Consider the following 88,752-nt stretch of genomic DNA (forward strand, 5'->3'; position numbering starts at 1 on the left):
TCGCCAGGACGCGGTGCTCGTGGGCATCGCCGGCACGGTGACGACGCTCTTCACCGTGCGGCACGCCATCGATCCGTATGACGCCGCGCGCGTCCAGGGTGGCACCCTCACGCTCGCGGAGTTGGAGGCACTGGCGGACCAGATGTGCCGGATGCCGCTCGCCGAGCGCCAGAAGCTGCCGGGCCTGCAGCCCAAGCGCGCGGACGTGATTCCCGCCGGAGCCCTCATCCTGCTCGAGAGCCTGCGGGCGCTCGGGCTCGAGCGCTGCCGGGTGAGCGACCGGGGCCTGCGTTGGGGCCTGCTCGCGTACCGTTTCGGAGCCCCCCAGTCATGAGTACGACCACCGCCGTGGCCCCCTCCACCGAGCCCGCCGTGTCCGCCACGCGTACCAGCTACTACGCGCTGCTCATCCTCTCCCTCATCAACCTGGTCAACTACCTCGACCGGTACATCGTCACGGTCGCCCTGCCCTACATCAAGCAGGACTTCCAGCTCACCAACACCCAGGCGGGCTACCTGGGCAGCTTCTTCATGCTGGTGTTCATGCTGGCCTCCCCGGTGAGTGGCTTCCTCGGGGATCGGCTGCCGCGGCGCTACCTGGTGGCCGCGGGCGTGCTGCTCTGGAGCCTGGCGACGGGGGCCTCGGGACTGGCCACCACCTTCTTCGCGCTGATGGTGGCGCGGGCCTGCGTGGGCATCGGCGAGGCCGGGTATGGCGCGGTGGCCCCGTCCATCATCTCCGACCTCTTCCCGCGCCAGCAGCGCACGCGGGTGCTGTCCTTCTTCTACATCGCCATCCCCGTGGGAGCGGCGGCCGGCTACGGGCTGGGCGGGTGGCTGAGCGAGGCCTACTCGTGGCACATGGCCTTCTTCGTGGGCGGCGCGCCGGGCCTGGTGCTGGGCGCCATGGCTTTCTTCATGCCCGAGCCCCAGCGCGGCGCCATGGACGGGCCCGAGGCCCAGACGAAGCTACCCTTCCAGGTGGGCCTCAAGGGATTGGCGAACAACAAGTCCTTCTGGTGGACCACGGCGGGCTACACGCTGATGACGTTCTCCATCGGCGGGCTCGGGTACTGGCTGCCCACCTTCCTCGTCAACGAGCGCGGGATGACTCCGGGGAGCGCGGGCTTCAGCTCCGGCGCCGTCACCGCCACCGCGGGCCTGGTGGGAACACTGGCCGGCGGTTGGCTGGGTGACAAGATGGACCGGCGGATGGAGGGTGGTGGCCTGCGCATGTCGGGCGTGGGATTGCTGGTCGCGGCTCCCCTCATGTTCCTCGCGATGAAGGTGGACTCGCACGTGCCGATGTTCGCCATCATCTTCCTGGCGCAGTTCTTCATCTTCCTCAACAGCGGCCCCATCAACGCGGCCATCGTCAATGGCGTGCCGCCGGCGTTCCGCGCCTTCGCCATGGGGCTGAACGTGCTGTTCATCCACATGCTGGGCGATGCCATCTCGCCCACCGCCATCGGCAAGGTGGCGGACCTGAGCAGCTTGAGCTTCGCCATCGAGCTCAATGCCCTGCCGGTGCTGCTGGGCGGACTCTCGCTGTTGATGGCGGGCAAGCTGTTCAAGCACGTCTCGGCCTGAGGTCCGGAGTACTGGAGGCGCTATGGGCAGTCCGCTATTCACCCCGCTGACGCTGCGCGGGCTCACCCTCAAGAATCGCATCGTCGTCTCGCCCATGTGCCAGTACTCGAGCGAGGACGGCTTCGCGAACGACTGGCACTTCGTCCACCTCGGCACCCGGGCCGTCGGGGGCGCGGGGTTGATCATCTTCGAGGCCACCGCCGTCGAGGCCATCGGGCGCATCTCGCCGCAGGACCTGGGCATCTGGAAGGACGAGCACATCGCGCCGCTGGCGCGCATCACGCGCTTCATCCACGAGCAGGGCTCGGTGGCGGGCATCCAACTCGCGCACGCGGGGCGCAAGGCGTCCACGGCGCAACCCTGGAAGGGCGGTGCCCCCATTCCTCCCAGCGAGAAGGACGGCTGGAAGCCCGTGGGGCCGAGCCCCGTGCCCTTCGACGCGGAGCACACGGTGCCGGAGGCGCTCGATGAGGCGGGCATCCAACGGGTGGTGCGGGCCTTCGTCGAGGCCACCGAGCGCGCGAAGGCCGCGGGGTTCCGCCATGTGGAGCTCCACGCCGCGCACGGCTACCTGCTCCACGAGTTCCTCTCGCCGCTGTCCAACCAGCGCACGGACCGGTATGGCGGCTCGTTCGAGAACCGCGTGCGGCTCACCCGCGAGGTGGTGCAGGCGGTGCGCAAGCGCTGGCCCGAGGAGCTGCCCCTCTTCGTGCGCATCTCAGCCACGGACTGGGCCGAGGGCGGATGGAACCTCGACGAGTCGGTGGCGCTCGCGAAGCTGCTGAAGCAGGACGGCGTGGACCTCATCGACTGCTCCTCGGGAGCGCTGGTGCCGGGGGTGAAGATCTCCGCGGGACCCGGCTACCAGACGCCCTTCGCCGAGCGCATCCGCAAGGAGGCCGGCATCGCCACCGGCGCCGTGGGCTTCATCCGCTCCGCCTTCCAGGCCGACCACATCCTGCGCACGGAGCAGGCGGACGTGGTCATCCTCGCCCGGGAGCTGCTGCGCAACCCCTACTGGCCCCTGCACGCGGCGCGCGAGCTCCACGCCACCGTGCCCTGGCCTCCCCAGTACGAGCGCGCCCAGGATTGAACCGCGCTCCGTTCCTCACGGAGCCGCGGCCCCGCCGAGGGCTCCGCGAGGGATTCCGAAGTGCTCCAGCAGGGCCCGCTCGATGTCCTCCGCCGTTGCGAGCAGCCGCTCCTCGCGCTGGCCCCGCTCGGTGACGATGAGCCGGTTGCCACTCAGCGTCACCCGCCCCGTGGGCGTCTTGAGCGAGCAGAGCGTGTTCTTGAGGAAGAACGAGTCGGGCGAGGTCTGGTGGTACCGGCACATCTCCGAGAACTCCTCCAACCGCCTCGGCACGCGCGAGAACACATAGAGGAGCTTCCTCGTGCCGCCCGGCACATCCTGGAAGAGCGACCAGTCCTCCCCGAGCCGCTCCAGGTGGAAGCGCAGTCCTCCCGAGTCCCACGGCCCTGGAACGAGCGGGGGCGGCTCGACGAAGCCTTCACCGAAGCCCACGTCCACGAGCCAGGAGGAACCGTCCAGGGAGACCTCCAGCACGAGGTGATCGAACTCGGGGCCGGAGGGGTGGATGCCGTCCGGTGATACCCGCCCGGACAGGTACGTCACCTGGAAACCCAGGGCGCGCAGAAGCGCGGCGAACAGGCCATTCAGCTCGTAGCAGAACCCACCGCGGTTGCGCCGGACGACCTTGTCGAAGAAGGCCGCCTCGTCGAGCACGATGGGGCGCCGGCTGTGGACATCGAGGTTCTCGAAGGGCACGGACTCGAGGTGCCGGTGGTGCAGCGCGCGCAGGGTCTCCAGCGTGGGTGCCCGAGGCCCCTCGTATCCCAGCCTCCGCAGGTACTGGCCGATGTCCATGACTCCCCCGTCCGCGGCGCGAAAGCACGCCTCGCGCAGTATAGGTCAGACGGAGGAGGGGGTCAGGCCCGCCAGGGACTGGCGAGCCTCGGACGGGCCATCAGAGATAGAGCACGCAGGAGTAGGTCCTGCTGCTGACGTTCGACCAGTTCCCGTTGCTGTCCTGCACCTTGAACTCGAAAGTGACCGACTGGAGGGGCCAGTACTTGTTCTCGGCGGTCCGCGCCTCGCAGCCGAAGTTCTGGGTGAGCGAGCCCTGGAACCAGCCGTACCCCTCGCCCTGCACGGAGTCCTGCCAGTAGGCGGTGTGAGACCCGGTGCCCAGACCGACGCTCCCCGTGCACCGGACCACGTAGTTCGAGGTCCGCGTGCAGGAGAGGGAGGTCGTGGGAGGGCAGTACTGGCTGAAGGACGCGGTGACCGAGTGGGGGCTGTCGTAGCAGGTGGTGCGATTGCCACCGCTGTCCACGATCATGGGGAACGCCTTCACCTCCAGGTTGTGCCCTCCGCACCCCATCCCCCCGGCGCTGAAGTTCCAGCCCCCCGAGGTTCCGAGATACTCGGAGGCGCTCCGCAGGGAGCCATCCACCCAGAACTCCGTCCGCACCCCATTGGCGCCGGTGGTCACCGCCCAGTTTCCAGCGCCGGCCGCGATCCCCTCGTACGAGCTGACCCCCGCGATGTTCAGTCCGGAGACGCCCAGGCCGACGCACAGCGGCGACTGCTGCGTACCCAATTGCTCCCCAGCCGGAACCAGCGCGTCCTCGGGAGCTCCACCGCAAGCGGCCAGCAGCAGCCCGGACATCAGCGAACAGGTGATGGAACGAATCGTCTTCTGCGGCTTCAAGGCATTCCTCCGAGCATCAACCGGCCCAATCCGAGGAATCTGTACGATATCCGCAAAACAAGATCAACATGCCAGGGCCTGAATCCCTCATATCAGGCCGCCAGGCGCTTCCACCCAGACGCCGGAACCGCCACCCGCGAGCGCGCCGCCAGGTCCTCGAACAGCACGCGCGCCTGCTCACTCCAGGTGGGCCACGAGAAGTCCACCACCGGCTGGCGGCCCTCGCGGATGAGCCGCTCCACCTTCGCGCCCAGGTCCCCTTCGCGGTGGATGTCGAAGAACGTCGCGTGTGCCGCCACCAGCTCTCGGAAGACGGGGATGTCGTTCGCGAGCACCGGCGTCCCCAGCGAGAGCGCCTCGATGAGCGGCAGGCCGAAGCCCTCGGCCTCCGAGGCCTGGAGCAGCCCCGCGGCGTCCCGGTACAGCAGCGCGAGGTCTCCATCCTCCACACCCTCCAGCCAGAGCAGCGAGCCGTGCAGGTACGGGTTGGCGCTCAGCGCCTCGTGGATCTCCCCGTTCTTCCACCCACCGCCGCCCACGATGACGAGCTGGACCTGGACCCCACGGCGCCAGAGCGACTCGAACTCCGCGAGCACCTTCAGGTGGTGCTTCTTCGGCTCGATGGAGCCGACCATCAGGAAGTACGGAGGCCCCTCGCGAACGGCCCTGACCGCCGGTGACGTCACCTCCGCGGGGACCTGCTCGCTCCTCGCGAAGTCTCGGCCATGGTGCAACACCGTGCCGCCTGGGAGCTGCCGGTGGAAACGGCTCGCGTTGACCGCGGCCACCGAGCCCCGGGTGAACTCCGAGACGTAATAGATGTGATCGCTGTGGCTCAGCACCTCGAATACCCAGCGCTCGAACTGCTCCCGCCAGGGGGACTCGTAGAACTCCGGGTGGGTGATGGGCAGGATGTCATGCACCAGCGGGCACAGGACGAGCCCCCTGCTCCGCAGCCGCATGTAGAGGCCCGGCCGGGTGTCATGCCAGTACGCGGGCATGAAGAGGACCTCCCCCGGCTGGAACTCCACACGCTTCCCGAGGAAGCCGTTGACGCGCTGCTTGAGGGAGAAGTAGCCGGCGCGAAAACCCTTGTGGAGCACGTTCTTCCAGAGGTCGAAGAACTCGAACGACAGCAGCAGGCTGGCGAGCCGCAAGAAGGGCACCACGCACGACACGGCCCCGAGCCGCAGCACGTGCAGCACGAAGTAGAGCCACGACCGGAGGAGCTGATGCAGGCTCCGGAGTCCCGGCTGACGGCGGAAGCGCCGGAGGTTGCTCCCGACGAGGAAGGGACGGGCATCGATGAGCTCTCCGTTCTGGATGTACACGGGGACGACCTCGAGCCCATATGCGTCGCCGAGCGCGTAGCCCTCCTCGAGGTACGCATAGGCGACGCGTGGAATGCCGGTCACCCGGGTCCGGTAATCCACCAGCGTGAAGTCGACGAAGATCCGGCGTCTGCTTTCCTGCCTCATGGAGCCCCCCCCTTCATGTGGACAGGTGAAGCCTCTAACAGCGCTGAATCGGACCGGGCAGCCCGTGGCCCACCGACCTATCCACCCGCGTACATCTCGACGAGCCCTGGGGCTGGGGGTCCCTGGTGCGAGCCCATGCCCATGCCTACTCCTCCAGGGCCATGTGTCCGAAACGGGCCAGAGGTTGGTGGGCGGGAGTGGCGCTGCTCTCGGTGCTGGGGGCCTGTACCCGGGTACAAGAGACTCCGCCGAACGCACGGGTTCCGGAGCACGTGCGGGATGAGACCGCGCCATTTCCTCCCCGGGTGCTCCCGCACGACTGGCACGCCTTCGACACCCGCTTCCTCCACTACGTCTCCATCCAGGTGTCGCCCGAGCACCTCGAGGCCCTGGAGTACGATCACGAACAGCGCATCCCCTGTGACATCACCCTCAACGGGGTGTCGATACACAACGCGGGCATCCGCCAGAAGGGCAACTGGGGCTCGGGGTCCACCCTGTCGGGCAAGCCCGGTTGGAGCCTGAAATTCGATGAGTTCATCAAGGGCCAGCGCTACCAGGGGCTGGACAAGCTGCTGCTGAACAACGCCATCCAGGACCGCGGCCTGCTCAACGAGCACCTCGCGTACGAGCTCCACCGCCAGGCGGGGCTCGCCGCTCCACGCACCGCGCATGCGCTGGTGGTGCTCAACGGGAAGGTCTACGGCTTCTACGTGGTACGCGAGGCCTACGACTCACGCGCCCTGCGGGGGATGTTCGGCAACGGCGATGGCAACCTCTACGAGGGCCCCTGCTGCGTGGACTTCGCCGCTCCGCTGGGAAGCCCCGCCCTGTTGGACCTCAAGGACGAGCAGAAGGAAGGACGCACGCGCGACGACCTGCGGGCGCTGGCCGCCATCGTCGAGACGGCTCCGGACGACACGCTGGAGCAGCAACTGGAGGCCGTGCTCGACGTGGATGCGTGGCTCACCAGCTACGCGCTGGAAGTGGCTCTGGCGCACTGGGATGGATACACGCTCAACCTCAACAACTATTACGTCTACCACCGGCCGCGGGATGGGCGTTTCGTCTTCCTGCCACACGGGATGGACCAGTTGATGGATCGGCCGGACCTCGACCCGTTCCAGGTGCCCCGTTCTCGTCTGGCGCAGCGGGTACGGGAGCACCCGTCCCTGAACGCGCGATTCCTCGCTCGGCTGAACACGGTGGTCCGCGAGGTCTGGAGCGATGCGGCGATGCAGGCCCGCGCCGAGGCGGTGCGCACCGTCATCGAGTCCGCGCCGCGTGACGACGCACGGGTCCGTGTGGAGCTGAAGGACTTCCAGGCGCGCTTTCCGCTCCAGCTCGAGCTGTTTCGCGGCCGCCGCATCCTCCTCGAAGGGCACTTGCCGTCCGAGCCGTGACGCGGCCCCTCAGCTCGAGTTTCGCACTTTTGGGCCGCGCGCCCGGAGTCCAGCTTGCCTGAGGCCGGCACAGGAGAGCGGAGGCGGAGCGCGCGTCGGCAGGACATTAGAGGTCTGCTGGAGAAAATGACGGCGGAGGTGGGTCGCCGAACCGGTGCGCGAGCACTGCCTCGGTCCGACAGGAGGCTGGCCATGATGCTGCCCGACATGTTCCTGCAACTGGTGCTGCGGGTAGCAGGAGGGGGCAGCGACCCTAAGCACCATTCGGCGCCCTATCGGCTATTCGCCGCGGCCCGCTGGTGGGTCTCACAAGCGTGGCGAGCGCCTGCCCTCGCCGCAACAGATGCTCGAGCAACAACAGGCACGCCGCCTGACGCCGCACCTTCATGGCCGTCAGGGACAAGGTGCGCATGGTGGATGCGGTGGCTCACTGGTACTCCGCGCCCCACCGCCCACTCAAATGAGTAAGGAGGGCTCAATCCTTCAAACTATCGAGAAACCGTGTGAAGTTGTCCGCCACGAAGAGGATGGCATCCTCACCTTCTCCCTCGGGAAAAATAAACACAATCCTGGGGTTGCGAGGAGTTTGCCTGTAGTCGAAGCAGAAATAATTGCTCCCTATGTTACGGGCGAAAGGATACAGCCCTGGGGGGATATGCTCTCTGAGGAAGTCATATGCCCACTGCACGGACTCCTCTGGCATGGTTGAGTTGGTGCTGACTGTCAGCAGGATTCCAACGCCTGTGGTGCCATCAAGTACCGTGATTCCATTGGGGTGTGGTGTGCACCCTTGATACATTGCGGCAACCTTCTTGTAGTCTTCTGGGAGCGACACTCCCCAGAGAGCTTCGATTTCTTGGAATTCCTCAAAAGTTGCCCGACACAAGTTCGGCCAGACATAAGGCTTCCATGTGACTGAACTCATTTTTTGTAGCCTCCTCCCCAGATAGACATGCCACCAGTGTGGTCAAATGAAAACGCACCGTGTTCGGACCGCCCAACCAATTGCATCTTACCGACATCTTGATGGTGATGCCAGGTATAGCCCTTGGGAGGGTTGCTCGAATTCTGAAGTGCCGAAAGGTCCGACTCGGTAAGCCCGAGTCGTTTCGCTAGAGATGGGTCTTCTCTCGCGGCCTTTACAAGCGATTGATTCGACGCTTTGAAATGCGCTGCGTGATCTCTCGATCCAATATGAGAGTCATCGAGAGTCGTATCGAACTCACTCTTGAAGACAGGGAACCCGTCTTTATCGAAATGAACAGTATGCCCACCCTTGGTGACGTCTTGGTTGCGGTGTTTGTATCCTTTGTTCTGAATAGGATCGGGCGGATGCTTTGAACCTGGGAATGGTTCTATTTTGCCATCGGGTAGCAGCTTGGGTTTTCGATGCGCGGAACGACGTACCAGGGGGTTCCGCTTGTCCGTCACACCTTTGATGGTTTCATCGATCCTGCGGCGAAGCGCCTTCGAGAGATTTCCCACCAGCGTGGCGAGCCCATCCAGCTTGCTGAACAGGGTGGTGAGCACCTCTCCGGCCTTGCCCGCTGCTCCAATGGCTTTGCGCAGCTTGGACAACATTCCAGTGATGCGGGCGGCGAGCGCTGAGGCCCCAGCCGCGGCGCAAAGTGCACCGATGATGATCAAAATGATGGTGATCAGTACCTCGGGCAGCAGATACCCCTCGACCATGCCGATGCCTTCAGCCCAGAAGTTCGGCGTCATCATCATGATGACAGTCATGATCGTGTTGGCGGCGCGCTTGAACACATCCGTCTCACGCGCGACCTCGATCATGTTCTGCACCCAATCAGCACTATCCTTGACCAGTGCTTTGATTAACTCCCCTGCCTCGCCAGGCAAGTTCGCCAGTGCCGCGAGTGCCGATTCAATGGCCGCAACCGACCCCTTGGAGAAGGCCTTGAATAGGGTCATCAACTGGTCACGCCGGTCCCACAACTCAGTCGCGCCATTCCACAGTTGTAGCCCCAGCTTGCCCAGCTCGACCGAAATCAAAATAATCGGTGAGGCTTTCTCATACCAAGGCAAGTCTTCGTACCAGGAGGCAACATTGCGCGCGCCGCTCTTGATGCCGTCCCATGCTTGACCCGCCACATCGCTGAGGCTGGCCCAAAAATCCACCTCACCTTCCCACCACGCGCCAAGGCCACGGAGCTCGCCACGGCGTTTCGCCTCTGGAACCGACCACCAGCCATGTTTCGACCACTCTGCAATCCATGGCTGGAGGATTGCTCGCATGGACGTCTCGAAGGTCGAGAGCTGGCTGTAGATCTGCTTCTCGAGATCGTTCGCTTGCCCTGGGTCGCCAGTCGGCACGAGCGCGATGAGTGCAGGGCCTGACGGGACACCACTCTGACGGTAGCCCCCCAACTCCGTGCGCACGTCAGCATGGGGCTGCCCATCCTCCTTGCCAAATGCGGACAGCCCCTTGGTTAGAGGTCCATCGGCCACAATGCTCCCCGAGACTTCAATGCGCACCTGACAATCCGTAACCGGGGTAGCCCACGGATCATCATAGACTGCTTGCACTCCGATCCAGCCCAGGCATTCCTTGACTGGACTGTCAACCGAGCCTGTCTCAGCTTCAGCGCTTGCCTGAGAGCGGTTGAGCGCGCCTGTGCCCGTCATCGCCATGATTCACCCTTTGGCAGCGTATTCGTGGAGGGTGCGCCTGATGTGAGGTGGTCGGCAGCTCGGTAGATAGCCCAGAAGCGCTCCGTCTCGGGAGGGCAGTGCACACCAGGATCCGGAAATGCAAACAAGCGTACGGCAGTCGGTAGTTTGGTCTCGAAATTCGGACCGAACAACAGCTCCAGCACAATCAGTCGATGCAAATACTCCTTGCGTTGGAAGTTCTGTGCACGAAACCGGTCGAACGCGGCTTGTACCCGACTACGGAGTTCAGCATGGGGGGACTGGCCAAGTTCAACTGGAAAGTCGGCACGAATTCGGGCCGTGACCCGGTCGAGATAGGTGTGAACTGTGCTCTGGGCCAGTACATGGAGCTGTGTCTTGGTAAGAGAAAACACATATCACCTACTGGAAGAAGTTGAATCAAAATCGCCCATCCGTCGCCCACCCGTTCTCACTCTTTTCCTGCGTCTGCGACCTGCTGAGGCTCCTCTTGAAGGGACCTGAGTCTAGCCTATTGGGTTGGAAGCATGTACGACGGGGTGATGATTCCCAGACAACAGGGAAAATGAAAGGTGAGCATAGGGCGGATGGGACAGTGTTGAGGGGAGAGGGCTGGTGCAGAACCGAAGGACGGCGTATCGGCAAGAAAGGGCACCTCAAGGAGCGCACGAATCGGCCAAGTCCCCCTGCGGGTCCACTCCAGCCAGCACGCAGGTGGCCACCGAGTGTACACGCACGCGCCGCGCTCGGCTCCTGCGCATCTCCTGCGACTATGTCCAAGAACTTCGTGGACACGCCCCCAACCCCTCACTGCCCGCGCTTGCGGACGGAGATCTCCACGATGAAGTCCGGGCCCCGCTCCGCGTCCGGCTCGGTCCGCGCCAGCACCGCGGGCCGGTCGTCTCCCGTCCACAGGCCCAGCAAGTCGTAGGTCATCCACTGCGCCAGCGAGCGCGCCACCCGCTGCGCTCCCTCGCGTGACACCGTCGAGAGCGAGCCCTGCGCGTCCATCAGCCCTCGCACCAGCCGCGCCGGCACCATCCAGCACTCGGCGCGCAGCGAGGGCGGCACCAGGAACAGGCAGAACGAGGCCTCCGTCTGCCCCAGCAGCCCGTCCACCTGCTCGCGCCCGAGCCGCAGGTTCTGTGCCCACTCGCCCCGGTGCTCCAGCTTCCTCGCCAGCACCAGCACCGCGCGCTTCGTCGTCAGGAAGGAGTCCACCTCCACCTTCAGCACGAACGCCAGCTCCACTCCCGCGGGCCTCGCGTTCTCCGGCGCCGGCTCGCCCTCCACCGGCTCCCTCGCCCTCCGGTACTGGAGGTCCAGCTCCAACGGCACCGGCTGCCCCTGCGAGAGGAGAATCGACAGGTCCGAGCGGATGCTCTCGAACTCGTGCCGCAGATCCTCGAGCAGCCGCGTCACCAGCCGCGCCTCGTCCTCCCGGAAGTGCTCCGGGTAGCGCGCCGAGAAGTCCCGCTCCACGCGGCTGAACGCGCCCAGCAGCAATTCCTCCAGGTCCCGGTCCTTCAGCCACGTCCGGCCCCCGCCGAGCGTCATCGCCCCGGCGGCCCTCAAGTGGCGCAGCGCCCCCGTCAGCGTCGCGGGCGTCGCCGGCTCGGGCGCGGACTCCGCCCCGTGGGTCAGCCACGCGTTGATGGCCCGCACACGGAAGCGCACGCGCGTGGACGGGTGCTCGCCCAGCCGGCGCAACTGCCGCCGGTCCGTGCCCGTCTTCACCAGCGACAGCGTCACCAGCTCGGCCTCCGAGGCCGCCGCGTCCGGCGCGCACCACAGGAAGAACTCGATGGCCGCCTTGCGCAACACCGGCTTCTTCGCGAACCGCCGCGTCACCTCCTGCCTCCACGCCGCCAGCTCGTCCGCTCCGGGCCGCCGCTCCGACTCCACCCGCGGCCACAGGTCCGCGCACTCCTCCGCCAGCCAGTACAGCGCCTCCGCCACCGGCAGCTCGCGCACCCGCTCCCGCGCCTGGTTCCTCCGCTCGAAGGCATCCTCCGAGCCCTGCCGCAGCCCCACCCGGAAGATGCGCTCCTCCAGCCACAGCAACACCAGCGCCAGCCCCGGCTCCGCCTTCGGCTTCAGGTGCTCCCAGCACTTGTCCGCCACCACCCGGTGCCGCTCGAGCTCCTTGTCCTCGTGGATGCTGGCCACCAGCGCCTGCAGGGCGCCTCGCAGGCCCTCCACCGGCGCCTCGAAGTACACCAGCAGCTCACTCAGGCTCTCGATGACCGCCAACGCGCCTCCCTCTTCGAGGTTCCTGGTCAGCAGCAGGCTCGCCCGCGTGCACCAGCGCGCCTCGCCCTTCCCGCTCGCGTAGCTCCCCAGGAAGCCGCGCAGCTCACTCCGGCCCTCGGGCGACGCCACCATCTGGAAGAGCTTCTCCTCCAGCACGTCCCGGCACTCGCGCCACGGAATCCGCGCCGCCCGCTCCCGGATGAAGGCCACCAGCTTGTCCCGGCCCTCGCGCAGGTGCGGCAGCAGCGCCCGGAGCTGATCCAACCGCCCGATGACCCGCTTCTCCGAGCCCAAGAGGAACTTCAGGTCCAGCTCCACCGTGTCGTGGAAGCGCAGCACCCGGCCGTCGAACGTGCAGCGCACGCCGCTCACCAGCTCCGTCAACGCCTCGGGGTGGCGCTTGAGGTAGCGCGTCAGCACCTTGGAGACCTCGGCGCCCACCTGCTCCATGAGCGGCCCCACGGCCTCCGCCTGGCCCTGAGCATTCAACGCCAGGACGAGCTGCTCCCGCCGGGAGATGAGCCGGTGGAGCAGCTCCCTCGGGGGCGCCGTGTAGGGCCACAGCAGCTCGCCGCCGTGGGCCAGCAGGAACAGCAGCTCGCCCGGAGAGCGCTCGCCGGAGTCCAGCCGGGACCAGGCCGCCGTCTGCGCCATCTCGCGCTCGTCCAGGGTGGCGCTCCGCACCCACTCGGCGAGCTGCTCCGACCACCGCGGACGCGACGACAGCACGGCGTCGGGGCTGGCCCCCGTCACCTGCTCATAGAGCGCCTGGATGGATTCAGGCCACCTGTCGTCACCCGGTTGCATGGTCGAGCACGGAAGCTCACTGCTCTGCTACCACAGCTGATGGCGCTCCGCCCTGGTCCAGTCGCGGCTGGTACTCCCCGGCCAGTTTCTCCACCTCGGCCGCCAGGCGCTCCCCTTCGGTGAGCAGCCTCGCCTTGAGCCGCCCCCGGCTGCCCAGCGTGAAGAACACGGCCACGTCATGCAGCAACACCTGCCAGCGATCGGAGAAGTACAGTGTGAAGAGCGCCAGCGGCGGCACGCCCAGCAGCGCCGTCAGCCCCAGCGGCGCCCCGCTCCACAGCCACGCCCCCACCGTCAGCGCCCCCCACCACGCCAGCGCCACCACCAGCGCCACGAGGAACTTCACCGTCGCCTGGACGTCCAGCTCGGCCTTGCGGCTGGCCCACCTCGGCAGCAGGTACGGCACGTAGAAGAGCCCCAGCCCCAGGGCGAACAGCGGCATGCCGAACACCAGCATCAGCAGGTTCTTCGCCACGAAGCGCGCCACCGGGCCCGTCCGGTACTCCAGCGCCAGGTCCGTGGGGTCCGCCCGCACCAGCTCCAGCCGGCGCAGGAAGGACACCATCTCGCCCCGCACCCGCTCGAAGCGCTCGGGCTGCTCGGAGCGGAAGAGTTGCAGGCCCCGCGCCCAGTTGCGCAGCCGATCGGGATCCCTCGCCTCCTTCTTCCGGAAGGCGAAGAGCTGCTCGGCCAACTGGATGAGCGGTAGATCCTCCCACTTGTCCAGGTTGAGCGTCACGGCGCGGAGCCCCTCGGCGACGCGCTCCGTGAGCCGGCGCACCGAGTCGTTCTCGCCCGCCGCGTCCGCCGGGAGGAAGTCCATCACCTCGATGGGGGTGCCCATCTCGATGAGCACCTCGCTGTGGAACAGGTTCTTGTCCGCGTAGGTGAGGCCCACCGGGACGATGCGCACCGGAGCGCCCTGCTTCGCCGCCCCGAGCGCGATGCGCGCCGCCCCCGTCTTCAGCTCCGCCAGCGAGGGCTCCGAGTGGCTCTTGCCCTCGGGGAAGAGGGTGATGGCCCGGCCGGCCACGAGTGCCCCGCGCGCCGCGTCCAGCGTCCCCTCGTTCTTGCCCATCTGCGAGGGGTCATCCTGCTTGCGGTACACCGGCAGCGCCCCGAGCCCCTTGAGCAGCCAGCCGATGACGGGAAGGCGGAAGAGCGGCTCCTTGGCCAGGAACGTCACGTGCCGGCGCGTGAGGATGAAGACGAGCGCCGGATCGATGAGCCCATTGGGGTGGTTGCCCACGAACATGACCGGGCCCTCGGGCTCGGCCGAGGGCGCATTCACCTTCACCCGGTAGAAGAGCCGAAGCGCCAGGGCCACCACCGCACGCACGATGCTGTAGAACACGCGCGCAGTGTACACCGGGTGCTCGTCTCCCGGGCACGGCCCCTGCCCACCCAGCCCGGAGCCTCCGCACACTGCGTGCGTGGACGCCAATACCCCCGTGAGCGGCTCTCCCTATTTGAGGTAGCGGAAGCTTCCATCGAAGCCTTCGGGTTGGCTCCAATCGAACAAGCAGGCATCACTTGCCGGACCCCAGGGGTTGGCGTCCAAAAGCCAGACCCGCGCAGGCGCTCCATCACCCGCGCCGGTGTCACACCACACGTCGAAGACCGCGCTGCCAACATGACTGGCTCGCGCCACCCCAACGAAGAAGTCCTGAAGGGTCCGCCCGAGTTCCTCCGCCCTGGGCGCGAGCGAGTATTCGGGCGTGTCACCCCGGTGGGCGAGCTGGGAGATCCCCACCAACCGGCGATTGCGCATGAAGCAGCGAAACTCCTGCCACGGGGGGATTCGCACCCAGTGCCGCACGAAGAGATGGACGGGATGGCCCAACTCCAGGAAGCGCGACAGGTGCGCCCGCGTACGAGGAGAGGTCTGGAGGAACTTCAACGCCATCATCGGAGTCCGGGCACACCCGCCCTGCTCACGGAAAAGCGCCGAGTCCTTCGGGCTTCCCGAGCCGAGACGCACGAACACGCCCTGCTCGACACCCTCCAACGCCTTCTGGAGTCTCGCGGCGAGCGAATGCAGGCCCTCCGGGTCCGAGGCGACGAGCCGCTCCCGCCAGAGAGGTGGAGTCACCGAGAGCGCTCTCGCCTCAGCGGGCGTCAGGGGAAGATGAACGTGGGAAACGGCCAGCGCCCTCAGTTCCTCGGCCCAGCACTCCAGGAACGTGGGCCGGATCCGCTCGAAATACGCGCGTGACCAGGACACAGGGCTCATCGTCGTCCGCGAGGACTCAGTCGATGGTCTTGAATCGGATCTTCGAAATGAACTCGGAGAAGGTCGGCGCGATGTACCCGAGGTTATGGAAGGGCTCCTTCTCCAGTTGGCCGGCGTCGAACCAATCGCGGGCCCAGAACCAGACGGAACCCGGCTGTTTTCCGCTCACGTCGAGCAGGAACAGGCTGCCTCCCGGGTCGGAGCCCATGGGAATGAACCCGCGTGCGATGCGTGGCTCCTCCTGGACGAATTCCCGATAGGCGCCCGACAACGTCAGGCTTTCACTCCGTTCCTCTTCGTAGATGCCCGCCCAGTCCTCGGCGTTGAACAGGTAGTCCACAATCACTTCATCCAGAGCGCCCTGGGGCGGACGGCCCTGCCAATCCACCGCGACCACTGGGTACTCGTCCGGGTTGGATGCTGTCGGGGGGACGGGCCTTCCACCATTCACGTCCACCAGGAAGTGGTGATGATCGCCGGGCAGGCGGCTCCCGCAGAGCTGCTCGAACTGCTGGATTCGCGATGGCTGGCCGGGCCGCGTGGCCACGGACTCGAACTTCATCTTCTCCCAGGGCTTCATTCAGAACTCCGGAGACTTGGCGATGCTCGCACCGCCAGAGTGAGCAGCGCCGCTGCCACCTCTCGTGATGGACTTGTCATGGACATCCTTGCGGACCAACACCATCGAGGTCCCATTTTCACTGTGGTGCCACAGATAACCCGGGGGACGTTTCCAGTCCTTGCCATGTAGATCTCGCATGGCCTTGTCCGCCTGGGAGAAGTCTTTCGAGGTTTTCCCCCCCATGTCCATTTCGATCTCGACCTTGCCCTTGACGATGGGCGAGCCGGCCGGACCCGTGGCCTTGGTGAAGTCCGGATAGCCCTTCTTGTACTCGACCGTGTACTTGCCGTCCTCCGAGGTCCAGGTGCCATGCCCCTTGGAGTTCGGTGGCTTCCATGAGCCCGTCGTCGGCAGCTGGACATCATCGCCCCACTTGCCCTTCGCGGCACATTCCTCGACGGAGCCCACCGATTTGCGCTTGGCTTCCCGCACACGCCGGGCGGCCTCGCGGCGTCGCGCCAGCTTGTCACTGAGCTGGTCCAGCCGCTTCGTCACCTTGGCGGTGGCGTCAGCCAGTTCCTTGAGCCGCTTGAGCGCACGCGCCCCCTTTGCTGTCTTGCCCACGGCATCGCCCAGGTAGGGGATCAGGGAGATGGCGGAGAGCCCCGCGCCGATGAAGTCTCCTTCCGCCAGGCCCATGATGGTGCCAATGCCGTCGGAAATCGGGGTGGGATCGACGATTCCCGCGGCATCAACCGCCGCCTTGGCAGTCTCCCATTCCTTGCTCTTGACCAGGGATTGGAGCTGCTGTTGCGCCTTGGCGATTTCGGAATCGTATTGTTTGTTGACCTGATTGAGTTCCGTGGCCATGGATTCGTTTCGCCGGTGTCACTTCTTGTTGGCCTTGACCCGCTGTTCGATTTCCACAGCCGCCTCGTAGAGCTCATGCAGCGTTGGGGACCGCAGGGGCTGTCCAGGAGGAGTCTGCTGCGCGATGCGCGAGAGCACGACCACTTCAGCCCATTCCTCCAAGGACGGGAGGCCCACTTCCGACACGTCCTTGGGCGGTGTTTCGAACCAGGCCCCCGCATCGAGAAAGCCGGGCTGATCGGCTTCCTCCCAGGCCGCATCGAAAGCCGGGGTGAAGAGCCGCTCCCAACGCTCTTCCACCGGCAGGCGGGTGTCGTCCAGCATTCGCCGGATGTCCTTCTGCTGATCGAAGTTGGGCGCGACCTCGAACATGATCAGGATGAATTCACTGACCTGGCGATCCGAGCGCAGCCCGTTGACGCGCGCCCGCTTGACTCCAGCACGGATGGAGTCGCGCAGCATGTCGTCAGTGGAGCGCAAGGTGGGATGCTGTTCGCGCACGCGCTCCAGGACGCGCTCGACGAACTACTCCGGATCGCGCTGCAACCACTCATCCAATTGTGCGCGGGTGAATTTCATCGGTCTGTGAATATAACTACTACGCGGATTGCCAAAGTGGCGAAATGGACGTGTGTTCGCCGTGGCCGCGCACGCCATGCCTACTTCGCGAAGACGAGCGCACGCGCGGCCTGAGCCCCGCTTCCCTGGTGATATACCCGGGGCGCTCATGGCATCTCCCGCCCTCCGGCCGCTGAACCGCTTCGCCGCGCCTGGACTGCTGCTGCTCGCGTCCCTCGCCCTCTACGGTGGGGGGCTCCTGCCCGGCCGCGCGTTCTTCTACCGCGACGTGATGCACTACTACTGGCCCACCCAGGCCACGCGCTTCGCGCTCGGGGGGCTGCCGCACTGGAATCCCTTCCACCAGGGAGGGCTGCCCTTCCTCGCGGACATCCACGCCGGCGTCTTCTACCCGCCCAACCTCCTCTTCGCCGTCTTCTCCTTCCCCACCGCCTACGCGCTCCTCCTCGTCCTCCACCACTTCCTGGGCCAGCTCGGGCTCTTCGTCTTCCTGCGGCGCAAGGGTTTCGAGGAACCGGCCGCCCTCACCGGCACGCTCGCCCTCGGGCTCACCGGCTACATGGCGGGACTGGGCAACTTCGGACCGCTCGTCTCGGGTTGGACCTGGACTCCCTGGCTGCTCGTCGTCCTCCAGGCCCAGTTCCTCCCCCTGCGCAGGCTGGCCATCCTCTCCCTCCTCATCGCCGCGCAGCTCGTGTCGGGAGATCCCCAATCCGCGCTCTACTCGGCGCTCGTCGCCGCGACGTACGTGACGTGGTTCCCCGGCCGCAAGGAGCGGCTGGTGGCGCTCGCGGGTGCCGGCGCGCTCGGGCTGCTGCTCGCCGGTGTGCAGGTGTTCCCCGCCCTCGAGCTGCTGGCGGAATCCACCCGCGGCGGCTCCGAGGTCGGCTACCTCGCGAGCTGGAACCTGCACCCGGTGCGGATGCTCGAGTTCCTCTTCCCCTACCCCTTCGGCGAGTACCTGGGCGTGCCCCAGTTCTGGGCCTGGTTCATGGTGAAGGGGCCCGGCTCGATTCCCTTCGCCCTCAGCATCTACCTCGGAGCCACGGTGCTCGTGCTCGCCGTACTGGGCGCGAGGAAGGACCGGCTCACCGGCTTCGCGCTCAGCCTGTGCGCGCTGGGCCTGCTGCTGGCCCTGGGTGAACGCTCCCCGGTGTCCTTCCTGCTCGAGCAGCCCCCCTTCCGATTCTTCCGCTACCCGGAGAAGTACGTCGTCCTGGTGGTGCTCGGATGCGCGGTGCTCGCCGCGTCCGGCGCGAGGGCACTCGTCACCGGCCCCTCTCGCCGGCGGTTGATTCCCCTGGGCATGGCCGCCGGCCTCATGGTGGTGGCCCTCCTGTTCACCGGGGCCGCGACGGACACGGCCCGGGAGCTCTTCGCCTCCATCCTCCAGGCGGCCAGCACCCGCGCCGAGCCGAGCGGCCCCCTGGAGAACGCGGCGAGCTCGGTGGGCACCGCGCTGTGCTTCACGGCCCTGATGCTGGGGCTCGCGGCGATGGCGCTCCGGAAGCCTGGCAGCCGCGCCGTGGCCATGGGCGCGCTCGCGCTGGTGGCGGTGGATCTGCTCTGGACGGCGCGCAAGACGGTGTGGCTCGGGCCGGCCTCCCTCTACCAGGAGCCAGCGCTCGCGGCGCGGCTCCGGGAGCTCGCGGGCTCACCGCCGACGCGGGTGTTCCGCATGGACAGGGCACTCAAGGCCTCGGCGCCCCCGAGCCGTGACCTCGAGGGGCTCATCCACCTGCGCGAGTGGGAGCACCAGACGCTCAAGAGCAACCTCTCCGGCGTCTTCGGGCTCGAGGAGGTCACCAGCTACAGCGCGGTGAATCTGCGACGCTGGGCGGGACTGATGGGGGTGTTCGCGAGGCGGCCGCAGGTGGTGGCGGAGCTCTACGCGGGCTGTCTGCTGCTGACATCGGCCCAGGCGGCGCAGTCCCTGGGCCCGCGAGAGCAGGTCCTGCTGACCGAGCCCTCCCTGGGGCTCGCGGTGACGAAGCGCTCCGAGTGCCCCCAGCGCCTGCGGACGGTGACGCGGACCACCGCGGTGGCCAGCCTGGAGGACGCCCTCGCGCGTCTGGGCTCCGGGAAGGTCGACACGCGCCAGGAGGCGCTCGTGGAAGGAGGCACGTCGAGCACCTACGGGCCCGCCGAGGTGGGAAACGTGGAGCTCGGTCCCCGGAGCGCCCGGGCGCGGGTGGTGGCCCCGGCGGGAGGCACCTTCGTCGTCTTCGCGGCCAACGCCTACCCGGGCTGGACGGCGACGGTGGATGGCAACGAGGTGCCCGTGCGCGCCGTCAACGCCGGACTCATGGGCCTCGAGGTGCCGGAAGGCTCACACCAGGTGGAGTTCTCCTTCACGGATCCGGGCTTCTCCTCGGGGCTCCAGGCGACACTCGCGGGCGTGCTGGTGCTCGTGCTCCTGGCGCTCGTCTCGAGACGCGGCCAGTGAGCCCTCGGCCCGACGGGGGGCTCAGAAAGTGCCGATGCTGAAGTGGAACTGCATGAGCGGCTCGTTGAGCGTCTCATCCGGGTCCAGGTTGACGCCCACGTCGAAGGACAGCGGGCCCACCGGCGTCTGGTAGCGGGCCCCCACGCCCGTCGAGTAGCGCAAGGCGGAGAACCGGTACTTCTTCAGGTCTTCCCAGAGGTTGCCCGCTTCCACGAAGAGGCCCACGTCGAAGGAGGAGCCCACGGGAATGCGCAGCTCGCCCTTGGCGAGGGTGAACACCTGCCCGCCTTCGCTGGTGGGCGGCTGGCCGGCGAGGATGGTCAGCAATTCCGTGGAGCAACCCGCCGGGTGCACCAGCGAGCGGCAGTCGGCCAGCTGCCGCCGCAGCTCCGTGCGCCGGTCCTCGCCGAGGATGCCATCCTCGCGGAAGCCCCGCAGACTGGAGGAGCCACCCAGGTAGAAGCGCTTGGAGCCGATGACCCAGGAGTCCTCCACCAGGGGAACGATGGTGCCCCCGCGCAGGGACAGGGCGAACACCGCCCGGGACGGCAGGGGCACGTAGCCGCTCACGTTCCCCGTCAGCTTCACGCCGTTGATGGGCTGAGGATCCGTGGCCTCGCCGCTGGCGTTCGTCGGCAGCGAGCGGATGTCCCGCATCACCTCGGCGCTGGTGGACACCACCAGGCCCCTGCGCGGATTGGCCGGATCATCCCGCAGGTCCACCGCGCCGGAGGCGCGCAGCGAGTTCAGGATGAAGAAGCCGGTGGGGAAGCGCAGGCGCTCCTGGTCCGCGCGGCTCGGCGCGGTGAGCTGCCGTTCTCCGCGCTCCAGCAGGTTGCCTTCCAGCTCGTACTGCAACCCGAAGCTCAGCCAGCGCGTCGCCGACCAGTCCAGGCCCGCCACGGCGGCGGCTCGGGTGGACAGGTACGAGGGCCGGTACACACGCTCGCCGATGAGATCGAAGCGGGCGCCCACCTCCAGGGGCTGCAGGCCGTAGAGCCGGGGCTGGGCGGCGGACAACACGACGCGTCCACCGAAGTCAGTCACCCAGGCATAGGGCTCGGGCGCCTTGCACTCCTCGGGCACCGCCGTGCAGCGGGCGCGGGCGATGGCGGCCTTCTCCCAGCCCTGCGCGCTCCACCCGATGTAGTTGAGCTTCAACCGGCCCGACAGGTTGAGCCCGCGCCCATCCACGTTGGAGCGCGACACGTCCAGTCCCAGACGAGGGCCTTCCGCCAGGAAGTAGCCACCGGCGACCTCGCCCTCCCAGCGCGGACGCTCGCGCACCTCCACCACCACGTCCTTGCTGGCCTCGGGCACGTCCGGCTTCTCCAGCCGCACCGTGGCCTGCCGGAAGATGTTGAGGAGCGTGAGCCGGCGCTGGCTCTCGAAGAGCTTGTCCGGGCTGAGCACCTCGTCCTCCTTGAGGCGCACGGTGGCGCGCACCACCTCCTCGTTGGTGCGGGACGTCCCGCGCACGAGGAGGCGGCCCACCGTCACCTGGGGACCCGGCTCCAGGCGGTAGAGGAGGCTCACCCCCTTGGCCGCGAGGTTCGGCGCCGTCTCCGCGCGGGCGAAGAGGTAGCCCCTGCGCCCCAACTCGGTGACGAGCGCCTGCTGCCCGCGCTCCACCGCGTCGTTGCTCATGGGCTCGCCCACCTTGATGGGCACCAGGCTCCGGCCGTCGAAGCCCTGGGGCCCGCCCTCGATGCGGATGTCGGCCACGCGCACCTGCGGGCCCTCGAACACGTCGAACCAGCCCACCGCCGTGCGCCGGCCCACCTCCACGCGCATGCGGGTGAAGCGCACCCGGGCCTCCAGGAAGCCTCGCTCGCGGTAGGCCTCCGTCATCACCTCCGCCGCGTTCCGCCACGCCTCCTCGACGAAGACGGTGGCCGGATCGTACACCCACTCGGGAGGCCCCATGCGGCGCTTGCCCGGGCCCATCTCCACCGCGTCCGACAGCAGCGGCTGGGAGGTGGGCTGGGGCTCGTTGGAGCGCACGTGCTCGGTGAGCATCTCGCGCAGCTCCTCGTTGGGGATGACCTTGTTGCCCCGGAAGATGACGCGCCGCACGCGCAGCGGATGGCCCTCCTCGATGTCGAAGGCGAGCACCGCCGCCTCGCCATCCGGGCGGTGCACCTCGCGCGTCTCCACGTGCACGTCGTTGAAGCCGCGGTATTGGTAGAAGGACTCCAGCCGCCGCGCCAGCCGGGCCACCGTCTGGGCGTCCAGCGGCTCCGTGCCGTCATAGGAGAGCATCCGCGCCAGCACGGCGTCCGGGAAGCGGTGGTTGCCGTGGAAGTGGAAGGTGAAGCGCGGCCCGGCGGAGATGGGCACCACCACCGTCGCCGCGTCGTCCGACTTCCGCTGCCTGGGCTGGCCCACCGTGGCGCGCCAGTAGCCGCGCGAGCGTAGCAGGGTCCGCAGCCGCTCCAGTCCGGACTCCAGGCCACCGCGGTCCAACACGCCGCCCACGCGCAGGCCCAGCGTGGCGAGCAGCTCGGGCAACGGCAGGCCGGGGCTGCCCGTCACCGAGACGGCCGCCACCCGCGTGGGGCTGCCCTCGAAGACGGTGAAGGCGAGCGCCACGCCTCCGGCCACGGACTCGCGCGTGAGCTGGATGCGCGCGTCGTTGTAGCCCTGGCGCTCGTACGCGCGCTTCAGGCCATTCAAGGCCGTCCTCAGCACGTCCTCGTCGAGCAGCTTGTCCTGCTCGAGGCCTTCCGCCTTCAGCGCCGTCAGGAGCGCCGCGTCGGAGAGGACGACGTTGCCCTCCACGTCGATGCGGCGGATGCGCGCCATGGAGGAGAGCTCGAAGACCACGCGCACGCCCTCGGGCACGTCCTCCGTGCGCACGACGATGTCGGAGAAGCGCCCGCTGGCCCACAGCCGCTCCACCGAGCGGCGCACCGCGCGAGCCGACAGCACCTGGCCCTTGCGCACCGCCACCAGCTCCACCAGCCCCGCCGGCTCCTCCTCCGCGGGCAGGTGCAGCTCCACCGCCACCACCGTGGGACCGGCCGGAATCACCGGCTCCGGACGCACGGGGAGCGGCGCCGTCTCGGTGGCCTGCGCCCCGGCGGCCTTCGCTGGCTCCACTGCCTTCACCGGCTGCGCCATCGCGCCGCCGGCCAGCAGCAGGCAGAGCACGAGCGTTACTGGGCCTCCCAGCTCAACTTGAGCTCGATCCCAGGGTTGCCGAAGGCGGTCTCGCTGTTCTCGTTGTCCCACTGGCCCCGGAGGGAGAAGCGATTGTCGAAAAGGTACTCGGCGCGAGCGCGAGTTCCACGCCCACTGACGGGCTGCGTCAAGCCAATCTTAAGCTGCTCCGTGAGGAACTTCGACTCCAAGCGGGCGGTTGGCTCGGCCTGCTGGGTGGCGTCGTTGTAGGTGGTGGAGATCTGCAGGGACAGGCCCCGGAGGACGGGGTTGCTGGGCAGGAAGCGTTGCACCTGCCGGTCCAGGCCGGAGATGTTGAAGAAGGCCTCGGCGGCCAGACCCGCGCTGGCCGAGGCGGCCGTCTCCTTGTCGGTGCTGGTGAGACCCAGCGTGAGGAGCGACAGCACATCGCCTTCGGTGAGGGCCGGCTCCGAGGTGAGGAGCAGTTGAGGAGCGGCCGGGCGGCCGAAGGCATGGAGCTTCACCTGGTACTCGCGCACCTGGGCCTGGGCGCGCAGGTCGAACAAGGGATCGATGCCGTAGCGATCCTGGAATTCGAGCTGCCCGCGGTCGATGTTGAACTGGTTGTTGCGGAAGAAGGCCTGGCTGCCCTCGGAGGTCTCCACCGTGCCGAGGATGCCGGGGCGGGCGTTGGTGCCGGTGAGCTTGAGCGAGCCGAGCAGCCGCGCGCGGGCGAGGTTGTTGTCCACCCACACGTCGGTGAGGAGCAGGCCCACGTCGAAGGTGAGGTACTCGCGGGGCTTCTCCGTGGGGGTGGCGGCGAGCACGCTGCGCCGGGAGAGCCGCTTGAGGATGTCATCCAGCTCCAGGCCGCGGCGGTAGCGCAGGTTGCGGATGTCCATGACGCCGCCCAGGCGCATCGCGTCCGGGTTGCCGGTGAGCCACAGCCGGCCGCTGGTGGTGAAGGGCAGGTCCTCGTGGAAGCGCGTGGCCACGTCGGTGAGGGCCACGTTCATCATCAACTCCGAGGGGCGGAAGTCGACGAGGGTGACCTCGCCGTTGCCCAGCATGCGGCCCTCGTTGAGGAAGCCCTCCAGGGACTCCAGGAGGATGCGCTGCCCGGTGAAGGCCACGCGGCCCTTCACGTCCCGCACCGCCAGCGGCTGGTCGCGCAGGGCCAGCTTGGCGTCGGAGATGAGGGCCGAGCCCGCCACCTTGGGTGCGCGCGGATTGCCATTGGCCACGGCGCTGAGCTCCACGCGGCCCGCGGTGCGCACCAGCATGGGCGAGACGGACTCGAGCAGGCCCAGGTTCATGGAGCCGCGCAGGAGGAGGTCCATCTGCTCGGGGCTGATCCACCCCGCCGCGGACAGCTCGGTGTCCGGCCCGCGGAAGGTGAAGGAGGGCACGTCGAGCCGCCCGTTGGCATAGCGCAGGGAGATGGGGCCCTCGTTGGCACCGGAGAAGGCGCCGCGGGCCAGGGTGAGCCGCTCCACGGTGGCGTCCATCTGGATGGCCTGGGCGTTCTTCATCGTGCCCTGGGCCCGCACCACGCCCTTGATGGAGCCGGACAGGCCCTGGGTGAAGGCGTTGGCGGGCAGCAGCGGACGGATTTCGGGCAGCTCCAGCGTCACCGCCGCCTCGAAGGGATAGGGCTCCTTCACGCGCATCCACAGGATGCCGGAGGTGTCGCGCGAGGGACGGCCGGCGAGCTGCAGCTCCCGCCCTTCCATGCGGGCCTCGAAGCCCATGTTGCCCAGGTTGCGGCCGCCGAAGATGACCTGCGGGCCGGACACGTGGGCCGTCGTCACCGGCACGTCCGTGTTGCCGGAGACGGTGCCTTCCAGGGCCAGCGTGGCGCGCAGGCCCATGCGCTCGGCGGTCTCCTGTCCGGCGAGCTCCGCCAGGGACAGGTTGTCGCCGCCGAAGCGGTAGTCCAGCACGCCCTTGTTGGGCCCGGAGAAGAAGAAGCTCCCATCCACCCAGGTACGGCCCAGCCGGCCCTCCAACACCGTGCGCTCGAGCACCATGGCCTCGCCATTGTCGAAGCGCAGCCGGGCCGAGCCATGGCCCATGTGCCGCCCGTAGTAGGTGGTGTCCTTGAAGTCGAGGGCCACCAGTCCGGAGAACTGATCCATCGGGCTGTCGATCTCCACCCGGCCCGAGACCTCGCCCTGCATGGGCCCCTGCATGACGGAGATGGTGGAGTGCAGCGGGGCGATGATGTCGATCAAGTCCTCGGTGCGGCCGCGAGGCACCTGCACCTCGGCCCGCGTGTGCAGCGAGCGCCCGAAGGTGAGCTCCGCCTTGCCGAAGTACTGGGTGCGCCCCTTCTGGCCGGAGATGGTGGGAAAGCCCATCACCTTGTCCGCGTAGGTGATCTTCCCCTGCACCACGCCCAGGTCGAAGTCCCAGAACATGAAGTCGCGCAGGGACAGGGTCGCGCCGATCTTCACTTGCGAGTACGGGCCCTCGACGGTGGTGCTCACCGAGCCATGTCCCGCCCACGGCAGTTGGGCGATGTGGCCGAAGTCGGAGAGGTCCGCGTCGCCGTGCGCTTTGACGAGCAGGCCCTTCTGCGTGTCGAAGAAGAGCGTCACGTCGCCGCCGATGCGCGAGCGGCCCGAGTTGATCTCGATGCCGGAGAAGGTGACGCGGTCCGGCAGGAGCGACACCTGCGAGCGCACGTGGCCGCCCGCGTAGGTGAGCAGGGTGCGTCCGGAGTCCACGGGCGCATCGAAGGCACGCGAGGCGAGGATGAAGCGGCCGTGGCGCAGATCCAGGTCGCCGGACAGGTTGGGTCTGGGCAGCAGCGTGCCGGACAGGTGGGCTTTGGCGTTGGCCGGGAAGTCCACCCAGGAGCCCGTCAGGCCGGCCTTCTCGAGGATGCGGCCGAACTGCGCCTCATGCGTCTCCAGGTCCACCTCGACGGGAAACCCCGGACGGAGCGCGACCGTCCCGGTGATGCGGGCGTTGCCTCCCGGACCGATGGGGACGAGCAACTCCTCCACGGTGACCAGCTCACCGGCGTACGCCAGGCGCGCGGTGAACGAGCCCGGGGTGTACTGCGCATAGGAGATGCCGCTGCCCGACAGCTCCACGGACACGCTGGGCGCCGCCGGGCGGCCATTGGCCGTGATGCGCGTCCAGAGATGACCCTGTGCGGGCTTGGGCAGCAGCCCCGCCCGGGACAGCGTGCGCAGCGGCAGGAACACCTGGGCATCCAGCGCGAGCACGGGCTCGCACAGCTGCTCCACGCGGCCGGAGATGTTCACCGTCATGTCGTCCAGCGACGCCTCGGCGCGGTCCAGCTCCAGCAGCTCCTCGTCCACGTCCAGCGCGCCCGAGAGCGCCAGCCGTCCGAGGGTGAGCTCCTGTCCCGGAGCCAGATGGACCAGGCCGCGCCGGGCCTCCACCTCGAACTCCTCCTCGCCCCAGCGCTCGCGCAGGCTGACGTCCAGCTCGGACAGCTCCACGTGCCGGCCGCCGGGCAGCGTCAGCCGCACCTCCGCGCTGGTGATGGCCGCGCGCCCCAGCCGCAAGTGCCGCAGCGGCTTGAGCGGGCATACGCCGGGCTCACCCGGCGGCGGCCTGGGACGGGACAGGTCCAGCGACACGCGCGGCCGGTGCACCTTCACCAGATCGATGGCGAGCTGACCGGAGAACGGATTGGGCAGGCCGAGCTGCACCTCGGCGGAGTCCGCGGCGAACAGCGGCGTGTCCGCGCCCTTCTCGAAGACGGACAGCCCGCGGAGGATGAGGCGCTGGCCGAGCGGATCCACCTCGCACTGGCCGATGCCCACTTCCATCCCCAGCAGCGTGGGCAACTGGCGCCGGGCCTGCGTGCACAACTGGTCCCACGCGGTGCGCGTACGGAGAAGCAGCACCGTCCCCAGCACGAGCGTGAGGACGATGAGCCACAGCGGCGGCCTGCGCGCGCCCTGCTGCCTGTTCCGGGGAGCCAAAACAGCTACAGCTTACCCAACCCCTCGAGGTAACGGTCGATCTCCGCGAGATCGATCTTCGAGGTGCCGCCTGCCCGACTGCTCGCTCCAACGGCGGCGGCGGGCTTCTGTTGCCCTTCCGGCAGAGCCGAGCCCTGGAGTCCCAGGTTGTCGGCGATCCGGTGGATGAGCTTGTCGGTGATGGTCTGCTCGCGGGCCAGGAAGGCCTCGAAGAGCGCGTTGTCACAGATGCTGTTGATGACGCGCGGGGTGCCGCCCGAGCGCTGGTGCACGGCGACCAGGGCCTCGTTGGTGAACGGCATGCGCGGGCAGCTGGCGAGCCGGAGGCGGTGCTTGATGTAGGCCTCGGTGGACTCGGAGGTGAAGGGCTCCAGCTTGTAGCGGAGCGACACGCGCTGGGCGAGCGGCGGGTCCAGCTTGAGGTTCTTCTCGATCTCCGGGAGTCCGAAGAAGACGAAGGAGATGAGCTTGCGCTCGGGGACCTCGAGGTTGAGCAACCCCCGGAATTCCTCCATGAGCTCGCGCGTCTCCAGCATCTGGGCCTCGTCGATGAGGACGACGGCCTTCTTGCCGGACTCGTAGATTTGGAGCAGGCGCTGGTAGAGCTGGGACAGGAGGGCCAGCTTCTCCTGGGCGGGGTTCTCCACGCCCAGCTGCAGGGCGATGCGGCGCAGCAGCCAGTTGGCGGTGATGCCCGAGTGGATGATGACGAGCAGCGCGGCCTCGTACTCGGACTCGGGGAGCGAGTCGAGCATGCGGCGCGCCAGCGTCGTCTTTCCGGCCCCGATGTCGCCGATGAGGATCGACAGACCCTTCATGTAGCTGACCGAGTGCATGAGCCGGGTCAGCGCCTGGGAGTGCTGGGCCGAGTTGTAATAGAAGCGGCTCACCGGAGCGTTGGAGAAGGGCTCCTGGTTGAGCTCGAAATAGTCGAGGTAGGTGGACATGGGCTCGGCGAACCTCGGACAGCGCTAGACGTAGCCTACCTTACGCGGCCTGGCGGCTCCGGCGGCCGCGGGCATGGCACCCGGGGGAGGAGCGTTGGGTGCCTTCCCACCGCTGGGAGGCAGTGGATCCGGCACGGGAGACGTGAGGGCGGCCAGCCGCTGCACATGGCCGGAGGCCTCCCGGAAGTTCGGGTCGAGCGCGGCCACGCGCTGGTAGTGGTAGAGGGCCTTGCCCTGCTCGTTGATGGCCTCGTAGGCCAGACCCAGCTCGAAGCCGATGGCCTTGGCGACCTCGCCGGTGGCGTGCTCGCTGGCGAGCGCCTGTTTGAAGGTGCCCACCGCCGCTCCGGCATCGCCCCTCTGGGCCTGCAGCAGGCCGATCATCGTGAGGCAATCCACCTCACGCTTCTTGCCCACGCAGCCCTCGCGGGCCACGGCGAACTCGTTGAGGGCGTCGTCGATGAGGCCCATCTCGCGGTAGGCGATGCCCAGGTCGTAGTGGGTGTCCACGTCCTCGGGCTTGACCACCTTGGCGAGGCCCTTCTTGAACTCGGCGAAGACCTCCTCCACCGAGTACTGGAAGTCCTCCTCGACGGCGGGCGCCGCGGGCTGATCTCCACCCAGGTCCCCGAACTCGCCGGCCAGCTCCGCCGCCAGGTCGAACGCGTCGCGCTCGGCGGGGGACTCGCCCAGGGCGGGCACGGCGGGCACGGCGATGGACTCGGTGCTCTCCTCGGGCTCCTCGGCGGCCGGAGTCCCACCGGACTCGAGCGCCTCGAGCCGGGCCATGAGCTCTTCCGCGCGCGCGTGGCCCGGGAAGGCGATCTGCACCGTCTCGAGGATCTCCCGAGCCTCCTCGAAGAGGCCCTGATCCAGGAAGAAGCTGGCCTCGTCGCACTCCTCGGCGGCGGGCTCCTCGGCGGGCTCCTCGACCTGGGCGACGACGGGCTGCGGCTTGGGCGCGGGCTGGGCCTTGGCGGGCGCGGCGGCGGGAGCCGGAGCCTTCGCGGCGGGCTGGGGCTGCGCCTTGGCGGGCGGAGCGGCGACCGGAGCTGGAGCCTTGGCGGGCGCGGGCTGCGCCTTGACGGGCGGAGCGGCGGCCGGGGCCTTGGGCGCGGCGACCGGAGCCTTGGGCGCGGCCACCACGGGCGCGGGGACGGGCTCGAGCTCGGGCTCCTCGAACTCGTAGGAGCCGACGAGCGCCGGCGTGTCCACCGGAGTGCCCTCGTCCTCGAGCGCCAGCGCGGGAGAGCCAGAGGAGGTCGGCTCGTCCAGCTCCGTCGGCAGCATGGCCACGCGCGTGGGCTCTGCCTCGGAGAAGCCGTCGTCCTCGAAGGAGTCCTGGAGCAGGTGGGCCGAGGGCGCGGCCACCTGCGTGGGCTGCGGCTCCTCGTCGCCGAGCGACAGGGGCTCATCACCCTCCGCCACCAGCGGCTCGTCCTCGAAGGCGGCGGGGGCGACCAGGGCGTCGTCCTCCTCACCGGCCGGCTCCATGAAGACGGTCGTCGCCTCCTCGGGCTCGTCGCCGGCGCCGAAGAGGGGCTCATCGCCCGACACCACCGCGCCGGGCTCGTCCGCGAGCACCATGCCCTCGTCGGAGTCCGCCGGAATGCCGAACTCGCCGGAGAGGATCTGCCCCTCCTCCTCGTCCGCGCTGCTCGCGGAGACCAGGGCCAGCTCGTCGCCCGGCGGGTGCTCCAGGGCATCCGGGGGCGCATCGGCGACGACGATCTCCTCGTCGCTGGAGTCCACGAGGATGGCGTCCTCGCCCACGGACTCCACCTGCGCGGCCTCGACGGGCGCCGTCTCATCCGACTGCAGCACGGACAGGAAGGCGGGCACCTCGGGGTGGCCGGGGTTCTGCTCGAGGATGATGGCCAGGTACGGCTGGGCGCGCTGCACGTCCGCGCGGCGCGTACACAGGCGCAGCACGTTCAGCAGCTGCTCACCGGCCTGGGCCGTGTTGCCGGAGGCGACGTAGATGTGGAAGGCCTTCTCGTGCGCGTCGAGGTTCTCCGGGTCCACCGCGAAGATCTTCCGCAGGTGCTCGAGCGCTTTGTCGTGCAGGCCGTATTTGACGTAGACCTCTGTCTCCGTCAGCAGCTTGGAGAACTGCTCCTTGCCGGTCGGGGCCGGAGCGGCGGGCGCGGGAGCCGGAGCCGCCTGGGCAGCAGGCGCGGGGGCCGGAGCGGGCGCGGGCGCCGCCTGGGGCGCGGGCGCCGCCGCCACCGGAGCCTTGGCGGCGGGAGCCGGCTGGGGAGCTGGGGCGGGCGCGGGAGCAGCCGCGGCGGGCGCGGGCGCTGGGGCCGGAGCGGCGCTGGCGCTCTCCGCCTTGTACGCCTCGTAGTCCGGATCAGCCGGATCCAGCTCGGCGACCTGGTTCCAGATGTTGCGGGCGTCCTGGTGGCGGCCGCGCTCCTGGTAGACCTTGGCGAGCTCCTTGTAGACGGAGATCGTCTTGGCCGTCTGGCCGAGCCCGTGGAAGGCCTGGGCCAGCATGTTGAGCGTCTCGACGTCGCGTCCGTCCGCCTTGAAGCACACCTGGAGCCGGGCCAGGGCGCGCTTCTGGTCTCCGCGCGACAGGTACTGCTGGGCCAGGTCCTTGGCCAGCGCCACGTTGTCCGGATCCAGGGTGGACAGGCGCTCCGCGACGCGGAACCAGTCATCCATCCGGTTGTTGCGCTTGAGGTACTCGGCGGCCTTCTTGAACTCCTGGGTGGCCTCGCGCGGCATGTTCTCGCGCGCGTACAGCTCGGCCAGCTTGATCTTCGACGCCACGTTCTCGGGGTCGAGATCCACCATCTTCTTGAGCGTATCCAGGGAGTTCTTGACGTCGCCGGCCTTGTCGTAGTGGTTGGCGACGATCTGGAAATACGCCATGGCCTCGGACATCAGTCCGAGCTGCTGATGGAGCTCCGCCAGCTTGAGATTGACGTCCAGCAGGTTGGGGTTGAGCTTGAGGACCTGCTTGTAGAGGGCAACGGCCTTGAGGAAGAAGCCGTCGGTGGAGTAGCCCTCGGCGACCTTGGTGAAGTAGTGGGCCGCCTGAACGTTGTCGTTCTTCTTCTGGTACAGCTCCCCCATCTTCTGGAGGACGCGGCCATCCTTGGGGTCTACTTCCAGGACCTTCTGGTACTCCTTGATGGCCTTGTCGTAGGCGCCCTTCGCGACGAGCTTGGCGGCGGCTTCGATGATCTTGTTCTTGTCCATCGAGCGTTGGGCTTCCTGCCGAGCGAAACCCGAGGAAAATCCGGGGTTTCTGCTTCCTTCAAGGAGACAGCGAGGGAGTCCCGAGGCTAACGGAATCCTCCCTCGCGGGTCAAGGAATCCACCCACCCCAACCCCCAGGAGGATCAGGGGGTTGCGCGATGAGCAGGCGAGCAGGCCCGCCTACGGGGTCTCCTCGATGGCCTTCTTCAGACGGTGGGTGCCCGTCTCGGACGCCAGCAGCCGCTCCACGAAGCGCGTGTCGTAGTTGCCCTCGACGAAGGCGTCCTCCGCCATGGCCGCCCGGTGGAACGGGATGTTGGTGCGGATGCCCTGCACCACGTACTCGCCCAGCGCCCGCTGCATGCGGCGGATCGCCGTGGGCCGGTCCTCCGCGTACACGATCAGCTTGGCCAGCAGGCTGTCGTAGTACGGCAGCACCGTGTAGTTCTCGTACGCACTGGAGTCCACACGCACGCCATAACCACCGGGCACGCTGTAGGCGGTGATCTTCCCCGGCCAGGGCGCGAAGGTGACGGGGTCCTCGGCGTTGACGCGGCACTCGATGGCATGGCCGCGCATCTGGATGTCCTCCTGCTTGCGCTGGAGGGGCTCACCCGAGGAGAGCTTGATCTGCTCGCGCACCAGGTCGATGCCGGTGACGAGCTCGGTCACCGGGTGCTCCACCTGGATACGGGTGTTCATCTCCATGAAGTAGAAGCGGCCGTTCTCGTCGAGCAGGTACTCGATGGTGCCCACGTTGTTGTAGCCGAGCTTCTCCATGGCGCGGATGGAGACCTCGCCCATCTGCTGGCGGAGCTCGGGGGTGAGGGCCGGAGAGGGGCTCTCTTCAATCAGCTTCTGGTGGCGGCGCTGCACCGAGCACTCGCGCTCACCCAGGTGGATGATGCGCCCGTGCTCGTCGGCCACGACCTGGATTTCGATGTGGCGCGGCTTCTCCACGTACCGCTCGATGTAGAGGTCGCCGTTGCCGAAGGACGCCACGGCCTCGGCCGCCGCGGTGGCGAAGGCCTGGGCCAGCGCGTGCGGCTCGCGGACGATCTTCATGCCCTTGCCGCCACCGCCGGCCGCCGCCTTGAGGATGACCGGGAAACCGATCTCCCTGGCGAAGGCCTCGGCCTCCTTGGGGTCCTTCACCGTGCCGATGCTGCCGGGCAGCAGGGGCAGGCCGGCCTCGCGCGCGGCGTTGCGGGCGCGGACCTTGTTGCCCATCAGCGAGATCATCTCCGGCCGGGGGCCGATGAAATGAATCTTGCAGTCCCGGCACACCTTGGCGAACTCGGAGTTCTCCGAGAGGAAGCCGTAGCCGGGGTGGATGGCGTCCGCCCGGGTGATTTCCGCCGCGGAGAGCAGCTGCGGGATGTTGAGGTAGCTCTCCTTGGACGGCGGCGGACCGATGCACACCGACTCATCGGCGAACCGCACGTGCAGGGCGTTGGCGTCGGCCGTGGAGTGCACCGCCACGGTGGCGATGCCCAGCTCACGGCAGGCACGGATGACCCGCAGGGCAATCTCCCCGCGGTTGGCGATCAGCACCTTCTTGAACACGATGTCGTGCCTCCGCGGGGCGCTCGGCGCCCGCTATGTCAGACCGGCTCGATGCGGAACAGCGCCTGGCCGAACTCGACCGGCTGCCCGTTCTCCACGAGGATCTCCGCCACGCGCCCCACCACGTCGGCTTCGATCTCGTTCATCAGCTTCATGGCCTCGATGATGCAGAGCACCTGGCCCTTCTTCACCACCGAGCCCACCTCGACGAAAGCGGGCTGATCCGGGGCGGGCGTCCGGTAGAACGTCCCCACGAACGGGCTGGTGACGGAGTGACCGGGCTTCTCGGCCGCGGGAGCCGCGGCGGCCGGAGCCGCGGCGGCCACGGGGGCCGGAGCGTGGTGCAGTGGGGGGAGCGGCGGCCATCACCGGCGCGGCGGCCATCACCGGCGCGGGGCTGACCGAGGGCGTCACCGGAGCCGCGTGCACGATGGTGGGAGCCGGCACGGGGCCACGGCGGATGAACAGCCGCTCCTCACCGCGCTGCCAGACGAGCCGCGTCACCTCGGAGGCCTCGAGGATCTCCACGATCTGCCGGAGGGCCTCCACGTCCAGGGACGTGGTGTTGCCCTCGATACGGGCGCTGCCGGACTGCACGGTGGCCGCGGGCTCCGTTCGCACTGCCTTGCGCTTGGTTGCCAATTCCGTCCCCTCCCTGAACCGCAGTGGGCCCTTAGCCCGCGGTGGCCACGCGCGTGAGGTACTTGCCGTCACGCGTATCGATCTTGAGGATGTCACCCTCGTTGATGAAGAGCGGCACGTTGACGGTGTAGCCCGTCTCCATCGTGGCCGGCTTCAGCGCGCCGGACACGGTATCGCCGCGCACGCCCGGATCGCACTTGGTGACCTTCAGGTCCACCGAGTTCGGCAGGGTCACGCCAATGGCCTTGCCGTTGTAGAACAGGATGGACGCGTTGATGTTCTCCTTCAGGAAGTTCTTGGACTCCCCGAGGACTTCCGCGCTGATGAAGGTCTGCTCGTAGTTGCGGGTGTCCATGAAGTAGAAGTCGCCGCCCTGCTCGTACAGGAACTGCATGTCCTTCTCTTCGATGTCGGGCTTGGCCACCTTCTCGCCGGACTTGAGGGTCGGCTGGAGCACGCGCCCGGTCAGCAGGCTGCGGATGGACGTGCGCACGAAGGCCGAGCCCTTGCCCGGCTTGACGTGCTGGAACTCGACGATCTCGAACGGTTCACCGTCGATTTCGATCTTCATGCCCTTGCGGAACTCGGACGTATCGATGACACCAGCCATGGACAGGCTCCTTCGGACAGCTTGAAAAGTCCGGGGTGTCTAGCCGAGGCGCCGCGCCTTGCAAAGGGGAAAGGCGCGGCGCGCTGCGCCGTCCGCTCGGCGGCCTACAACTCGGCGCGAATCTTGGGGGCGATCACCCGGAGGACGTACCTGCCCTTCCCGTAGTTACCGTCCGCCCGGAGCGCCAGGACCAGGAAGTATTCCGGGGTAATGAGGCGCATCAGCGTGAGCACCCGCTCACTGTTGACGCTGACCTCCTGGACCTCCCCCGTCTTGAGGGTCTCTGCGGCCTGGCGGAGCTGACCGAGCAGGTTGGCGTACTCCACCCAGGCCCCGTTCAGCTCCAGCTCGGCCGCGTCTTCCCTCTGATGGGTGTCCACGGAGATGCCGTCGAACCCCATCACACTGCAGGCCAGGGCCCCGTCTACCTGGTTGACCACCGACTCGAGGTGCGTGCGGAAGGACATGGCGTCTGGCTTGTAGGAGGCGAGGGGGAACGGGTCAAGCGCTAGGTGGGATCGACGCAGGCGTCATCGTCACCGCCGACGGCGACATCCTGCCCCACCACGCACGCGCCGGCGGGAATCTGATCATCCGCGCAATCGTAGGTGGCCCCGCTGCTGTACACCCTGATCGGGAAGGTGAACTTGTTGCTCTCCACTACCTGACCACCGCTCATCCGGCCCCGGGCCTTGATGGTGGAGAACACGACCCCATCCTTGCCCTCGAGTGCCGCAGACCCCTTGGGGCCGAACGCATTCATGAAGACGTAGCTCTGGTCGGGGTCGGTCCCAGGACGCAGGACGCGGTAGACGGCCGTGCTCTCTTCCTGGGTGTCGATCAGGTTCGCGGCCGCGCCACCACCGCTCGGCACGTATTCGTAGGAATAGACGAACTCGTTCACCGTGATGTCGCTGAGCCCCGGGCCCGAGAACGGCTCCTGGTTGATGACGATGGGCTGGGTGGAGTTGTTCGTCTCGACACTCATGGCCAGCAGGTAATTCCGACTACCACTCAGATCGAGGAGGCCCGAGCCGATCACCAACTCATCGGAGGGCACACACGCGTCATCTTCGACTGACAGCGCGCGGGCATCGAGGAACCTGAAGGGCGCATCGCCCTGGTTGGCCACACAGGCCGCCTGCCCCAGTGCCAGCGCCGCAATCGTCATCAATCGCTTCATGGACATCGACTCCTTGGACCGTAGAGGAGGGACCGGCTACAGGGACTGGGCAATCGTCTGCCGGTTGAGGATGCGCGGCGTGATGAAGATGAGCAGTTCCTGACGGTCGTCACGCTCGCGGAAGTTCTTGAACAGCAACCCCAGCACCGGAATCTTGGACAGGAAGGGCACCGAGTTGCTCTGGGTGCTGCCACGGCGCACGTAGATGCCGCCGATGACGGTGGTGTCGCCGTCCTTCACCAGCACCTGGGTGTTGGCCTCCTTGCGCTGGATGGCGGGCTGGCCGTTGGCACCCGTCTGCGAGGGATCCGGCTGGTTGTTGGCCGCGTTGATGGTCAGCATGATGCTGCCATCCTGGGTGACGTGGGGCGTCACCTCGAGCGACAGACGCGCTTCGACGAAGGTGGTGTTGGCACCGGACGCGGACACCTGGCTGAACGGGATGGACACACCCTGGCTGATGCGGGCGGTGTTGTTGTCCAGCGTCGTCACCTTGGGGGCGGAGATGGTCTTCACGATACCCTCGTTCTCCGCCGCCGACAGGCGCAGGTTGAGGGTGAGCGCACCACCGGCCGAGCCGAAGACGAAGCCGAGCGCACCACCGGAGCCCAGGCCAGCGCCCACCGGCAGGTTGACGGCGAAGTTGGGGATGTCGGAGACGCCCGGCGACGTGCCTTCGATACCACCCGTCACCACCGCGGTGTTCGGGAAGATGAGGCCGGTGGGATTGCCCGTGGAGGGCGCGGCCGAGGCCTGACCACCCCACTGCACACCGAGTTCGCGGCTGAACGAGGTGTTGGCCTCGACGATGCGGCTCTCGATGAGCACCTGCGGCGTCTGCGTATCCAGGTTGCGCACCAGCGCTCGCGCCTTCTCCACGTTGGCGCGCACATCCTTGACGATGAGCACGTTGGTGCGCGCGTCCACCGTCACCGTGCCGCGCTCGCTCAGCACATCCTTGACCCGGCTCGACATGTCGCCGGCCGACGCGTAGTTCACCGGGATGAGGTTCACCAGCAGCTCCTCCTGGGCCACGAGCGACTTCTTGCGCTCCTGGCGCAGCCGGGCCTCCTCCTCCAACGTCTTGAGCGGAGCCACGCGCACGATGTTGCCGATCTCCTCCTTGCCCAGCGACTTGGTGCGCAGGATGAGATCCAGCGCCTGATCCCAGGGCACGTTGCGCAGGCGGATGGTCACCTTGCCGGACACGTCATCGGCCACGACGATGTTCTTCTTGGAGATCTCCGCGATGACGCGCAGCAGGTTCTGGATGTCGATGTCCTTGAACTCGAAGGACACCTTCTTGCCGCGGTAGCGGGCCTGCTGAGGCGCGCCCTCGGAGGCATAGGTGGGCGCCTCGGCGGTGAAGCCGGCGGTGCGCTGGGTGACGGTCACCTGCTCCGTCTTCACGCCCTTGACGCTCAGCCTCCAGGACAGGCCACCGCCCACCTGGCTCACGTTCTCCTCGATGGCGCCGTCCGCGGCCACCACCACGCGCACCCGGTTGCCCTCGCCGGGCACCGCGAAGGCGCTGATCATCTTCACCGGCGTCTCCAGCGCGCTGGTGTCCAGGCTACGCTCCAGCCGCCGCGGCAGCCGGGCGTTCTCGATGGACAGCACGGCGCTGCGCGGATCCGGCCGCTCCACCTTCCAGGCCACCGCGCCCGACAGCTTCAGGTTCACCCGGCCACCGGACTCGTTCTCGTCGAAGGTCAGATCCTTCACCTCCACGGTGGCCAGCTGGGCGTCCACCGGCTTGACGCGCACGGGCTCGTTCTCCGCCACGACCTTCTCGGGCGTGTCGACGGTCGCGGAAGGCTTGCGGGCCACCTTGCCACCGAGCACCACCTCCAGGCCGCGGCCGGTGCGCTCCACCTCGTAGCCGGGCATCTGCCCGCGCACGTCGAGCACCAGCCGGACCTTGTCCGAGTGGGCGCCCACGCGCACGTCCTTCAGCACGCCCGAGCGGATGCGCGGGGCACGCGCCGACAGGCCCACGCCGTACACGTCCACCGCGAGCCGGGGAGGATCCGCCAGCTCCAGCACCTCGTAGCGGGCGACCTCGCCGTCCGCGCGGATGCTCAGGGTGTCACGGGCGAAGGACAGGGCGGTGATGCGGCGGGCCGGGTGGGCCACCTCGCGCTCGTCCGCCTCGGCCGCCACCACGTTCTCGGGCAGCGCGGCGGACTTCTTCTCCTGCGGCTCGGCCGCGGCCGGCCGCGGCGCGGGGGCCACCACCGGAGCGGGCGGGGCGCTGGCGACGACGGCGGGCTTCGGCTCGGGCGCGGCCGGCGTCACCGGCTCCGCCTTCGCCTCGGCGACCTTCGTGTCGGCCACCGCTCCGTCCACGGAGATGATGACCTTGTTGCCGTCCGCGCGCACGTCGTACTGCGCGGCCTGGTGCAGGGCCACCAGCACCCGGCCCACGCTCGCGCGCTCGTCCGAGAACTGGGAGGCCACCACTCCGGCCACCGGTCCCTGTCCGTTGTGGTGTCCCTTGATGCCCGTGGCGTCCGCCGACGAGAGGTCCACCACCAGCCGCTCCGGACCACTCAGCCGGAAGACGGTGAAGGTAGGAGCCCGCGTGCCGGCCACCACCACCTGGGCGCCCGAACCCGTCTGCACGACCTTCAGGTCGCGCAACGTATTGAGCTCGGCGGCCTCGGCCCCGACACTTACGATGGCAACCGCCAGGGCGGCCACCACGCTCATCAACTTGCCCCTCGTCACAGCGCTCTCCTCGAGCATGCTTCCCCTCAACAAGTTGCAATGGGCCATGGGCGCCAGGGACTCCCCGGCTCCCATGTCACCGGGCCACTACGGCTCCCAGTTCTTGCCCGTCATCAGGTCGTAGGCGGGGTCCACCCGGCCATCCTGCTGCTTCAGCTCCAGCTTCACCGGGTTGTAGACCACCCGGTCCGCCGTGGTGGTCGTCTCCGTGACGATGACCTCCTCGCGGAGGATCTGCGTCACCTTGCCACCCTGACGGCCCATCCGGGTGTTGCGGCGCACGATGTGGCCGCGGCCCATGGGATCTTCCACCATGGCCATCGGGTTGGCATCACCGGTGATCACCGCCACCAGCTTGAGCTGATCGATGTCCCACTGGCACAGCGGCTCGGTGCAGGCCGTCACCTGGGCACCGGGCTGCGGATTCTCGCGCACCATGTCCTCGATGGGACTGCGGAACGGATCCCGCCGGCCCATGGGATTGTAGCTGTAGACGTAGCCGGGAGCGGTCACCACCGTGGTCGCCACCGGGGCTTTCTCCTTTGGCGCCTCGGCCTTGGGCTTGGCCGCGGCCGCCGCAGCCGGCGCCGCCGCCTCCTCGCCACAACCGGCGAGCGCGAGGGCCAATGCCCCCGAAATCAACATGGAGTGGAACGTCTTCATCCGCGGGTCCCCTTGTCGCCCCATTTCCAGGACCGATCAAGTTTCTGCTTACTTCTTCTTCTTCTTCGAGTTCGCGGCCGCATTCGCCGTGTTGACGAAGCGGAAGGTGGTCGCGAGGAAGGAGGTGTTGAGCATCACCTTCTCGTTCTTCACCTTGGCTCCATCGAGCTTGATGTTGTTGACGTTGACGATGCGCCGCATGGTCGAGACCTCCTGCAGGAACATGGCGATCTCGTGGTAGTTGCCGCTCACCACCATCTTGATGGGGATGCGGGCGAAGAAATCACCACCGCCCACCGTCTCCGGACCCGGCTCCACGCGGGCGATCTCCAGCCCGGCCTTCTTGCCGATGTCGTTGAGCTGCGCGAGCAGCTCCTCGATGTCCTTGTTCTCGGGCAGCTCGGTGAGGGCCTCGGCGAGCCGCTGCTCCAGCACGTCCATCTCGCGCCGGCGCTCGTTGAGGTTCTGGGCGATTTCACTCTTCTCCGCCAGCTCCAGGTCCAGCTTGCGCTGCTCGCCGCGCTGCCGCTCCATCTCCACTTCCAGCGGCTGGATGCCGAAGAAGAAGTTGGCGGCCGTCAGCAGCACCACCAGGGCCGCCAGGCCGCCGAAGCGGACGGCGGGGGGGCCTTCGCGAGCCTCTCGAGGTATTTGTCCATGGCTCCAGGTCCTCTCAGATGGCGTAGTTGGCGGTGAGCAGGATGTCGAAGACCACCGTGCTCACCTCGTTGGGCCTGGAGGCACCCTGCTGGGTGCTCTTCAGTTCCACGTTGGAGAAGAAGGACTTGATGTCCGTCACGGGGAACTCCTCGATGGCGGACTCGGCCGCCACCAGCTCCACGCGGGACGTCTTGGCCTCGCGGCGCTGCTCCACCAGGCGGCCAATGCCCTTGGGCGTCCACACCATGCCGTTGAGGTTGCGCATCAGCTCGGCCACGTCGTCATGGCTGACGGCGGAACCGGCGATCTTCACGTTGCCGCGCTCCTCGTTGAAGGTGCGCAGCCACACCTTCTTGGGCAGCGCGGTGGACAGCGCGTCCAGCATGCGCACCGGACCGGAGCGGCCGCGGCGCAGCTCGTCCAGGACGGCGAGCTTCTTCTCCACCTCGGTCTTGCGGGTGTTGATGTTCTTCACCTCGCCGATCGTCTTGTCGAGATCGGCGATACGGCGCTTGGTGCTGGCCAGGCCCGCGGCCTGCTTCTCCACCACGCCAGCGCGATCGGCGTACCACATGTAGTTGCCCACGCAGGCAGCCACGAGCACGAACCCCAGGAGCGCCAGGACCTGGCGTCCCGCGTTCGGCCTGACCTTGGCCCGGACGGGCAGCAGGTTGATACGAATCATCATGTGCGTCGGTCCTTCGAAGACGGGGAGGGAGGAGGACTAGCCGAGCTTGTCGCCGGGCTTGCGCAATGCCAGACCCACGGCCACCGCGGCCATCGGCGCCACCTCCATGATGAAGGCGGGGTCGAACTTGCGGTTGTCCACGTCGATCTTCCGGAACGGGTTGAGGATCTCCACCGGCACGCCCACGCGCGTCTCGATGGTCTTGAACAGCGCCGGAATCTTGGCGGTTCCGCCGGAGAGGTAGACCTTGGTGAAGTTGGCGTCCACCGCGGTGCCCGCGTAGAAGTCCAGCGAGCGCTGGATTTCACCGGCCACCTGCTCGGCCACGCCCATCAGCACCCGCTCCACCTCCTGGGGAACCACGGCGTCCGAGTCCCCGCGCGTGCCGCCGATCTTCAGCGCCTCGGCCTCCTCGTAGGAGACGTTGAGCTGCTTCTGGATCTCCTCGGTGAACTGGTTGCCACCGATGGTCACGTCGCGGGTGAAGACGGTGATGCCGTTGGAGATGATGTTGATGTTCACCACCGAGGCGCCCGCGTTGATGAGCACCACCGTCTCCTTGTCGGGGACGTCGTAGTTGGAGGCGAACATGTTCTGGACGGCGAAGGCGTCCACGTCCACCACCACCGGCTGCAGCCCCGACTCGGAGACCACGGTGGTGTAGTCGTTGATCATGTCCTTCTTGGCCGCGACCAGCAGCACGTCCATCTGGCCGGTGGCGTCATTGCCGCCCGCGTCCAAAATCTGCGTGTCGATGTTCACGTCCTTCACGTCGAAGGGGATGTACTGCTCCGCCTCCCACTGGATGCTCTCCTCGAGCTCCTCCTGGCTCATCCGGGGCATCTGGATCTTCTTGATGATGACCGAGTGGCCGGAGACGCCGATGGCGACCTCCTTGTTCTTGACCTTCAGCTCGGTCATCAACTCCTGCAGCGCCTGGACGATGGCGGTGGAGTTCATGAGCGCGCCGTCGACGATGGCCTCGGGAGGCAGCGGCTTCATGCCGAAGCTCTGCAGCGCGTAGCTCACCTGGCCACGCTTGCGCTGCTCCTTGAGGAGGATCATCTTCACCGAGGTCGATCCGATATCGAGACCGAGAGCCAGCTTTCCCTTCGCCATACAGTCATTGCTCCTGGAGGGGCCGCCAGCGTAGCACCGGCTCGCGGGCCCTCCTAAAAAGTGCTCCGCGCCTGCCCGCGCAGCAGGCGGCCAATCTGTCCCCCGGAATCCCACGGCGGTGCACCCACGCCGCTCTTGTGGGGCCGATTTTCCGGCTTCGGACGCGTTCCGTCAAATCGCCCCACTCCCCGCTCCGTCCTCTACCCGGCAGCCAGTCAGCCTCGCTCCCCCTCGGCGTCCGCGTCGATTCCGTACTCCTTGATTTTGTACAGCAGGGCCCGATGGCTGATCTCCAGCACCTCGGCGGCGCGGGTGCGGTTGCCCCGGGTGCGGCGCAGGGCGGCGCGGATGTAGGACTCCTCCAGGTCGCGGATGGCCTGTTTGAGGGACAGGTTGGCCTCGGAGGAGGGGCGCGTGGGGGTGAGCGCGGGTGCGCTGGCCGGTGGGGGCGTGGCCCAGAGCCGCTCTGGCAGGTTCTCCGGGAGGATCAGCGCTCCCTCGGCCAGCAGGACGGCGCGCTCCATCGCGTTCTCCAGCTCGCGCACGTTGCCGGGCCAGGCGTAGGAGGCCAGGAGGGCCTCGGCCTCGGGGCCGAAGCCGCGCACGGGGGGCTCGCGGTTGAGCTCGCGGTTGAAGCGCAGGAGGAAGGCGCGGGCCAGCAGGAGGATGTCCGAGTGGCGCTCGCGCAGCGGGGGCACGCGCACGTTCACCACGTTGAGGCGGTAGTAGAGGTCCTCGCGGAACTCGCCCCGCTCCACCAGCCGGCCCAGGTCACGCAGCGTGGCGGCCAGGACGCGCACGTCCACCTTCTCCGCGCGGTTCTCCCCCACCGGGCGCAGCTCGCCCTCCTGTAGCACGCGCAACAGCTTCACCTGGGCGGGCGGGGGCAGCTCCCCCACCTCGTCGAGGAAGAGCGTGCCGCCGTCGGCCTCGCTGAAGAGGCCGCGCCGGGCGGTCCGCGCATCGGTGAAGGCCCCCCGGGCATGGCCGAAGAGCTCGCTCTCGATGAGACCCGTGGGGATGGCGCCGCAGTTGACGGCGACGAAGGGCATGGCGGCCCGGGGGGAGCGCGCATGCAGGGCCCGGGCGATGAGCTCCTTGCCCGTCCCGCTCTCGCCGGTGATGAGGACGGTGGTGCCCACCGGGGCGAGCCGCTCCACCTGCCGCATCACCACGCGCATGGACTCGCTCTCGCCGAGGATGCCCTCGCCGGGCGCGACGCCGCCGGAGGCCTGCAGACGCCGGTTCTCCCGCAGCAGCCGCTCGCGCTCCTCCGCCTTGCGCAGGACGAAGACGATCTCCTCGGGCTTGAAGGGCTTGCGCACGTAGTCGTACGCACCGGCCCCCACCGCCTCGAGCGCCTGCTCCTGCGAGCCGTAGGCGCTCATCACCACCACCGTCAGCCCCGGGTGCTCGGCGAGCGCCTGGCGCAGCACGGACAGGCCGTCGCGTTTGGGCATTCGCACGTCGCACAGCAGCACGTCGTAGCCGCGCGCGGACAACTCCCGCAGCGCCTCCTCTCCATCCGCCACGGCGCGCACCTCGTAGCCCATCCCCGAGAGCACCAGGGTGAGCACGTGGCGGACGGAGGGCTCGTCGTCGGCGACGAGGATGCTGCGGAAGAGGGCCATGAGACCCTTCAGAAGTAGCCCACTCCGGGGTGCGCGGCCAGATTCCGCCTCAGATGGCTGGCAGCCGGACAGAGAAGCGAGCACCCCCTCCCGGCACGTTCTCCGCCGTGAGCCGCCCCCCCATCCCCTCCGACAGGTACCGCGAGACGGCCAGTCCCAGTCCCGTGCCCTGACCGGGCTCCTTGGTGGTGAAGAAGGGCTCGAAGAGGCGCGGCATCACCTCCGCCGGGATGCCAGGCCCCATGTCCTCCACCACCAGCACCACCTCCCCTTCCTCACTCCGGGTGGCGAGCCGGACGAGCCCCTCCCCTCCCATGGCCTGCACCGCGTTGAGCAACAGGTTGATGACGATCTGTGACAGCGGGCCCGAATCCGCCCGCGCGAGCAGTCCGGGGGTGAGCTCCAACTCCAGCCGCACCCGCGAGAAGTCCCGGCCCACCTTCACCAGCTGCACGCACGTCTCCACCACGTGCCCCACCTCCACCGGCCCCAGCTGCTCGCGCGCGGGACGGCCGATCTCCAGCAGGCCCCGGACGATGCCGTCGATGCGCTGCACCTCATGATCGATGCGCCCGAGGTACTCCTGCACCTCGGGATCCTTCACGCGGGCCCCGGCCAGAGAGAGGTAGCCGAGGATGCCCGCCAACGGGTTGCCCACCTCGTGGGCCACGCCCGCGGCGAGCCGGCCCACGGTGGCCAGCCGCTCCGCCGAGACGAGCTCCGTCTGCGCCTGGGCCAGGCGCGCGTTGGCCGCCCGCAGCGCCTCCACCTGCCGCCGCGTGGTCTCCTGCTCCTCCTGGAGCGCCGCCGCCATCCGCGACAGCGCCCGCTGGATGCGCGAGAGCAGCGGCCCCGGGCTCTCCAGGACCGACACGTCCAGCTCCAACCGGCCGAGCTGCTCCACCACCACCTCGGTGCGCCGCAGGGGCCGGCCCACCATGAAGTCCAACACCCCGTACGCCAGGAGGGTGAGCAGCACCAGGTCCAGCACCAGGAGGAAGGGCAACGAGCCCAGCGTCCGCGACAACACCGCCGCCTCCGGCGAGCCGGGCGCCGAGCCTTGCCGCGCCACCTCCAACAGCGCCAATAGCGGCCGCTGCAGGGTGAGCCAGGTGAAGCCCGTGCCCACCACGCTGAGCAGGAAGGCGATGCTGGCGATCCGCCACTTCATCCGCGTCCGCCCTCTTTCACCGGGCTCCCGCGAACAGCATGTCCAGCGGCACCGGCAACACCTCGCGCAACCATGGACCGAGCAGCATCACCTCGAGCGCCGCGAGCGACAGCCAGGGTCCGAAGGGGATGTTGGTGGGGCCCGGCTCCCAGTCGTCTTCCTCCTCGCCCTCCTCCCCGCCCTTCTCGTCACCCTCCCGGGCGACCACCGGCTCCGTTCCCTCCGGCTTCGGCACCGGCCCGGGCCCCTCCGCCACCTGGGGACTCTCCGTCCCGGGAGGCGTGGCCGGCGGCGGCGCGGTGGGGGACTCCGGCTCGGGGTCCGGCGCCGGTCCCGCCCGCCCGCGGACGAGCAGCATCAGCGAGCCCACCACCGCTCCCTGCAACGAGGAGAGGAAGATGACGGCGAGCAGCGGCTTCCACGTGAGGAAGGCGCCAATGAGCGCGAGCAGATCCTTGTCTCCCGCGCCCAGCGCCTCCTTCTTGAAGATCTTCTCCCCCAGCCACTCCATCCCCCAGAAGACGAGGAAGCCCACCACCGCGCCAATGACGGAGTCGCGCACCCGGTCCATCCCCATTGGCACGGACAGCGCCACCCCGGCGACGATGCCCGGCCACGTCAGCTCCTGCGGGAGGATCCAATGCTCCAGATCAATAAAGGAGAGCGGCACCAGCACCAGCACCAGCACCAGGGCGGCCACCAGCTCGGGCGTCCAACCAAAGCGGCGCTGGCAGGCCAGGAAGAGCAACGCGGTGAGCAGCTCGATGAGCGGGTAGCGCCAGGAGATGGGCAGACCACACGAGCTGCACCGGGCGCGCAACGCGAGCCACGACAGGACTGGAATGTTCTCGTACCACGCGAGTTGATGCCCGCATCGAGGACACCGCGAGCGGGGGCGCACGATGCTCTCGCCCGCGGGCACGCGAGCGATCACGACATTCAAGAAACTGCCGAAGAGCAGGCCCATGACGAAAACCAGCGTCACGGCCGCGCCTTCCACCGCCTGAGGAGTCACGTTCCGCGTCCCTTCGTTCCGCGAGCATCCGCGGATGGCGGAGCATAGGGCCCAAGCGCGTCACCGGGGCAGACGATTCCTGTCACCTGGTGACAAAAATTGGCACCCGCAAACCGTCACCCGCGCCGCGCGCCAAAGCCAAGTGCTTGGATCAGCGTGAAGGCTGCAAGGGTTTGATCCTGGCACCGTTCGTGCTATTCCTCACGACGGCTTCGGCCGCAACCCCTCCTTCACCCGAAGGGAATTCAAATGACCCGTCTGTTCGCCCGCAAGAACCGCGGCTTCACGCTCATCGAGCTCATGATCGTGGTGGCCATCATCGGCATCCTCGCCGCCATCGCCATCCCGAACTTCATCAAGTTCCAGGCTCGCTCCAAGCAGGGCGAGGCCAAGGCCAACCTGAAGGCCTGGTTCACCACGCAGCGCGCCTTCCTCCAGGAGAAGGACCGCTACGAGCAGGACATCAAGATCATCGGCTACGCCCCCGAGCGCGGCAACCGCTACGCCTACTACTTCGAGGCCACCCCGACGTTCGAGGAGCGCAAGGGCGAGGCGCTGAAGGCCGACCAGACCAGCGCCACCGGCATCACGGTGGACACCGGTAAGTTCAAGGGCTCCATGACGAACCCGACGGCCGCCGCGGTCACCCTGAACCACGCTGGCACGGGCGGCGCGCCCCTGAAGCCGGGCATCTCCGGCAGCTGCCCCGGCTGCAACATCGACGCGATCGCCGCCGGCAACATCGACAACGAGACCGGCGGTGTGGACACCTGGTACATCTCCACGGGTGACGCCACGGGTACGGCCGCCTGCGGCAACGCCGACGAGACCATGGCCGTCGCCGGTACGCCGTACATGAACTACAACGACGTGGACTGCGACTGATGTAGTCGCCCACTCGCCGGACAGGCTCTTTCGAGCCGCCGTCGAAAACGAGAGGACACTCGGGCATAAACCCGGGTGTCCTTTCTGTTTTAATGCCGCCCATGAGGTCGCGAACTTCCCTGCCTGCCCTGCTGGCTGGCGCCTTCTGCCTGAGCGCTCTCGTCCTGCTCGCGGCGCCGCCTCGTCAGCAACCCCGAGGCCCCCACCAGGAGCCCCTGCTCCCCCGCCAGGAGCTGCTGCGCCTGGTCGGCCGTGGCTACCTGGAGCTGGTCGCCGACTACTTCTGGCTCCAGACCATCCAGTCCACCGGCCGCGCCTTCCTCGCCGAGGAGTACGGGGACGTCTACCCGTACGCGGATCTCACCACGGACCTGGATCCGAAATTCGGCCTCGTCTACGTGTTCGCCGGCAGCGTGCTGCCCACCAATACCGGACGGGAGATCTGGGCCAACACCGATGAGTCCACACGTCTTCTGCGCAAGGGCCTGAAGCAGTTCCCGAACGATCTCAAGATGCACGTGCTGTTGGCCTACAACCTGAGCGCCTTTCACAAGCAATACCAGGAGGCCGCGCAGGTCCTGGAGCGGGCCTCGAAGCTGCCGGGCGCGCCCTCGTACCTGCCCGCCCTGGCCACCCGCCTCTATGCCCAATCCGGGAGCGTGGACTCGGGCCTCGCGCTGGCCCGCACCCTCGCGAACTCCGCGGAGGACGAGGAGACGCGGGAGATCTTCAAGCAGCGCGTGAGGGACCTGGAGCTCGAAGGCGAGCTGCGGCGCGTGGAGGCCTCCATCGGCCGCTTCCGCCAGGAGTTCGGCGTGGCCCCTCCGGACGTGGACACACTGCTGTGGCTGGGCTTCCTGGACAGGCCGCCGTACGACCCCAAGAACGGCGGGTTCTTCATCGGCAGCGATGAACGCGCCTATTCCCATACCCAGCAGCGGCGCCTCGAGATCTTCACCCCCAACAACCGTGGCTACCAGTGGGCCATGCCCATGGAGCAGTGAACCCATGGACTCTCCCTCTCCCATCGAAATCCGAAACCTGTCCAAGACGTACCGGCTCGGCTTCCTCATGAACCGGCAGGTGCGTGCCCTCCAGTCGTTGGATCTCTCGCTGATGCCAGGCCAGGTGTATGGACTGCTCGGGCCCAATGGCGCAGGCAAGTCCACCACCATCAAGATCCTCCTGAACCTGGTGCAGCCCTCGGAAGGCGAGGCGCGGCTGTTCGGCCTGCCCCCGTCCGACCGCGAGGCACGCCGCCGCGTGGGCTATGTGCCGGAGAACCCCGCGCCCTACGAGTACCTCACGGGCCGCGAGTTCGTCACGCTGTCGGGACGGCTCAATGGCCTGAGCGGCAAGGAGCTGGATGACCGGGTCTCCGAGGTGCTGGGCATGGTGCAGATGACCCGCGCCGCCAACCTGCAGATCCGCCGCTACAGCAAGGGCATGGTGCAGCGCGTGGCGCTGGCGCAGGCCCTGGTGTCCAAGCCCGCCCTGCTCATCCTGGACGAGCCCACCTCGGGGTTGGATCCCGTGGGCCGCCGGCAGATCCGCGATCTCATCCTCGAGGAGCGCCACCGCGGCACCACGGTGCTCTTCTGCACGCACATCATCCCGGACGTGGAGGCGCTCTGTGACCGGGTGGCCGTGCTGGTGGGTGGCCGGCGCGTGCGCGAGGGCAGCGTGGCCGAGCTGGTGAGCGCGCAGACCACGCACGTGGAGATGACGGTGGAGGGGCTGCCGCTGGAGCACATCCAGGCGATGGGCATCACACTGGAGATGGCCCGGCCGCTGGAGAACCGCGTGCTGCTGCACGTGCGCGAGTCGGATGCACAGCCGCTGCTCAAGCACGTGCTGGAGCAGGGGGGACGGGTCACCCAGCTCCACCCCGCCCGCTTCTCGTTGGAAGAACTGTTCCTGCGTGCGCTGGAAGAGGCGAAGCAGGGTCCCGTTGGAGGAGAGATTTCGTGATGGGTCCGTTCATCGCCCTGGCGCTCAATGGCTTCCGGGAGGCCCGGCGCAACCGCGTCACCCTGCTGGTGGCCATCTTCGCGTTGGCCATGCTCATGTCCACCACGCTCGTGCTGGAGATCACCGTCGGCACGTTCGATCGCGTCATCACCGACGTGGGCCTGGGAGCCATGAGCCTGATGCTGGTGCTGCTCGCCATCTTCCTCTCCAGCGGGCTCATCTCGCGGGAGATTGAAAGGCGCACCATCTTCCTCATGGTGTCCAAGCCGCTGTCGCGTGGCGCGTTCCTCGTGGGCCGGCTGGCGGGCAACATGCTCACCGTGACGGTGCTGCAGCTGCTCATGGCCGCGCTCTTCTTCGCGATGATGTCCTTCTACGAGAGCCCCATCAGCCCGGCGCACCTGGCGGCGGTGGGCATGCTGTGGTTCGAGCTGTGGGTGCTCAGCGCCGTGGGCTTCCTGATGTCCAGCTTCTCCAGCCAGATGGTGTCGGCCTTCGTCACGGTGAGCGTCTACTTCGCCGGCCACCTGTCGTCGGACATCTACAAGCTGGCCTCGAAGTCCGAGAGCGGAGCCATCCAGGCGCTGGGCAAGGCCGTGTACTACGTGCTGCCGGACCTCTCCCGCTTCAACTACCGGCCGCACGCGACGTACTACGCCCCTGTCACTTCCAGCGAGCTGCTGTCGGCCGCCGCGTACGGCATGGCCTTCACCGGCGTGCTGGTGGCGCTGGCCGTCGTCCTCTTCAACCGGCGCGACTTCCGCTGAGGCCCGCGGCCCGGGGAGGCGGGGCTCAGGCCTCGTCTTCCCGCTCCGACAGCCCGTGCTTGGCCAGGCGGTAGCGGAAGGAGCGGAACGTCAGCCCGAGCAGCTCCGCCGCGCGGATCTTCACCCCGCCGGCCTGGGACAGGGCGGCCAGCAGGTAGCGCCGCTCGGCATCGTCCAGGTGGTGCTCCAGCGAGAAGCCGGGGCCGAGCTGCACCTCCGCCGAGGGGGCCGCCGCCACCGGAGACGGAGCCGGCTCACCGCGCAGCGTGGGCGGCAACGAACCCAGCGTCAGCACGTCCCCATCCGCCAGCGTGGCCGCGCGCTCGACGATGTTCTCCAGCTGCCGCACGTTGCCCGGGAAGGCGTAGGAGGACAGCACCGCCAGCGCCTCCGGTGAGAAGCGCATCCCCGGACGCCCCAGCTCCTTGCGCTGGCGCTCGAGGAAGTGCTCGGCCAGCAACGCGATGTCCCCCGCCCGCTCGCGCAATGGCGGCAGCTCCAGGGTGATGACGTTGAGGCGGTAGAAGAGATCCTCCCGGAAGCGCCCCGCCTTCACCTCGGCCTCCAGGCGCCGGTTGGTGGCGGCCACCACGCGCGCGTGGAAGGGAATCTCCGCCGAGCTGCCCACCGGCTTCACCTTGCGCTCCTGCAACACGCGCAGGAGCTTCACCTGGGTGGCCAGCGGCACCTCGCCAATCTCGTCGAGGAACACCGTCCCCTCGCCCGCGTGCACCAGCAGGCCCGGCCGCTCCTGCGTGGCGCCGGTGAAGGCGCCCTTCACGTGGCCGAAGAGCTCGCTCTCCAGCACGCCCTCGTTGAGGGCCGCGCAGTTGACGGGAAGAAAGGGCTGGCCCGCCCGCTGGCTCTTGAGGTGGATGGCCCGGGCGATGAGCTCCTTGCCCGTGCCGCTCTCCCCGTGGATGAGGACGGTCGAGCGCGTGGGCGCCACCTTCTCCACCAGGCCCCACACGGCGCGCATCCGCTCGCTGCGCCCCACCCCCATCACCCCCGCGCCGGGCACCAGGTGCTCGCGCAGCGACACGTTCTCCTGGCGCAGCGAGCGCTTCTCCAGCGCCTTCTGCACCAGCAGCTTCAGCTCCTCGTTGTCGAAGGGCTTGCCGATGTAGTCGTACGCCCCCTCGCGCATGGCCTCCACCGCCGACGCCGCCGTGCCGAAGGCGGTGATGACGATGACCTCGGGCGGCTCGGGCAGCGAGCGCGTGGCGCGCAGCACGTCCATGCCGCTCTGCGCGGCGCCCAGCTTCATGTCGGTGATGACCAGGTCCACCTTCGCCGAGCCCAACACCTCCCGGGCCGCCTTCACGCCGTCCGCGCACGTCACCTGGTAGCCCGCACGGGCCAGCAGCACCTCCAGGAACTCGCGCATCGACAGCTCATCGTCCACCACCAGGATGTGCACGGCCACGCTCTCCCTTTTCCCCTCAACCCTGCACGGGCAGCTGGATGAGGAACTCGGTGCCCTCCTGCGGCGAGGAGGACACCCGGATGTTGCCACCATGCGCACGCACGATGGAGTACGCCGTGGACAGGCCCAGCCCCGTACCACCCTCCCGGGTGCTGAAGAAGGGCTCGAAGATGCGCGACAGGTCCGCGGCGGGAATGCTTCCCCCCGAGTCCCAGATGCGCAGCAGGGCCAGCTCCTCCGCGCCCTCCAGCGTCACCCGCACCCGGCCTCCCCGGCCCGCGGCCTGGAAGGCGTTGCGCAGGATGTTGATGAGCACCTGGCGGAGCTGATCCGCGTCCACCGGCACCCGCAACGGGGCCAGCACCTGCTCCACCCCGACCTGCCAGGCCAGTGGATCCGCCCGCAGCATGTCCACCGTCTCCGCCACCAGCACCTCCAGGTCCAGCGCCTGCTTGACGGGAGGCGGCGGACGGGCGAAGCGCAGGAAGTCCTCCACCAACTTGGACAGCCGGTCCGACTCGCGCAGGAGGATCTCCACCAGCTTGGCCGACGTGGGGTCCCCGCCGGGCTCCTGGACGAGCAGCTGCGCCGAGCCCCGCATGGCGGCCAGGGGGTTGCGAATCTCATGGGCGAGCTGGGCGGCCAGCGTCCCCAGGGCGGCCAGCCGGTCCGCGCGCTTCAAGTCCTCCTCGATGCGGCGCAGCTCCGTCAGGTCCTGGAAGACGACGAGCGTGCCCCCGCCTCCACTGCCCTCCAGCCCCGTCACCGTCAGCCCGAGCGTGCGCAGGCCCGAGGGCGTCTGCACCGTGAGCTCCCGGCGGCGCTGGCGGACCTCCGGCCCCAGGGAGCCCGGCAGCAGGGTCTCCACGTGCAGGCCCGGCACCAGCCGCCCCTCCAGGGACAGGATGGAGCGCGCGGCCCCGTTGACGAAGGTGACCCGCCCCGACTCGTCGCAGGTGATGAGCCCCGAGGGCATGCAGGCCAATATCTGCCGCTGCAGGGTGTCGAGCTTCTTGAGGTCCGCCTCGCGCTCGGACAGCCTCCCGCCCGTGGCCGACAGCTGGCGCGTCAGGTAGCCGGCCAGCGCGGCGATGAGGAAGAGGGCCAGCACGTTGCTGCCCAGCAGGAAGGCCAGGCGCTGCCGGGTGATGTCCCCCACGCCCAGGGGCGGCTCCAACCACCGCAGCTTCACCGCCATCAGCAGCGAGCCATAGGCGATGGCCCCGGCCCCCGCGGCGAGCAGCGCGCCCCGGCCATCCAGCAGGATGCTCGCGCCAATGACGGCCAGCAGGTAGAGGAAGGTGAAGGGGCTGTCCCCCACTCCGGTGAGGAAGACGAGCACCGAGGCGATGAGCAGGTCACCCACCACCTGCACCACCGCCGCCACCCGGTCCGCCCGGCCCCCGCGCAGCATGAGGCCGTACACCAGGGTGAAGAGGTAGACGAGCCCGATGACCGTGAAGGACAACGTGTCGCCGCGGCTGGGCTCCTCCACCAGCGGCTGCATGAGCAGCCGGGCCACCACCGCCACCAGCGACAGACTGACGGCCACCGTGCGGAACACGGTGAGCCACACCAGCCGCGTCCGCAGCGCATCCGACTGCGGAGGCGCCGCGAGCACGAGACCGCCGACGCTACTTGACGGCACCGGCGATGGCGAAGATGGGCAGGTACATCGAGATGAGGAAGCCACCGACCACGCCGCCGAGGAACACCATCATCAGCGGTTCGATCATCGCCGTGAGACCGGCGACGGCCGTGTCCACCTCGTCGTCGTAGAAGTCGGCGATCTTGTTGAGCATGGTGTCCATGGCGCCCGTGGCCTCACCCACGCCGATCATCTGCACCACCATGGGCGGGAACACCTTCGTCTCCAGCAGCGGACCGGCGATGTTCTTGCCCTCGGCGATCTTCCCACGCACGAAGTAGATGGCCTCTTCCACGGAGCGGTTACCGGCCGTCTTCGCCGTCACGTCCAGCGCGTCCAGGATGGGCACGCCCGAGGAGATCATCGTGCCGAGCGTACGGGTGAAGCGCGCCACCGCCACCTTGCGGATGACGGGCCCGAAGATGGGCGCCATCAGGAACACCTTGTCCATGAAGCGCCGTCCCTGCGGATGCCGGTACGTGTACGTGATGGCGATCGCGATGGCGGCAATGCCGCCGAAGGCGTGGAGCACGTACTTCTGCGCCCACTCGGACAGGTCCACGACGAACTGGGTGGGCGCCGGCAGCGCCTGGCCGAAGTCGGAGAACATCTTCGCGAACGTCGGCGTCACCTTGAGGAGCAGCAGCGCCGTCACGCCGAAGGCCACGAGGAGCACGATGGCCGGGTAGGTCATCGCGCCCTTGACCTTGCGCTTGAGCTTCTCGTTCTTCTCACGGTAGGCCGCGAGACGGTTGAGGATGTTGTCGAGAATACCGCCGACCTCACCGGCCGCGCACAGCTGGACGAAGAGCTCGTCGAAGACCTTGGGGTGGTCCGCCAGCGCGTCGGCGAAGGTGGAACCCTGCTCCACCTTGTTCTTGATGGCGAACACGACCTTGCGGAAGGCCGGGTTGTCCATCTGGCTGCCGAGGATGTCGAGGCACTGCACCAGCGGAAGGCCGGCGTCGATCATCGTGGCGAACTGACGGGTGAAGACGAGGATGTCCTTGCCCGTGACGCCCGAACCGATGGTCAGGTTCAGGTCGGAGTCGAGGAGACCCTTGCGGCGGACCTTGACGGGATTGAGACCGAGCGACTTGAGACGGGCATTGACGGCCTCGATATCCGAGGCCTCCATCTCTCCCTTCTTGGTCTCGCCAGACTTGGTCTTGGCCTCCCAGAGGAACTGGGCTGTGTTCTTGGACTTTGGGGATGCAGACTTCTGGGTTGCCGTTGCCGCCATACAGCCCTCCGAGGGGATGCGAGTCTATCCCCTGCGTCGAATTTCGCGAATTAGCGTCCGCCCGGCCCGGCCGGCCGCTGACCAGGCATGCCGCCCGCGCCCGCTCCCGCCAGGATGTTGCGCAGCTCGTCCGGGTCGCTCGAGCGCCCGAAAGCCTCTTCCTGAGAAATGATCCGCCGCGCCAGCAACTGCGCCAGGGCCTGGTTGAAGGTCTGCATGCCGAACTTGGCCTGGCCCACCTGCATGGCCGAGTAGACCTGGTGCACCTTGTCCTCGCGGATGAGGTTGCGGATCGCGGGGTTGGGCACCATCACCTCCAGCGCCAGCACGCGGCCCGGAGAGCCCTGCTTGGCGATGAGCGACTGGCTCATCACGCCTTCCAGCACGAAGGACAGCTGCGCGCGCACCTGCGGCTGCTGGTACGGGGGGAACACGTCCAGCACGCGGTTGATGGTCTGCACCGCGCTGTTGGTGTGCAGCGTGGCGTAGCAGGTGTGACCCGTCTCGGCGATCACGAGCGCCGCTTCGATCGTCTCCAGGTCACGCAGCTCGCCCACCAGCACCACGTCCGGATCCTGCCGGAGGATGTACTTGAGCGCCGTCTTGAAGTTGCGCGTGTCCGCGCCCACCTCGCGCTGGTTCACCAGGCAGTTCTTGTGCGGGTGCAGGTACTCGATGGGGTCCTCGATCGTCATGATGTGCTCGTGACGATCGGTGTTGATCTTGTCCACCATGGACGCGAGCGTCGTGGACTTGCCCGAGCCCGTGGGACCCGTCACCAGGATGAGGCCGCGCGGCCTCTTCACCAGCTCGGCCACCACGGGGGGCAGGCCGAGCTCCTGGAAGGTGAGGATCTTGAAGGGAATGGTGCGGAAGGCACCGGCCACCGCGCCGCGCTGCATGTAGATGTTGGCGCGGAAGCGGGAGAGTCCCTTCACACCGAAGGACAGGTCGAGCTCGTTCTCCTCCTCGAACTTGTGCTTCTGCGCGTCCGTGAGGATGGAGTAGCAGAGCTGCTTGGTCTCCACCGGGGTGAGCTGGGCCGTCTTGAGCGGCACCAGCTCGCCGTCCACGCGGAGCTGGGGCGGGGAGCCGGTGGTGATGTGGAGGTCGGAGGCGCCCTTCTCGACCATCGCCTTGAGCAGCTGGTGCAGATTCACGAAAAACCGTCCTTCGGGTATGGGGTGTGGCGGGTGGTGCGAGAGGGTCAGAAGGTATCGGGCGCCGTGTTGGCCACCACTTCTTCCAGCGTGGTGACGCCGTCCATCATCTTCGCCAGGGCCGACATGCGCAGCGAGCTCATGCCCAGACGGATGGCCTCCTGCTTGAGCTCGGCGGCGGAGGCGCCGTTGATGACCAGCTCCTTGAGGCCATCCCAGAAGGGCATGACCTCGTAGATGGCCACGCGGCCGCGGTAGCCACGGTCGTTGCAGTCGCGGCAGCCGACCTTCTCGTAGAGCGTGAAGGTGCCGAGCTTCTCCGCGGGCACACCGGCGTTGAGCAGGGCCTGCTCGTCCACGTTCTCCGCCGGCCGCTTGCAGGCGGCGCACAGGCGGCGCGCCAGACGCTGGGCGAGAATCAGGTTGAGCGAGGCCGTCACGAGGAAGGGCTCGATGCCCATGTTGAGCAGACGGCTCACCGTGCCCGGCGCGTCGTTGGTGTGCAGCGTGGAGAGCACCAGGTGGCCCGTGAGCGCCGCCTTGACGCCGATTTCACCCGTCTCGAAGTCGCGGATCTCACCGATCATGATGATGTCGGGGTCCTGACGGAGGAAGGAGCGCAGCGCCGCGGCGAAGTTCAGGCCGATGTCTTCATGCATCTGCACCTGGTTGATGCCGGCGAAGTTGAACTCGACCGGGTCCTCGGCGGTGGCGACGTTGGTGTCGATCTGGTTCAGCATCGAGAGCGCCGAGTAGAGCGTCGTCGTCTTGCCGGAACCCGTGGGACCCGTCACCAGCACCATGCCGTAGGGGCGCTCGATGGCCTCCTTGAACCAGGCCAGCGGCTGCGGATCGAAGCCCAGCTTCGTCATGTCCAGCTGGAGGTTGGACTTGTCCAGGAGGCGGAGCACCACCTTCTCGCCGAAGAGCGTGGGGCACACGCTGACGCGGAAGTCCATCTCCTTGCCACCGCCGAGCTTGATCTTGATACGGCCGTCCTGCGGCAGGCGGCGCTCGGAGATGTCGAGGTTCGCCATGATCTTCAGACGGCTGGTGATGGCGTTGCGCAGCTTCATCGGCGGGCGCATCACCTCGTAGAGGGAGCCGTCGATGCGGAAGCGGACCCGGAAGTCCTTCTCGTAGGGCTCCACGTGGATGTCCGAGGCGCCCTTCTTGATGGAGTCCTGGAGGATGAGGTTCACCAGCTTGACGACGGGGGCGTCGTCCGCGGCGCGGGCCATCTGCTCGACGTTGCCATCCTCCTCCTCCTCCTTGGCCACCTCGATGTCGTCGGCCATCTCCTCGACGAGGGCGTTCATGTCCGGGCCCTTCTCGGCGTAGTAGCGCTCGATGGCCTCGCGGATGGAGATTTCGGAGGCGACCACCGGCTCCACGTTGTAGCCGGTGAGGAACTTCAGATCGTCCACCGCGTAGATGTTGGACGGATCACACATGGCCACGATGAGCGAGGGGCCCGCGCGGTTGACGGGAATCACCAGGTGCTTCTCCGCCACTTCCTTCGGCACGAGCTTGATGATCTCCGCGTCGATGTCGAAGTCCTTCAGGTTGATGGCCGGGACGCCGTACTGCTTGGAGAGGAAGTCGGTGAGCTTGGACTCCTCGATGGCTCCCGTCTTGATGAGGGCGGTGCCGATGCGCGTGCCGTTCTTCTGCTGCTCCTCCTGGGCCTTGCGCAGCTGCTGGACGGAAATGAGGTTCTCACGAACCAGCAGTTCACCAAGTCGACCGGACATTCAGATGGCCTCGAACGTTGAAATGGCTTGATGGCTCCCCTCGCGTGTCAGCGCGAGAGGGCACCCAGGTGCGCGCGGATACGAGCGCACCGATGTTTCAGGATTAAAGAAAGGGACGCGCGGACCTGTCAAGGCGGCGTCTCAGGCCCGCTCTCCTGGCAAACCGTTGAATCTACTCGGGAAAAGTTCAGCCGGACGCCCGGGCGATGACCGCCCGAGCAGCCTCGACGTCCCTCTTGATCTGCCCCACGAGCTCCGCCACCGAGCCAAAACGGCGCTCGGCGCGCAGCCGATCCAGGAACTGCACCCGCAGTTCCCGCCCGTAGAGATCACCACTGAAGTCCAGCAGGTGCGCCTCGATGGTGACCTCGTTGACGCCAAAGGTGGGTTTGACGCCGATATTGGCCACCCCGGGGAGCCAGGTGGTGGCGTCCGGAGGGGACCCGGACGCGCCGAGGAAGCGGACGCGGATGGCGTAGACGCCAGCGGCGGGCCGCAGCTCGTTCTGGGTGTCCACGTTGGCGGTGGGGAAGCCGATGCCCCTGCCCCGCCCATGGCCGGTGACGACGGTGCCGTCCAGGTCGAAGGGCCGCCCCAACAGGCGCTGCGCCGCGCTGACCCGGCCCTCGAGGATGTACTCGCGCACCTTGGAGGACGAGGCCACCACCCCATCCACGGTGACGGGAGGCACCACGTGCACCTGGGCGCCCCGGGCGGCGGCGGCCTCGCGCAGGGTGTCCGCGGTGCCGGCACGGGCGGCACCATAGGTGAAGTCGTAGCCCACCACGATGTGGCGCGCGCCCAGCACGTCCAGCAACGAGGCCTCGAAGTCGGCCGGCGAGTGGCGGGCGTACTCGCGCGTGAAGGGCTGCACCACGGCCGCGTCCAGCCCACAGTCCTCGAAGAGCTCCAGCTTGCGCGGCAGCAGGGAGATGAGCTTGGGGGCCAGCTCCGGCTGCAGCACCTTGCCCGGGTGGGGCTGGAAGGTGAGGGCGGCGGTGGGCGTCCCCTGGCGCCGGGCCTCGGCGAAGAGGGCCTGGTGGCCCAGGTGCACCCCATCGAAGTTGCCCAGCGCGAGCGAACAGCCGGCCAGCTCCCGCGCCTCCGTCACACCGTGGAAGACCTTCATGGAGCGCCGGTATACCGCCAAAACCGTCGCTTTGCCCTGGCCAGACCGCCCCGGCCCATGCGAAGAGGCCCCACAGCGTCACGCATCCGTCATGGCCCGCCCCCGCCTCCTCCCCGATCCCGTCGGCCTGCATCTGGCCCAGCTCGAAACCCCTCCCGATTGGGACGCGGAGTTCGGCTTCTCCGGACCCCTCGAGCTGGAGATCGGCTCCGGCGCCGGTGGCCACGCGCTGGAGTACTGCCGGCGCAACCCCCAGGTGCGCTTCGTCGCCTTCGAGTGGCGCAAGAAGTACGCGCGGGACACCCTGGACCGCGGCAGCAAGATGGGCCTGCGCAACCTGCGGGTGCTCGAGGCGGACGCGCGCTTCGTGGTGCCGCGCATCTTCGCGTCCCAGTCGCTCGACGCCATCCACCTGCAGTTCCCCGACCCGTGGTGGAAGCGCGCCCACTTCAAGCGCGCCGTCATCCAGCCCGAGTTCGCGAAGCTGCTCCTGGACAAGCTCAAGCCCGGCGGCCTCTTCGACATGCGCACGGACGTTCAGGACCGGGGGGTGTCCATGCTGACCATCCTGGAGGACGCCGGCTTCGCCAACCCCCTGGGAAAGGGTATCTTCCACCCTTATGACCCCGAGGAGGTGCCCTCCACGCGGGAGCGGCGCTACCTGGCCAGCGGGGAGCCCGTCTACCGCGCCCGCCTGCGCAAGCCGGCCTGAGGAGCACCCGGGCCGGCGGGTGACTTGGCAGTCACCGGGCTTCCGGGGAAGAATCAGCCGGCCCCGGAAGTCGAGGGTGCAACGGGGTGCAGGCAGCGACATGGCCGACGGCTCTATCAAGAAGATGGGAGAGGTGACCCGCCGGACCCTGGCCACCCCAGCGCTCGCCGACCGGACCATCCTGCTCGTCGACGATGACCCGGCCAACATCCAGCACGTGCGCGAGGGCCTGGCCTCCCAGGGCTACCGCTTCCGCGAGGCCCATGACGGCACCGAGGCGCTGCGCTCGCTGCGCGAGGTGAGGCCGGACCTCATCATCATGGACGTGGAGATGCCCCGGCTGGGCGGCGTGGAGGTGTGCCGCATCATCAAGGCCAACGGGGGCGAGGGCGGCTTCGGCTTCATCCCCGTCATCCTGGTGACGGCCCGGCAGGCGGCGGGCAAGGTCGAGGGCCTGGAGCTGGGCGCGGATGACTACCTGGTCAAGCCCTTCGACATGCTGGAGCTGTCCGCCCGCGTGAAGTCCATGCTGCGCCTCAAGGCCCTGCAGGACGCGGTGGTGGAGAAGAACCGCGAGCTGGACAAGGCCAACAAGGAGCTGGCCCAGAAGCGCGAGGAGCTGCTGGCCCTCACCCGCGTGGACGCGCTCACCGGCCTCTACAACCGCCGCTACTTCGAGGAGCGCCTCACCGAGGAGTTCGTCCGCTCCACCCGCTACCGCTCGCCCTTGTCGCTGGTGATGATGGACATCGACCACTTCAAGAAGCTCAACGACACCTACGGACACCCCTTCGGGGACGAGGTGCTGCGCCAGGTGGCCCGGACCATCAAGGGCAAGCTGCGCGAGGTGGATTTCGTGGCGCGCTACGGCGGCGAGGAGATGATCGCCCTGCTGCCGGAGACGGGTCCCAAGGAGGCGCTCGGGGCGTGCGAGCGGGTGCGCGAGGCCATCGCCTCCCTCCAGTTGGAGCACCGCGCCCCGGACGGGTCGCGCCAGCCGGTGCGGTGTACGGCCTCGCTGGGCGTGGCCAGCGTGCCCGCCAAGAGCCTGCCGGTGATGGAGGAGCTGCTGCGCGTGGCCGACACCTGCCTCTACGCGGCCAAGGCGGCGGGCCGCAATTGCGTCCGCCAGTATCAGGAAGAATCCCCGGGGTGATTCTGCCTCTTGGCGAGCGGGGCCGTTTGGCCTAGATGGCAGGACATGCGCCTGCTGTCCGCCATGCCGTTCCTCCTGCTGGCCCTGCTGGCCCTCGGTGGTTGCAACCGACCCAGCTACACGACGCCCGACAAGGCCTACCAGTCCTTCCTCGAGGCCCTGCGGCGGGGAGATGAGAAGACGGCCTGGTCCTCCCTCTCCCAGCCCAGCCAGGAGGCACTCAAGGCCCGGGCCGAGGCCGCCGCCCAGGCTTCTGGAGGCGCGGTGAAGGCGGATCCGGTAGCCTTCTTCTTCGCGAATGTTCCTCCCCCCGCCGATGTTACGGAGGTCTCGTTACTTCGCGAGGAAGGGGATGTGGCGGAGGTGGGCGTGGTTTCCTCGAATGTTAAGAGCCAGGTCCGGATGGTACGTGAACCGTCCGGATGGAAGATTGACCTCACGAAGTCCCTTCAGCAGCCGTGAGAACAGGCCTCCCCCAGGCCGCTCGCGCTTCAGGTAGCCTAAGAACGTGAACGATCGGAAGCCACGGCGGATTGCCCCCGCAGTCGAGGTCATCCGGCGCCCTGCCAGCACTCCCGGCACCGCGGCGCCGAGCCCGACACCCACCAGTTCTGTCTCGCCCCGGCCCACCCCTACCCCCACGCCGCGGCCCGCTCCCACTCCGTCCTCGACGGCTCCTACCGTCTCCGTGACGCCGCGGCCCACGCCAAGGCCCACGCCGACCCCGAGTCCAACGGCGCCCTCCGGGACGCCCGAGACCCCGGCGGCCGTGGCGCCCGTCGCGCCCCGGACCGTCGTCCCCTCGCCCCGGCCCGTCTCCGCTCCCACCTCGCCCCGGCCCGCGCCTTCCGCGGGCCGTGCTCCTGGTGCGGGACCGGGCTCGCGCCCCGGTGGCGGCTTCGGACGTCCCCGGACACCCCGGCCCCCTCCCACCCCCGAGCAGATCCTCGCACTCGCCACCAAGGAGCATGTGCCCGCGCGCATCGCCAAGGGTGAGCTCGAGGGCAAGATGAAGTCCCGGGTGTGGCGCAAGCTGCACGCCGAGGAGGCCAAGCGCTTCGACCAGGTGTACGCGCTGATGGGCCAGAACCCCGGCCTGTCGCTCCCCGACGCCTTCGGCGTGCTGCAGAGCGGTCTGTCCGTGGCCGACTTCCTCGCGCGCAAGGAGCGCACCCAGCGCAAGGCCGCCGTGAAGCAGGCCCGCGGCGAGGTGGACGACACCTCGGTGAGCGCCTTCATCAACGGGCTGCTCGAGTCGAAGACGGAGCTGGCCGTGGTGCTGGGCGAGCGCACCGTGCTCGACACCCTCTCGTCCGTGGAGCCCATCTCCTTCGTGCTCGGCCGCAGCGGACGGCTGGAGAAGCTCCAGGTCGTCATGATTACCCGCCGCTCGGACTGGGAGCAGCTCACGCCCCAGCTCGAGCGCGACCAGAAGCTGGCCCAGAAGCCCGCCAATGTCGCACGCCAGCCCGACAAGCGCCCCTTCTCGGATCCCCGCCCCTTCCTGCCCCACCAGGGGCAGCTCGTGCACCTCACGCTGCGCAACGGCATCCAGCTGTCCATGCGTCTGCGCGTGGTGGGACGCTTCGACCTCATCGTCGGCGATGACGGACACGAGGTGTTCATCCCCCTGCACGCCCTGGTCCGCTTCTCGGCCGAGGAGGATGGGGACGACACTGGCGACACTGGCGACACTGGCGACACCACGGACACCGAAACCTCCGGCGACGAGGCCGGAGAGAACGACTAGCCGCGAGGACCCGCGATGCCCTTCCTCTCCAAGCTCATCAAGCCGCTGCTGGCCCTCACCCTCTCGGCGGCCATCCTGGGCGCCCAGGGTTGCACCAAGGACTCGAAGCCGGAGTCGAAGCCGGCGGAGCCCTCCGCCACCGCTCCCGCCCAGCCGGCGGCGAAGCCCGGTGAGCCGCGCACCATCGCGATCTCCGTCACCGAGAAGGGCTACGAGCCGAGCCCCATCACCCTCAAGCAGGGCGAGCCCGTGAAGCTGGTGATGACCCGCACCACGGACCACACCTGCGCGACGGAGATCGTCCTCGAGGACTACAACATCAACACCCCGCTGCCCCTCAACCAGCCGGTGGAGGTGGCCTTCACCCCCAACAAGTCGGGCAAGCTCGTCTACGGCTGCGCCATGGGGAAGATGATCAGCGGCGTGTTCATGGTGGAGTAGCTCCACCCCTTCGCTTCCGCATTGCCCAGGGGGCCGGCCACACCCGCGCGGTGTGGAGGCCCCCTTCGTGTATCAGTCCACCGTCTCCCCGGAGGCCTCCGTCTCCGCGTCGGCGGGCTTCACCACGGCGGCGGGCAGCTCCTCGGAGACGGACTCGGGCAGCGACACCGGACACTCGAGCGAGCGGGCCCACGTGGCCGCCCGGTGACGCGCGAGGTGGAAGGCGGGCCAGCCTCCCGGCATCGGCTCGGAGAACCGGCAGAACATGCCGTGGACGCTCCGCGCCAGGGTGCTGTCGGGCGCCAGCGCCATCCGCGCGGCCAGCTCCGGCGCGGCGTCCTCGGACAGGGACACCATGTGCATCTCGTCCAGCACGTGGCCCTCCGCGGCCCGCTCGAGGTTGCCCCGCGCGATGAAGGCATCGGGGTTGAGCACGTTGAGCGCCGCGAGGAAGCCGAGCGCCCCCACGAAGGCCCCGATGGCGAAGCGCTCCGGGCGCCACCACAGCGTCACCGCTCGCCACACGAGCACCCCGGCCAGCGCCACCATGAAGACGTGCGTGTACACGCGCAGGTGCGTGTAGCCGTACGCGGACTCGTAGAGCGCCATGCGCTTCATCGCCGACGCCAGGATGACCAGCACCAGACCCACCATCACCGAGCACGCCACCCGGAAGGCGGTGACCTGCCCCTCGCTCCGCAGCCGCGTCCAACGCGCCAGCGCCATGCTCAGCCCCAGCGTCATCATCGACACCGCGAGCAGCTCGAAGAAGCCGCGCCGTGCGTACTCCGAGTAGCTGATGAACCTCGCCGGCAGCTGGGCCGCGCCGAAGAGGAAGGCGAACTGGATGGCCGCGAAGCCCAGGAAGAGCAGGTCCACCAGGCCCACCAGCGTGAGGCACTCGACGAAGCCCAGGCGGGTTTGCACCGGCGCCACCTCCGCCTCACCCGCCTCCGCGCCGTTGCGACGCCGGCGCTGCGCGTGCGCCAACAGCCCGAGCACCCCGAACGCGCTGCCCCCCACGAACACCAACCGCCCCACCGCGTCCAGGAACGTCAGGCCCGGGCTGAAGGACAACACCCGCGCCACCGCGGCCTCGAACACGGCGTCCGCCGAGACGAGCAGCGCGGTGAAGACGAACAGCACGGGCACGGCGAGCAGCGCGCCCCGCACCACCGGCATCAGCTTCGGCACCTGCCGGCGGGCCGCGGACAGGTCCACCTCCGCGCGCAGCACGCCCGGTGGCATCAACGCGGCATGGAAGAAGGCTCCGAGCGCCGTGAACGGGTAGCTCCACAGCCCGAGCCGCTCCACCCGGCCCGCCGCCCAGAAGTGCGTCACCAGCAGCAGCAGGAAGCCCGTGGCGAGCACGTTGAGCGTGGTGAGGAACGGGCTCGCGCGCACGAACACCATCCCGGAGAAGAACAGCAGCGGCACGAGCAGCCACGCGTTGGGACGGGCCCGCTGCCAGCCCTCGCGCCCTCCCAGGCCGAGCAGCGCCGCGAGCAGCAGCGCGACGAAGAGCGGGAGGGAGATGCCGAGCGCGGGCCCATCGAAGAACACCTCGGCGCAGACGCCCAGCCCGAGCGATGCGAGCAACGTCGCGAGAGGCCGGCGCAGACGTGGAACGGCGGGGACCGAGGCAACATCATCGGTATCGGTCGGGAAGCCAGTGGCGGCGGTCGTCATGCGGAACACTCCGAGGAGCGTGGGTTCGCCCGGTGTTGTGCAAGGTTGGGCCCAACCGCGGTGCCGGCGAGGGCCCTCGAGCCGAACGGTCGGTTCGCGGCACCGAGCGGTCGCGACCCCGTACAGCGCGTGGACTCCCGTGCCGCCCCACCCGTTTCCGCGTGTCCCAAGCGCCACGGCTGCGGCCGGTGAACCACACTGCCTCCCCGGGTGAAGTCCACGAGTGGACGCCGCGTGTCCATGGGACCCCGGACGCCCGGTTTCTCGGCACGACGCTCGAAGACGGGTAGGCTGGCCCCTCTCCCCCATGAGCAGCGCGGCGGACCTCTTCACCCGGCACGTATTCCTCGACCTCGAGACGACGGGGTTGGATCCGCGCGCCGACGAGGTCATCGAGCTCGGGGCCCTCTTCATCGAGAACGGCCAGGTGGTGGACCGCTACGTCCACTTCTTCGCCGCCTCGCGCCCCCTGCCCCTCACCATCCGCCGGCTCACGGGCATCGAGGACTCGATGCTCGCCGGTCAGCCCCGGCTCGCCGAGAGGATTCCCGAGCTGCGCCAGAGGCTCGCCGGCTGGACCGTGGTGGCCCACAACGCCTCCTTCGAGAAGGGCTTCCTCCCGGACCTGCTCGGCCCCATCCGCGCCCCGGTGCTCGACTCGTGCGAGCTGATGCACTACCTGCACCCGGAGCTGTCCAGCCACTCGCTCGAGTCCCTCATGCGCTGGGCCGGCAAGGGCCCTCGTGCCCGCCACCGCGCCATGACGGACTGCGAGGCCACCTGGTCCGTGCTGCTGCACGCGCTCGACGGCTGCATCCGCGACGGCCGCGCCGAGGACATCGCCGACCTGCTCGAAACGCTGGACCCGCGCGCCGCGCTGCGGCTGGCTCAGATCGAGGCCGGCGAGGCCGGAATGGAGCTGGACGGAGCGCTCGACCCGGAAGCGGCGCCCCTCGTGTCGCTGCTCACCGGCCTGTGGAACCTGTGCCGGGCCCGGCCCGCTCCGCTGAAGCTGGAGGCCACGGGCTTCCTCCCCGGACGCGCCGAGCGCCAGCGGGCCAACGGTTCGAAACCGCCTCCCGAGCCGCCGGACGAGAACACCCCGGTGCTGCCCGTCCGCTCCGAGGAGGTGTCGGCACTGCTCGGCCCCGGAGGCGCCCTGGAGCGCGCCCAGGAGGGCTTTGCCGCCCGCCCCGCGCAGCTCGAGATGTCCCAGGCCGTGGCCCGCACCCTGTCCGACGGCGGGCAGCTCGCGGTGGAGGCCGGCACGGGCACGGGCAAGTCGCTCGCGTACCTGGCGCCCGCGGCCCTCTTCGCCGCCCGCAACGGACGCAAGGTGGGCGTGGCTCCGAACACCAAGACGCTGCAGGACCAGCTCATCGAGAAGGACCTGCCCCGCCTGCACCGCGCCACCGGCGGCGCCTTCTCGTACACGCTCCTCAAGGGCCAGACGAACTACCTCTGCCGCCGCCGCGCGCTGGACGCCACCCGCGTGGAGCCCGGCATGGGCCACGCCGCCCGCGCCCCTCGCGCCTACCTGCGCGCCCTCATGCGCCGCGGCCCCGATGGTGACCTGGACCGGCTGAGCCACTGGTTCCGCGAGCGCTTCCCCGTGCTGCACGCGCTCGCCCCGGCGGTGCGCTCCGAGGCCGCCACCACGCTCGGCGAGCGCTGCCCCTACTTCCATCGCTGCTACTACCACTCGGCCGTGGCCCAGGCGCGCGACGCGGACGTGCTCGTCATCAACCAGTCCCTCGCCTTCGCCTGGCCCGCCCGCTATCCGAAGCTGGACCACCTCGTGCTCGACGAGGCCCACGAGGTGGAGGACGTGGCCACCACCGCGCTCTCCTCGGAGCTGTCGGACATGGCCTTCAGCCGGCTCGCCGAGCGGCTCCATGGGCGCGATGGGCGGCGCGGACTCTTCGCCGAGCTGCGGCGGGCCCTCTTCGCCTCGCGGCGCGCGGAAGCCCGCGTGCTGATGAGTGAAATCGACAGCGCCCTGCTCTCGGTGGGCGCGGCGGCGCGCGCCCTGGGTGAGCGGGTGACGGCGCTGTGCGAACCCGCCGCGGCGAGCGCCTCCGAGGACGCGGACGAGTCCGCCTACGCTCCGGAGCTGCGCATCACCGCCGAGGTGCGGGCCTCGCCTCCCTGGGTGCCCGTGCGCGAGGGGCTGCTGGAGCTGCGTGAGTGCCTCCAGGGCCTGCACAAGCTGCTCACGGTGGGACTGCAGGAGATATTGCCGGACCTGGCGGTGAAGATGCCGCCACTGGAGCGCGAGCTGGCCGGCGGCGTGTCCGAGGTGCTGGAGCTGACCACGCTGACCTCGGAGCTGTCCGACGAGCCGGCGGAGGGCCGGTGCTACGCGGCCACGGCGGTGCCTCGCAAGCAGCGCTGGACCCTGATCGCGCAGCCGCTGAACGTGGCGCCCTACGTGTCCCGGGACTTCGCGCAGCACAAGCGGGCCCTGGTGCTGGCCTCGGCCACGCTGAGCACGGGCACCGAGCGGATGCCCTATGTGCTCGGACGGCTGGGACTGGACGGGCGCAACGAGGGCATTCCCGCGCCCCGGCTGCTGCGCGCGCCCACGCCGTTCAACCTGCGCAAGCAGGCCCTGGTCATCCTGGTGATGGACGCACCTCGCGCGCACGAGGAACCGTTCATCGAGTGGGCCGCGACGCGCGTGTCCGGACTGGCCCAGGTGATGGGCGGACGGGTGCTGGGGCTGTTCGCCTCCTCGCGGCGCATGGAGCGCGTGGGCGACCTGGTGAAGGCGAAGCTGGAGCCGATGGGCATCGAGGTGATGCGGCAGTCGCGCGGGCACGGGCGCTCGCTGGCGGCGCGGCAGGAGAAGGACACCGGCACGGTGCTGCTGGGAACGAAGAGCTTCTGGCAGGGCGTGGACATCCCCGGCCGGGGCGTGGGGTGCGTGTTCATCGACAAGCTGCCGCTGGAGCCCGCCAGCCGTCCGCTGGTGGCCGCGCGCGAGGAGCCGCTCTCCCGCGGAGGAAACACCCACCTGGGTTTCCTCCACTACCGCATGCCACGGGCCCTGCTGATGCTGCGCCAGGGCGTGGGCCGGCTCATCCGCTCGCACGCGGACCGGGGCGTGGTCGTCATCGCCGACCCGGGCCACCCCAGCTACCGGCAGCTCCTGCTGGACGCGCTCGCCGGCTACCGCGTGGAGCTGCTCCCCTGGTCCGAGGCCCGTGTGCGCCTCTACTCCGCCATCGAGGACATGGGGCTCATCCGCCGGGCGTGAGGCCGGGGGGGCTTTCCTCGCGCACGGGGATGGCCCAGAGTTCTCCCATGGAACCCTGGATGGCACTCGCGTGGTTGTGGCTCATGGCCACCGTCATCTCCCTCGTCTCGGGCGTGGTGATGGCCCTCGTGTGTTGGAGCGTGGGCGCCTCGCTCTCCGAGCTCCGCTTCCATGTCGGCCCCCCGCTGCTCAGCTTCCGCATCCGGGGCGTCAAGTGGAGCTTCGGTTTCCTCAACTTCGGCGCGAGCGTCACCTTCGAGGCGCTCGGCATCCGCAGGGATGGGACGGATGACAACAGCTTCCTGCGGCTGCCCCTGTTCCTCCGGCTCCTCGTCCACACCAGCACGGTCGCCGGCATGCTCCTGCTCGCCGTGGCGTGCCTCTCCCCCGCACGCGGCCTCGCGGCCTTCACCTCGGGGTTCGAGCAGGTGGTCAACGTCCTCCTCGCCCAGCAGCGGGTGGCCGCCTTCTTCGCGCTGCTGAGGACCGAGGGCTTCTGGCCAGCGCTCGGCGTGCTCTCGGCGAAGCTCGCCGCCCTCAACCTGCTCCCGCTGCCTCCGCTCACCGGATACATGATGCTGCGCGAGTTCTGGCGGGGGCTCTTCAGGTCCCGGACGGGGAACGAGGGCGTCCCGGCCTGGGGCATGGTGCTGGTGCTCCTGCTCCTCCTGGGATGGGGCCACGGCCTCTACGCGGGCCTCCTCCATCCGAACTCGAAGCAGCCCGGGCTCGGCGCCATGTTCCGCGAGGCCAGACAGCTCATCGGGAACGCCGCCGAGCCCTGAAGACGCCCTCAGTTCACCAGGAACCCGAGAAGCTTCCGGCCCGCCTGGATCGTCCGCTCCTTCGGTGCGCGCTCGTCCCCCTCCTGCTGGAGCTCCCAGACGCAGTGCAGGGCGTAGATGTCCTCGGGAGACAGGTCGGCCGTCGCCTCGCCGAAGAGCGCGAAGGTGACCGAGCCCACCATGCCCACGCCTTCCTCCGGTTCGCCCCCTTCCTCTTCGTAGCGGTACTTGAAGAGCCAGACGTCGCGCTCGTCCTTCGTGGGCGGCCAGAAGAGCCGGCGGTGGTCATAGACCTCGATGTGGTCGGGCGCCCGGCCGAACTCCGTCGGGTACTCGAGCCACAGAATCATCTCGGCCATCGCTTCGAGCCGGGGGAGCTCCTTCTCCGGAACAGGAGCCGGCTGGAGCCCGAGCTCCGTGAGGTAGGTCACGGCGCGTTTCCGCGTCCTCGGGTCCTTGGACCAGTCCTGGAGCCGGGCCACGGCCAGGGCATCTCCTCCCCGGGCGGCGGCCCAGGCGGCCTCCATGCGGACCCCCACGTCGGGGTGCTCCAGGGCCAGGGCGAAGAACTCCCTCGAGTCCGTCAGGAAGGGCAGGCTGGCCGTCGCGCTGTGGGCGTACGAGAAATGGTCCGGGTCCTCGTCGGTGAGAAAGGACCGGAGCAGTTCGTGCCCTCGGGGCGTGTCGAAGGGGTGGGAGGTGACGCCGTGCTCGCGCGCGAGCGTATTGGCCATGTCGAGCAGCGCCACGGCGATGAACCCCGGAGGGAGCGGCTCCGCGAGCGCGGAAGCGACGCGAGTGGCGGCCTCCTTCTCCGCGTTGACGAGCGCGGACAAGACGGTCGACCACATGTAGCCATCGGGGGAGAGTGGGATCCGCGCCGCGTCGATGATGCGCTGGAGCGGCTCCTCGCCCCGGTACATCGCGAAGATCTTCAGGACGAAGAGCAGATCGCTGGCGGCGGAGTCGTAGCCCTCTTGTGGACCGGCCTTCCGCCACTCCCGCAGCCGCGCGTCATAGAGACGGAGCAGGGAGGGAAGCGCCTCGGCACGTAGGGTGACCGCCGCTTCCTTGGACGTGGGCTGCTGGAAGAGCCCCACGATGTTGGAGAAGGGGGACACGATATCCTCGGGGTCCGTGTACTTCTCGGGGTGGGCCTCGAAGTCGACAACGATCCTGGCCGCCTGGCGTGCGTCCTCCGCCGAGTCGAGATCGACCGCGGACCAGTGCTCCAGCTCCTCGCGAGCAGATTTCTCCTGAGTCATGGCCGGGGTGTCTACCGCAGTCCCTGGAAGTTCCTGTAGCGAAGTTGAGCGTCCCTCGGACCGGCACGCCGGAGGCCTCCGGGGACCAGACCTTCCTCATGCGGTAGATTCGCGCTCGGGCAGGTGACGTCGGTTCACGGAGTCAGGACATGGCATGCAGCACCCGATCGTGGAATGGGGCCCTTGGGGTGGCGCATGCGTGCTGAGGCGCGGGCGCACAGGTGGGCGGCGCTGCTGGTCGCGGTGCTGCTCTCCACCGGCTGCGTCACGCTGGCGCCCCGACAGGACGGCTGCACCACGGCGGCCGAAGACACGCCCGCGGACGAGGTGGCCAGAGCGGGGCCCCTCCCCCATGGCCCACCCTCCTGCGGAGGGAAGACCGTGCCCGTGGGCTGGCCCGACGTCTCCTTCAACGACAGCGAAGCACTCCTCGCCCCCTTCCTCACCTGCACCTCGCCCGCCGAATACGTCGCACTGCAGGAGCGGGTGGACATGCCCCGGCTGGTGGAGTCGCTGACGGACTGGGATGCCGTGCGGCTCGGCTCGCTGGGGCCCGTGCGAGAGGATGCCGCCAACATTCTCAACCGCAAGCGTCTCTCATTCATCCTCCATGCCACCGAAAAGTATGGAGTCGCGCATGCGGAGGTGTTCATCCGCTTCGTCCTCGACTCGGCCCATGACGACGAGCTGAGAGAGATTCTCTTCTGGCTGGCCCGGGACAAGCGGCTGGAGTCCACGCTGGGGCGGATGCCCAGGGCCCGTGCGGACAGGGACTTCCAACCCGGAGACCTGCCGCGAGGAGTCGGCCGTGCCGTCACCGACCTGCTCACCCACGAGCAGGAGAAGAATGCCTGGTACACCCACTACACCCGGCAACAAAGCCAGCTTCCACCGTCCTACCAGCAGGATCTCGATGAGGTGGAGCGGGAGGCAGCGGAGCAGCATTACTCGGCGGGCAACGTGGTGCTGGGCAGCGTGGACCACGTCACCTTCGGTGTGCCGCTGGGCTTCTACTACCTCGCAACGGGGACGGGCCACGGGCTGTACTCGCTCGCTCAGGGCGAGTACGAGCAGGCCGTGCGCGAATTGACGCCCCTCGCGCTGCTGACAACCCTGTACGTAGGTGGCAAGGGGGTGCGCTCCCTCTCCGAGGCCCGTGGAGGAGGCGCCGGACTCCAGAGGGGATTCGAGACGGTGCGGGCACGAGTGGGTGCCCTGGCGGAAAAGACGCGGCAACTGCAAGCGCAGTTGGGCACGGGCGTGGAGGGCATGCGAGAGCTGGCCCGCTACATCCAAGCCAGACGCGAGGCGGGGCGCTTCGTGGCCGTGGGAGGAATGGACGCCGCGCTGGCGCTGTACGAAGCGCGAGGGAATGTGGCCAGGGCCCGGCCGCTCATGTCCAGGGCCAGGCCCGGGGCCACGGGCTCCTCACCCGTACGCCCTTCCCCGAGGCAGGCCCTTGCCGCGGAGCGACAGGGCACCCTGGCCTCGCTGGTGGATGAGGGGGTGGGCCACACGCGGGAGGTGGTGGAGGCGAAGCTGGCGGCGGTGGAATTGGAGGCCACGGGTTCACGACTGCCCGCGGACACGAGGGTGTTGAAACAGCATCGCCCGGCCCTCGACACCCCTCCGCCCGAGGCCCGGGGCAACCCGCGCTGGCGCGAGTACGTGGACTATTACGAGCGGCGTCTGGGCGAGGTGGAGCAGGGCAAGACCAGCAAGGGTCCCCTGAAATGGGAGGGATACGAGCAACTGCGCGGGTGGTTCGCCCGGGGGCTCGCCTTCGAGCGCAACATGGTGAAGCTGCTGCGAGAGGACGCGGCAAAACCTCGGGCCGAGCGCCGCTTCTTCAGGGATTTCGACAGGCCCCGCGTTGAAACGCAGGTGGGCGTGAGAAAGCCGGATTCTGGCCTGCGCTACGCGGATGTGCTCGTCATCGAGGAAGGCGCGCCCGGCGGAGGGCCACGGCGCGTGGAGACGTTCAGCTTCAAGAGCCGTGACCTCTCGGGGTTACGAAGAGACGCTTTGACGGCTCAGATGATTGAGGACGCCAGCGAGGCACTGAGACACTATGGCGAGAGGCTGGACATCCGCCGAAACTCCCTCCAGTCCCTTTTGCCGGAAGGCAGCGAGGTGCAGATTCCGAGGGTGCGCCTCATCTATGAGGGGGGCGAGCTCAAGCCCAAGAACGCAGCTTTTATAAATGATGCCGTGACGAGATCCCAGAGTGACGTACCTGGAGTGGAGGTGTCGTTCCAATGAAGGTGCTGGACTTGCACGGTTTGCCGGAGGAAGACAGCCTCCGCCTGGATTTCAGAGCTGCCTTCGAGCCAAAGGAAGGACTCCAGAGCGAATTGAAGCCTTTTCTTCTGACGCTCGAGAAACACGCCGACGGGTGGATACCGGACGTCGTTAACGGCAAGCGGCAACGCAAGTACTCCCACTCTTCCTTCTGGAAGGCACTGGAAGAGCGGCGCAGCCCACGAACTACGGGGCTGGGTCTCTATCGCACGACGTGGCCTGCGTTGGACATGTCGCTCTGGCTCTCATTCGCAGCTCATCCACCCGAGCTTGACAGTACGGTCATGGTGAAGCCGCTCTCCTTCTTCACCGAGGCAGATCGCTGCCAAAGGCTGGTCGAGATGGTGCGCGCCTGGGCCTCCCGCTACCCCGTCCGCCATGCTTCAGCTCATAGCTCTGATGACAGCGAGCTGGCGGGGTTTCCCGGCTTTGGTCGCGAATTACAGACGGCTGTTCGGGACGGTTTCGACAAAATCTACGAGGTCTTCTGGCTCAACGTCTTCGGCCCCAGACTGGTGGAGTCCGTTGGCCGCGAGCGCATGCTGTCCACTCCGGCGCACCGGGTCGAGCAGCTTCCCAACGGCTCCGTCCTCCTGGTGACGTGGCCCACGGTGACGGACTTCGCGAGCAAGGAAGCACGGCTCGCTCAGGCCCGAGCCCACGCCCACCTCCGGCCGGACCTCGACTTCGACACCCTCCTGCGCACCTTGCATGAGCGCAGTGCCATGCTCGCTCCCGTGGAGCCCCGCTTCCACCCGGACCTGGCTCCGCTCCTCTCGCGTGTGGTGGATCGCGCCGCCAGTCACGAGCGCCAGCGCAAGATTTCCGAACTCAATGCGTGGCAACCCCCAGAGCCCGAGGAGTGGCGTCCCTCCAACTCAGCCCTTCCCCAGGACGTGGACAACCCGGAGCGCGTTCTCGAGCACTACGGCGACCTCGCCGAGCATCTCGTGGCACTGCTGCACTCGGAAGTGCCCTCCGTCTTCGAGGCCACGCCCGAGTCGCTCACGGATGCCGACTTCTACTTCTGGCGCGAGGAATTCCCGAAGAGCCGCCTGCGGGAAGCCATCGACGAGCACGCGGTGCCCGCCATTGGCGCGTACCTGGGTGAGGTGCTGGTGCGCAACCTCGGTGGCCGATGGATTCCACGAAAGAAGCTCGAGGAGTCCCAGGTCCTCGTGGGCAACCGCGTCTGGCTTCCCTTCGTCAGGGCCCGCAACTACATGCGCTCGCGCCAGTCACTGCTGGACTACTCCCTGACCTGGCTCTATCGCGTGGCCGAGCGGCACAGGGGCTGAAGGTCCGTCCTCACGCGTCCCACTCGAACGTATCCGCGGCCTCCTCGACGATGCGCGGGGCCAGCACCTTGAGCAGGTCCTCGGGCTTCGCTCCCGAGGCCTGCACCTCCACGTCTCCCAGCAGCTCCTGCCCCGGGTAGCCGATGCACACCATCCGCACCAGCAGTCCCCCCGATTCCGTGGAGTGAATCTCCGCCTGCACCCGGAAGCCGTGGATGCCATGCTTGCGCAGCACCCCCTGCGCCGCCGCCTTGCTCTCCTTCGCCGGTGCCAGCCGCGCCCCCATCTGCGTCAGCTTCCGCTTCATCCGCGCCTCGGCGAACTTCACCACCTCGGGCTTCAGCCCTCCCGTCTTGTCCTTCACCCCGGCGAAGTGCACGTACACCCGCGGCGTCTGGTTCTTCAGGTCCTGCAGCACCTGCGTGGCCGTCTTGATGGCCGCCTGTGCCGCCGCGTCCGTCTCGCCCTTGCGCGCCTTCAGGCACTCCAGCCCGGCCACTTCCTTCAGCTTCCCCAACGCCTGGGCCGCCGCAACGCGCACCTGGCCGTCCGCATCCTTCAGCCCGCCGCACAGCGGCTTCACCGCCTCCGGATCATCCGAGGAACCCAGCCCCTGCGCGGCCTGGGAGCGCGCACGCGGCTCCTGCCCCTGGCCGAGCTGTTTGCTCAACGAGGCCGTCCGGGAATCCACCTGGGCCAGAACGGCCCCGGGCAAGGTGAGCAGGAGCAGAACGAAGAGCGAGAGCGAGCGCCGCATGTGGGAAATCGAATCCTAGCGTCCGGAGCCAGAAGAACGCAGCCCACGCGGGGTGTGCGCTATTTCCCCTTGAAGGTAGCCAGGGTCTCGGTGACGGCCTCGGGCGCCAGGGCCCAGAGCAGCTCGTAGGGCTCCGCATCCGCCGCCTGGACCTCGATGGTCCCCAGCAGTTGCAGCTTGCCCGGGTAGCGCGTGCACATCACCACCAGCTTCAACCCCCCCGAGGGCCCCGGGCGGATCTCCGTCGTCAGCCGGTAGCCTTGAAGCTTGTGCTTGCGCAGCACCCCCTTCGCCGCCGCCTCAGCATCCTTCTCCGGGGCCAGCCACGCCCCCTCCTGCGTCAGCTTCCGCCGCATCCGCGCCTCGGTGGCCTTCACCAGCTCCGGCGGCAGTGCCCCCGTCATGTCCTTCACCTCGTTCAGGAGCACGTAGACCTTCGGCGGCCGGGCCTTCAGCTGGCGCAACCGCCCCACCGCCGACTCCAGGGCCGCCTTGGCCGCCGCATCCGGCTCGTCCTTCCGGGCCTCCAGGCACTGCAAGCCCCCCAGCTCCCCGAGCTTCTCCAGCCCCCCGGCCGCCGCCGCCCGCACCTCCGCCGCCGGGTCCTCCAATCCCGCGCACAGCAGCGGGAGCGCCTCGGGGTCCTCCGACTCCCCCAGCAGCCGGGCCGCCTGGACACGGTGCTCGGGCTCGGCCCCCTGCTTCAACCTCCGGCCGAGCGAGGCCGTCTGGGGGTCGGTTTGTGCCAGGACTGTCGCCGGGCAGACGAGCAGCAGAAGGGTGACAAGGTGGGATGGGGAGCGCATGTCAGTAGGTGGATCCTAGCTTGGTCCAGAAGAAACGCAGCGCCCCCACCACTTGTGGCATATACCCTCACCATGTCCTCTGTCCTGTCCGCTTCCCAGATTCGAGAGGCGTTCCTCAAGTTCTTCGAAGAGCGCGGCCATCGCCGCGTCGCGTCGTCCTCCCTCGTGCCGCAGAACGACCCCACCCTGCTGTTCACCAACGCGGGCATGGTCCAGTTCAAGGACGTCTTCACGGGGCGTGAGAAGCGCGAGTACACCCGCGCCACCACCTCGCAGAAGTGCGTGCGCGCCGGCGGCAAGCACAACGACCTCGACAACGTGGGCTACACGGCCCGGCACCACACGTTCTTCGAGATGCTCGGCAACTTCTCCTTCGGCGACTACTTCAAGGCCGACGCCATCGCGTACGGCTGGGAGTTCGTGACGAAGACGCTCGGGCTGGACAAGGCGCGGCTGGCCGTCACCGTGTTCAACGGCGAGGGCGGCATCCCCTGGGACGAGGAGGCCTTCGAGCTGTGGGCGAAGCAGGGCGTGTCCCGCGATCGCATCCTCAAGCTCGGCCTCAAGGACAACTTCTGGGCCATGGGCGACACCGGCCCGTGCGGTCCCTGCTCGGAAATCCACTACCACCAGGGCGACGACATCCCCTGTGCCGAGGTGTCCGCGGGCCGCCAGTGCAAGGGCGTGGCGTGTGACTGCGACCGGTGGCTGGAGATCTGGAACCTCGTGTTCATGCAGTTCGAGCGCAAGGAGAAGGACGCGCCGCTCATCCCGCTGCCCAAGCCGTCCATCGACACGGGCGCGGGCCTGGAGCGCATCGCCTCCGTCGTGCAGGGCAAGCGCTCCAACTACGACACGGATCTCTTCCAGAGCATCATCTCGCGCGTGAGCGAGCTGGTGGGCAAGCCCTACACCCAGGAGGGTGGAGCCTCCATGCGCGTGGTGGCGGACCACAGCCGCGCGGCCGCGTTCCTCATCGCCGACGGCGTGCAGCCCTCCAACGAGGGCCGCGGCTACGTCCTGCGCCGCATCATGCGCCGCGCCATCCGCCACGGCTCGCTGCTGGGGCTCGACGAGCTCTTCTTCTTCAAGGTGGTGGACCGCGTCATCGAGCTCATGAGCGACGCCTACCCCGAGCTGCGCGACGGCCGCACCTTCCTGCTCGAGGTCTGCAAGCACGAGGAGGAGAGCTTCCGCCGCACGCTCAACCGCGGCATGAAGCTCATCGACGAGGAAGTGGCCCGGATGAAGCAGTCCGGGGACAAGGTCCTCTCGGGCGCCAAGGTCTGGGAGCTCCACGGCACCTACGGCTTCCCGTGGGACCTGACGGAGATCATCCTCAAGGAGCGCGGCTTCGAGGCCGACATCCCGGGCTACGAGAAGCTCAAGAAGGAGGAGGCCGACAAGGGCCCGGACGGGCCCATCGGCCCGGGTAACGCCATCTCCACCGTCTACCTCAAGCTGATCGAGCGCCTGGGCCCCACCGAGTTCCTCGGCTACGAGGGCGTGGGCCACGAGGGCGAGGGCTCCGTGCGCGCCATCATCAACAAGAAGGGCGTGGAGCTGACCGAGGCCACCGCGGGTGACGAGGTGGAGCTGGTGCTGGACCGCACGCCCTTCTACGGCGAGTCCGGCGGCCAGATGGGCGACACCGGCCGCGTCGTGGGCCACGGCGGCAAGGCGAAGGCCGAGGTCCAGGACGCGACGCGCCCGGTGTCGGGCCTCATCGTCCACCACGTGAAGGTGACCGAGGGCACCTTCAAGGTCGGTGACATGGTGCAGGCGGGCGTGGACGGCGAGCGGCGCTCGTCCATCCGGGCCAACCACTCGGCCACGCACCTGCTGCACAAGGCGCTCAAGATGGTGCTCGGCGAGCACGTGAAGCAGGCGGGCTCCGTGGTGGCGCCCGACTACCTGCGCTTCGACTTCTCGCACTTCTCGCCCATGACGCCCGAGCAGCAGGAGCAGGTGGAGGACCTGGTCAACGGCTGGGTGCGCGAGAACACCGAGGCCCAGACGCGCGTGATGAACCTGGAGGACGCGAAGAAGTCCGGCGCCGTCGCCATGTTCGGCGAGAAGTACGGCGAGACGGTGCGCGTCGTCACCGTGCACCCGCAGTCCACCGAGCTGTGCGGCGGCACCCACGTGCGGCGCAGCGGTGACATCGGCCTCTTCAAGCTGGTGAGCGAGAGCGGCGTGGCCTCGGGCGTGCGGCGCATCACCGCCGTCACCGGCATGGGCGCGCTCCAGTACGTGCGCGAGACCGAGCGCGAGCTGAAGAAGGCGGCCGAGCTGCTGAAGACCTCGCCCAAGGACCTGGTCAAGCGCGTGGAGGCCACGCAGAAGCGCGTGAAGGACCTGGAGCGGAAGATCGAGGAGGTGGCCGTCAAGGCGCAGGCCGGCTCCAGCAAGGATCTGCTCGAGCAGGCGCGCGACATCAACGGCATGAAGGTGCTCGCCACGCGGATGGATCCGGCGGATCCGAACGTGTTCCGCGGGATGGCCGATCAGCTGAGAGATCGCATCAAGTCCGGCGTGGTGGTCATCGGCGGCGAGAAGGACGGCAAGGTCGTCCTGCTGGTGGCGGCGACCAAGGACGTGGTGGCCAAGGGCATCCACGCGGGCAACCTGCTCAAGGAGATGGCCAAGGAGGTCAACGGCCGCGGCGGTGGCAAGCCGGATCTGGCCCAGGGCGGTGGCGAGGACCCCTCGCGCATCTCCAACGCCTTCGACAAGTTCTACGAGCTGGTGAAGGGGACGAGCCTCTCATGAGCCCGAGCCCCCGAGGACTCGCGGTGCTCTTCTGCGCGGCGGCCCTCCTCGGGGGCTGCAAGAAGGAGGAGCAGCCCGCGCCGACCGAGGACCGCACCCTGGAGAGGCTGCGCCAGGAGGTGGACCGCGTGAACCAGGGCGGGGCGCCCACCGCCGCGCCCGACGAGACAGACCCCAATTCCCGGCTGGCGGGACTCGCAGCCGGCCAGGACCAGGAGAGGCCCAGGACCTACGCACTGCCCTCCAAGGGGAAGGTGAAGGTGGACACGCTCACGCTCCGGCCCACCGGGTTGGAGTCCCTGCACTCCCTGCGCGGCACGGGCAAGGTGGCGCTCACCACCGACGAGCTGTTCCTGCGCGTGACGCTCGACGCGGAGAACGTGGGCCCGCGGTCCGTGTACGTGCCCTTCTCGACGGCGCGGGTGGTGGACGCGGGAGGCAACGAGTACCCCCTGGCCCGTGATGCCCAGACCCTCGCGGGGACGCGCACGCTGGACCACACCTGGGAGAGCGCACAGAGCGAATCGATGGATCTCCTCTTCGAGGTGCCTCCGGCCGCCATCGGTCCGGGGATGTCCCTCCTGATTCCCACCAGCAGCGGCGAGAGCGCTCGCATCCCGCTGCAATGAGGCCCTTCGGGAGACGGTGACGCACGGTGACGGTCGGGCCCACGCTGATCCCGCTGCGCATCCGCCTCCCGTACGCGACGGAGGAGGACTTCGTCGAGAAGTACGGCGCCAATGTCGCGCGCGGGGGCCTCTTCATCGCCACGCGCTCGCCCAAGCCCGAGGGCACGGGGCTCTCCTTCGAGCTGGTGCTGGCCGATGGTGGGCGGCTGCTGCGCGGCGAGGGACTGGTGGTGAAGTCCCAGGCCGAGGGCCCTCGCGCCGGGATGACCGTGCGCTTCGTGCGCCTCGATGCGTACAGCAAGGCGCTCATCGACCGCATCCTCGCCCGCCGCAACCCAGGCACCGGGAGCGCCGCCAGGACCGCTGACACGGCGGTGCCCGAGCCGCTCGCGAGCCCGCCCGTCGAGCATCCACACGCGGAAGAGCCCGCGCGGCAACCGGTTCCGAACCCGGAGGCATCGGCGGGCGCGGCGAAACGCGGACGGCCCGTCATCTCCGCGGAGGCGCTTCGCAAGCAGGCCGCGACACCCTCCGCACCCACCCCGCGCCCCGCGGCTCCGAAACCCGCCGCTCCCACGCAAGCGGCGCCGAAGCCCACCGCTCCGAAGCCCGCCGCGGCGGCACCGAAGCCCGCTGCTCCGAAGCCGGCATCGCCTGGCACGACAGCGACTCCCATTTCGCCCGGACCGGCCACCGCTCCGGGCCCCGTGGCCCCGGCACCGGCTCCAGGTCCGGCGAGGCAAGCGGCCCCCGCCGCACCTGCCCGTGCGCCAGAGCCGAAGACCCCTGCTTCCGCGAAACCAGCCGCGCCGCCCTCCGCGCCACCCCGGCCGCCCGCGCCGAAACCGGCCACGCCCTCCGCACCGGCACCTGAACCGGTGACACCCGCCGCCGTCACCGAGCCACGGATTCCCGCGACGCCCCCGGTTCCCGACGCGCCAGCACTGGCGGACGCCCCGCGGCCCGCGCACTCCGCGCCAGCTCCAGGGAGAGTGCCCACGCCCGTGGAGCTCCCCGCGACTCCCGCGCGGCCCACGACCCAGGACCTCATCGCCAACGCCGTCCTGGATCACCTCGCCCCCGACGAGGAGATCCTCGCCCCCGAGAGCATCACCCTGGAGCCCGAGCCACCCGCGCCTGCTCCGCCCGTGGCACCTCCCGCCTCCGTGCAACCGGAGCCTCCCGTCACCGAGACGTCAGCCCCGGCCACACCCGCCATCCCCGAAGCACCCGCGCCCACGCCTCCCCCGGAGGCTCCCTCGCGTCCGGAGATCGCTCGCGAGGTGCCGCCGTCGCCCACCGAGGAGCCCCGCCGTCCCGTCTCGCCCGAGCTCAAGGGCCGCCGGCGCGCCATCCTCGACGTGCCCGTCTCCACGCCCGTGGTGGCCGCGCCTCCCGAGGTGGTGCTCGGCATCGACCTCGGCACCTCGCAGGCGCGCGTCGCCGTCCACCACCAGGGCACGCTCCAGCTCATCCCCCTGGGCGAGGCCAACACCCTCCCCTCGCTGCTCGCCGTGGACGCCTCGGGCCAGTTCCTCGTGGGCACCGCCGCCAGGGCCGAGGCCGAGCGCTCCCCTCGCCATGCCATCCACGGGCTCCGCCGCTTCCTCGGCCTGCGCGCCCGCTCGCCCCTGGTGCGTGCGCTCGGGGGTCCCCTTCCCTTCCCCCTCTCCGCCGGTCCCCACGGCGACGCCAGCATCGAGCTCCACGGCCGCGGCCACCTCTTCCCCGAGCTCGCCGCCCGGCTCCTGCGCGAGCTCAAGTCCTCCACCACCGCCGTCCTCGGCCACGAGGCCACGCGCGCCGTCCTCTGCGTCCCCGCCCACTTCGACGATCGCCAGCGCGCCGCCATGCGCGAGGCGGGCTCGCTCGCCGGGCTCGACGTCCTGCGCATCCTCAACGCGCCCTCGGCCGCGGCGCTCGCCTTCGGTCATGAGCGGGGGCTCGCCCGCAAGCGCCTGCTCGTGGTGGAGCTCGGGGGCGGTGGGCTCGACGTGTCCGTCGTCCAGCTCACCGGGGATGACCTCGAGGTCATCACCACCGGGGGAGATCCCACCGTGGGCGGCATGGACTTCGACGCGCGCATCGCCGAGGCGCTCGCCAGCGAGCTCCAGGCCCAGGGCCTCCCGCGTCCCGAGCACCCCACCGACTGGCTTCCCCTGCTCACCGCCGCCGAGGCCGCCAAGGTGGCCCTCAGCGAGCGCGACGAGGTCACCTTCCCACTCCCCGGAACCCAGGCCCCGTTCTCGCTCAACCGCGAGCGTCTGGAGGCCCTCACCGCGGACCTCGTGCAGCGCATCACCCTCGTGGTGCGCCAGGTGCTCGAGTCCAGCGCGCTCTCGCCGCAGGGGCTCGACGAGGTGCTGCTGCTGGGAGGACAGGGCCGCTCGCCGCTGGTGCGCCGCCGGCTGGAGGAGAGCCTGGGCGTGCCCGTGCGCGCGGACATGCAGTCCACCCACGACGCCACGCACCTGGTGGCGCTCGGCGCGGCGCTGCTGGGCCAGGGGCTGCTCGACGCGGCCGCGGGCAAGCCCGGCGCCACCGTCTCCGAGGTGCTCTCCGTCCCCATCGGCGTCGCCGAGCGCGGGGGCACGCTGCGCCGCGTCCTCGAGCGCAATACGCGGCTGCCGGCGGAGAAGACGCTCGTGCTGCCCGTCACGCCCGGGCCGCTCACGCTCGCCCTCTTCCAGGGGCCCTCTCCGGTGGCCGCGGAGAACGAGTACCTCGGCACGCTCGCCTTCACCATCGAGCGTCAGGGAGAAGCCGAGGTGCACTTCAGCCTCTCGCAGGACGGCATCCTCTCGCTCGCGGCCACGCTGCCCGGCGTGAAGCGGCATCCCGTGACGCTCGCCATGGACATGCCCGAGGACGCGGAGCTGGAGGCCGTCATGGCCCGCTCGCCGCTGGAGGGTGAGCCCGAGGCCCGTCCGGGCGGGCTCCTCTCCGGTCTGCGCAAGCTCTTCGGCCGCCGCTGAGCCGCGCCACCTCTCGAATGCAGCGGGGGGCCAGGCGGCCGCTCCACGTCATGCCCGGGTCGTGCACGAGCATCCACGGTGTCGCGGTGTCAACTCCTTCCCATTCCGGGCGAATGCCCAGATTTCGCCCAGCAGTCACTCGTGACTGGAGGACGCGATGAAGTTCCGTTCATGGATGAGTGGTATCGCTTTGATGGCCTTCTGCACCGCGGGCTCGGCATTCGCAGCCGTGGACGCGTCGAAAGTCGGCCGCGGCTTCGATTTCCAAGAGAACCAGGTGCCGGTGGGCGTCGATGTGCGCGGAGGCGTGGGTGGATTCACGGGGAACAGCGGTGACCTCACGAAACCGGGCGCGCTGCTCGGCGTCACCGCCGATGCCCAGCCCTGGCCTTCCCTTGGCGTCGAGGCGGGCTACGAGGGACAGCGCATGCCCATCGATGACGGGCGTGTCGGCGATGGAGAGGCCATGTGGCGCCACAACCTCGGTATCCTGGCCAAGGCCGGTGCCCCCCTGCTCCAGGCGAAGCTCTATCCGTACGTGGGAGCGGGCTTCGGCCTGAGCTACCTCAACGCCAGTGAAGGCGCCGAGGGCCTCTATGACAACGACTTCATTGGAGAAGTGCCGCTCGCGGCCGGCGTGGACTATCGCTTCACCCGGAACGTCTTCGCGGGTGCACGCGCCACGTACCGGGCCCTGATTGGCACGTCCTTCGCGAACGACGCCACCGTGGCGGGCGACACCACGGGCGGTCTGGTCAACTTCAACCTGACGCTCGGCGGCAGCTTCTAGCCGGTCCGCGGCCGGGTCCCGCGGAAGCAACCCCCCACCGTGTCTCGAGAGAGGCGCGGTGGGGTCTCGCCATCTAGGCCACCATGACTTCGGGCTCCGGAGCCGCTCCGGCGACGTGCACCGGCAGGGAGATCCGGAAGGTGGTGCCCCGGCCCGGCTGGCTCTCCACGGTGATGTCACCACCGTGCATGGTGATGATGCGATGGCACACCGAGAGCCCCAGCCCGCTGCCCACGCCCGCGGGCTTGGTGGTGAAGAACGGCCGGAAGATGTGCGCCAGGTTCTCGGAGGGGATGCCACAACCGGTGTCACCCACCTCCACGAGGACGCGGGAGTCAGGGCCGCGCCGGGCCACGAGGCGGATCTCGTTCTGCTCCACGTGTCCCGGAGCAATCGCATGCGCCGCGTTGATGATCAGGTTGAGGAACACCTGGCACAGGCGGGCCGCGTTGCCGTGCGCCCGGGGTGTTCCCTCCGTCCGCATCACCACCCGCGCCCGCTGACGGACCTCGTGCGCCGCCATCTTCGACGCGCTCCGCAGCACCGCCTCCAGGTCCACCGGGCCACTCACCGCGTCATCCGCGCGCGCGAGCATCTTCAAGTCCTGCACCAGGAGCTTCACCCGCTCGGCCCCCTCGTGGGCCTCGGAGAGCGCCGCCAGCAGCTCCTCGCGCTCCAGGGGTGAAGGCGCCCCCTGCATCCGCTCCAGCTCCTCGCGCGCGTAGCTCAGGTTGCCGAGGATGAAGGCGAGCGGATTGTTGATCTCATGGCCCACGCCCGCCGCCAGCTGGCCCACCGTCACCAGCCGGTCCGCGAAGAGCAGTTGCGCATTGGCCTCCTCCAGCTCGGTGGTGCGCTGGCGCACCGTCTCCTCCAGCAACGTGTTGTAGCGGCGCATCTCCCGCTCCGAGGCCTCCGCCTCGGCCTTGGCCAGCCGCTCCTTCTCGCGCACGGTGTCGCGCAGCTCCGCCATCATCCGGTTGAAGGCCCGCGCCAGCGAGGCGTACTCGTCCCGGCCCTTCACCGGCAGCTCGGTGGTGAAGTCGCCCCGGCCGATGCGCGTCGCGCCCCGCAGCAGCTCCAGCGACGAGCGCCGCAGGGTGAAGAGCACGGTGGCCGCCAACGCGGAGACGAGGCCCAACGCCACCAACGGAACGGCCACGCTGAACACCTGGCTGGCCCGGAGAACCTCGAGCCGGACGCTCTTGCGCCACGCCAGCCGCTCGCGATTCAGCGCCCAGGCCTTGTCCAGGTGCGGCATCACCTCCGTACGAAAGGCGTCGATTGACTCGTGCAACGCCCGCTCCCCCCCTCCCGTCCCGGCCTGCCGCACACGCGCCTCCAGGTGCTCCATCCAGTCCAGGTACGCCCGCCGCGCCAGCTCGATGAGGGCGAGCTCCTCGGAGAGCGCCTCGGGCCGCCCCTCCCGCGAGGCCAGCTCCCGGAGGTACGCGAAGTCCTCCTCGGCACGCCGCTGTCCGGCCTCGAGCAACGCCCGCGGCTCCTGCCCCTTACCGTGCGCCTCGAGCAGCTCATGCGGCACCCACACGGCGTCTCCGGCCAGTTTGCCGTACAGGGTGTTCCGCTCCTGCATGGCGAAGACCTGCTCCGTGCTGCTCCGCCCCCGGGTAGCGAGTGCGTACAGCGCCCCGCTCAACACCGCGACGAGCCCTACCGTCACCGCCGCGAACAGCAGGATTCTGGTGCGCACCGTCATCGCTCTGGCCTCTCGGATGGACACCCCCGGCCACCCGGTGTCCGAAATCCGCGCCGCCAATACATCAAACCCGCTATTCAAGCCAGACGCGAATTATCCAGAAAGGCGGTATTTGTTGACAAAACACCAGAGTGACAACCCGGTGAATAAGGGCATCCCTCTATGTTGAGCCCCCCTCGGCCGGGGCCGCCCACAGCGGCCCCCCCGGGGTTCCGTCCTAGAGAGCGGCGCGATCGAGCAGCGCCTCGGGGCGGGGATCCTTCTCCCACGCCTCCAGCACGGCCTGTCCGGGCGAGCGGCCCGAGGCGGCCACCTCGGCGAGCGGCTCGACCAGAGGCGCGTCCTCGCGATCCAGGCGCTCCAGGCCGCGGCGGGCAATCGCCACCATCTCTCCGGCGAGCCGGTGGAGCTCCTGGTCGCGCAGCCGTCCCGCCAGGCCCTGCCGGCGCGCGGTGTCGTGGAAGGCCAGGTGCTCCTCGTAGGAGAGCTGGGGCAGCAGCTTCTCGGCCTCGTCCATGGCGCCCGGGCCGTACAGCAGCCCGCGCCACAGCGCCGCGAGCGCGCCCGTCATCGGCGCCGACACGCAGTCCGCGCCCCGCACCTCCATCACCTTCTTCAGCCGCACCTCGGGGAAGAGCGTGGAGAGGTGATCCGTCCAGTCGGACATGTCCGCGGGCGCGCCCTCGAAGCCGTCCTTCATGAACTGGCGGAAGGTCATCTTCGGACGGAGGTACTCGCCGCGCCGGCGCAGGAAGAGGATGGGCGCGTCCAGGGCCCAGTCCACATAGGCGCGGTAGGAGAAGGAGCCGTCGAAGAAGGAGCGCAGGTAGCCACAGCGGGTGGGGTCCACCTCGTCCCAGACGCGGTTGCGGAAGGACATGTAGCCCGAGGGCTTGCCGTCCACGATGGGGCTGTTGGCGTAGAGGGCCACCATCAGCGGGGCCAGGCGCGCCGTCAGCACCGTCTTGCGCACACAGTCGGCCTCGCTCGACCAGTCGAGAGAGACCTGGCCGGTGGAGGTCATCAACATCATGTCGAGGGCCAGGCGGCCGCGCTCGGGCAGGGACTGCCGCATGGCGAGGTAGCGCGTCTTGGGCATCCACGGCATGTCGGCCGGGGTGGCGAAGGGCCGGTAGCCCAGGGCCACCAGCCGCAGGCCGAGCGGCCCCGCGGCGGCCTTCACCTCGGCCAGGTGGGCGAGGTTCTCCGCGTGGGCCTCGCGCGCGGTGCGCAGGGGCGAGCCGGACAATTCCAGCTGCCCGCCCGGCTCCAGGGAGATGGTGAGCATCCCCTTCTGCAGGGCGATGGCGGGGGAGGTCGGCGTCTCCCGGAAGGGGGTGTAGCCGTTGGGGGCCATCCGCTCCAGCAACGCCCCGATGCCCGAGGGCCCCTCGTACGGCACGGGCCGCGCGGACTGGACGGGATAGACGAATTTCTCGTGCTCGAGCCCCAGCAGGTGCTGTGAGGGGGGCTTCTCAGCGGAGCGGAAACCCGCCAACAGCATGTCGACGGAGGTGATGGGCTCGGAGGCGGCGCGCTGGAGATCGAGAGACATGGCGGCCCTATATAACGATCGTTGACCCCACCGCCGTCATTTGCGCATCGTGGCGTCAATGACCCACCCCTCACCGGTGCCCACCTTCTCCGCCCGGGCCGGTCCGGCGGACGTGCTCCAGGGACTCGGCCTCCTGTTCCGGGCCGGAAGCCTCATCTTCCGCACCCCCGCGCTGAAGCGGCTGTCCGCCCTGTGCGCCGCCGTGACCCTGGTGGCCCTGGGCGCGCTCTTCGCCCTGCTCTGGAAGTACACCCCGGACCTGCTGGGGTGGCTGTGGACCCGCCCCGGGCCCTGGTACGGCCAGGTCTTCTGGTACCTCGTCCTGGTGTTGATGTTCCTCGTCCTGCTGGTGGTGGGGGCCAACGTGGTGGTCCCCGTGGTGCTGGCCCCCTTGCAGGACCCCCTGTCCGAGCTCACCGAGGCCCAGTGTGGCGGCTACACCTCGCCCCCCTTCGGGCTCGGCTCCTTCCTCCAGGGACTGGCCACCAGCCTGGGGCACACCCTGGCGCGCCTCTCCCTGCTGATACTGGGCCTGGCGGTGATCTTCCCGCTCAACCTGATACCGGTGGTGGGCAGCGTGGCCTGGACGGTGCTGGGCACCCTGTGGACGACGCTCTGGCTGGCGGGCGAACACCTGGCCGCGCCCATGACGCGCCACCAGTACCCCTTCGCCGAGGTCCGCCGGGTGATGCGCCAGCGCTGGCTCCTCTGCCTGGGCTTCGGGGCGGGCGTCTACGTCCTGCTCTGGGTGCCCCTCCTCAACAGCCTCTTCCTCCCGGTGGCCGTCGTGGGCGGCACCCTCCTGTACCGGGGGCTGCTCGCCGTGGGCAACGTGCCTCCTCCCCCCTCGGCCGGGCCCGCCGGGAAATAATCCGGGGGGCCGGTTGTCTCGTCCGGTGGCTCCGCGGCGGGAACGCTCCGGGCCCTGGTGGCGTTATCGAACGCTGCGGGAAGGCGTCGGCTTGAAGCACCAAGAAGCCATGATTAGGCTTGCCCGGTTGCTCCCGGCACTCGTTCTTCACGCCAACCGCTCGGATTTGCTGGGCTTTTCACGCATCACCCCCGGGGCTCACGGGCCCCACCCTGGATGAACCATGCCGCGACTCTTTCGCCGGATCACCGCCGTCGCCGTTCTCCTTGGCGCCTGGGCCCTCGTGGGCAACGACCGGGCGCCCCTGCCGCTGACACTCGGCGTGGCGGAGGCCGGTCAGGGAAGCTCGGACTCCACCCGCATCGCCGGGGAGAAGGGAGGCCCCACGCATGACCTCTCCTCCCTCCGCGTCTTCACCAAGGTCATCCTCTATGTGAAGGACAACTACGTCGACCCCAAGCGCGTGAAGCCCAAGGAGATGATGATCTCCGCGCTGGAGTACGTGGAGAAGAGCGTCCCGGACGTGCTCGTGGACGGCAACGCCGAGTCCGGCAAGCTCAACGTCAACGTCAACGGCAAGACGCGTGAGTTCGACATCAGCCACGTGGACTCGCTCTGGAAGATGTCCTTCACGCTCAAGGACGTCTTCGACTTCGTGAACAAGAACATGCGTCCCATCGACGACACCCGCGACATCGAGTACGCGGCCGTCAACGGGATGCTCTCCACCCTGGATCCGCACTCGGTGCTGCTGCGCCCCGAGGTGTACCGGGAGATGAAGCTCTCCACCAAGGGCGAGTTCGGCGGCCTGGGCTTCGTCATCCAGATGCGCGAGGGCAACCTCACCGTGGTGAAGGTGCTGCCCAAGACGCCGGCGGCGCGCGCGGGCATCGTGAAGGATGATCAGATCAAGAAGATTGGCGAGGAGTCCACGGTCAACATGGACCTCAACGAGGCCGTGTCCAAGCTGCGCGGCCCGGTGGACAGCCGCGTGTCCATCACCGTGGAGCGCAAGGGCTGGGACAAGCCGCGCCCCATGACGCTCAGCCGCGCGATGATCTCCATCGAGAGCGTCCAGCACAAGCTGCTGGCCGGCAACGTGGGCTACGTGCGCCTGAAGAACTTCCAGGGCAACACCACGAGGGACTTGCAGGCGGCGCTCAGCGAGATGCGCCGGCAGAGCGAGGCCAAGGGCGGCCTCAAGGGTGTGGTGCTGGACATGCGCGGCAACCCGGGCGGTCTGCTGGAGCAGGCCATCCAGGTGTCCGATACCTTCCTGTCCAGCGGCACCATCGTCTCGACGGTGGGCCTGTCCGACAAGCTGCGCGAGGAGAAGCGCGCCCGTCCGGACGAGGGTGAGGACACCTACCCCGTCGCCGTGCTGGTGAACGCGGGCAGCGCCTCGGCGTCGGAGATCGTCGCGGGCGCGCTCAAGAACCTCAACCGCGCCGTCATCATCGGCCGCCAGACGTTCGGCAAGGGCAGCGTGCAGGTGCTCTATGACTTCCCGGACGACAGCGCGCTGAAGCTGACCATCGCCAAGTACCTCACGCCCGGTGACGTCTCCATCCAGGAAGTGGGCATCGTCCCGGACATCGAGCTGGTGCCCTCGGCCGTCACGGAGGAGCGCGTGCTGGTGTTCGCCCCGCGCAAGACGATTGGCGAGGCGGATCTGGATCAGCACTTCGGCAACCCGAACTCGGACTCGGTGGCCAAGAAGCGCGAGGACGTGCTGGGCCGCGAGAAGCCGCTGGAGTCGGTGAAGTACCTCAAGCTGGACGAGAAGCAGCAGCAGGCGCTCGCCAAGAAGCAGGAGGAGGCCGCCAAGAATCCCGAGACGGCCGCCAGGCAGGGCACGGCGCCCAGCCCGCTGCTGGACATCGACTCGGCGGGCACCGGCGAGGAGCTGGACGACCAGATGGACGCCGAGAGCCAGGACGAGGTGAAGGAGGACTTCGAGGTGCAGTTCGCCCGCGACTACGTCCTGCAGATGCCCTACGCCGACCGGCGCCAGATGCTGCAGAAGGGCAAGGGCTTCGTGGAGAAGAAGCGCGAGGAGGAGGAGCAGCGCATCAACTCCGCCATCCATGCGCTCAACGTGGACTGGAGCGCGGGCCCCACGCCCAAGGACGTGAAGCTCGCGGCCACCTTCAGCCCCTCCGCCGACCAGCGCATCGCCGCGGGCGAGACGTTCGACCTGGTGCTCACCGCCGAGAACAAGGGCAGCGAGCCACTCAAGCGCGTGCACGCCTGGACGGAGAGCGACAACTACTACCTGGATCGCCGCGAGTTCCTCATCGGCAGCCTCGCCCCGGGTGAGAAGAAGACGTGGAAGGTGAAGGTGAAGCTGCCCAAGGACCTGACGTCCCGCCGGGACGAGGTGACGGTGAAGCTCCACGACGACCACGGGGCCCTGCCCACCACGCTGGTGAGCGAGCTCAACTTCGCCGAGCTGCCGCGTCCCGCCTTCGCCTTCAACTGGCAGGTCATCGACGCCTGCGAGTCCTGCAACCGCGACGGCACCGCCCAGCGCGGCGAGGACATCACCCTGGTGATGGACGTGACGAACACGGGCAAGGGCAAGGCGCTCGACTCGTTCGCGCAGATCAAGAACCTGGGGGACCCGGACATCTTCATCGAGAAGGGCCGCTTCAAGCTTGGCGAGCTGGCCCCGGGCGAGACGAAGACGGCGCGCTTCCAGCTGGCGGTGAAGAAGGGCTACGACGGGAAGACCTTCCCGCTGCGTCTGGCCATCGTGGACGAGCCGCTGGAGGAGTTCGCCATGGAGAAGCTGGAGCTGCCCGTGTCGGACGCGCCGGTGGCGAAGTTCGAGCCGAAGAAGGGCCTGGTGAAGGTGTCGGAGAAGGCGGCGCTGCTGGCGTCTCCGGAGCAGGGCGCCCAGGTGCTGGCGCGGCTGTCGCGCCCGGCGGTGCTCAACACGGAAGCGGCCACCAAGGGCTACTACCGGGTGGAGCTGGACAAGGACCGCTTCGCCTTCGTGAGCACCGAGGACGCCCGCGACACGCGCGGCAAGGCCACGGCGCCCCAGGGGCTGTCGTACGTGGCACGCCGCTCGCCGCCGGAGATCAAGCTCGACGTGGACCTGGCCCAGGGTGGCCTGGTGGCCAACGGCGAGAAGTACACCCTCTCCGGTGAGGTGGACGACGCCCAGGGCCTGCTGGACATGTACGTGCTGGTGAACGACCAGAAGGTCTACTTCCAGGGCGTGGACCCGAAGGCCAAGGGCGGCGAGCCGCAGAAGCTGAAGTTCAGCACCGAGTTCTCCCTGAAGGAGGGCAACAACAGCGTGCTGGTGGTGGCCCGTGAGAGCACCGACTTCGCCAGCCGCCGTACCCTGGTCATCCGCCGCCGTCCGGCCGAGGTGGCCCAGAAGGTGACGCCGGCCACGGCCAGCAAGCCGGCCAAGTCGGCCACGCCGTAGCAGGTAGACGGGCTGATCGTCCGCATTCCGGGCGGCTTTCGTCGGGACCCCGGGGTCCCCTCGGAAGCCGCCCGTTTTATTGACGCTTTCCTCGGACGCACGCTAGCGTCGCTCCGATTGGCGCCGCCGCCGGACGCGCGCCTGGGAGGCGGTACTGAGGATGCGGACGTTCAGCCGTGGGATGGCCCTCGCGGTTCTGGTGTGCGGCTCCGCCGCGTACGCGGACCGCAACGACATCAGGATTACGGATCTCGGCAACCCGAGCCAATTCGCGAACCCGAGCGCCGAACCAAGAGACAGGCAGCCGTCGGCCAACTACAACGCGGAGGCCAACGGAGACTTCCGGGCCTTCGCGCGCACCTTCGCCGCGGTGATGACGTCGGCGAACCTGATGCCGCCGGAGACGCTGGGGCACGCGGGATTCTCGATCAACGCGGAACTGAGCGTCATCGGCCTGCCCACTCCGGGCCGCGAGGACGGTCAGGTGACGATCCCCACGGAGGGGGCGCCGACCAATCCGTTGCTGCTGCCCTCGGTGCACGTGCGCAAGGGCCTGCCTTTCTCCTTCGAGCTGGGCGCCCGCGTGGGGTGGATCGACCGCAGCAGCATGTTCGCCGCCACCGGCGAGCTGAAGTGGGCCGTCAACGAGGGCTTCACCTGGCTGCCGGACATCGCCGTGCGCGCGCACGTGACGCGGCTGATGGGCAACAAGGACTTCGATCTGACGGCGGCTGGCCTCGACTTCGGCGTGGGCAAGCAGTTCCCACTCGGGGGCATGGTGACACTCACCCCCTACGGTGGCCTCGACCTGACGGGTGTGGCGGCCAGCACGGAAACGCTCGACTTCAATCAGAACCGGGCGCGCGACCCGATCGTCACGCCCCCCACCTACCCTGGTCTGGACAACACCGGCGTGTACCAGGAGGTGAAGCTGATGGAGAACATCAACAGCCGCATCTACGGGGGCGTACGCTTCATCGGTGGCGCGCTGCAGCTCGGCGCCGAGGTGTCCCTGAGCAACCAGGGCGCCATCGAGGTGGCCAACACCCAGACGGGCGCGACGCGCAACCGCGCCCTGCCCGCGGTGCTGTCCTTCAGCACCACGCTCGGCCTGGACTTCTGATCCCGTTCGGAGTGCCCCTCGGAACATCCGCGGCCACTTCCCCTCTCCCCCCGGGAGAGGGACGGGGTGAGGGTATCGGATGAACCCGGGTTGAACCCCCTGTCCACACTGGGGGCCAAGGGTTGAAGAACGGGACCGGACA

General features: G+C 68.6%; 63 protein-coding genes and 2 pseudogenes. 25 read left to right on the top strand and 40 right to left on the bottom strand.

Features of this window, described 5'->3' with window-relative positions; all coding sequences use genetic code 11:
* The 3 genes from Q664_RS08305 to Q664_RS08315 all read left to right on the top strand — a co-directional run.
* The coding region (locus Q664_RS08305) for a Ppx/GppA phosphatase family protein (protein WP_043391916.1) at window positions 1-334 on the top strand (334 nt) is incomplete at its 5' end.
* Window positions 331-1,590: a spinster family MFS transporter gene (locus Q664_RS08310; RefSeq protein WP_043391919.1), complete on the top strand. Its 1,260-nt coding sequence runs from the start codon at window positions 331-333 to the stop codon at window positions 1,588-1,590. The genes Q664_RS08305 and Q664_RS08310, both read left to right, overlap by 4 nt.
* Window positions 1,591-1,612: 22 nt before the next feature.
* A complete protein-coding gene (locus Q664_RS08315; RefSeq protein ID WP_043391921.1) occupies window positions 1,613-2,683 on the top strand; it encodes an NADH:flavin oxidoreductase/NADH oxidase in 1,071 nt (356 codons plus the stop codon).
* A gap of 15 nt (window positions 2,684-2,698) precedes the next feature.
* Here Q664_RS08315 and Q664_RS08320 read toward each other — a convergent pair whose 3' ends face one another.
* The 3 genes from Q664_RS08320 to Q664_RS51760 form a co-directional block, all read right to left on the bottom strand.
* The gene (locus Q664_RS08320) at window positions 2,699-3,478 is read right to left on the bottom strand and encodes an arylamine N-acetyltransferase family protein (RefSeq protein ID WP_043391925.1); all 780 of its coding nucleotides are present in this window, start codon (window positions 3,476-3,478) and stop codon (window positions 2,699-2,701) included.
* 100 nt (window positions 3,479-3,578) lie between these two features.
* Window positions 3,579-4,325, bottom strand: a complete 747-nt coding sequence (locus Q664_RS51755; RefSeq protein WP_052517838.1) for a hypothetical protein — start codon at window positions 4,323-4,325, stop codon at window positions 3,579-3,581.
* Window positions 4,326-4,417: 92 nt separating this feature from the next.
* Window positions 4,418-5,803 carry a glycosyltransferase family 4 protein gene (locus Q664_RS51760; protein WP_052517839.1) on the bottom strand — a complete coding sequence of 462 codons (1,386 nt, stop codon included), beginning with the start codon at window positions 5,801-5,803 and terminating at the stop codon, window positions 4,418-4,420.
* A 197-nt stretch (window positions 5,804-6,000) separates the two neighbouring features.
* On the opposite strand from Q664_RS51760, the gene Q664_RS08335 reads away from it, so the two are divergent.
* The gene (locus Q664_RS08335; protein ID WP_160174362.1) at window positions 6,001-7,206 is read left to right on the top strand and encodes a CotH kinase family protein; all 1,206 of its coding nucleotides are present in this window, start codon (window positions 6,001-6,003) and stop codon (window positions 7,204-7,206) included.
* Between the two features lie 475 nt (window positions 7,207-7,681).
* Here the strand turns inward: Q664_RS08335 and Q664_RS54640 are convergent, their stop codons facing one another.
* The 8 genes from Q664_RS54640 to Q664_RS08375 form a co-directional block, all read right to left on the bottom strand.
* Window positions 7,682-8,131: an SMI1/KNR4 family protein gene (locus Q664_RS54640; RefSeq protein WP_075207383.1), complete on the bottom strand. Its 450-nt coding sequence runs from the start codon at window positions 8,129-8,131 to the stop codon at window positions 7,682-7,684.
* The gene (locus Q664_RS54645; RefSeq protein ID WP_084609623.1) at window positions 8,128-9,861 is read right to left on the bottom strand and encodes an HNH endonuclease; all 1,734 of its coding nucleotides are present in this window, start codon (window positions 9,859-9,861) and stop codon (window positions 8,128-8,130) included. Before Q664_RS54645 ends, Q664_RS54640 begins: the two co-directional genes overlap by 4 nt.
* An 807-nt stretch (window positions 9,862-10,668) precedes the next feature.
* Entirely contained in the window at window positions 10,669-12,921 is a 2,253-nt protein-coding gene (locus Q664_RS08350) for a hypothetical protein (RefSeq protein WP_043391928.1), read from the bottom strand.
* 16 nt (window positions 12,922-12,937) lie between these two features.
* Window positions 12,938-14,275: a lysophospholipid acyltransferase family protein gene (locus Q664_RS08355; RefSeq protein ID WP_043392030.1), complete on the bottom strand. Its 1,338-nt coding sequence runs from the start codon at window positions 14,273-14,275 to the stop codon at window positions 12,938-12,940.
* Window positions 14,276-14,386: 111 nt separating this feature from the next.
* Window positions 14,387-15,154 (bottom strand): cell division cycle protein 123 family protein, encoded by a 768-nt coding sequence (locus Q664_RS08360; protein WP_043391930.1) that lies wholly within the window; start codon window positions 15,152-15,154, stop codon window positions 14,387-14,389.
* Between the two features lie 16 nt (window positions 15,155-15,170).
* The gene (locus tag Q664_RS08365; protein ID WP_043391932.1) at window positions 15,171-15,734 is read right to left on the bottom strand and encodes an SMI1/KNR4 family protein; all 564 of its coding nucleotides are present in this window, start codon (window positions 15,732-15,734) and stop codon (window positions 15,171-15,173) included.
* Window positions 15,735-16,586, bottom strand: coding sequence for an HNH endonuclease (locus Q664_RS51765; protein WP_052517842.1), 852 nt, complete (start codon window positions 16,584-16,586; stop codon window positions 15,735-15,737). It abuts the gene before it with no gap.
* 18 nt (window positions 16,587-16,604) lie between these two features.
* Entirely contained in the window at window positions 16,605-17,087 is a 483-nt protein-coding gene (locus Q664_RS08375; protein ID WP_043391934.1) for a hypothetical protein, read from the bottom strand.
* A 226-nt stretch (window positions 17,088-17,313) separates the two neighbouring features.
* Here Q664_RS08375 and Q664_RS08380 point away from each other — a divergent pair, with 226 nt between their 5' ends.
* Window positions 17,314-19,611, top strand: coding sequence for a YfhO family protein (locus Q664_RS08380; RefSeq protein WP_043391937.1), 2,298 nt, complete (start codon window positions 17,314-17,316; stop codon window positions 19,609-19,611).
* Between the two features lie 21 nt (window positions 19,612-19,632).
* Here the strand turns inward: Q664_RS08380 and Q664_RS08385 are convergent, their stop codons facing one another.
* From Q664_RS08385 to Q664_RS08465, 17 genes and pseudogenes are all read right to left on the bottom strand, one after another.
* Window positions 19,633-22,764 (bottom strand): POTRA domain-containing protein, encoded by a 3,132-nt coding sequence (locus Q664_RS08385; protein WP_235216609.1) that lies wholly within the window; start codon window positions 22,762-22,764, stop codon window positions 19,633-19,635.
* Between the two features lie 5 nt (window positions 22,765-22,769).
* A complete protein-coding gene (locus Q664_RS08390; protein ID WP_043391939.1) occupies window positions 22,770-26,699 on the bottom strand; it encodes a translocation/assembly module TamB domain-containing protein in 3,930 nt (1,309 codons plus the stop codon).
* A 5-nt stretch (window positions 26,700-26,704) separates the two neighbouring features.
* Window positions 26,705-27,646 carry an ExeA family protein gene (locus tag Q664_RS08395; RefSeq protein WP_043391941.1) on the bottom strand — a complete coding sequence of 314 codons (942 nt, stop codon included), beginning with the start codon at window positions 27,644-27,646 and terminating at the stop codon, window positions 26,705-26,707.
* 24 nt (window positions 27,647-27,670) lie between these two features.
* Window positions 27,671-30,856, bottom strand: a complete 3,186-nt coding sequence (locus Q664_RS08400; protein ID WP_043391944.1) for a tetratricopeptide repeat protein — start codon at window positions 30,854-30,856, stop codon at window positions 27,671-27,673.
* Between the two features lie 180 nt (window positions 30,857-31,036).
* Complete coding sequence (accC, locus tag Q664_RS08405) at window positions 31,037-32,422, bottom strand: acetyl-CoA carboxylase biotin carboxylase subunit (RefSeq protein ID WP_043391946.1); 1,386 nt, start codon at window positions 32,420-32,422, stop codon at window positions 31,037-31,039.
* A gap of 38 nt (window positions 32,423-32,460) precedes the next feature.
* Window positions 32,461-33,064 (bottom strand): annotated as a pseudogene (accB, locus tag Q664_RS08410) (acetyl-CoA carboxylase biotin carboxyl carrier protein).
* Window positions 33,065-33,095: 31 nt separating this feature from the next.
* Entirely contained in the window at window positions 33,096-33,674 is a 579-nt protein-coding gene (gene efp / locus Q664_RS08415) for an elongation factor P (protein WP_043391947.1), read from the bottom strand.
* A gap of 104 nt (window positions 33,675-33,778) precedes the next feature.
* Window positions 33,779-34,141: a roadblock/LC7 domain-containing protein gene (locus tag Q664_RS08420; RefSeq protein WP_043391949.1), complete on the bottom strand. Its 363-nt coding sequence runs from the start codon at window positions 34,139-34,141 to the stop codon at window positions 33,779-33,781.
* Window positions 34,142-34,182: 41 nt separating this feature from the next.
* A complete protein-coding gene (locus Q664_RS08425) occupies window positions 34,183-34,857 on the bottom strand; it encodes a hypothetical protein (protein ID WP_152621989.1) in 675 nt (224 codons plus the stop codon).
* Between the two features lie 36 nt (window positions 34,858-34,893).
* Entirely contained in the window at window positions 34,894-37,605 is a 2,712-nt protein-coding gene (locus Q664_RS08430; RefSeq protein ID WP_043391953.1) for a type IV pilus secretin PilQ, read from the bottom strand.
* Window positions 37,606-37,674: 69 nt separating this feature from the next.
* A complete protein-coding gene (locus Q664_RS08435; protein WP_052517843.1) occupies window positions 37,675-38,250 on the bottom strand; it encodes a pilus assembly protein PilP in 576 nt (191 codons plus the stop codon).
* 48 nt (window positions 38,251-38,298) lie between these two features.
* Window positions 38,299-38,909: pseudogene (locus Q664_RS08440) on the bottom strand (type IV pilus inner membrane component PilO).
* 14 nt (window positions 38,910-38,923) lie between these two features.
* Window positions 38,924-39,598 (bottom strand): PilN domain-containing protein, encoded by a 675-nt coding sequence (locus Q664_RS08445; RefSeq protein ID WP_043391955.1) that lies wholly within the window; start codon window positions 39,596-39,598, stop codon window positions 38,924-38,926.
* A gap of 36 nt (window positions 39,599-39,634) precedes the next feature.
* Window positions 39,635-40,717, bottom strand: coding sequence for a type IV pilus assembly protein PilM (gene pilM, locus Q664_RS08450; protein WP_043391957.1), 1,083 nt, complete (start codon window positions 40,715-40,717; stop codon window positions 39,635-39,637).
* Between the two features lie 215 nt (window positions 40,718-40,932).
* Complete coding sequence (locus tag Q664_RS08455) at window positions 40,933-42,348, bottom strand: sigma-54-dependent transcriptional regulator (protein WP_043391960.1); 1,416 nt, start codon at window positions 42,346-42,348, stop codon at window positions 40,933-40,935.
* A gap of 49 nt (window positions 42,349-42,397) precedes the next feature.
* A complete protein-coding gene (locus tag Q664_RS08460) occupies window positions 42,398-43,519 on the bottom strand; it encodes a sensor histidine kinase (protein WP_043391963.1) in 1,122 nt (373 codons plus the stop codon).
* 16 nt (window positions 43,520-43,535) lie between these two features.
* Window positions 43,536-44,486 (bottom strand): prepilin peptidase, encoded by a 951-nt coding sequence (locus Q664_RS08465; RefSeq protein ID WP_052517849.1) that lies wholly within the window; start codon window positions 44,484-44,486, stop codon window positions 43,536-43,538.
* Between the two features lie 297 nt (window positions 44,487-44,783).
* On the opposite strand from Q664_RS08465, the gene Q664_RS08470 reads away from it, so the two are divergent.
* The 4 genes from Q664_RS08470 (at window position 44,784) to Q664_RS08485 (ending at window position 48,157) form a co-directional block, all read left to right on the top strand.
* Window positions 44,784-45,419, top strand: a complete 636-nt coding sequence (locus Q664_RS08470; protein ID WP_043391964.1) for a prepilin-type N-terminal cleavage/methylation domain-containing protein — start codon at window positions 44,784-44,786, stop codon at window positions 45,417-45,419.
* 101 nt (window positions 45,420-45,520) lie between these two features.
* Window positions 45,521-46,423, top strand: coding sequence for a hypothetical protein (locus Q664_RS08475; protein ID WP_043392038.1), 903 nt, complete (start codon window positions 45,521-45,523; stop codon window positions 46,421-46,423).
* 4 nt (window positions 46,424-46,427) lie between these two features.
* Window positions 46,428-47,390: an ABC transporter ATP-binding protein gene (locus Q664_RS08480; RefSeq protein WP_043391966.1), complete on the top strand. Its 963-nt coding sequence runs from the start codon at window positions 46,428-46,430 to the stop codon at window positions 47,388-47,390.
* Window positions 47,390-48,157: an ABC transporter permease gene (locus Q664_RS08485; RefSeq protein WP_043391969.1), complete on the top strand. Its 768-nt coding sequence runs from the start codon at window positions 47,390-47,392 to the stop codon at window positions 48,155-48,157. Before Q664_RS08480 ends, Q664_RS08485 begins: the two co-directional genes overlap by 1 nt.
* A 25-nt stretch (window positions 48,158-48,182) precedes the next feature.
* On the opposite strand, the gene Q664_RS08490 is transcribed toward Q664_RS08485, so the two are convergent.
* From Q664_RS08490 to Q664_RS08515, 6 genes are all read right to left on the bottom strand, one after another.
* The gene (locus Q664_RS08490) at window positions 48,183-49,577 is read right to left on the bottom strand and encodes a sigma-54-dependent transcriptional regulator (RefSeq protein ID WP_268811387.1); all 1,395 of its coding nucleotides are present in this window, start codon (window positions 49,575-49,577) and stop codon (window positions 48,183-48,185) included.
* 22 nt (window positions 49,578-49,599) lie between these two features.
* Window positions 49,600-51,204 (bottom strand): two-component system sensor histidine kinase NtrB, encoded by a 1,605-nt coding sequence (locus Q664_RS08495; protein ID WP_481954995.1) that lies wholly within the window; start codon window positions 51,202-51,204, stop codon window positions 49,600-49,602.
* Window positions 51,205-51,217: 13 nt separating this feature from the next.
* The gene (gene pilC / locus Q664_RS08500) at window positions 51,218-52,474 is read right to left on the bottom strand and encodes a type IV pilus assembly protein PilC (protein ID WP_043391974.1); all 1,257 of its coding nucleotides are present in this window, start codon (window positions 52,472-52,474) and stop codon (window positions 51,218-51,220) included.
* A 50-nt stretch (window positions 52,475-52,524) separates the two neighbouring features.
* Complete coding sequence (locus Q664_RS08505; protein ID WP_075207385.1) at window positions 52,525-53,634, bottom strand: type IV pilus twitching motility protein PilT; 1,110 nt, start codon at window positions 53,632-53,634, stop codon at window positions 52,525-52,527.
* A 47-nt stretch (window positions 53,635-53,681) separates the two neighbouring features.
* Window positions 53,682-55,388 carry a type IV-A pilus assembly ATPase PilB gene (gene pilB / locus Q664_RS08510; RefSeq protein ID WP_043391976.1) on the bottom strand — a complete coding sequence of 569 codons (1,707 nt, stop codon included), beginning with the start codon at window positions 55,386-55,388 and terminating at the stop codon, window positions 53,682-53,684.
* 187 nt (window positions 55,389-55,575) lie between these two features.
* The gene (locus Q664_RS08515; RefSeq protein WP_043391978.1) at window positions 55,576-56,517 is read right to left on the bottom strand and encodes a bifunctional riboflavin kinase/FAD synthetase; all 942 of its coding nucleotides are present in this window, start codon (window positions 56,515-56,517) and stop codon (window positions 55,576-55,578) included.
* Between the two features lie 91 nt (window positions 56,518-56,608).
* Here Q664_RS08515 and trmB point away from each other — a divergent pair, with 91 nt between their 5' ends.
* From trmB to Q664_RS08540, 5 genes are all read left to right on the top strand, one after another.
* Complete coding sequence (gene trmB / locus Q664_RS08520) at window positions 56,609-57,229, top strand: tRNA (guanine(46)-N(7))-methyltransferase TrmB (protein WP_043391981.1); 621 nt, start codon at window positions 56,609-56,611, stop codon at window positions 57,227-57,229.
* A gap of 100 nt (window positions 57,230-57,329) precedes the next feature.
* Window positions 57,330-58,385: a diguanylate cyclase gene (locus Q664_RS08525; protein WP_043391983.1), complete on the top strand. Its 1,056-nt coding sequence runs from the start codon at window positions 57,330-57,332 to the stop codon at window positions 58,383-58,385.
* 45 nt (window positions 58,386-58,430) lie between these two features.
* Complete coding sequence (locus tag Q664_RS08530; protein WP_043391985.1) at window positions 58,431-58,847, top strand: lipoprotein; 417 nt, start codon at window positions 58,431-58,433, stop codon at window positions 58,845-58,847.
* Window positions 58,848-59,154: 307 nt separating this feature from the next.
* Window positions 59,155-60,135, top strand: a complete 981-nt coding sequence (locus Q664_RS57495; RefSeq protein WP_235216610.1) for a hypothetical protein — start codon at window positions 59,155-59,157, stop codon at window positions 60,133-60,135.
* 15 nt (window positions 60,136-60,150) lie between these two features.
* Window positions 60,151-60,576 (top strand): cupredoxin domain-containing protein, encoded by a 426-nt coding sequence (locus Q664_RS08540; RefSeq protein WP_043391986.1) that lies wholly within the window; start codon window positions 60,151-60,153, stop codon window positions 60,574-60,576.
* A gap of 72 nt (window positions 60,577-60,648) precedes the next feature.
* Here the strand turns inward: Q664_RS08540 and Q664_RS08545 are convergent, their stop codons facing one another.
* Window positions 60,649-62,265, bottom strand: a complete 1,617-nt coding sequence (locus tag Q664_RS08545) for a DUF4153 domain-containing protein (RefSeq protein WP_043391987.1) — start codon at window positions 62,263-62,265, stop codon at window positions 60,649-60,651.
* A gap of 307 nt (window positions 62,266-62,572) precedes the next feature.
* On the opposite strand from Q664_RS08545, the gene Q664_RS08550 reads away from it, so the two are divergent.
* Window positions 62,573-65,524, top strand: a complete 2,952-nt coding sequence (locus tag Q664_RS08550; RefSeq protein WP_043391990.1) for a helicase C-terminal domain-containing protein — start codon at window positions 62,573-62,575, stop codon at window positions 65,522-65,524.
* Window positions 65,525-65,571: 47 nt separating this feature from the next.
* Window positions 65,572-66,309 (top strand): site-2 protease family protein, encoded by a 738-nt coding sequence (locus Q664_RS51775; RefSeq protein ID WP_152621992.1) that lies wholly within the window; start codon window positions 65,572-65,574, stop codon window positions 66,307-66,309.
* A gap of 8 nt (window positions 66,310-66,317) precedes the next feature.
* On the opposite strand, the gene Q664_RS08560 is transcribed toward Q664_RS51775, so the two are convergent.
* Entirely contained in the window at window positions 66,318-67,574 is a 1,257-nt protein-coding gene (locus tag Q664_RS08560) for a HEAT repeat domain-containing protein (protein WP_043391993.1), read from the bottom strand.
* A gap of 195 nt (window positions 67,575-67,769) precedes the next feature.
* Here Q664_RS08560 and Q664_RS58895 point away from each other — a divergent pair, with 195 nt between their 5' ends.
* Complete coding sequence (locus Q664_RS58895) at window positions 67,770-69,836, top strand: hypothetical protein (protein ID WP_043391995.1); 2,067 nt, start codon at window positions 67,770-67,772, stop codon at window positions 69,834-69,836.
* Window positions 69,833-71,173, top strand: coding sequence for a hypothetical protein (locus Q664_RS08570; protein ID WP_043391997.1), 1,341 nt, complete (start codon window positions 69,833-69,835; stop codon window positions 71,171-71,173). Before Q664_RS58895 ends, Q664_RS08570 begins: the two co-directional genes overlap by 4 nt.
* Before the next feature lie 10 nt (window positions 71,174-71,183).
* On the opposite strand, the gene Q664_RS08575 is transcribed toward Q664_RS08570, so the two are convergent.
* Together Q664_RS08575 and Q664_RS08580 are read right to left on the bottom strand one after the other, a co-directional pair.
* On the bottom strand, window positions 71,184-71,930 hold the full coding sequence (locus tag Q664_RS08575) for a HEAT repeat domain-containing protein (RefSeq protein ID WP_043392000.1): 747 nt from the start codon (window positions 71,928-71,930) through the stop codon (window positions 71,184-71,186).
* Between the two features lie 59 nt (window positions 71,931-71,989).
* A complete protein-coding gene (locus Q664_RS08580) occupies window positions 71,990-72,736 on the bottom strand; it encodes a HEAT repeat domain-containing protein (RefSeq protein ID WP_043392002.1) in 747 nt (248 codons plus the stop codon).
* 72 nt (window positions 72,737-72,808) lie between these two features.
* Here Q664_RS08580 and alaS point away from each other — a divergent pair, with 72 nt between their 5' ends.
* The 4 genes from alaS (at window position 72,809) to Q664_RS08600 (ending at window position 79,902) form a co-directional block, all read left to right on the top strand.
* Window positions 72,809-75,508, top strand: a complete 2,700-nt coding sequence (alaS, locus tag Q664_RS08585) for an alanine--tRNA ligase (RefSeq protein ID WP_043392046.1) — start codon at window positions 72,809-72,811, stop codon at window positions 75,506-75,508.
* Window positions 75,505-76,137, top strand: a complete 633-nt coding sequence (locus Q664_RS08590; protein ID WP_043392005.1) for a hypothetical protein — start codon at window positions 75,505-75,507, stop codon at window positions 76,135-76,137. The genes alaS and Q664_RS08590 overlap by 4 nt, the downstream gene beginning before the upstream one ends.
* A 26-nt stretch (window positions 76,138-76,163) precedes the next feature.
* Window positions 76,164-79,112, top strand: coding sequence for an Hsp70 family protein (locus tag Q664_RS56210; protein ID WP_152621993.1), 2,949 nt, complete (start codon window positions 76,164-76,166; stop codon window positions 79,110-79,112).
* Between the two features lie 157 nt (window positions 79,113-79,269).
* Window positions 79,270-79,902, top strand: coding sequence for an outer membrane beta-barrel protein (locus Q664_RS08600; protein WP_052517847.1), 633 nt, complete (start codon window positions 79,270-79,272; stop codon window positions 79,900-79,902).
* Window positions 79,903-79,975: 73 nt separating this feature from the next.
* On the opposite strand, the gene Q664_RS58900 is transcribed toward Q664_RS08600, so the two are convergent.
* A complete protein-coding gene (locus Q664_RS58900) occupies window positions 79,976-81,619 on the bottom strand; it encodes a sensor histidine kinase (protein ID WP_052517848.1) in 1,644 nt (547 codons plus the stop codon).
* A 217-nt stretch (window positions 81,620-81,836) separates the two neighbouring features.
* Window positions 81,837-83,174, bottom strand: coding sequence for a glutamate--cysteine ligase (locus Q664_RS08610; protein WP_043392009.1), 1,338 nt, complete (start codon window positions 83,172-83,174; stop codon window positions 81,837-81,839).
* Between the two features lie 58 nt (window positions 83,175-83,232).
* Here Q664_RS08610 and Q664_RS08615 point away from each other — a divergent pair, with 58 nt between their 5' ends.
* The 3 genes from Q664_RS08615 (at window position 83,233) to Q664_RS08625 (ending at window position 88,610) form a co-directional block, all read left to right on the top strand.
* Window positions 83,233-84,045, top strand: coding sequence for an EI24 domain-containing protein (locus tag Q664_RS08615; RefSeq protein ID WP_043392012.1), 813 nt, complete (start codon window positions 83,233-83,235; stop codon window positions 84,043-84,045).
* A gap of 223 nt (window positions 84,046-84,268) precedes the next feature.
* Window positions 84,269-87,487, top strand: a complete 3,219-nt coding sequence (locus Q664_RS08620) for an MXAN_5808 family serine peptidase (protein ID WP_043392015.1) — start codon at window positions 84,269-84,271, stop codon at window positions 87,485-87,487.
* Between the two features lie 181 nt (window positions 87,488-87,668).
* Window positions 87,669-88,610 carry a hypothetical protein gene (locus tag Q664_RS08625; protein ID WP_326938682.1) on the top strand — a complete coding sequence of 314 codons (942 nt, stop codon included), beginning with the start codon at window positions 87,669-87,671 and terminating at the stop codon, window positions 88,608-88,610.
* Window positions 88,611-88,752: the final 142 nt, after the last annotated feature.

The organism is Archangium violaceum Cb vi76, assembly GCF_000733295.1.
GTDB classification, from domain to species: Bacteria; Myxococcota; Myxococcia; order Myxococcales; family Myxococcaceae; genus Archangium; species Archangium violaceum.

What these genes read in the sequence shown, in the direction of transcription:
- Q664_RS08425 (WP_152621989.1), bottom strand. Translation starts at nt 34,857, where the DNA reads ATGAAGCGATTGATGACGATTGCGGCGCTGGCACTGGGGCAGGCGGCC.
- Q664_RS08350 (WP_043391928.1), bottom strand. Translation starts at nt 12,921, where the DNA reads ATGCAACCGGGTGACGACAGGTGGCCTGAATCCATCCAGGCGCTCTAT.
- Q664_RS08475 (WP_043392038.1), top strand. Translation starts at nt 45,521, where the DNA reads ATGAGGTCGCGAACTTCCCTGCCTGCCCTGCTGGCTGGCGCCTTCTGC.
- Q664_RS08465 (WP_052517849.1), bottom strand. Translation starts at nt 44,486, where the DNA reads ATGGGCCTGCTCTTCGGCAGTTTCTTGAATGTCGTGATCGCTCGCGTG.
- pilB (WP_043391976.1), bottom strand. Translation starts at nt 55,388, where the DNA reads ATGTCCGGTCGACTTGGTGAACTGCTGGTTCGTGAGAACCTCATTTCC.
- Q664_RS08445 (WP_043391955.1), bottom strand. Translation starts at nt 39,598, where the DNA reads ATGATGATTCGTATCAACCTGCTGCCCGTCCGGGCCAAGGTCAGGCCG.
- Q664_RS08310 (WP_043391919.1), top strand. Translation starts at nt 331, where the DNA reads ATGAGTACGACCACCGCCGTGGCCCCCTCCACCGAGCCCGCCGTGTCC.
- Q664_RS08615 (WP_043392012.1), top strand. Translation starts at nt 83,233, where the DNA reads ATGACCCACCCCTCACCGGTGCCCACCTTCTCCGCCCGGGCCGGTCCG.
- Q664_RS08550 (WP_043391990.1), top strand. Translation starts at nt 62,573, where the DNA reads ATGAGCAGCGCGGCGGACCTCTTCACCCGGCACGTATTCCTCGACCTC.
- Q664_RS08400 (WP_043391944.1), bottom strand. Translation starts at nt 30,856, where the DNA reads ATGGACAAGAACAAGATCATCGAAGCCGCCGCCAAGCTCGTCGCGAAG.
- Q664_RS08460 (WP_043391963.1), bottom strand. Translation starts at nt 43,519, where the DNA reads ATGAAGTGGCGGATCGCCAGCATCGCCTTCCTGCTCAGCGTGGTGGGC.
- Q664_RS08485 (WP_043391969.1), top strand. Translation starts at nt 47,390, where the DNA reads ATGGGTCCGTTCATCGCCCTGGCGCTCAATGGCTTCCGGGAGGCCCGG.
- trmB (WP_043391981.1), top strand. Translation starts at nt 56,609, where the DNA reads ATGGCCCGCCCCCGCCTCCTCCCCGATCCCGTCGGCCTGCATCTGGCC.
- Q664_RS08530 (WP_043391985.1), top strand. Translation starts at nt 58,431, where the DNA reads ATGCGCCTGCTGTCCGCCATGCCGTTCCTCCTGCTGGCCCTGCTGGCC.
- Q664_RS08455 (WP_043391960.1), bottom strand. Translation starts at nt 42,348, where the DNA reads ATGGCCCTCTTCCGCAGCATCCTCGTCGCCGACGACGAGCCCTCCGTC.
- Q664_RS08480 (WP_043391966.1), top strand. Translation starts at nt 46,428, where the DNA reads ATGGACTCTCCCTCTCCCATCGAAATCCGAAACCTGTCCAAGACGTAC.
- Q664_RS51775 (WP_152621992.1), top strand. Translation starts at nt 65,572, where the DNA reads ATGGAACCCTGGATGGCACTCGCGTGGTTGTGGCTCATGGCCACCGTC.
- Q664_RS08420 (WP_043391949.1), bottom strand. Translation starts at nt 34,141, where the DNA reads ATGTCCTTCCGCACGCACCTCGAGTCGGTGGTCAACCAGGTAGACGGG.
- Q664_RS08570 (WP_043391997.1), top strand. Translation starts at nt 69,833, where the DNA reads ATGAAGGTGCTGGACTTGCACGGTTTGCCGGAGGAAGACAGCCTCCGC.
- efp (WP_043391947.1), bottom strand. Translation starts at nt 33,674, where the DNA reads ATGGCTGGTGTCATCGATACGTCCGAGTTCCGCAAGGGCATGAAGATC.
- Q664_RS08525 (WP_043391983.1), top strand. Translation starts at nt 57,330, where the DNA reads ATGGCCGACGGCTCTATCAAGAAGATGGGAGAGGTGACCCGCCGGACC.
- Q664_RS08470 (WP_043391964.1), top strand. Translation starts at nt 44,784, where the DNA reads ATGACCCGTCTGTTCGCCCGCAAGAACCGCGGCTTCACGCTCATCGAG.
- Q664_RS08315 (WP_043391921.1), top strand. Translation starts at nt 1,613, where the DNA reads ATGGGCAGTCCGCTATTCACCCCGCTGACGCTGCGCGGGCTCACCCTC.
- Q664_RS08610 (WP_043392009.1), bottom strand. Translation starts at nt 83,174, where the DNA reads ATGTCTCTCGATCTCCAGCGCGCCGCCTCCGAGCCCATCACCTCCGTC.
- pilM (WP_043391957.1), bottom strand. Translation starts at nt 40,717, where the DNA reads ATGGCGAAGGGAAAGCTGGCTCTCGGTCTCGATATCGGATCGACCTCG.
- Q664_RS08360 (WP_043391930.1), bottom strand. Translation starts at nt 15,154, where the DNA reads ATGAGCCCTGTGTCCTGGTCACGCGCGTATTTCGAGCGGATCCGGCCC.
- Q664_RS58895 (WP_043391995.1), top strand. Translation starts at nt 67,770, where the DNA reads ATGCGTGCTGAGGCGCGGGCGCACAGGTGGGCGGCGCTGCTGGTCGCG.
- Q664_RS08590 (WP_043392005.1), top strand. Translation starts at nt 75,505, where the DNA reads ATGAGCCCGAGCCCCCGAGGACTCGCGGTGCTCTTCTGCGCGGCGGCC.
- pilC (WP_043391974.1), bottom strand. Translation starts at nt 52,474, where the DNA reads ATGGCGGCAACGGCAACCCAGAAGTCTGCATCCCCAAAGTCCAAGAAC.
- Q664_RS08560 (WP_043391993.1), bottom strand. Translation starts at nt 67,574, where the DNA reads ATGACTCAGGAGAAATCTGCTCGCGAGGAGCTGGAGCACTGGTCCGCG.
- Q664_RS08365 (WP_043391932.1), bottom strand. Translation starts at nt 15,734, where the DNA reads ATGAAGCCCTGGGAGAAGATGAAGTTCGAGTCCGTGGCCACGCGGCCC.
- Q664_RS51760 (WP_052517839.1), bottom strand. Translation starts at nt 5,803, where the DNA reads ATGAGGCAGGAAAGCAGACGCCGGATCTTCGTCGACTTCACGCTGGTG.
- Q664_RS08380 (WP_043391937.1), top strand. Translation starts at nt 17,314, where the DNA reads ATGGCATCTCCCGCCCTCCGGCCGCTGAACCGCTTCGCCGCGCCTGGA.
- Q664_RS08625 (WP_326938682.1), top strand. Translation starts at nt 87,669, where the DNA reads ATGGCCCTCGCGGTTCTGGTGTGCGGCTCCGCCGCGTACGCGGACCGC.
- Q664_RS54645 (WP_084609623.1), bottom strand. Translation starts at nt 9,861, where the DNA reads ATGGCGATGACGGGCACAGGCGCGCTCAACCGCTCTCAGGCAAGCGCT.
- Q664_RS08575 (WP_043392000.1), bottom strand. Translation starts at nt 71,930, where the DNA reads ATGCGGCGCTCGCTCTCGCTCTTCGTTCTGCTCCTGCTCACCTTGCCC.
- Q664_RS58900 (WP_052517848.1), bottom strand. Translation starts at nt 81,619, where the DNA reads ATGACGGTGCGCACCAGAATCCTGCTGTTCGCGGCGGTGACGGTAGGG.
- Q664_RS08545 (WP_043391987.1), bottom strand. Translation starts at nt 62,265, where the DNA reads ATGACGACCGCCGCCACTGGCTTCCCGACCGATACCGATGATGTTGCC.
- Q664_RS08540 (WP_043391986.1), top strand. Translation starts at nt 60,151, where the DNA reads ATGCCCTTCCTCTCCAAGCTCATCAAGCCGCTGCTGGCCCTCACCCTC.
- alaS (WP_043392046.1), top strand. Translation starts at nt 72,809, where the DNA reads ATGTCCTCTGTCCTGTCCGCTTCCCAGATTCGAGAGGCGTTCCTCAAG.
- Q664_RS08600 (WP_052517847.1), top strand. Translation starts at nt 79,270, where the DNA reads ATGAAGTTCCGTTCATGGATGAGTGGTATCGCTTTGATGGCCTTCTGC.
- Q664_RS08435 (WP_052517843.1), bottom strand. Translation starts at nt 38,250, where the DNA reads ATGAAGACGTTCCACTCCATGTTGATTTCGGGGGCATTGGCCCTCGCG.
- Q664_RS51765 (WP_052517842.1), bottom strand. Translation starts at nt 16,586, where the DNA reads ATGGCCACGGAACTCAATCAGGTCAACAAACAATACGATTCCGAAATC.
- Q664_RS08515 (WP_043391978.1), bottom strand. Translation starts at nt 56,517, where the DNA reads ATGAAGGTCTTCCACGGTGTGACGGAGGCGCGGGAGCTGGCCGGCTGT.
- Q664_RS08430 (WP_043391953.1), bottom strand. Translation starts at nt 37,605, where the DNA reads ATGCTCGAGGAGAGCGCTGTGACGAGGGGCAAGTTGATGAGCGTGGTG.
- Q664_RS54640 (WP_075207383.1), bottom strand. Translation starts at nt 8,131, where the DNA reads ATGAGTTCAGTCACATGGAAGCCTTATGTCTGGCCGAACTTGTGTCGG.
- Q664_RS08320 (WP_043391925.1), bottom strand. Translation starts at nt 3,478, where the DNA reads ATGGACATCGGCCAGTACCTGCGGAGGCTGGGATACGAGGGGCCTCGG.
- Q664_RS08395 (WP_043391941.1), bottom strand. Translation starts at nt 27,646, where the DNA reads ATGTCCACCTACCTCGACTATTTCGAGCTCAACCAGGAGCCCTTCTCC.
- Q664_RS08580 (WP_043392002.1), bottom strand. Translation starts at nt 72,736, where the DNA reads ATGCGCTCCCCATCCCACCTTGTCACCCTTCTGCTGCTCGTCTGCCCG.
- Q664_RS08620 (WP_043392015.1), top strand. Translation starts at nt 84,269, where the DNA reads ATGCCGCGACTCTTTCGCCGGATCACCGCCGTCGCCGTTCTCCTTGGC.